Annotated in this window: 96 protein-coding genes (1 of these 96 only partly in view); 61 read left to right on the top strand and 35 right to left on the bottom strand. The window is 31.5% G+C overall.

The genetic code is table 11. The features are described from left to right. A protein-coding gene (locus H526_RS0127700; RefSeq protein ID WP_027395913.1) for a CBM35 domain-containing protein crosses the window boundary here: on the bottom strand, nucleotides 1–1150 show its 5' portion. It extends 2555 nt beyond the left edge of the window; 1150 of the gene's 3705 nt are visible here — the first part of the coding sequence; the start codon lies at nucleotides 1148–1150; the stop codon falls past the left edge of the window. Nucleotides 1151–2052: 902 nt separating this feature from the next. Then, a complete protein-coding gene (locus H526_RS30390) occupies nucleotides 2053–2682 on the bottom strand; it encodes an NUDIX hydrolase (RefSeq protein ID WP_245591249.1) in 630 nt (209 codons plus the stop codon). A gap of 175 nt (nucleotides 2683–2857) precedes the next feature. On the opposite strand from H526_RS30390, the gene galK reads away from it, so the two are divergent. The 35 genes from galK to H526_RS0127525 all read left to right on the top strand — a co-directional run bounded on the left by galK (nucleotide 2858) and on the right by H526_RS0127525 (nucleotide 51507). Further along, nucleotides 2858–4009, top strand: coding sequence for a galactokinase (gene galK / locus H526_RS0127690; protein ID WP_027395912.1), 1152 nt, complete (start codon nucleotides 2858–2860; stop codon nucleotides 4007–4009). Nucleotides 4010–4011: 2 nt separating this feature from the next. Then, nucleotides 4012–5052 carry a UDP-glucose--hexose-1-phosphate uridylyltransferase gene (locus H526_RS0127685; protein WP_027395911.1) on the top strand — a complete coding sequence of 347 codons (1041 nt, stop codon included), beginning with the start codon at nucleotides 4012–4014 and terminating at the stop codon, nucleotides 5050–5052. Between the two features lie 4 nt (nucleotides 5053–5056). After that, nucleotides 5057–5833, top strand: a complete 777-nt coding sequence (locus H526_RS0127680) for an HAD-IIA family hydrolase (RefSeq protein WP_027395910.1) — start codon at nucleotides 5057–5059, stop codon at nucleotides 5831–5833. A gap of 3 nt (nucleotides 5834–5836) precedes the next feature. Further along, complete coding sequence (locus H526_RS0127675) at nucleotides 5837–6076, top strand: LacI family DNA-binding transcriptional regulator (protein ID WP_027395909.1); 240 nt, start codon at nucleotides 5837–5839, stop codon at nucleotides 6074–6076. Nucleotides 6077–6114: 38 nt separating this feature from the next. Next, nucleotides 6115–6246 (top strand): hypothetical protein, encoded by a 132-nt coding sequence (locus tag H526_RS32540; RefSeq protein WP_281171976.1) that lies wholly within the window; start codon nucleotides 6115–6117, stop codon nucleotides 6244–6246. 239 nt (nucleotides 6247–6485) lie between these two features. Beyond that, nucleotides 6486–6758, top strand: coding sequence for a substrate-binding domain-containing protein (locus tag H526_RS32695; protein ID WP_081415724.1), 273 nt, complete (start codon nucleotides 6486–6488; stop codon nucleotides 6756–6758). 221 nt (nucleotides 6759–6979) lie between these two features. Next, nucleotides 6980–11026 carry a hybrid sensor histidine kinase/response regulator transcription factor gene (locus tag H526_RS0127665; protein ID WP_027395908.1) on the top strand — a complete coding sequence of 1349 codons (4047 nt, stop codon included), beginning with the start codon at nucleotides 6980–6982 and terminating at the stop codon, nucleotides 11024–11026. A 271-nt stretch (nucleotides 11027–11297) separates the two neighbouring features. Then, nucleotides 11298–12212 carry a T9SS type A sorting domain-containing protein gene (locus H526_RS0127660; RefSeq protein WP_027395907.1) on the top strand — a complete coding sequence of 305 codons (915 nt, stop codon included), beginning with the start codon at nucleotides 11298–11300 and terminating at the stop codon, nucleotides 12210–12212. Between the two features lie 48 nt (nucleotides 12213–12260). Further along, nucleotides 12261–15164, top strand: coding sequence for a SusC/RagA family TonB-linked outer membrane protein (locus H526_RS0127655; protein WP_162144518.1), 2904 nt, complete (start codon nucleotides 12261–12263; stop codon nucleotides 15162–15164). An 11-nt stretch (nucleotides 15165–15175) separates the two neighbouring features. Continuing rightward, nucleotides 15176–16768, top strand: a complete 1593-nt coding sequence (locus H526_RS0127650; protein WP_035086864.1) for a RagB/SusD family nutrient uptake outer membrane protein — start codon at nucleotides 15176–15178, stop codon at nucleotides 16766–16768. A gap of 16 nt (nucleotides 16769–16784) precedes the next feature. Next, on the top strand, nucleotides 16785–17912 hold the full coding sequence (locus H526_RS31360; RefSeq protein ID WP_051336397.1) for a SusE domain-containing protein: 1128 nt from the start codon (nucleotides 16785–16787) through the stop codon (nucleotides 17910–17912). Nucleotides 17913–17960: 48 nt separating this feature from the next. Further along, nucleotides 17961–19127, top strand: coding sequence for a glycoside hydrolase family 53 protein (locus H526_RS0127640; RefSeq protein WP_027395904.1), 1167 nt, complete (start codon nucleotides 17961–17963; stop codon nucleotides 19125–19127). Further along, nucleotides 19127–21472: a glycoside hydrolase family 2 protein gene (locus tag H526_RS0127635; RefSeq protein WP_027395903.1), complete on the top strand. Its 2346-nt coding sequence runs from the start codon at nucleotides 19127–19129 to the stop codon at nucleotides 21470–21472. Before H526_RS0127640 ends, H526_RS0127635 begins: the two co-directional genes overlap by 1 nt. 50 nt (nucleotides 21473–21522) lie before the next feature. Next, a complete protein-coding gene (gene galE / locus H526_RS0127630; RefSeq protein ID WP_035086930.1) occupies nucleotides 21523–22533 on the top strand; it encodes a UDP-glucose 4-epimerase GalE in 1011 nt (336 codons plus the stop codon). A gap of 2 nt (nucleotides 22534–22535) precedes the next feature. Beyond that, nucleotides 22536–24116 (top strand): solute:sodium symporter family transporter, encoded by a 1581-nt coding sequence (locus tag H526_RS0127625; RefSeq protein WP_027395901.1) that lies wholly within the window; start codon nucleotides 22536–22538, stop codon nucleotides 24114–24116. A 19-nt stretch (nucleotides 24117–24135) separates the two neighbouring features. Next, nucleotides 24136–25182: an aldose epimerase family protein gene (locus H526_RS0127620; RefSeq protein WP_027395900.1), complete on the top strand. Its 1047-nt coding sequence runs from the start codon at nucleotides 24136–24138 to the stop codon at nucleotides 25180–25182. 41 nt (nucleotides 25183–25223) lie between these two features. Further along, a complete protein-coding gene (locus H526_RS0127615; protein ID WP_027395899.1) occupies nucleotides 25224–26381 on the top strand; it encodes a glycoside hydrolase family 53 protein in 1158 nt (385 codons plus the stop codon). 151 nt (nucleotides 26382–26532) lie between these two features. After that, entirely contained in the window at nucleotides 26533–28029 is a 1497-nt protein-coding gene (locus tag H526_RS0127610; RefSeq protein ID WP_162144517.1) for a glycosyl hydrolase 53 family protein, read from the top strand. Between the two features lie 354 nt (nucleotides 28030–28383). Continuing rightward, nucleotides 28384–30123, top strand: a complete 1740-nt coding sequence (locus H526_RS0127605) for a DUF4397 domain-containing protein (protein WP_027395897.1) — start codon at nucleotides 28384–28386, stop codon at nucleotides 30121–30123. A gap of 406 nt (nucleotides 30124–30529) precedes the next feature. Beyond that, complete coding sequence (locus H526_RS31355; RefSeq protein ID WP_027395896.1) at nucleotides 30530–31093, top strand: hypothetical protein; 564 nt, start codon at nucleotides 30530–30532, stop codon at nucleotides 31091–31093. 7 nt (nucleotides 31094–31100) lie between these two features. Then, nucleotides 31101–31682 (top strand): acyltransferase, encoded by a 582-nt coding sequence (locus H526_RS0127595; protein WP_027395895.1) that lies wholly within the window; start codon nucleotides 31101–31103, stop codon nucleotides 31680–31682. After that, complete coding sequence (locus H526_RS0127590) at nucleotides 31679–32653, top strand: Gfo/Idh/MocA family protein (RefSeq protein ID WP_027395894.1); 975 nt, start codon at nucleotides 31679–31681, stop codon at nucleotides 32651–32653. Before H526_RS0127595 ends, H526_RS0127590 begins: the two co-directional genes overlap by 4 nt. Nucleotides 32654–32687: 34 nt before the next feature. Further along, on the top strand, nucleotides 32688–34133 hold the full coding sequence (locus H526_RS0127585; protein ID WP_027395893.1) for a lipopolysaccharide biosynthesis protein: 1446 nt from the start codon (nucleotides 32688–32690) through the stop codon (nucleotides 34131–34133). Then, nucleotides 34130–35206, top strand: coding sequence for a glycosyltransferase family 4 protein (locus H526_RS0127580; protein WP_027395892.1), 1077 nt, complete (start codon nucleotides 34130–34132; stop codon nucleotides 35204–35206). The genes H526_RS0127585 and H526_RS0127580 overlap by 4 nt, the downstream gene beginning before the upstream one ends. Next, entirely contained in the window at nucleotides 35203–36612 is a 1410-nt protein-coding gene (locus H526_RS0127575; RefSeq protein WP_035086862.1) for a glycosyltransferase family 39 protein, read from the top strand. Before H526_RS0127580 ends, H526_RS0127575 begins: the two co-directional genes overlap by 4 nt. Further along, complete coding sequence (locus H526_RS0127570) at nucleotides 36613–38355, top strand: hypothetical protein (protein ID WP_027395890.1); 1743 nt, start codon at nucleotides 36613–36615, stop codon at nucleotides 38353–38355. After that, on the top strand, nucleotides 38348–39370 hold the full coding sequence (locus H526_RS30375; protein WP_051336396.1) for an ATP-grasp domain-containing protein: 1023 nt from the start codon (nucleotides 38348–38350) through the stop codon (nucleotides 39368–39370). The genes H526_RS0127570 and H526_RS30375 overlap by 8 nt, the downstream gene beginning before the upstream one ends. Nucleotides 39371–39378: 8 nt before the next feature. Then, nucleotides 39379–40299 (top strand): glycosyltransferase family 4 protein, encoded by a 921-nt coding sequence (locus tag H526_RS0127560; protein ID WP_027395889.1) that lies wholly within the window; start codon nucleotides 39379–39381, stop codon nucleotides 40297–40299. Nucleotides 40300–40309: 10 nt separating this feature from the next. Beyond that, on the top strand, nucleotides 40310–41296 hold the full coding sequence (locus H526_RS0127555) for a lipid II:glycine glycyltransferase FemX (protein WP_027395888.1): 987 nt from the start codon (nucleotides 40310–40312) through the stop codon (nucleotides 41294–41296). Next, nucleotides 41297–42364 (top strand): DUF354 domain-containing protein, encoded by a 1068-nt coding sequence (locus H526_RS0127550; protein ID WP_027395887.1) that lies wholly within the window; start codon nucleotides 41297–41299, stop codon nucleotides 42362–42364. Then, a complete protein-coding gene (locus H526_RS0127545; RefSeq protein ID WP_027395886.1) occupies nucleotides 42364–43113 on the top strand; it encodes a polysaccharide deacetylase family protein in 750 nt (249 codons plus the stop codon). The genes H526_RS0127550 and H526_RS0127545 overlap by 1 nt, the downstream gene beginning before the upstream one ends. 435 nt (nucleotides 43114–43548) lie before the next feature. Further along, nucleotides 43549–44691, top strand: coding sequence for a sugar transferase (locus H526_RS30370; RefSeq protein ID WP_051336395.1), 1143 nt, complete (start codon nucleotides 43549–43551; stop codon nucleotides 44689–44691). 34 nt (nucleotides 44692–44725) lie between these two features. After that, a complete protein-coding gene (locus H526_RS0127535) occupies nucleotides 44726–45505 on the top strand; it encodes a polysaccharide biosynthesis/export family protein (RefSeq protein WP_035086922.1) in 780 nt (259 codons plus the stop codon). 28 nt (nucleotides 45506–45533) lie between these two features. Next, nucleotides 45534–47882 carry a GumC family protein gene (locus tag H526_RS0127530; protein ID WP_027395884.1) on the top strand — a complete coding sequence of 783 codons (2349 nt, stop codon included), beginning with the start codon at nucleotides 45534–45536 and terminating at the stop codon, nucleotides 47880–47882. A 271-nt stretch (nucleotides 47883–48153) separates the two neighbouring features. Next, a complete protein-coding gene (locus H526_RS0127525; RefSeq protein ID WP_027395883.1) occupies nucleotides 48154–51507 on the top strand; it encodes a T9SS type A sorting domain-containing protein in 3354 nt (1117 codons plus the stop codon). 130 nt (nucleotides 51508–51637) lie between these two features. Here the strand turns inward: H526_RS0127525 and H526_RS0127520 are convergent, their stop codons facing one another. The 4 genes from H526_RS0127520 to H526_RS0127505 all read right to left on the bottom strand — a co-directional run bounded on the left by H526_RS0127520 (nucleotide 51638) and on the right by H526_RS0127505 (nucleotide 57155). Next, entirely contained in the window at nucleotides 51638–51928 is a 291-nt protein-coding gene (locus H526_RS0127520; protein ID WP_027395882.1) for a hypothetical protein, read from the bottom strand. Nucleotides 51929–52282: 354 nt separating this feature from the next. Further along, nucleotides 52283–53683, bottom strand: a complete 1401-nt coding sequence (locus H526_RS0127515; RefSeq protein ID WP_027395881.1) for a sulfatase-like hydrolase/transferase — start codon at nucleotides 53681–53683, stop codon at nucleotides 52283–52285. A 248-nt stretch (nucleotides 53684–53931) separates the two neighbouring features. Then, the gene (locus H526_RS31350; RefSeq protein ID WP_027395880.1) at nucleotides 53932–55941 is read right to left on the bottom strand and encodes an Ig-like domain-containing protein; all 2010 of its coding nucleotides are present in this window, start codon (nucleotides 55939–55941) and stop codon (nucleotides 53932–53934) included. A 167-nt stretch (nucleotides 55942–56108) separates the two neighbouring features. Further along, complete coding sequence (locus H526_RS0127505) at nucleotides 56109–57155, bottom strand: aldose epimerase family protein (RefSeq protein ID WP_027395879.1); 1047 nt, start codon at nucleotides 57153–57155, stop codon at nucleotides 56109–56111. 272 nt (nucleotides 57156–57427) lie between these two features. Between H526_RS0127505 and H526_RS0127500 the strand changes: the two genes are divergently transcribed. From H526_RS0127500 to H526_RS0127490, 3 genes are all read left to right on the top strand, one after another. Next, nucleotides 57428–59095 carry a sulfatase gene (locus H526_RS0127500; protein WP_027395878.1) on the top strand — a complete coding sequence of 556 codons (1668 nt, stop codon included), beginning with the start codon at nucleotides 57428–57430 and terminating at the stop codon, nucleotides 59093–59095. Between the two features lie 113 nt (nucleotides 59096–59208). Continuing rightward, complete coding sequence (locus tag H526_RS0127495; protein WP_035086861.1) at nucleotides 59209–60351, top strand: formylglycine-generating enzyme family protein; 1143 nt, start codon at nucleotides 59209–59211, stop codon at nucleotides 60349–60351. A 438-nt stretch (nucleotides 60352–60789) separates the two neighbouring features. Next, nucleotides 60790–62304: a hypothetical protein gene (locus tag H526_RS0127490; protein ID WP_027395876.1), complete on the top strand. Its 1515-nt coding sequence runs from the start codon at nucleotides 60790–60792 to the stop codon at nucleotides 62302–62304. 127 nt (nucleotides 62305–62431) lie between these two features. On the opposite strand, the gene H526_RS0127485 is transcribed toward H526_RS0127490, so the two are convergent. From H526_RS0127485 to H526_RS30360, 5 genes are all read right to left on the bottom strand, one after another. Then, entirely contained in the window at nucleotides 62432–64009 is a 1578-nt protein-coding gene (locus H526_RS0127485; RefSeq protein WP_027395875.1) for an MFS transporter, read from the bottom strand. A gap of 25 nt (nucleotides 64010–64034) precedes the next feature. Then, nucleotides 64035–65003: a family 16 glycosylhydrolase gene (locus H526_RS0127480; protein ID WP_051336393.1), complete on the bottom strand. Its 969-nt coding sequence runs from the start codon at nucleotides 65001–65003 to the stop codon at nucleotides 64035–64037. A gap of 5 nt (nucleotides 65004–65008) precedes the next feature. Further along, nucleotides 65009–67423 carry a beta-galactosidase gene (locus H526_RS0127475; protein WP_155839796.1) on the bottom strand — a complete coding sequence of 805 codons (2415 nt, stop codon included), beginning with the start codon at nucleotides 67421–67423 and terminating at the stop codon, nucleotides 65009–65011. Nucleotides 67424–67593: 170 nt separating this feature from the next. Next, nucleotides 67594–69198 (bottom strand): RagB/SusD family nutrient uptake outer membrane protein, encoded by a 1605-nt coding sequence (locus H526_RS0127470; RefSeq protein WP_027395872.1) that lies wholly within the window; start codon nucleotides 69196–69198, stop codon nucleotides 67594–67596. Nucleotides 69199–69215: 17 nt separating this feature from the next. After that, nucleotides 69216–72257 (bottom strand): SusC/RagA family TonB-linked outer membrane protein, encoded by a 3042-nt coding sequence (locus H526_RS30360; RefSeq protein WP_051336392.1) that lies wholly within the window; start codon nucleotides 72255–72257, stop codon nucleotides 69216–69218. Between the two features lie 404 nt (nucleotides 72258–72661). On the opposite strand from H526_RS30360, the gene H526_RS0127460 reads away from it, so the two are divergent. The 8 genes from H526_RS0127460 (at nucleotide 72662) to H526_RS0127425 (ending at nucleotide 83575) form a co-directional block, all read left to right on the top strand. Continuing rightward, nucleotides 72662–73534 carry an AraC family transcriptional regulator gene (locus H526_RS0127460; RefSeq protein WP_027395871.1) on the top strand — a complete coding sequence of 291 codons (873 nt, stop codon included), beginning with the start codon at nucleotides 72662–72664 and terminating at the stop codon, nucleotides 73532–73534. A gap of 283 nt (nucleotides 73535–73817) precedes the next feature. Then, on the top strand, nucleotides 73818–74972 hold the full coding sequence (locus H526_RS0127455) for a mandelate racemase/muconate lactonizing enzyme family protein (protein WP_027395870.1): 1155 nt from the start codon (nucleotides 73818–73820) through the stop codon (nucleotides 74970–74972). Beyond that, entirely contained in the window at nucleotides 74956–76395 is a 1440-nt protein-coding gene (locus H526_RS0127450; RefSeq protein WP_027395869.1) for an aldehyde dehydrogenase family protein, read from the top strand. The genes H526_RS0127455 and H526_RS0127450 overlap by 17 nt, the downstream gene beginning before the upstream one ends. Before the next feature lie 2 nt (nucleotides 76396–76397). Further along, nucleotides 76398–77348 (top strand): 2-dehydro-3-deoxygalactonokinase, encoded by a 951-nt coding sequence (locus tag H526_RS0127445; RefSeq protein WP_027395868.1) that lies wholly within the window; start codon nucleotides 76398–76400, stop codon nucleotides 77346–77348. Next, nucleotides 77341–77976 carry a bifunctional 4-hydroxy-2-oxoglutarate aldolase/2-dehydro-3-deoxy-phosphogluconate aldolase gene (locus tag H526_RS0127440; RefSeq protein WP_027395867.1) on the top strand — a complete coding sequence of 212 codons (636 nt, stop codon included), beginning with the start codon at nucleotides 77341–77343 and terminating at the stop codon, nucleotides 77974–77976. Before H526_RS0127445 ends, H526_RS0127440 begins: the two co-directional genes overlap by 8 nt. A 4-nt stretch (nucleotides 77977–77980) precedes the next feature. Continuing rightward, on the top strand, nucleotides 77981–79465 hold the full coding sequence (locus tag H526_RS30355) for a sulfatase family protein (RefSeq protein ID WP_081415720.1): 1485 nt from the start codon (nucleotides 77981–77983) through the stop codon (nucleotides 79463–79465). 53 nt (nucleotides 79466–79518) lie between these two features. Further along, entirely contained in the window at nucleotides 79519–81507 is a 1989-nt protein-coding gene (locus H526_RS0127430) for a glycoside hydrolase family 127 protein (protein WP_027395866.1), read from the top strand. Nucleotides 81508–81745: 238 nt separating this feature from the next. Next, on the top strand, nucleotides 81746–83575 hold the full coding sequence (locus H526_RS0127425; RefSeq protein WP_027395865.1) for a Xaa-Pro dipeptidyl-peptidase: 1830 nt from the start codon (nucleotides 81746–81748) through the stop codon (nucleotides 83573–83575). Between the two features lie 86 nt (nucleotides 83576–83661). Here the strand turns inward: H526_RS0127425 and H526_RS0127420 are convergent, their stop codons facing one another. From H526_RS0127420 to corA, 4 genes are all read right to left on the bottom strand, one after another. Continuing rightward, nucleotides 83662–84198: a glutathione peroxidase gene (locus H526_RS0127420; protein ID WP_051336391.1), complete on the bottom strand. Its 537-nt coding sequence runs from the start codon at nucleotides 84196–84198 to the stop codon at nucleotides 83662–83664. A 40-nt stretch (nucleotides 84199–84238) separates the two neighbouring features. Beyond that, nucleotides 84239–84676 (bottom strand): 6-pyruvoyl trahydropterin synthase family protein, encoded by a 438-nt coding sequence (locus H526_RS0127415; RefSeq protein WP_027395863.1) that lies wholly within the window; start codon nucleotides 84674–84676, stop codon nucleotides 84239–84241. An 814-nt stretch (nucleotides 84677–85490) separates the two neighbouring features. Continuing rightward, entirely contained in the window at nucleotides 85491–85988 is a 498-nt protein-coding gene (locus H526_RS0127405; RefSeq protein ID WP_027395861.1) for a mechanosensitive ion channel domain-containing protein, read from the bottom strand. 23 nt (nucleotides 85989–86011) lie between these two features. Continuing rightward, on the bottom strand, nucleotides 86012–87079 hold the full coding sequence (corA, locus tag H526_RS0127400; RefSeq protein ID WP_027395860.1) for a magnesium/cobalt transporter CorA: 1068 nt from the start codon (nucleotides 87077–87079) through the stop codon (nucleotides 86012–86014). 306 nt (nucleotides 87080–87385) lie between these two features. On the opposite strand from corA, the gene H526_RS0127395 reads away from it, so the two are divergent. Continuing rightward, entirely contained in the window at nucleotides 87386–88666 is a 1281-nt protein-coding gene (locus H526_RS0127395; RefSeq protein ID WP_027395859.1) for an NAD(P)/FAD-dependent oxidoreductase, read from the top strand. A gap of 1 nt (nucleotide 88667) precedes the next feature. On the opposite strand, the gene H526_RS0127390 is transcribed toward H526_RS0127395, so the two are convergent. From H526_RS0127390 to H526_RS0127380, 3 genes are read right to left on the bottom strand one after another with little or no spacing between them, the layout of a single operon-like run. Next, nucleotides 88668–89045, bottom strand: coding sequence for a DUF2237 family protein (locus H526_RS0127390; protein ID WP_027395858.1), 378 nt, complete (start codon nucleotides 89043–89045; stop codon nucleotides 88668–88670). Continuing rightward, on the bottom strand, nucleotides 89045–89488 hold the full coding sequence (locus tag H526_RS0127385) for an arginyl-tRNA synthetase (protein ID WP_027395857.1): 444 nt from the start codon (nucleotides 89486–89488) through the stop codon (nucleotides 89045–89047). The genes H526_RS0127390 and H526_RS0127385 overlap by 1 nt, the downstream gene beginning before the upstream one ends. Nucleotides 89489–89519: 31 nt before the next feature. After that, entirely contained in the window at nucleotides 89520–89777 is a 258-nt protein-coding gene (locus tag H526_RS0127380; RefSeq protein ID WP_233557623.1) for a hypothetical protein, read from the bottom strand. 111 nt (nucleotides 89778–89888) lie between these two features. On the opposite strand from H526_RS0127380, the gene H526_RS0127375 reads away from it, so the two are divergent. From H526_RS0127375 to H526_RS0127340, 8 genes are all read left to right on the top strand, one after another. Continuing rightward, on the top strand, nucleotides 89889–90725 hold the full coding sequence (locus H526_RS0127375) for a universal stress protein (RefSeq protein WP_027395855.1): 837 nt from the start codon (nucleotides 89889–89891) through the stop codon (nucleotides 90723–90725). A 21-nt stretch (nucleotides 90726–90746) separates the two neighbouring features. After that, a complete protein-coding gene (cls, locus tag H526_RS0127370) occupies nucleotides 90747–92168 on the top strand; it encodes a cardiolipin synthase (RefSeq protein ID WP_027395854.1) in 1422 nt (473 codons plus the stop codon). A gap of 11 nt (nucleotides 92169–92179) precedes the next feature. Then, complete coding sequence (locus H526_RS0127365; RefSeq protein ID WP_027395853.1) at nucleotides 92180–92956, top strand: patatin-like phospholipase family protein; 777 nt, start codon at nucleotides 92180–92182, stop codon at nucleotides 92954–92956. Nucleotides 92957–92967: 11 nt separating this feature from the next. Beyond that, entirely contained in the window at nucleotides 92968–93600 is a 633-nt protein-coding gene (locus tag H526_RS0127360; RefSeq protein WP_027395852.1) for a Crp/Fnr family transcriptional regulator, read from the top strand. A 63-nt stretch (nucleotides 93601–93663) separates the two neighbouring features. Next, nucleotides 93664–94461: a sulfite exporter TauE/SafE family protein gene (locus H526_RS0127355; protein WP_027395851.1), complete on the top strand. Its 798-nt coding sequence runs from the start codon at nucleotides 93664–93666 to the stop codon at nucleotides 94459–94461. 86 nt (nucleotides 94462–94547) lie between these two features. Continuing rightward, nucleotides 94548–95960, top strand: a complete 1413-nt coding sequence (locus H526_RS0127350) for an MBL fold metallo-hydrolase (protein ID WP_027395850.1) — start codon at nucleotides 94548–94550, stop codon at nucleotides 95958–95960. Nucleotides 95961–95963: 3 nt separating this feature from the next. Further along, nucleotides 95964–96404 (top strand): rhodanese-like domain-containing protein, encoded by a 441-nt coding sequence (locus tag H526_RS30350; RefSeq protein WP_081415719.1) that lies wholly within the window; start codon nucleotides 95964–95966, stop codon nucleotides 96402–96404. A gap of 93 nt (nucleotides 96405–96497) precedes the next feature. Beyond that, nucleotides 96498–97097 carry a Crp/Fnr family transcriptional regulator gene (locus tag H526_RS0127340; protein ID WP_245591247.1) on the top strand — a complete coding sequence of 200 codons (600 nt, stop codon included), beginning with the start codon at nucleotides 96498–96500 and terminating at the stop codon, nucleotides 97095–97097. Here the strand turns inward: H526_RS0127340 and H526_RS0127335 are convergent. Continuing rightward, nucleotides 97094–97696, bottom strand: a complete 603-nt coding sequence (locus tag H526_RS0127335) for a class I SAM-dependent methyltransferase (protein WP_245591246.1) — start codon at nucleotides 97694–97696, stop codon at nucleotides 97094–97096. The genes H526_RS0127340 and H526_RS0127335 overlap by 4 nt on opposite strands. A 200-nt stretch (nucleotides 97697–97896) precedes the next feature. Here H526_RS0127335 and H526_RS0127330 point away from each other — a divergent pair, with 200 nt between their 5' ends. The 4 genes from H526_RS0127330 to H526_RS0127315 all read left to right on the top strand — a co-directional run bounded on the left by H526_RS0127330 (nucleotide 97897) and on the right by H526_RS0127315 (nucleotide 99708). Beyond that, nucleotides 97897–98103 (top strand): YgaP family membrane protein, encoded by a 207-nt coding sequence (locus tag H526_RS0127330; RefSeq protein ID WP_027395847.1) that lies wholly within the window; start codon nucleotides 97897–97899, stop codon nucleotides 98101–98103. 81 nt (nucleotides 98104–98184) lie between these two features. Next, nucleotides 98185–98640: a methyltransferase family protein gene (locus H526_RS0127325; RefSeq protein WP_035086859.1), complete on the top strand. Its 456-nt coding sequence runs from the start codon at nucleotides 98185–98187 to the stop codon at nucleotides 98638–98640. 92 nt (nucleotides 98641–98732) lie between these two features. Then, a complete protein-coding gene (locus H526_RS0127320; RefSeq protein WP_027395845.1) occupies nucleotides 98733–99290 on the top strand; it encodes a YeeE/YedE family protein in 558 nt (185 codons plus the stop codon). A 4-nt stretch (nucleotides 99291–99294) separates the two neighbouring features. Next, a complete protein-coding gene (locus tag H526_RS0127315; RefSeq protein ID WP_027395844.1) occupies nucleotides 99295–99708 on the top strand; it encodes a DUF6691 family protein in 414 nt (137 codons plus the stop codon). Here the strand turns inward: H526_RS0127315 and H526_RS0127310 are convergent. The 15 genes from H526_RS0127310 to H526_RS0127240 form a co-directional block, all read right to left on the bottom strand. Next, on the bottom strand, nucleotides 99697–100719 hold the full coding sequence (locus H526_RS0127310; RefSeq protein ID WP_342667704.1) for a 2-hydroxyacid dehydrogenase: 1023 nt from the start codon (nucleotides 100717–100719) through the stop codon (nucleotides 99697–99699). The two genes, H526_RS0127315 and H526_RS0127310, sit on opposite strands and share 12 nt — an antisense overlap. Next, nucleotides 100682–101353, bottom strand: coding sequence for a hypothetical protein (locus H526_RS0127305; RefSeq protein WP_027395842.1), 672 nt, complete (start codon nucleotides 101351–101353; stop codon nucleotides 100682–100684). Before H526_RS0127305 ends, H526_RS0127310 begins: the two co-directional genes overlap by 38 nt. Then, nucleotides 101350–101847, bottom strand: coding sequence for a hypothetical protein (locus H526_RS0127300; RefSeq protein WP_035086857.1), 498 nt, complete (start codon nucleotides 101845–101847; stop codon nucleotides 101350–101352). The genes H526_RS0127305 and H526_RS0127300 overlap by 4 nt, the downstream gene beginning before the upstream one ends. Before the next feature lie 24 nt (nucleotides 101848–101871). Further along, a complete protein-coding gene (locus H526_RS0127295; RefSeq protein WP_027395840.1) occupies nucleotides 101872–102315 on the bottom strand; it encodes a hypothetical protein in 444 nt (147 codons plus the stop codon). A gap of 74 nt (nucleotides 102316–102389) precedes the next feature. Next, entirely contained in the window at nucleotides 102390–102833 is a 444-nt protein-coding gene (locus tag H526_RS0127290) for an Hsp20/alpha crystallin family protein (protein WP_027395839.1), read from the bottom strand. A 90-nt stretch (nucleotides 102834–102923) separates the two neighbouring features. Then, nucleotides 102924–103340: a hypothetical protein gene (locus H526_RS0127285; protein ID WP_027395838.1), complete on the bottom strand. Its 417-nt coding sequence runs from the start codon at nucleotides 103338–103340 to the stop codon at nucleotides 102924–102926. A gap of 112 nt (nucleotides 103341–103452) precedes the next feature. After that, on the bottom strand, nucleotides 103453–104823 hold the full coding sequence (locus tag H526_RS0127280; protein ID WP_027395837.1) for an MBL fold metallo-hydrolase RNA specificity domain-containing protein: 1371 nt from the start codon (nucleotides 104821–104823) through the stop codon (nucleotides 103453–103455). A gap of 11 nt (nucleotides 104824–104834) precedes the next feature. Beyond that, entirely contained in the window at nucleotides 104835–105677 is an 843-nt protein-coding gene (locus H526_RS0127275) for an ATP cone domain-containing protein (protein WP_027395836.1), read from the bottom strand. A gap of 58 nt (nucleotides 105678–105735) precedes the next feature. Then, nucleotides 105736–106161, bottom strand: a complete 426-nt coding sequence (locus tag H526_RS0127270) for a hypothetical protein (protein WP_027395835.1) — start codon at nucleotides 106159–106161, stop codon at nucleotides 105736–105738. Nucleotides 106162–106173: 12 nt separating this feature from the next. Further along, nucleotides 106174–107025 carry a universal stress protein gene (locus tag H526_RS0127265; RefSeq protein ID WP_027395834.1) on the bottom strand — a complete coding sequence of 284 codons (852 nt, stop codon included), beginning with the start codon at nucleotides 107023–107025 and terminating at the stop codon, nucleotides 106174–106176. Between the two features lie 67 nt (nucleotides 107026–107092). Beyond that, a complete protein-coding gene (locus tag H526_RS0127260; RefSeq protein ID WP_027395833.1) occupies nucleotides 107093–107941 on the bottom strand; it encodes a universal stress protein in 849 nt (282 codons plus the stop codon). Nucleotides 107942–108070: 129 nt separating this feature from the next. After that, nucleotides 108071–108922, bottom strand: a complete 852-nt coding sequence (locus H526_RS0127255; protein WP_027395832.1) for a universal stress protein — start codon at nucleotides 108920–108922, stop codon at nucleotides 108071–108073. A gap of 45 nt (nucleotides 108923–108967) precedes the next feature. Continuing rightward, entirely contained in the window at nucleotides 108968–109885 is a 918-nt protein-coding gene (locus tag H526_RS30345; protein WP_081415718.1) for a universal stress protein, read from the bottom strand. 12 nt (nucleotides 109886–109897) lie between these two features. Continuing rightward, entirely contained in the window at nucleotides 109898–110746 is an 849-nt protein-coding gene (locus H526_RS0127245) for a universal stress protein (protein ID WP_027395831.1), read from the bottom strand. Nucleotides 110747–110980: 234 nt separating this feature from the next. After that, nucleotides 110981–111892 carry a universal stress protein gene (locus tag H526_RS0127240; RefSeq protein ID WP_027395830.1) on the bottom strand — a complete coding sequence of 304 codons (912 nt, stop codon included), beginning with the start codon at nucleotides 111890–111892 and terminating at the stop codon, nucleotides 110981–110983. A gap of 118 nt (nucleotides 111893–112010) precedes the next feature. On the opposite strand from H526_RS0127240, the gene H526_RS0127235 reads away from it, so the two are divergent. After that, nucleotides 112011–114413, top strand: a complete 2403-nt coding sequence (locus tag H526_RS0127235) for a heavy metal translocating P-type ATPase (protein WP_027395829.1) — start codon at nucleotides 112011–112013, stop codon at nucleotides 114411–114413. Further along, a complete protein-coding gene (gene pdxH, locus H526_RS30340; protein WP_051336390.1) occupies nucleotides 114410–115042 on the top strand; it encodes a pyridoxamine 5'-phosphate oxidase in 633 nt (210 codons plus the stop codon). The genes H526_RS0127235 and pdxH overlap by 4 nt, the downstream gene beginning before the upstream one ends. Nucleotides 115043–115083: 41 nt before the next feature. Here the strand turns inward: pdxH and H526_RS32050 are convergent, their stop codons facing one another. Next, on the bottom strand, nucleotides 115084–115233 hold the full coding sequence (locus tag H526_RS32050; RefSeq protein ID WP_155839795.1) for a hypothetical protein: 150 nt from the start codon (nucleotides 115231–115233) through the stop codon (nucleotides 115084–115086). Between the last annotated feature and the right edge of the window lie 110 nt (nucleotides 115234–115343).

Below are 115343 nucleotides of genomic sequence, written 5' to 3'. Positions count from 1 at the left end.
GTATTAGTTTCATCCCAAAATCCTTTGCTTCAATAACTGGTATATCACCTGATGATATACCAGGATCGTTAGCTAAATCATCACTATTAAACAAAAGATCGTCTGGAAAATATTCCCCTATCACCGTTTCCTTATCTATCTTATTTGTATCAAAAGCGTTATGAAATGGAGAGCCCTTATATCCTTGCCACTTGTAATAATGAACATTGTAGAAGTCTAAATATCCATCCTCATCACCACCGGCATCAATTAAATTGGCATCAGAGTACGCATTCCAGAAACCTTTCTCAGCATCTTCCATATTAGTTGATAAACCCAGCGCTCCGTTGGTGATTTTAACATTTGGTTGCGCTCTTCTAATCGCTCCAGCCGTTTTGTTTATAAATTTTTGGATAAACGGCATTTCTACTCTTTGTAAAAATCCAGGCCAACGACTAGCATATTCGTTAGTCATTCCTTCTGGCTCGTTAAATATTTCCCAAGCATATAATGCCGGATGATTTCCAATATCATTTACTAATGGTATCAGGGCATTACTAATGTAAGCATTGGTATATGTCTCATCAGTAAGAAGTTTTTTGTTTGCTACTGCATCTACGCCCCATTCGTCCTTTAGCATATTAAAAGACCACAAACATATCTGTACTTTTAATCCTTTTGATTTTGCTAAGTCAAGGACGCTCTTCACATCTTCACTAAAAAATTGTGGACTTGTAGTAACCATTTGATTAGAGTCATAAACTGGATTTGTAGATCCATTTGTATGATACCACCATCGCACTACGTTTCCTCCGTTTGCAACAACAAAGTCCATAACTTCTCCAAACTTCTCAAGATTTGGCCTCCATTCACTTCCATTATCTGGATCTATTCCAATATCTCGACCATATTGTACCCAAGCGATATTGATTCCGTTTGGAGTTTCAAATGGAGCAGTGTTTCGGTTTGCTTTGGCAATTGGATTATTTTTGACATTTTGGTTGGTAGGTAAAAAATGGTTCCTAATCTTTTTTAGATCCAAGGGAGTAGATGCATCTATTTTGTGCTGTTTTGTGTGATATTCTCCGTTGTTCCATGGTGTTTTTGATCTTTGTGCGGATAGTTGTGCAAAAAGAAAGAATACTAATTTAAATAGAATTAATTTTTTCATAATAATAAGCAATTAAGTTTATAGGGTTGTTTAATATGGATTTACGCCCATCGGTAAGATGGAGTTTTTAACACTACAAAACTATAAAGTTACTATTAAGTAGTATGATGATATTTTATCAAAAGGTACAAGGAAAATTACTTTTTTAAAACGTAATAATTTGATTTTAAGCAACATAGGTATTCGCTTAAAATTGTATTTATTTTAAGCGATCACTTGAAAGGAAACTTATAATTCTTGAGTAATTTATAACTTAAATCAAATTTTCAACTTGAAGCTTTAGTATTCGGTTCATTTTACTTATTATTTGTTTGATTAAAAGTAATATTCGTTAATAAAGCCGAAGAGGAGTTGCTTTTAGCAATCGAAATAATAAATAAGATAGGATTGTGAACTCTAGAGGCGTAATTTTAAAAACCCTGAAGAGGAGATTCTATAATAACAAAACTAGGCGATTGTGAATATAGTTGTGTCCGACAATGCTATGATTAAAAATAATATCTTTTTAACGTTGCTGTAGATTAAAATTGCTCCTGAGTGCGTTTTTTCCTTAATAAGATTAACAACTTACGGCTTGTATTTACCGGAAAAATTTTAATTTGGGTAATTGGCTTTATAACTCTTATTTGAAAAATAAAGAATGCTCTTTTTTAATTATATCATTTGATTTGCTTCAATAATATATCGTCGATTTTCGATAAATAAAAAAAGGTAGGGTTTTAAAAACGATTTGACATGGTATTCAAAACAGGGTTAGATTTATTTTACGTTGTAATTTTTGCGTCAATTTAGTTTGTTATCAAAATAATGTAAAAAAATTATAGCTGAATATGTTAATAATTGAGGAAAAGGAAATATTATATAAAAATTGTCAATTATATTTACTTTAGTTTAAGGAGTTGTTATAAAATATTATTTTTTAGTATTGGTGCATCAAAGCCATTTGATTTAAATTGTTCATATTTTTCGGGATCGAACTGATATAGAAATGTCCCTTTTTTAAAAGAAGATTTATCTTTTTTCTTTATGTTTCTTAATAAATCTAATGATAATATCTTTTTTCTGAAGTTACGTGCATCAAGTTTTTTCTGAAAAATTTCTTCGTATAATAATTGTATTTGGGGCAAAGTAAAGTTATTAGGTAGTAGTTCGAATCCTAATGGAAAAAATTTAGCTTTATTCCTTAATCTTTCTAATGCATCAGCAACCATTGTAGTATGATCCAATATAAGATTAGGTAATTCATTTAATGGGAACCATAATGCTCCGTGTTTCTCAACAAGATCTTTATTGTTTTGATCTATTCGGATCAGAGCATATTGTGCAATACAAATACATCTAGCTCCAGGATCTCGATGCACGTCGGAGTATGTTTTCAGTTCTTCGGTAAAAATTTGTTCTAGGCCTGTAATGTCTTTTAGAATTCTATTGGTTGCTTCATTCGAGTTTTCATGAGATCTAACAAAACTACCAATTAACGACCAAGATCCTTTTAAAGGTTCAATTTCTCTCTTAAAAATTAAAAGTTTCAAAACTCCATTGTCTAAACCAAAAATAATGCAATCAATAGCAACAAATATCTTCTCTTTGTTCTCGTACCAATGATTCTGTTGATTTTTACCAAAATCTATAAAATTTAAGTAACAAATATAATAAATGTATTTTTTACATTTATTATATTTGTTACTTAAATTTTATATCGCTACTATGAACAAAGAAAACAATTTTAATCCTGAGATCATAGTTGATTCTCCTGGACGTATAAACTTCATTGGCGGGCATACTGATTATAATAATGGATTTGTACTTCCTGCAGCAATTGACAAAAAAATAAAATTTGAATTTAAAAAGAACGGAACAACCAATATATGTAATGTTCTGAGTAAAAATTATAATAAATTTCTTGTTGTGGATCTTGCTAAAATCAAGCCTAGTAAAGAAAGTTGGGAGAATTATATTCTAGGAGTATTACAACAGTTATTAGATCGATCAGATTGTGTTAAGGGATTTGATTGTGTTATAAGTAGTGAATTACCTATAGGATCTGGATTAAGTTCTTCTGCGGCCTTAGAATGTGGATTTGCTTATGGAATTAATGAATTATTTGATCTTGGATTATCTAAATTAGAAATAGCACAGTTAAGCAGAGATGCAGAACATGAATATGTAGGAACTAAATGTGGAATTTTGGATCAATATGCCTCTGTTTTTGGCGAAGAGAATATGGTTTTGTTTTTAGATTGTCTCTCTTTAGAATATCAGTTGATTCCTATGCAATTAACAGATTATAGTGTTTTAATTATCAATACTAATGTAGAACATAACCTTTCTACCAGTCACTATAATAAGCGAAGGGAAGAGTGTGAAGAAGGAGTTGAGGTGATTAGAGAAAAATACAGCTCGGTTTCTTCTTTAAGAGGAGTGACGCTAAGTATGTTGGAAGAAGTAAAGGAACAAATGTCACCTGTCGTATACCAAAGATGTATATATGTCATCCAGGAAAACGAGCGCGTACAAAAGGCAGCAGAGTATTTAAGAAGTAACAATTTTAAAAATTTCGGAGAGTTGTTATATCAATGTCACGAAGGATTAAGATATCAATATGAGATTAGCTGTAATGAGTTGGATTTTTTGGTTGATTTCTCTAAAGGAAAGAACTTTGTTTTGGGTTCTAGGATGATGGGTGGTGGTTTTGGTGGATGTACTGTTAATATAATTCATAAGGATTTTGTAGATACTTATATAGAGGAAATAGGTCGGGCTTATGAAGATAAGTTCAATATAAAATTAGATGCTTTTAAGGTAGCACCTAGTAACGGAACGAGTCACCAGTTACTTACTGTTAAAGAAAATCAATAAAGATGGAAGAAGTCATAAATAATAATCCACATAGAAGATATAATATATTGACAGGAGATTGGGTGTTGGTATCTCCACATAGGACTAAAAGACCTTGGCAAGGAAAACAAGAAACTATAATTGTAAAAAAAACGGATTCTTACGATGAGACTTGCTATTTATGCCCAACAAATATGAGAATGAGTGGTGATAAGAATCCAGATTACAAAGATCCTTTTTCTTTCGTAAATGATTTTTCTGCATTATTATCAGATACTCCAGAACAAAATTATGATAACGGTCTTTTGCAAGGTAGTTCTGAGCGAGGTATTTGTAAAGTGGTTTGTTTTTCACCTGATCATTCATTGACATTACCTTTAATGAAAGAAGAAAACATACAAAAGGTAATTAAGCTATGGAAAAAGGAATATAAAGAACTAGGAGAACTACCATATATTAATCACATACAGATATTCGAAAATAAAGGAGATGTTATGGGATGTAGTAATCCGCATCCACATGGTCAAATATGGGCTCAAGAATCCATCCCACTGGAATCTTCTAAAAAAACAAAACAACAGGATGAGTATTGGGATAAACATCAAAAGAGTTTGTTACTATCTTATCTAGAGCAAGAACTAGAGATGAAAGAAAGAATAATCTCCGAAAATGAGAACTTTGTTTCTTTAGTTCCTTATTGGGCAGTGTGGCCCTATGAAACTTTAGTGTTGCCAAAAAGACATATACAGAACCTAAGTCAATTAACAGAAGAAGAGATTGTCTCTTTTGCAAGTATTATTAAAGACTTAACGATTAGATACGATAATTTATTTAATGTGAGCTTTCCATATTCTGCGGGTATTCATCAATCTCCTACTGATCAGGATAGTCATCCAGAATGGCATTTTCATATGTCATTTTACCCACCATTATTGCGGTCAGCAACTGTAAAGAAATTTATGGTAGGATATGAGATGTTTGCAGATCCGCAACGTGATATTACAGCAGAACAAGCAGCGGAAACGCTAAGGTTTTTATTTAATAAACATTATAGTTTAAAATAATAGTATGAAAAAAGGATTTTTAATAGATATGGATGGTGTTATATACAGCGGTGATGATCTTATACCAGGTTCAGATATCTTTATAAAAGAATTGCAAAAAAGGAAAATTCCTTTTTTATTTATGACTAATAATAGTCAAAGGTCTCCAATTGATACGGTTAATAAAGTTAAAAAAATGGGTATATCAATAAAGGAAAGTAATGTATATACTAGTGCAATGGCTACCTCTTATTTTTTATCTTTTATGAAGCCTAAGGGTACAGCGTATGTTTTAGGGGAAGGAGGATTGATATCAAGTCTACATGCTGTAGGTTATGAATTGATAAATGATAAACCTGATTACGTTGTGCTTGGCGAAGGTAGAAATTTTACCTTAGAGATGGTCAATAATGCTGTTGAAATGATCTTATCAGGATCTAAATTTATAGCAACTAATCTAGACCCTTCTCCTAGGAAGAGAGGTTGGAATAATCTAGGAATTAAGTCCATTGTCTCGATGATTGAGGAAGCTACGGGTGTCAAAGCTTTTTCTGTTGGAAAACCAAGCCCTGTTATGATGAGAGCAGCCAGAAAAAAATTAGGATTAACCGCTCAAGAAACAATTGTGATTCGCGATACGCTTAGTACAGATATTTTAGGAGGCATTCAATTAGGTTATAATACAGTTTTAACTCTTTCTGGAGTGTCTAAAGTCGAGGATTTAGAAATATCAGCTTTTGTTCCAAGTATGATTGTTGATTCTTGTAGTAAGATAAACCTAGATGAAGTTTTAAAAAGATAACAAATGGTTACGTTAAAAGAATTGGCAAAAATGCTTAATGTTTCTATATATACCGTATCCAAAACGCTTTCTTATAGTTCTGAAATTAATGATAAAACCAAATTTCGAATTAAGAGCATTACAGAGGAATACGAATACTCTCCAAACATTCAAGCTAAATACTTCAATAGTAGAAAAACAAATACTGTAGGAGTAATAAAACCTAATTTAGAATCTATTTTTTTTTTGCTTAATCTATTTTAGGAATTGAACAAGAAGCTAGGAAATATGAATATCATATTATGATATTTATCTTTAATGATTGGTATCAGAAAGAAGTAGAGTTTTTAGGGTTAGCTAATAAAGGATTAGTTGATGGTTTTATCATATCTATGGTAAAAGAAACAAGCTCGTTTAAAAATTATGAGTATTAATCTAATATGGGTAAATCAGGGTATGCCCCAATTATTATGTTTAACAGAATAATACTTGAAATAGAATAATATAAAATAATTATTGAAGATTTTGAATTATCATACTCTGCTACAAACTACTTACTATGAAAAAATTCTTCCAAAATAGCTTTTTTAATGACTATCAATATTACAAGTGTTATCGAAGACCGAGAAAATGGATGCCTCTACGCTATTAAATGTAATTAAAAAGGTAGTAAATATCAACGAGTGATAAAGGTTTCAGAAAACATAATTTTGAAAAAATAATAAAAAGAGCTTTAGATGAAGATAATATAGATGCAATAATAGCTGCAGATGAGATATCAGGAATTAAAATTTTACAAACAATAAATACTACTAAATATAGGATTCCCGATGATATAGCAGTTATCAATTTTAATAATGGTTTGTTTTTGTCTTATATGACATCCTCTCTATCAACTGTAGATCAACAGACTCTAGAAATGGTGGGTAAAGCTTTGAAGATATAACTTAAAAGGATTGAACAAAAGAATAAAACAAAATTTAAAACAGAAATTCTCAAATCTTTACTAATAGAAAGAGATTCTAACTAAAAACCAAAAAAAAAATACTAATTTGTAGGAAATGTTAAAAAAAAGCCTATTCCACCACAATACTTTAAATTAATTAGGGAGTGATGTTTGTATAAGATTTTCTATAGACATCGATTAATTAACAGTTCCATTACGATATGATTTCTAGATTTCTAATCAGTATTTTCTTTTTTGTTTTTTCGATAAACTATACTTATTGTCAGTCCCAATCTATTTTTAAAAAAATTAGCCAAGCTAATGGGTTATCTAATAATAGTATTACAAGTATAGCAAAAGGAAATAATAACTTTTTATGGATTGGCACTAAAAATGGACTTAATAGATATGATGGTTATCAAGTAAAAGTTTATAATAAACAGAATAGTGATCTTAGTGCTAATGATATATCAGATATTTTATTAGATAGTAAAGGAAGATTATGGATTGCAACAATTGGAGGAGGTCTAAATCTTTATAATTCATCAACGGATAGTTTTACCATTTATACAAACAGCATTATTGATGAGGATTCGTTACCTTCTAATCAAGTAAATATCATTTTTGAAGATACTAAAAATAATATATGGATAGGTACTGAAAATGGATTGTCTCATTTTCTTCCCGAATCTGATAAATTTATTACTTACAAACATGATGAGGCGTCTCAATATTCAATAAGTTATAATAGTGTAACTAGTATTTTTCAAGATTCTATAGGAATCCTGTGGATAGGTACTTTTGGTGGTGGTTTAAATAAGTTCGATACTACTTCTGAAAAGTTTCATAAGATACTTTCAAAAGGACAAAATGTATTCTCCGATTTTATTAATGATATCTCTTATTTAAATAATGAGGAACTTTTATTAGGTACAAGTGGAAATGGTATTTTAGTTTATAATACAGTTGAATCTGAGTTTTCTGACTTTTTTAAAGATGAATTAGAGTTAAAGCAAAAAATTAAGATTGTAAGAACGATATATCACGATAGTAAAGATATTTTATGGATCGGAACTGACGGAGATGGAGTGTTCCAATATCAAAATTACAATTCCCCAAAACCAAAACTCAAAATTTTTTCGCATAACTCTCAATTAGAAAGCTCTATATCTGGTAATGCTATTTATGATATTCAAGAAGATGAGGATGGTAATATTTGGATAGGAACAGCTTGGGATGGCTTAAATTGTCTAAAAGAGAATGATTATGTTAATTTTTTATTTAGTGATATAACTAGAAAAAATACATATCCTGTTCTTTCTATATTTAAGGATCAAGACCTTCTATTTATGGGATTAGATGGGAATGGACTTTCTATATTTGGTTCATCAGAATATTCGGGTTCTTATTTTAATAGCGATACTAGAAAATCGATTTCTGGAGAATATGTGCAATTTATTACTAAAGATCAAGATAGTTCTTATTGGATTGGAACTTTTGCCGGAGGGTTGATTAATTTTGATTTAGAAACTGGAAGTTTCACTAGATATTTACATAATCCCTTGAACAATTCCTCATTAAGTTATAACGATGTTCGTGATATCGTAAAAGATAAAAAGGAAGGTCTTTGGGTAGCTACCTGGGGAGGAGGATTAAATTATTTTAATTCTAAAATAAAAAAATTCACTTCTTATAGAGCAAAGGATTCGGTAGAGAATACTATTAATAGTAATAACATAGTTGGCCTTGAAAAAGATGGGGATAGTCTATGGATGGCTACTTTTGGAGGAGGATTAAACTTATTCAATACCAAAACTCTTCGATTTAAGCATTTTACGCATAACAAAATAGACGAAAAATCACTAAGCAGTAATAATTTATTATCAATTTTTAAAGACTCAAAGAATAATTTATGGGTAGGTACTTCAGGAGAAGGTATAAATCGTCTGGATATTAAAACTGGTAGATTTGATAGATTTGATGAAGAACAGAATATTAAAGACCTTACAATAACGGGAATCTTAGAAGATAATGATGAGAAAATATGGTTTAGTACCAAACAAGGTATTTTCAACTATGAATATAAAACGAATAGTTTCAATTCATTTTATGATCTTAAAGGAGAGTTTCATATAAATTCTGTTTATAAAGATACCTTGGGACTTCTTTATTTCGGACATACTAAGGGTGTCATACGTTTTGATCCTAAAAAAATAATCAATAATCGTCCGTATCCCGAAGTAAAACTTACAAGTTTTAAATTATTTAATAAAGAAGTAGAGATTTCTAATAAAAGCATTTTAGATAAAAATATTGTTTCTGAGGATTACATAGAATTAAAACACAATTTGGATGTTATAACATTCGAATTTACAGCTTTAATGTTCCCTTTTTCAGAGAATTTAGAGTACTCTATAAAAATGGAAAATTTTGATAGAAATTGGAGAGATATAGGAACAGATCATACTGTTACCTATACCAGTCTGCCGTCGGGTAGTTATATTTTCAAAGTAAAAAGTAAGATAAAGGGTAGCGGTGAATGGGGTAATAATTATGCGAGTTTGCGCCTTAAAATATTGAAGCCATTTTGGTTAGAATGGTGGTCATTTGTTTGTTATGGAATAATGATTTTATTCATGTTTTACGCTTTTAGAAAATATATAGTTGCTTGGGAGCGCATGAAAACAAACTTAAAACTGGAAAAATTAAGCAGAGAAAAAGATGCAGAATTATATATTGCTAAACAACAGTTTTTTACAAATATCTCTCACGAAATAAGAACACCAGTTACTCTAATCTTAGGAGCAATAAATCAACTTTATGAGAAATATGACGGCAAGGAAAGTAAGCAAAATAATTTCGTAAAAATTATAAAGAAAAATGGAAATAATCTTTTTAATCTAGTAAACGAATTGTTAGATTTTAGAAAACTTGACACTAATAATATTGAATTAAAAATCACTAAAAACGAATTTGTAGAATATTGTAAAGAAATTTATTTATCCTTTACAGAATTAGCTACTCAAAAAAATATAGAGTTCCATTTTAACTCTAATATTTCAGAAACCATAGTCTGGTATGATAAAATTCAGATTGAGAAAGTAATATACAACTTGGTTTCTAATGCACTTAAATTTACTTCGGATGGCGGGATAGTATCCATTAATTTAGAAGCGACATCAGAACATGTTCTATTAATAATAAAAGATAGTGGTATAGGAATGTACAAAAAACAGCTATCAAAAATTTTTAATCGTTTTTATCAAGTAGATGATTCATTAAAAAACTCTGGAGAGTTTGGTTTTGGTTTAGGTTTATCAATTTCAAAAGAAATAATTGATAAACACAAAGGAATCATAAAAGTAGAAAGCAAAAAAGGAATTGGTACTGCATTTACGGTGGCTCTATTAAAAGGAAGTGATTATTTTGATCAAAATCTAATGATATTAGATAATAACAAAACCAATCTAGAATTAAAAGATGTTTCCGAGATGATAAAAGTTTCTGAGTTAAGCGGTTATAAGCTTCTTGTTGTTGAAGATAATAGTGAAATACGAGAATATTTAAAAATATTATTACAAGAAGAGTGTGATATCTTAATAGCTTCAAATGGAAAAGAGGGTTATGAGTTGGCTAAAAAAGAAATTCCAGATCTGATAATAAGTGATATTGTCATGCCAATAATGGATGGAGTTACTTTGACTAAAAAGGTAAAAACCAATATAGATACAAGTCATATCCCAATTATATTATTAACAGCAAGAGCTTCATTGAATCACGAAATCAAGGGGTATGATATTGGCGCGGATGATTATATCACTAAACCATTCGATGAACTTTTATTGAAAAGTAGAATAAATAATTTATTAAATACACGTAAATTATTACGTCAAAAATTTGAATCTAGTTCCATGCTTATACCGAAAAATATAGCAGCTAATCGAACAGACGAAATTTTTTTAGAAAGATTAACACGGATCATAAATGAAAATATAGATTCTGAATCATTAAATGCAAGTTTTCTTTCTTCAGAATTAGGAATGAGTCATTCTGTTATTTATAAAAAGCTAAAATCAATAACTGGGATGACATTTATAGAATTTGTTCGTGATTTTAAACTAAAAATTGCCAAGCAATTGATTGTAGAACATAAACTTACTATAGCCGAAGCGAGTTATCAAATAGGGTATTCGGATAAAAAATATTTTAGCAAGCTTTTCAAACAAAAATTTGGTAAAAATCCTTCTGAGTTCTATAATAAGTCTTAGTTGTTCTCAGTTTTTCTAAATTAAAGACGGTAATAAGTTGTGTTTTATTGAGTATAAAGCTGAAAATTATACGATAAATCAATGTTTTTGATTAAAAAATTGATTTTTAATCAAAAATACAGTAATAAACGAATTCTTCACCCTTTAAAAATGAATTCTTCACCCTTCATTTTATGAGTAAAGTGGTTAATTGCTAATCACATTAAGTTTATTTCGATTTTTATGATATAAACTGATTATTGCCACATGTTTAACCCCTAAAAACAATAATATGAAAAAACAATTATTCTTTTTAACGTTTTTATTTTTTACACTAACCACTGTTATAGCGCAGTCAATAGGTGTGTATGGTAGTTTTAATTCTTGGCCAGCTAATGGTCAACCTGATTTAGATCTAAATACTACAGATAACGTAATATATACGTTGGTACATACCTTTACAGAGCCGGGCGATTTGTTATTCCGTCAAGATGATAACTCAGAAATAGCATATTGGGGGACATTTACTTTCCCTGAAGGGACAGCTATATTTAATGGAGGAGATAATTTTCAGCATGCAGCAGGCACTTACACCATTACCTTTAATATTAATACGTTAGAGTTTTCTTTCGATGGGCCAAACACAGTTGGATTAATAGGAGACTTTAATGGGTTCACCGCTCCAGATATAGATTTAAGTACTACCGATGGAATTAATTACTCAATCAATGGATTTAATATACCATCTGATGGAAATATCAAGTTTAGGCAAAATGATGGATGGGCTGTCCAATTCGGAGGGAACGGAGTAGATAGTTCATTTCCAAGTGGAATCGCTCAATCCACAGGTAATTCTACCCCAAATATATTTGCCACAGCTGGAACGTACGATGTATCTTTTAATATACAAACATTAGAATATAGTTTTACTGATCTAATATTGAGTGTTGACTCTTTTGATTCAGATGACATATTAGGGATCAAAATCTATCCTAATCCAACAGATGATATATGGTACTTAACTCGTAAAGAAAATATTATCTCGTACAATATTTATGACGTTTCGGGAAAAAGCGTCAAAAGTTTAACCACAATGAGTTTTCTGGATCAAGTGGTATTAAATGCAGAGCAATTGGATACAGGGTTTTATTTCTTACAAATAGAAACCGCTAGAGGAATTAGAAGTATTTCTGCCATAAAGAGGTAAATAAATTTCTAAAGATTTTAAATACATTAAAAGTAAGATATTATGAATATGACTAAACTATTAATATTTCTATTGTTAGTTTCTTCCTTTGAGATTTTTGCTCAAAATATAACAGTAAAAGGTAATGTTTCCGATGTAAAAAATGTTCCAATTTTTGGGGTTAATATTACTGTGAAAGAAACCTCTACAGGAGCGGTCACAGATTTTGATGGGGATTTTATTATTGAAACAGAAATAGGGGAGACTCTTGTGTTTTCTTATGTAGGTTTTATAAGTGAAGAAGTTATTGTTTCTACAACAATGGTGAATATAATATTAGAAGAAGAAACAGAAAGCCTTGAACAAGTGGTTGTTGTGGGATATGGTTCATCGTCGAAAAAAGATTTAACCACCTCTATAGAAACATTAAACTCAGAAAATTTTAATGAGGGACCAATAGCATCTTTTGAGCAGTTATTGGCCGGTAGAACGGCAGGGGTCCAAATAACACCCGCAAATGGGCAGCCAGGAACTGGAGGGGTTATTAAAATACGAGGAGGCACATCTTCTTTATCAGCTAATACTAGCCCACTGATAGTTGTTGATGGAGTTCCTTTGGATCAAACCAACAGAGGCGCTTTAAATTATATCAACCCAAACGATATAGAAAGTTTAACAATACTTAAAGATGCTTCGGCAGCGGCAATTTATGGATCTAGAGCGACAGCTGGTGTTATTATTGTAAAAACTAAATCAGGGAAAAATAACACTCCACTTCAATTAAATTATAATTCATTTACTTCTATTGGTGATGTTTCTAATACCGTAAATGTTTTGGATAGTAGACAATTTAATTATGTTGTTAGAGATAATGCAACCGCTAATGAGGTATTTTTGTTGGGTAACGATAGTAATAATTGGCAGGATGAGATATATAGAGCATCTGTTAGTTACAATCATAATATATCAGCTAGTAAAGGGTTTGATAATTCATCCATAAGACTATCATTAGGTTACTTTAATGAAGAAGGTATTTTGAAAAGAACTGCTTTTGAAAGAGTATCAGGAGGCCTTAAATATGTACAAAGATTGTTTAATGGTAATCTAAAGATTGAGACAAATGTTAGAGGTTCTTATGTGGATGAAGAGTTTGGGAATCAAGGTGCATTAAATGCTGCAGTACTCTTTGATCCGACACAATCGTTGTTCTCAGGAAATCTAAATTTTGGGGGGTATACCGAGTGGATAGATCAATTAGGTAACCCCAATAATTTTGCGCCAAGAAACCCAATCGGTTTAATTCAATTAACAAAAAACCAAGGTGTTACCAAACGGTCAACAGGTAATATAAAATTGGATTATAAGAACCTTTTTCTAGAAGGGTTAAAAGCTACTATTAATTTAGGATATGACTATAGTGAGTTTGATGGTAATTCCATTGTAGATCAACGATCTGCTTCTACAACTAGAGGCGGTACGATAAGCGAATCAGAAAGTTTGAATAGAAATCAGCTTTTTGATGGGTATCTTAACTATGTGAAAAATATTTCTGCTATAAATAGTACAATAAATATGACGGCAGGGTACTCTTTTCAAAAGTTTTTTAGGTCCTCTGAGAATTCAACAGTTGATGGATTAGGTGAAACATTCAATCCCCAACCTTTTGCTACTCAAAATTCATTGCTATCTTATTTTGGAAGATTAAATTATTCTTATAATAATAAGTATTTATTAACTATTAACTATAGAAATGATGCTTCATCAAGATTAAATCCTAGAGATAGAAGAAGAAATTTTGGAGGTTTTTCTTTAGGATGGAATATTTCAAACGAAAATTTTCTTAGTAAAAGAAATGTTGTTTCTAATCTAAAAATAAGAGGAGGATATGCAGAAACAGGACAACAGGAGATAAATCAAGATTTTGGTTTTTTACCTCGATTTACTGTAGGAGACGATAGAGTTAGATACCAATTCGGAAATGAATTTGTAACAACGATACGACCACAAGGTTTCGATCCTAATATAAGGTGGGAAGTTTCAAAAACGATAAACCTAGGGATTGACTATGGTTTTTTTAACGATAGGATAACTGGATCTATAGATTGGTATCAAAGAGAGGTTGAAGATGTTCTTAATTTTACTAGTGTACCAGCAGGAAGTAACCTTACAGATGCTTTAGTTACTAATATTGGTAATTTAGAGAATAGCGGATTAGAATTTGTGTTTAATTTAATTCCGATAAGAACAAAAGCTTTTTCGTGGAATTTAGGCTTTAATATATCCTTCTTTGAAAATGAAATAACAAAATTGTCATTAAATGATACTTCGGATTCTATAGGGAGTCTTACAGGAAGTATTGCTGGGGGCCGTGGAAATACGATTCAGATAAATTCTGTTGGTTATGAACAAAACTCTTTTTATGTATTACAGCAAGTTTATGATGATTCAGGAAAACCAATAGAAGGATTATATGTAGACACTGACGGAGATGGAATTATTACGGATGATGATAGATACAGATACAAAAGTCCAAATCCTGATTATGTCATGGGTTTAAATTCATTGTTTAAATATAAGGATATAGACTTAAGTTTTACTTGGAGAGCTAGCGTTGGAAATTACGTATATAATAATATAGCCTCAAATAGGGGGAATTTACAGGCACTTTCTGATGCTAACGTTCTTTCTAATTTAAGCACATCTTATTTAGAAACAGGTTTTGAAGAGCCTCAACTTTTTTCGGATTATTATGTGCAAGATGCCTCGTTTCTTAAACTAGATAATGTAACTCTTGGTTATAACATAAAAGAGCTTTTTAAAAGAAATGTAACACTTCGTACCTATACGACGATACAGAATGTATTTGTGTTTACAGATTATGATGGTATTGACCCCGAACTTAATAATGGAATTGATGGAACTTTCTTTCCAAGATCAAGAACATTTCTTTTAGGCTTAGATTTTAATTTTTAATAATGGTGAAGATGAAAAAAATAAAAGTAATAATATATTGTATTGGATTAAGTTTGCTGTTCTCTTCTTGTGAAAGCGAACTAAACCTTGATCCTCTTGCATCAGAAACTCCAGACACTATTTTTGATGACCCCAAGGCATATCGACAATTCATAGCAAAAATATATGCAGGTCTCGCGGTAACTGGACAAGAAGGACCATTTGGTAACCCTGATATTGTAGGTTTTAGTGACGAAGGATTTACAGATTATGTAAGACAATATTGGCAGCTTCAAGAGTTGGCAACTGAAGAAGCTATTATAGGATGGAATGATCCTGGTTTACAAGATTTAAACACTCACTTGTGGACACCGTCCAATGCATTTATAAGTATATTGTATAATAGACTATTCTTTCAGATAGCATTAGCGAATGAATTCATAAGACAATCTTCAGATGAAAATCTAGAAATAAGAGGTATTTCTGGTAGTATTAGAGAAGAAATTCTGGTATATAGAGCTGAAGCAAGATTTCTAAGAGCATTTAGTTACTGGCACGCGATTGACTTATATGGAAATGTACCTTTTGTTAAGGAAGATCAAGAATTAGGTGCTTTTCTTCCGGATCAAGGAGAGCGTAAAGAAATTTTTGATTTTCTAGTTTTAGAATTAAATGATATAGAATCAATACTAAAACCTGTAGGGTTTAATGAGTATGGAAGAGCTGATAAAGGTGCTGCTTGGGCATTACTGGCTAAGTTACATCTTAATTCTATGGTATATGTCAATGAAGATAACAATACGGAAGCATTAATAGCTATTAATAAAATATTGGACAGTGGTTATTCAATACACGATAATTACGATGAATTATTTTTTGCAGATAATAATACGAATGGAGCAGAAAATGAGATCATTTTTCCGATTGCCTATGATGGGGTAAACACTCAAGGTTTCGGTGGCATGACATATTTAGTACACGCACCTGTTGGAGGTAATCAAGTACCAAGTGATTATGGAATAGATGCGGGTTGGAGTGGATTGAGAACTACCAAGACTTTTGTTGATTATTTTGTAGACTCTTCAGGAAACACAGATACAAGAGCCAATTTTTATACAGATGGGCAGTCTTTAGAAATTATTAATGTTTCTAATTTTGGAGATGGATATTTAATAGAAAAATTTCGAAATGTAAATGCAGATGGTCAATTAGGTTCTGATCCACAATTAGTTCACCCTGATGTAGATTTTCCGGTATTTCGGTTAGCAGATGTATACCTAATGTATGCGGAAGCACTATTGCGAGGTGGTACCGGAGGTGATATAACTACCGCTGTTGGTTTAGTAAATCGTCTTCAAGAAAGAGCCTACGGAAGTGCAATAAATAATATATCAGCTTCAGATTTAACATTAGATTTTATACTTAAAGAAAGAGCTAGAGAACTTTATTGGGAAGGACATAGAAGAACTGATTTAATACGATTTGGCGAGTATGACAATTTATTATGGTCGTTTAAAGGCAATGTTGCACAAGGATCTTCCTCTCTTGAGTTTAGAGCACTATTCCCAATACCTTTCTCAGATTTAATAGCCAACCCCAATTTGCAACAAAATCCGGGATATTAATTAAAAAAAAATGATTATGAAATATTTATATAAGACATTCATTATAATTACTGCACTGCTATTTAGTTTTTCTTGTACAGATGATGATAGAGAACTTAAAATTGCTACAACGCAAGAATCTTCAGAAGTTTTATTAACTACTAATTCAGCAAATAGCGATTATATTATTACTGCCACTAATACAGATGAAATAGCAGATCTTTTTTCATGGGATGAAGCTAATTTTGGATTTAATGCTCAAGTAAACTATAAATTATTAGTTGATTCTGAAGGTGGAGATTTTTCTCAGGCTCAAAGCCTGGGTTCTACTACAGCAACCGAAATAGAAATAACTTATGGTAATTTAAATCAGGTTGCAATAGCTCTTGGTTTGCAGGCAGGAATTTCCAATACATTACTATTTAAAGTAGAAGCGTCTATCTCTCAGAATGTTCAAAAAATCGACAGTCAAGTACTTAGTAAAGAGATCACCACATATGAGGTGCCAGTAGAGTTGTTGGATTATTTTTTAGTTGGAGATGCTACCGCTGCAGGATGGGATAATGATAACAATAATACACCTCTATTCAGAGATCCTGAGAATCCTGCTATCTTCTATTTTAATGGGTATTTCAGTGTAGGCAAGTTTAAAGTCTTAACTAAAAAAGGACAATGGCATCCCCAAATTGGATCGGATGATGGAGCAACACTAGTTGCGAGTAATCCGGATGGTAGTGGTGAGCCACAAAATTTAGGAGATATTGTAGTAGAAGGATACTATAGTCTTATGTTCAATACAGCCAATTACACATATACTTTTGAACCTTTAGATGCTTCGTCAGTAACGTCTTATGGTACAATAGGTATTATAGGATCTGCAAGAACTGGAGATGCTGCTGGTTGGGATGAACCTGATACAGATATGACACAAGTTTCTTCTTTAGATAATCATATGTGGTACGTTTCTGGGCAAGGTTTATTGGAAGGAAACCTTAAATTTAGAGCAGATGATGCTTGGGATATAGATTGGGGATCTAATACGCCATTAAGTGGCGTAGCTACTATGAATGTAGGAGATGATATTAGCATACCTGTATCTTCAGGGAACTATGATATTTGGTTTAATGATATTGATGGACGCTATATTTTTATTCCAAATGAATAAAAACTAACAAGCAAATTTTAAGTAAAATCTAAAAAGTACGAAAGAAAAATGAATAATTATAGTATAATTTATTTAGCCATTATTGTGATGTTAATTTCATGTTCATCAGATGATTATATTGTTGTTCCAGAAGTAGAAGAGATAGGTGCTCCTGAAATATTCTTTAAGGGAGCTGATCTCTCTTACGTAAATGAAATGGAGGACTGTGGAGCAACCTATTTTGATGAGAACGGAGTAAGTTTTGATCCATTTACCACAATTAGTAATAAAGGGGGAAATATTGTAAGAGTAAGAATTTGGAATAATCCTTCTGATTTCACTTCGTATTCTACTATTGAAGATGTAGAGAAAACAATTCAAAGGGCAAAAACTCAAAACTTGAAAGTTTTATTAGATTTTCACTACTCCGATCGATGGGCAGATCCTGGAACTCAGGTGACTCCGGCAGCTTGGTCTGGTGTTCAGAATAACTTAGGGTTCTTAGGTGATTCATTATTTAATTACACATATAATATTTTGAAAAGATTAAACGATGGCAATTTACTGCCTGATATGGTCCAAGTTGGAAACGAAACTAATACAGAAATTTTACAATCTGAGGATGAACAAGGCCTTACAATAAATTGGCAACGAAATTCGAAACTGATAAATAGAGGGATTGAAGCTGTTAGAACAGCTTCTAAAGATTTAGGTCAAGATATTGGTGTAATGCTGCATATCGCTCAACCCGAGAATGCATTATTTTGGTTTAAACAAGCTAAAGATAATGGAGTTACGGATTTTGATTGGATAGGACTTTCTTATTATCCATCTCCCACTAATTTTGGATTGAATAATTCAGGAGATTATGAAAATCTAGGTACTGCAATAGAATTATTAAGAGAAATACATAATAAACAAGTAATGATTGTAGAAACTGCTTACCCTTTTACTTTAGAAAATGCAGATACTGCCAATAATGTATTAGGCTCTGGTAATTTAATTGAAGGTTATGATGCTACACAACAAGGACAGTTGGATTATTTGACAAAATTAATAGATGTTACAAAAAAGGCGGGAGGGGCAGGAGTTATTTATTGGGAACCCGCCTGGGTATCCACTGATTGTACCACGCTTTTTGGTATAGGTTCTAATTGGGATAACGCAACCCTTTATGACGATACGGGAGTTCCAACTTTAGGAATGAATTTTTTAAGCATTAATACAAATTTCTAATGATTTTTAGATTCTTATATAGTTGCATAGTTGGATTACTTATGTTCTCTTGCCAGCAGAGAGTGGATATGGATGAAGATTATATCCCAAGCAGAGAACAAATGAACTTCTCTGAAGACTGGAGTTTTCAAAAAGGAGAGACTATTAATAATGTTAATTGGAAACCTATTAACATCCCTCACACGACTAATATAGAACCATTGATTGTTAATGATCAGTGGCAAGGGATTTCTTGGTACAAAAAAAACGTCACAATTAATGTAGGTGATTTAGGAAAAAAACATTTCATCTATTTTGAAGGTGTAATGCAGAAGGCGATGGTGTGGTGTAATGGTAAATTGATAACTGAACATAAAGGAGGGTACTTACCTTTTACAGCAGATATATCTGATCAACTCATAAAAGGAGAGAATACTATTATAGTAAAAGTAGATAATAACGATAATACTTCGATCCCTCCGGGTAAAAAGTTAGAGGATTTGGATTTTAATACATACGGAGGGATATATAGAAACGTATTCCATATAAAGACCAACTCTCTTTTTATAACTAATTCAGTAAATGCAAATAAAAGTAATGGAGGAGGAGTTTTAATACATTTTGATAAAATACAGAATAGTCTAGCTTCTGGTTTTGTTAAGGTACATATCAAAAATAGTAGTAACCAAGATAGAAGCTGTAATCTTAAAGTTACTATAAAAAAAAATGATAGGGAAGTAGCCAATTTTGGATCAAAAGAATATTTGATTAAAGCTGATAGCGAGGAGGAGGTTTTACAATCGATTAAAGTAGAAGAGCCTGAGTTGTGGTCACCAGAATTTCCGAATTTATATGAAATAGAAATACAAATATTAGAAGATGGTGCTATAACTGATTTCCAAAAGTTAAAAATGGGTATAAGATCAATTACACTTAATAAAGAAGGTTTCTTTCTTAATGGAAAAAAACGTTTCATAAATGGAACAAATCGTCATCAAGAATATCCATATATTGGATATGCTATTTCTGATGAAGCTAATTATAGAGATGCTTTTAAAATTAAAAAAGCTGGTTTTGATTTTGTTCGTTTATCACATTATCCACATTCTGAGTCTTTTATGAATGCTTGTGATGAATTAGGATTAATGGTCATGAACTGTATACCTGGTTGGCAATATTATGAAGAAGAAGAATTTGTTAAAAATTCTTTTCAAGATATTAAGGATATGGTCCGTAGAGACAGAAATCATCCAAGTGTTATTTTTTGGGAAAATTCGCTGAACGAGTCAGCAATGACAGATGCGTTTATGATTGAAGCTAATAATATTGTGAAAGAAGAGCTGCCTTATGATGATACTTATACAGCGGGTTGGATAGATCATCCTTCATATAATTTATATATTCCAGCCCGGCAACACGGAAAATTCCCAGATTATTGGAATACATATAATAAAAGAGGAAGAAAAGTTCTTATTGCAGAATATGGAGATTGGGAATATTATGCTCAGAATGCTGGCTTTAATCAGAAAGCTTTTGATGACCTAAAAGAGGATGAGAGATCGAGTCGTCAGTTGAGAGGTTCTGGAGAAAAAAGATTATTACAACAAGCTTTAAATTTTCAAGAAGCTTTTAATTCTAACAAACTAGGTAAAAATACTATAGGTCACGCTAATTGGTTGATGTTTGATTACAATAGGGGATATGCGAAAGATATTGAGAGTTCAGGAATATCAGACATTTTTAGATTACCTAAGTACAGCTATTATTTTTATAAAAGTCAATCTGATCCGAAAGATAATGGATATACAATTTTCATCGCTAATGATTGGTTAGAATCATCTAATACAACCGTTAAAGTTTTTAGTAATGTTGAAAAGGTAGCATTATATGTTAATGATAAGCTGATAGAGAAAAAGAAAGCACAGAGAATTCCTGGATACTCAGATGCACTTCAATTTCCCCCTTTTATTTTTGAAGTAGACACTTATGATTCAGGTAAATTAGTAGCTATAGGATATGATAAAAATGATAAAGAGGTTATAAAAGATGTCATACATACTTCGGAGATACCAAAAAAAATAATACTTGAATTAGATACTTCTGGAAAAGAAATATCAAAGAACGGTGAAGATATTCTTTTTGTTTATGCAAAAATAGTTGATGAAAATAATAACGTAAATACGACAGCTAATAACCCTATTTCTTTTAGAATTATTTCAGGAAATGCGGAACTAATAGGTGAGAATCCTTTGCAATCAGAAGCCGGAATTGCAACAATTTTACTAAAAACAAATAAACCTCAGGATTCCATAATCCTCGAAGCAAGTTCAAAAAGATTAAAATCAGATAGGATTAATATAAAGTAAATTAATATTAAAAAGTGAATAGTAAAGAAACAGAGCCAAAACCAAGAGTAATGGTAACAGGTGGATTAGGATATATAGGATCACACACAGTTGTAGAGCTTATTAATATAGGTTTTGATGTTGTTATTGTAGATAATTTGTCTAACTCGAGAATTGATGTTTTGGAGGGTATCAAAAATATTACCGGTGTAAAACCTTTTTTTGAATATGTGCATCTAAATAATAAAGAAGACGTACAAAATTTGTTTTTTCAATACAACGATATAAAAAATATAATCCATTTCGCCGCCTCTAAAGCGGTTGGCGAAAGTATCGAAAAGCCTCTTCAATATTATGAAAATAATATAAACCCTATTTTATATTTGTTAATTCAATTATCAAAGAAAAAAGACGTAAACTTTATTTTTAGTTCTTCTTGTACGATTTATGGGGAACCCAATGTACTTCCAATAAGAGAAGATGAACCAATAAAACCAGCATTGTCTGTTTATGGGAATACGAAACAGATTGGAGAAGAAATATTAAAAGATTTTTGCAAAATTAATGAGAGTATCAGTGCTACAGTACTAAGATATTTTAACCCTATCGGAGCGCACGATTCATCTGAAATAGGGGAATTACCACTGGGAGTTCCACAAAATTTGGTGCCTTTTATTACTCAAACCGCCATAGGAAAAAGAGAAGAGCTTTTAGTTTTTGGAGATGATTATAATACGAATGACGGAACTTGTGTAAGAGATTACATTCATGTAGTTGATTTAGCGATAGCACATGTAATGGCTATCAAAAGACTTATGGGTAGAACAAATGAATCTAATTATGAAATCTTTAACCTAGGTGCGGGCACTGGTAATAGTGTTATGGAGATAATTAAGTCTTTTGAAAAAGTTAGTTTCCAAAAGCTAAATTATAAAATAGCTCCAAGAAGAAAAGGCGATGTAACAGCTACATATGCAGATAATAAAAAAGCCTATGAAGTACTGGGATGGAAACCCCAGCGTAGCTTAGAACAAGCACTTAAGTCCGCTTGGGATTGGGAACTTAAAATACATCAAGGTTAATTATGATTATATTTTCTTTTTTAGCATTCACGGCATTGGTCGCATTTATTTCATATCGAGCTACCAGAACTACAGATGAGTATACTTCAGAAGGGTATTTTTTAGGTGGTAGAAGTTTAACTGCTACAGTAATTGCAGGTTCTTTATTACTTACAAATCTATCTACAGAACAGATAATTGGACTTAATGGTCAAGCATTCGAAGAAGGAATATTAGTTATGGCTTGGGAAACCCTTGCAGCTATTGCAATGGTAATTACTGCTGTGTTCTTACTACCTAATTACCTAAAAGGAGGTATCATAACAATTCCCCAGTTTTTAGAAGAAAGATATGATACACCCACGAAAGCTATAACATCGGGGCTTTTTTTAACAGGGTATGTTGTGGTATTATTACCGATTGTTCTATATTCAGGATCATTAGCGATTAGTACTATGTTCAATGTTCCAGAGTTATTCGGAGTTTCAGAGGAAACTGCTATTTGGATATGTGTATTCAGTATTGGTACCACTGGTTCAATATATGCTATTTTTGGGGGATTAAAAGCGGTAGCAGTATCTGATACTATAAATGCTATTGGATTATTAATTGGAGGTTTAATTATTCCAATATTTGGATTAATAGAAATTGGAGATGGTAGCGTTTTAATAGGTTTAGAAAAACTTTTTGTATCTCATCCAGAAAAATTTAATGTCATTGGTGCTGGTGATTCATCAATACCTTTTGGAACTATTTTTACAGGCATGATGCTCGTACAACTGTTTTACTGGGGAACAAATCAAGCTATTATTCAAAGAGCTTTAGGAGCAAAGAATTTAAAAGAAGGCCAGAAAGGATTGCTTATGGGAGCATTTATAAAAATTTTAGGGCCACTCATAGTAGTATTACCAGGAATAATAGCTTTTTATTTGTTTGGAGATACTATTTCGAACCCTGACAAAGCATATCCCGAACTAGTTAATAAGGTATTACCAACAGCATTGATTGGTTTTTTTGCGGCAGTGTTATTTGGTGCTATCTTAAGTTCTTTTAATAGTACTCTTAATAGTTCTATCACACTCTTCGGTATAGATATTTATAAAGAATATATTAATAAAGAAGCAAGTGAACATCAAGTTGTTCATGCGGGTAAAATTTTTGGACTGTTTTTAGCATTATCAGCAATGTTCATAGCACCTTTTATCGCAAAGGCTCCAGATGGTTTGTTTGGATATTTACAAAAAGTCAATGGGTGTTATAGTATCCCCATTTTAACTATAATATTAGTTGGATATTTAACAAAAAGAGTACCAGCTATTGCAGCAAAAGTTGCCATACTTTTAGGAGCTATATTATATCTGATATATATTGTTTTGGATACAACTATTTTAGAAGGTAAGTTTCCTCATTTTTTACATATGATGGGGATTATATTTCTTTTTAATGTAATACTGATGCTTTTTATTGGCAAAATTTATCCCAGAGAAAACTCTTTTGTGTTAGAGTATACTAAAAATGTAGCTATAATTCCGTGGAAATATGTGAAATTGATCTCGGTTTTGATATGCGTAATAGTAATCTACATATATTTTATATTCTCGTAATTTAAAATGTTTTTGTTTTATGAAAGAAAAGATCTTAGAAAGGAATATTTTATTAACTGAATATGTTCTCAAAAATACTACAGGAATTGAGGTGAGGATTATTAATTATGGATTAAAAATCACCTCTGTAAATGTACCTGATAGGAATAATGAGTTTGAAGATATTGTCTTAGGTTTTTTAGATATCGATCAGTATCTGTACACAAAAGAAATATATTTTGGATCTACAATAGGTAGATTTTGTAGCAGAATATGTAATGGAGAGTTTTATATCGGAGAACACAAATATATTCTTAGCAAAAATGATCAAAACAATCATTTACACGGTGGATTATCGGGATTCCATTCAAATATCTGGGACGTAAAAGTTATTAGAGATAAATCTTTAGAATGTACAATTTTTTCTAATGATCTATCAGAAGGTTTTCCAGGTAATTTAAAAGTAATAGTTAATATGAAATTAACAGAGGAAAACGAATTAATCATATCGTATAATGCAACTACAGATAAAAAAACAATAATTAATTTCACCAATCATTCATATTTTAATTTATCAGGTGAAGGAGTAGGAAATATTGAAGATCATATTTTACAAATTAATGCTGATTATTATACCCCGGTTAATCAAAATTTAATTCCCACCGGAGAAATAAAAAATGTTTCAGGAACTCCTTTTGATTTTACAAAACCAAAAAGAATTGGGCAAGATATTGAAGACCAAAGCGAGCAATTAGAATATGGGAAAGGTTACGACCATAATTTTATTATAAAAACTAATTCTAAAGTTAAAAGACAGCCTGTTTTTGCTGCTCGAATATTAAGTCCTAGAAGTGGAAGAGTTTTAGAAATTTCTACGACTGAACCAGGAATACAATTGTACACTGGTAATTTTTTAGATGGTAAAGTAAAAGCAAAAAAGAAAGGAACTTATCTGCATAGAGGTGGTTTTTGTCTAGAAACTCAACATTTTCCGGACTCCCCAAATCATGATAATTTCCCTAGTACACTTTTAATTCCTAATGAGAAATACGAATCAACAACTATATACAGGTTTTTAACCGAATAGGTTAATTGATTATTAATGAAGAATATTAAATAAAAGTTCATATGAAGATTTTAAATTTCATTATCACATTATCATTTTTGGTTTCTTGTTCAGATATCAGGAAGAATGGAGATAGTAATAACAAAATCTCTAATGATGTTTCAGTTTTTTTTTACGGTGCAGATCTGTCATATGTGAATGAAATGGAAGATTGTGGAGCTATTTATAAAAATAAGCAAGGAGTTCCTGAAGATGTATATAATATTTTTAAAAAAGAAGGAGCTAATTTAATTAGACTAAGATTATGGCATAATCCCAAATGGACAAACTATTCTAATTTTGAAGATGTAAAAAAATCGATTTATAGAGCTAAAAAATTAGGGATGCAAGTGCTTTTAGATTTTCATTATTCAGATCATTGGACAGACCCTTCAAGTCAACAAATTCCTGTAGCGTGGTTGGATAAAGTAGATGACACTTTTGCACTCGGAAAAATTCTATACCAATACACATATAAAACTCTTAATGATTTAGCAAACAGTGATCTATTGCCGGATATTGTGCAAGTAGGTAATGAAATTAACGCCATGATTCTTCAAGATGGTGAATTGAAGTTTCCTATTGATTGGAAGAGAAATTCTTATTTAATAAACAAAGGAATAGAAGCTGTTAGAGATATTGCGAAAAAAAGGGATAAGAATATGGAGGTAATGTTACACATAGCACAACCAGAAAATGCATTATTATGGTTTGAAAAAGCTTCTATAAATAAGATTATTGATTACGATTGGATAGGTTTGTCTTATTACCCTATATGGTCTGAGTATACTTTAGAGAATCTTTTTGTGCCATTAAAAGCTCTAATAGATACTTATGATAAAAAATTAATGATTGTTGAGACTGCATATCCTTTTACTCTTACTAATGTAGATACAGCAAATAATATTTTGGGAAGTAAAGCGTTGATTGATAATTTCCCAGCATCACAACAAGGACAATTAGATTATTTAGTTAGACTTAAAGAAGTAATAAAAAAAGCAGGTGGAAAAGGGTTAATTTATTGGGAGCCTGCTTGGGTATCTACAAAATGTTATACAAAATGGGGTCAAGGTTCTCATTGGGATAATGCCACACTTTTTGATAATAATTATAAAACCACCAAGGCTATCGAGTTCTATAATAAAAATTTAAATAACCTAAAACAGGATTTTTTTAATTAATAACTATAAGGATGTAGTAGATTTTATACTATACAAAAGTCATTCGTATGCAAGTTTTATAAAAGTAAGAAGGGGTCTCTTACACGAATTTTATATAATATCAAAGGGGGTTATGAGTAATTTAATATTAACACAAATAAATATAGAAATTATGAAAAAATTCATTTTAATAGTAGTTATCATGACATGTTGGAGCCGCTCAATTTACTCTCAACGTATGCAATTAGGAGCCGATTTATCTACAATAGAACAATTGATAAATGATAATTGTGCTGAATTTGGGTATAAAAACGGAGAAAACTTTTGGCCGGTAAATCCTTATAAAATATTTAAATGGGAAGGTGCAGATATCGTAAGACTTAGAGTTTGGGTAAATCCAATAGGGGGTTTAAGTAGTGTAGATGAGGTTGTAGAAGCTTGTAAAAAGATCAAAGAAAATGGAAACATGAAAGTGATGATAAACTTTCACTATTCAGACACTTGGGCAGATCCCAAAGGGCAATGGATACCAGAAGCTTGGAGAAAAGATCAAAATTATTCAGATTGGAAGTGGTTAGGAAATAAAATTTATAATCATACCCTTAATACTTTAAATAAAATTATGGATACAGGTGTCACTATTGCCTATGTACAAATTGGAAATGAAACCGACACAGCTATGTGCGATACTAGGCTCGCAGAGAATGTTAGTTGGGATTCTATAAAAAGGTTGTCAGCTTTGCTCAAATTTGGAGTAAAAGGAGTAAATGATTCTGAAGCTAGTAGTGCTAAGATTATTGTCCATTATTCAAGGGCGGACCTAATGGAAACTTGGTTTGATAAGTTAACTGAATTTTCTGATAGTTGGACATTAAAAAAAGAGGAGGTTGATGTGATAGGGGTTTCATATTACCCCACTTTTCATCAAATTGAAAAGAATATAAGCTTTGCTCAACTCGAAACTTATATTAGAGATACCAGAAGAAATTCTGGTAGAGAAGTTATGATTGTTGAAACAGCTTATCCGTTCACTTCAGAGTATAAAGATAATTTGAGGAATAATATTAATGCAACTTTAATTGAAGATAATGGTTTGCCAGTAACAGAAAAAGGTCAATACGAATGGTACGATAGTTTGTCTGAAACAGCTGCTAATGCAGGCGCCTTGGGAGTTATTAGCTGGGAACCAGGTTGGGTTGCTGCTAAAAATGGTTCTAAAAGTTGTACAAAAGTTCCTAGAGGAACAGAAGATGGTAGAGAAAAACGATTTTTGGATTCAGGTTCATCAATGGAACATTGTACATTTTTTGATTTTGACGGTAATGTTATGAGAAATGGTGGGTTTAGATGGCTTAATGCTAATAAAAATTCTGGTTATAAAAGAAACTTGTGGTTGGGCAAAAGTGAAGTTGCCAATGATTTAGAGCAATATCCTTCACTCTCATCTTTAATTATATCAACAAATCAAAAGATTTTATCTATCCAATATGAAAAACCGATTTCATCAGTTGATGTATATGGTATTAATGGAAAACGATACTTCCATAAATATATATATGATCAAAAAGGAGAAATACTATCTATACCTTTGTCCAACCTATCAAATGGACTGTATATAATTAAGGTCGGTATTGGGAATAGTAGTTATACAAAGAAAATAATGTTATAACATTTACAAGTGTCTATTAATAAAAAGATATTTTATATTTATTAATTCAAGACATTATCCTTCATGAAAACATTTATTTCTTTCAGCTCCAGTTCTAAAAAGTTTGAACTTTGAATCATCGGGGTCACTGAAAAAGGCAAGCGTTTAGCTTGCCTTTTTTTTTAAGAAATCTTAGCTTTTTGTCTTTCTAGTTGATAAATACTTTGCTAACGATCCTCGAAGTGGGGTATTGGAAATTTGGTTTTTTATAACATTTTATTGGTAAAATTTTATTAAATGTTCGAATGCTTAAGGTTTTTAAATACCTTAAATTGAGTGTGTTAAGCAAATTATTACACACTAATCGTCATAACCATGAAAAAATCAACTTACTTATTTACGTTAGTTTTCCTGTTAATAGGGAATTATACAATCGCTCAAACAGCGAGAGTTCAGTTAATACATAATTCACCAGATTTGGCTGCCGCCACGGTGGATGTTTATATAAATGGAAGTATCCCAGATGCTTCTTTGGATAACATAATGTTTCGAACAGCTTCTCCATTTTTAACCGTTCCAACAGATACGGCATTAACAATTGATATTACTGCTCCTGATGCAGTGGATAATAGTAGTCCTATTTTTACCAAACAACTAAACCTAGCAGATGGATTTACATATATTTTGGTTGCTGATGGTATAGTAAGTGACACAGGATATGAACCTAATATTCCTTTTGATGTTTTTAGTTATGCTTTTGGACAAGAATCTGGATTAAATGGAGCTTCTAATACGGATATTGTTTTGCATCACGGAGGAGTGGATGCTCCAACAGAGATTGATATTATTGATGGAGCGGCAGCACCGGGAGCACCAGCAATCTTTAATAGTGCTGATTATGGAACTTTTGTTGGAAGAGATAATTCTGAAACTACTAATGGAAGATATAAATCATTGCCTTCTATTGATTATGTTATAAAGGTTACTGATGAAGCTACTGTAGAAACTATAGAAGCTTATGATGCCACGTTAACCGATTTAGAAGGGGTTAATTTAGCTGGTGATGCAGTTGTACTTGTTGCTAGTGGATTTTTAGATCCTACGGTAAATAGTGATGGAGCTGATTTTGGATTATTCGTGTTTAGTGCACTTGGAGGAGGTGGCGTTGGATTAGAAATTCCTGCAGTTCCTAAGGCTTCAGTTCAGTTGATTCATAATAGTCCGGATGCTGGCCCAGTAGATGTTTATGTAGAAAATGTATTAACATTTGAGGATGTGAATTTTAGAGTAGCGAGCCCTTTTTTCGAAACGTTTGCAAAAATTAACCTCAAAATTGATGTTAGACCTGCTAATGCTACTGCTACTTCTATTCCAGTTTTATCGGAAATAGTAACTCTAGATGAAAATAACGATTATATTATTGTGGTAGATGGTTTAGTTAATGGTTCTGGCGCTAGTGCATTGAATTATGAAATATATGATTTAGCAAGACAAGCAGCTAATGATAATACTAAAGTAGATGTTTTAGTACATCACGGATCACCAGATACTCCATCAGTAGATATTTTCGAAACAGCAATTACAAATGGAGCGGAATTAGTTGATAATATTTCATATACCGATTTTGACGGATACCAAACATTAGATCCTGCAGCTTATGTTTTGGAGGTAAGAGAAGAAGGAACAACAAATGTGCTTAATGAAGGTAATGCGGATATATCAGGATTTATTGGGCAATCTATAACAATTATAGCAAGTGGTTTGCTTACACCTTCATCAGGAAATGAAGATCAAGCGTTAGAGTTGTATGTGTTTACTTCTAGTGGAGGTGCAGGTATTGGATTAGGAAATACACTTTCTGTAGATGAATTTAATGAAAGTAATACACGAATTTGGCCGAACCCTGTATTATCCGAAGTAAATATTCAAATCCCTTTTTTATATAATAAAGGAACTGTTCAAATTTTTGATATTATAGGAAAACAAATGATTTCAGAGAATTTAGAGAAGAATACAGTAAATACTGTTGATGTTTCTCAACTTGGAACAGGGATATATATTCTTCAATTAAATATTGATGACAAAAACCTTACTACTAAAATTGAAATTAGATAGAATTTTTTAACATATTAATTTTAAAAGCATTTATATAGAAAACAGGTCGCCTTTTGGTAACCTGTTTTTTTATAAAATGAAGTTTGTAATTCTAGTTTTGTTTTACAGTTAACGAAAATTTTGCGTTTTGATCGATAATAAGCACTTTTTAAAATACGCAATAGAAGTATTAAGATTGAAAATTGTAAAATTCGTGATATATAAGAAAAATTGTGATTAAAAATAACCTGATTATGATTGTCTATTTAGGTTGTACTAATTGCTATAAACTTATCAGAGTAATGAAAAATATGTGTATTCCAAAGCTGTAAAATGTTATGGAGGTATACGAATAAATGTTCTCTTTACGTTATGATTAATAAAATGTATGATGAAAGTTGTTAGCATATGCTTATGTCTTTTTTTTATGTTTACGACGATAGATGTTAACTCACAAGCATATCTTGATGATGATAATCCTTGGATTCTTGGATTTGGATTAAATGTGATTTATGATTCTGGAGAAGGAATTAATGGAGTTTTTGATGTTAAAGACAACTATAATTATAGTAATCCATTTAGAATTGTCATAGAGAAAAGATTTAAGAATGATTATGGTTTTGAAGTTGCTGGATCTTTTAATAGATTTTTGGAAGGTAAAAATGTAAATGGAAGTATAGCAAGAGAGGATACCAATTTTTTTGGAATAGAAGGAATGTTTAAATATTACCTAACAAATCTATATCTTAATAAGTATAGAGCAATGTATGAAGGGTATATGAGTTCTGGCGTTGGCGTTGGATTTTATAATGGCGAAATGGCAACAACGGCTAATGTTGGTATAGGTGTTAATTACTATATTACTGAGAGTTTACGTCTTAATGGACAGGTTACTGGAAATTTTTCAGTGGATAATAGTAAAGTAGGAAGTAATTATATTCAATATAACCTTGGTTTTATTATAAGACTTAAGGATGATGATTTTAACTAAATAATAAATGGACCAAGAATATTTTGTGCACAAATCATCTTATGTGGATGATAACTGTAGCATTGGTAAAGGAACCAAAATATGGCATTTTTCTCATATAATGTCTTCAAGTCAAATTGGAGAAAATTGTAATATAGGACAAAATGTAGTGATATCTCCAGAAGTGATTATTGGTAATAATGTGAAAATTCAGAATAATGTATCAGTATATACAGGAGTGATCTGTGATGATGATGTTTTTCTGGGGCCTTCTTGCGTATTTACCAATGTGATTAATCCAAGAAGTGCAGTTAATAGGAGAGGGCAATATACTAAAACTCATATCGGCAAAGGTGCTTCCATTGGAGCGAATGCTACCATTGTATGCGGGCATGATATAGGTGCATATGCTTTTATAGGCGCTGGAGCTGTAGTAACAAAAACTATTAAATCATATGCTCTAGTAGTTGGTAATCCAGCAAAACAAATAGGTTGGATGAGTGAATATGGACATCGATTAAATTTTGATACCAATGGATGGTCTGTTTGCCCAGAAAGTAACGAAACATATAGATTAGAAAATAAAACTGTCTCAAAACAAAAAAAATGAACAAAAACTTTGCTATTGTAGGGGTAGGAGGATATATCGCACCCCGTCATTTGAAAGCTATTAAGGATACCAATAATAATTTAATCGCAGCCTTAGATAAATTCGACAGTGTTGGAATTATGGATAGTTATTTTCCGGAAGCTCATTTTTTTGTGGAGTTCGAAAGGTTTGATAGGCATATAGAGAAAATAAAAAGGAGGAAAAACATAGCATTAGATTATGTTAGTATCTGTACTCCTAATTACCTTCATGATTCTCATATAAGGATGGCATTACGAAGAGGAGCACATGCTATTTGTGAAAAACCAATAGTTATAAATCCTTGGAATGTGGATCAGCTGATAGAGATTGAAAATGAATCAGAACATAATGTATATTCGATTTTGCAGCTTAGAATTCATGAAAGTATTATTGCTTTAAAAAAGAAAGTTGATCAAGGACCAAAAGATAAAATATATGATATTGACTTAACATATCTAACTTCTAGAGGAAATTGGTATTATACTTCTTGGAAAGGGGATGTTTCTAAATCTGGAGGAATAGCAACAAATATAGGAGTGCATTTTTATGACATGTTATCGTGGATATTTGGTAAAGTAACTAAAAATGTGGTTCATAAACTTACCGATGATACGGCTGCAGGATATTTAGAATTTGAGAAAGCAAGAGTACGATGGTTTTTATCTATTGATTACAATAATATTCCTGAAAAGGTTAAAAAAGAAGGAAAAAGAACTTACCGATCAATTACCGTAAATGGAGAAGAAATTGAATTTAGTGGAGGATTTACTGAATTGCATACAAATAGTTACAAATCAATCCTAAATGGCAATGGTTATGGACTAAAAGATGCAAGACAATCTATAGAAATTGTTCACGATATCCGAAATGCTTCTATTTCCGAATTAAAGAATGATTATCATCCTTTTCTAAAGTCTACTAAGGATGGACTTTTAAAAAGTAATGTTTAATCTCATAGATTAAACATTTAAATTATTTGGATAAGTGACCAGCCTCAAGAAAAAAGCTGTTGGCGGAGTAATCTGGAGTGGCGTAGATAAATCATCAACGATGTTGATACAATTTGTTTTTGGAATTGTATTAGCCCGTTTATTATTGCCTGAAGATTATGGACTTATAGGAATGATCACTATTTTTATAACCGTATCTCAGGCTATTGTAGAAAGTGGTTTCAGTAGAGCTCTGATCCAAAAAAAAGAAGCAAATCAGATAGATTATTCTACAACCTTCTTTTTTAACTTTTTGATAAGTATCTGTATTTATGGAATACTTTATATAGTAGCTCCTTTTATTGCGGACTTTTATGAAGAGCCTTTGTTGATAGACCTTATTAAAGTAGTTGGCCTTAATGTAATTGTTTCATCTTTTGCGATCATTCAGAGAACTATTTTGATTAAAAAAATCAATTTTAAGGCACAAGCTATTGTGAATATTACTTCTGGCTTAATCGGTGCTTTTGTTGGGATTGGTTGTGCACTCTCAGGTTTAGGAGTATGGTCATTGGTGTTACAATATTTATCTAGAAATTTTGCTACTTCAGTCTTGTTTTGGATTTTTAATGATTGGAGACCTTCCTTTATATTTAGTATAAACGCATTAAAAAAACTATTTAATTTTGGGTCAAAAATTTTAGCATCTACATTATTATATGCTGCTTTTCAAAATATATATTTAGTAGTAATTGGTAAAATATACAAATCTGAAGAATTAGGGTATTATACCCGAGCTACTCTTTTTAAGCAAATTCCCGCAACATTAGTAACAACGATCATGCAAAATGTTACATTTCCTATATTGGTAGATGTTATAGAAGATGATGAACGTGTTAGGAAAATTATGAAAAGAAGTGTTCGGTTAACTTCCTTTCTTCTTTTTCCTATGATAACTATTTTAATAGCTTTTGCAAATCCACTAGTACTAGTGTTATTAACAGAAAAATGGTTACCAACAGTTGTTTTACTTCAAATTTTGGCAATTGGAGTTATATTTTTTCCTATCAATGCGATCAACTCTAATTTTATTAATGCAAAAGGACGTTCTGATTTATTCTTAAAATTAGAAATTATTAATAATATTCTCATTGTAATAACATTGGGTATCACCTATAGTTTTGGGATAGAAATAATCGCTGTGGGATATGTCATAGTATCATTTATAGGCTTTTTTACATATGCTTATTATAGTGGAAAATATATCGGTTATTCTGGTTTCAAACAAATAATTGACATGTTACAATATGCCTTTGTTAGTATATTTTTAACTGCAGGGAGCTATTTTTTGTGGAGTTTTATAGAGGATCAATTATTATATCTTGTATTAGGAATATGTACTGTAGGAATTGGATATATAGTCTGCGCGCATCTTTTGAAATTTGACGAATATGAAGAAATAAAATCTATTATCAGAAAGAAAATAGGAAAAGCATCTTGAGAGTTATACATATCATATCAACTTTAAATTTAGGTGGTGCTGAGAATTTTGTGGTTCAATTCGCTAACCAACAATCTGAGACTGATGAAATAATAGTCGTTGTACTGAGGCAATCAGATGCATATCATAATTATATTTCTAAAATTAACGCTAGAATAAAGTTGATTCAGCTTGATTGGAAAAAGAAGTATAGTGGTATTCAATTTATTGAATTAGATCGGATTTTAAAAATAGAACGACCCGATATCATTCATGTGCATTTACACAATCCACTATATTATGTATACGGATTATCATTCATAAGAAAGAAGTATAAGTATGTGCATACCATGCATAATAGTTTTACTATTTGGAAACCAGTTATGAGGTTGTGCAATAGGTTACGATTTTTAAATAACAGTGTATTGCACATTTGTGTGTCAAGATCAATTTATGAAGAATTAAAACTGAATTTTCCTAAATTAAAAACTACATATGTAGAAAACGGAATACAAAGGTATCAACCACTAAGAAGTCAGCAGCAGGTTAAAGATTATTGGAATCAAAGTTTGAAATGTAAGGAAACGGATTTTAAATTTTTAATGATAGCTAATAATTCTCCATTTAAAAATGTTTCATTACTGATTGATGCCTGTAAGATTTTACAAATGAAGTATCCTCAAATAAAGTGTTTAGTGGTAGGCAACGTAAGCGAAGAGAAAAGAATATCTGAAAACATTTTTTTCTCTGGAGTACAGAATGATGCTGCTGATTTTATAACACAAGCAGATGCTTTATGTGTGGTTTCTACAGAAGAGGGAATGCCAATTGTTGCTTTAGAAGCCTTATCCTTGGGAGTTCCTGTAATTTCTACTCCTGCAGGAGGAATGAAGGACGTAGTTAATCATGGATATAATGGATTTATTACAAAGGATTTTACAATAGAATCATTTTGTAACAATGTTTTAACCTTTTTACGGTTATCAGAAGAAGAAAGAAAGTTGTTGAAATTAAATGCGAAAGATTCTTTTTCAAAGAAATATTCGATTAATCAAGTTCATCAATCTTACTTAAAAGCTTATAAAGCGCTATGATCTGGAATAAAACATACTCAAGTATTGCAATACTATTTTCAATAGTAGTATTGTTATTCCACATATTGTTGTTTTCGGAGTATACGATGCCATTGTTAATTCTATTAGGAGGATTAGGAACTATATTTCTGTTTTTTGTAGCCTTATATCAATATGCAAAGTATTGGGAATTTACAAAACAATTCAAAAAGAAACTATTTTTACATAGTGTCGTATATAGAACATTGGCGGTAATTGCGATGTATGTGCTTACGATGTCTTTTGATGCGGATAGTCTACCTTTTGAAATTGGTGCGATTGATTCTGTAAATTACCATATTTCGGGAGAATTGGTAGAGCAAGCACTTGAAAAGGGAATTAGCATTCAGAATGAACTATCAGGATTTTGGAAAGGAGCTTCGGATTATGGTTTTTCAGTTATTATTGGTTTTCTATATTATATTTTTGGGGCGTATCCTTTGGTCGTTAAAATCTTTAATATTCTTGTAGGGAGTTTGATAGCAATAAGGATTTATCAAATTACGCAGTATGTTTTTGATGAAAAACGAGCCAGATTATCTGGAATCTTAGTGATGCTAATGCCGCCTCTCTTGTGGTTTAGTAGTATGGTGCTAAAAGAAACCTTTTTGATGTTTATTATTGTCAATGTTGGATATTTGATAATAAAACTAGTACACAATGCTAGGTTTAAGTGGCTTATTTTAGCACTTATTGTCTTTCAGGTAGCAATTACGTTATATTTTAGAACGGTAATAGCTCCTTTATTGTTGATATGTATTTTACTACAGATTATATTTCTAAAAACTAGAAAAAAGAATTATCGTATATTATCTATATGTGTTTCTGTTTTAATGGTCTATGGCAGCTATATTGTTGTGGAACAATTAGGGATGAAGGAGAGTGTTGATACTATTATTGCCGCTAGCCAAAATCAATTTGATAACGAACTGTCATATGCGGCACAATCGAGAGGTATTAGTTATACCAAAGCGATTGTAGCACCTTTATTAATTGCCGGAGCAATTGTTACCCCATTTCCATCCTTATTAAATTTTGAAGAAGCTCAATTAGGAATCTATGCGCATTTTTTTAATGAGATCATACGAAACAGTTTGTACTTTTTTGTTTTTGTTGGACTTTTTAGGATTGTAAAACATAGAAATAAAGGGTCTGTTTTTATATCCAGCTTTTCTATAGGATATATTTTAATTCTAGCAATTTCTGGAATTTCATTTCAAGATAGATTTCAGGTATTAGCATTACCATTTTTAATCATTTTCATGGCAGATGGAATTTTTACAAATTATCTAAAAAAAATAATGCATTGGAAAATATACTTATGCTTCATTTTCCTAGCTATTTTAATGTGGAACTTATTTAAACTTTCTAACAGAGGACTCTTATAAATGATGGATCATTTTATCATATCAAAATCAAAAGATAAATTGCCTAAGGAGCATCAACTAAAATTAACTGATGCTTGGTATCTAAATATTGATGGAGAAAAGTATGAAGAATATCTTGAAGGAGATGTTAGAATACTAGTTTTTGGAGATTATATAGGGACTAAAGAGCAATTGTTTACAATAGATGTTGATCAAATTCCTAAATTGAAAGGTAATTTTTATGCTATTGTAATAGAAGAAAATCACCTGAAAATATATAGTAGTTTTCTAAATGTTCTACCTCTTTATCATACCTCTGATTTTGAATATATATCCTCTTCAATAGAATATATCCGTAAAAAATCAGATAAGAAATTCGAAATGGACAGAAAGTTCATTTTAGAGAGCTTGTTGTTTAATTATGGATTCTTTAATCGAACACTTTATAAAGGAATAGAGCTAGCACCTTGTCATTATTTTTTAGAATTAACTAAAGAAAAAAGTACGATTAAAAAACATTTCGATACGGTATCTCTTTTTACTCAAGAACCTTCTAAAGGATCAAAAACTGCGGATAAAATAAGTGCATTATTCATAGAAACTACTAAAGAGTATTTTCCGAAAGATACTTTTGATATTGCTTTCACTAGTGGTTTTGATGGTCGAACATTAGTAAGTTGCGCTACACATTTTGATAAAAAATTCAATACTTTTTCTTTTGGGAAATTAGAGAATGAGGATGTAGCAATACCAAAAGAGAATGCTAAGGCTATTGATATACCCTATCAATATTTTGATCTGGGGAGCAATGAGTACATAGAAGAACATTACATAAAAAATGCAAATGAATATAATAGTTTATACCCTAGTGGTAATGGATTGATTTATTCGCACTTTTTATACAGTACTAAAGAAATAACTAAAAAATCTAAATATCTTATTTCGGGAGTGGTAGGAAGTGAGTTATTTAGAGCATTGCATTTAACTGGAGCTGTTACTTCACAAGCTTTGGTTGATATTTTTACTAGCACTACTGCAGATGAAATTAAAGATCGAATATTAAATGCAAAACCTTTATTGGTTATTAATAAAGAAGACTTTGCTGGAGAACTAGAAGAGTTAATAGAAGAATTGATTGATTATAAAGAATCAATTCCAAAAGACCTTACCCAAAACCAACAATTCTACACGTTTGTGTTTGAAGAGATTTTTAGGAAATTTTTTGGACAATGGATTTATATCCAAATGATCTATATAAAAGTAAGAACTCCTTTTCTAGATTATACCTTTATAAAGGAGCTTCTAAAAACACAATACGCAGGTGCTAACAACGATTTTTTTACAGAAAACCCTTTGAAAAGAATGAAGGGACAGTACATCTATGCGGACATTATTAAGAAAACAAATACTCAAATATATCATCAAAAAACAGGGAAAGGATATCGACCAAAAGACATAAGAGAACCTTTTGGTTTATTTAATATTTTATTCCCATTTATTAAAAAACGATTAAAAAGAAAAGTTAAACAAACGAATCTGGATAACCTTGGAATTATTTCAGGGACCTTAGCGCAACAGAGCAATTTTAAAAATCTAATCGAAGAAACAGACTGGATAGATCAAAAATATGTACTCAATATTTTAGATAAACTCTCTCCTTATACTAATGAAAAAGAAAGAGATACTTTATTGATGAGTATTTCTCTTATAAGTGCGCTAAAACAAAACCCTAATCAATCAAATAAATACTTGCTTAATGAATAAAATTATAGCACTTACCGATTATAAAGAAAAATTTGGATCCAAGCATTTCGATACTCCTTACCGCAGTGGTATGGATAAAAATAAATTATCAAGTTATTTTAAAGATTCAGACTATGAGATAATTTTTAAATGCTTTAACGAGATATCTGTTCAGGATGAAGATATCAAAAATATTCCTGTAATCTATACCTCTTCAGAAGATATAGGATATCGCTATAAATCATATATAGAAGATGTCGTGTTTGCACTGGAACTTGTAGGGACCAAAGTTCTTCCAGAATATAAGCACCTTAGAGCTAACAATAACAAAGTGTTTATGGAATTAATGCGCGAAGTTTATGATATGCAGCCTCCATTAAAATCAAGAGTTTTTGGTTCCATGTCTGATCTTGAAAAATCGATAGAAGAACTTTCTTTTCCTTGTGTCTTTAAAGAATCAGAGGGGGCGTCTGGTAGGGGAGTAGCCCTCGTAAAAAGTAAGCAAGAATTAATTGCTAAGGTAAAAGCAAGTAGTCAAAAAAGGAACTACCTAGAAGATGCTAAGGATTATGGTAGGGCTTTAAAACATAAAGGGTATATCAAAGAATCTATTTATCGTGATAAGTTTATTGTGCAAGATTTTATTCCTAACCTTAAAAACGATTGGAAAGTATATGTTTTTGGAGATAGACTATATACTTTTAAACGACCGATATTAAAGGGAAGAGGTATTAAAGCAAGTGGTGGTGGATATGATAATTATTTATATGATTTAGATGCTGAGGCGCCAGAAGGAATGTTTGATATGGCGCTCGATGTTTTTCGAAAATTAAATGTACCACATCTTTCTATAGATATAGCATATGATGGAAAACAATTTTATATCATAGAGTTTCAATCTCTGTACTTTGGAACGGCAGGTATACCTTACTCAAAAGGGTATTTTTCTAACAAAAAAGGGCGATGGGAATTTGTAAAGGAAAAATTAGAAATCGAAAAAGTATATGTCGATAGTATCATATCCTTTTTGAAGTAGTAAACAAAATGAATATACTTTTTGTAAGTAGCGGAAATTCTAAAAACGGTATTTCTTCATTGACTAAAAATCAAGGAGAATCTATTATGGAATTAGGTCATCAGGTAACTTTTTTTACCATTAAAGGAAAAGGAGCTATAGGGTATTTTAAAAACATTTTTACGTTAAATAAATTTCTAAAAAACACACATTTTGATGTGGTACACGCGCATTACTCATTAAGCGCTATTGTTGCATCCTTAGCTGGTGCAAAACCCTTGATTGTTTCATTGATGGGGAGTGACGTTAAGGCGTCGGCAATATTAAAATATGTAATCAAACTTTTTAGCTGGTTGTTTTGGAAACAAGTTATTGTAAAATCTCAGGACATGAAGGATGATTCAGGATTAAAGAAAGCCAATGTTATACCTAATGGAGTAAACTTTAAAAAGTTTAAGCAGATTCCTAGATCAGAGGCAATTATAGAAACAGGCTGGGATTATAATAAGAAACATATTTTATTTGCTGCGAACCCTGATAGACCTGAGAAAAATTTTGCATTGGCGAAGAAAGCTTTTTCCTTAATAGATAATGATGAGGTAATATTGCAAAAACTAGAGGATATTCCTAATAAGAAAATGCCATTTTATTTTAACGCATCTGATGTTATCTTATTAACCAGTCTTTGGGAGGGATCACCAAATGTGATTAAAGAAGCAATGGCTTGCAATTGTAAAATTGTAGCTGTTAATGTGGGGGATATAAAACAAGTTATTTCATCCACTAAAGGCTGTTTTGTAACAAAATTTGATCCAAAAGAAATTTCAGAAAAAATAAAAGAAGCCCTCAATTTAGAGGATAAAACCAAAGGAAGAGCAAATATTAATTATTTAGATTCGGAACTAATTGCACATCAATTGGTGAATGTTTATAAAAACTCTCAGCCTTAAGAAACTAAACATGATACAATCCAATATAGATAATATATCAGAAAAACAGTGGACAGAATTGTCTAAATGTAATACGGCCAATTTTTTTCAATCTAAAGTAGCACTTCATTTTTTTGAATCTGTAGGAACTGAAGTTTTTACTTTTGCTTTAGAAAAAGACAAGGAAATTGTAGTTTTTCTTTCAGGAATTATTCAGAAAGAAAAAGGTGTGAAAGCTGGTCTTACTAGTCGCGCGATTATTTATGGTGGTCCAATAATATCAGACAATGCAGAAGAGAAGAATATTTTGGAAGTATTAACATATGCTGTAAGTTATCTTAAAAAGAAAGCAATATATATAGAGATGAGAAATTTAAATGATTATGGAGATTATAAAGAAGTATTCAAAAAAGCAGGTTTTGAGTATGTACCACATCTTAATTTTCATTTAAACTGTGTGGATGAGGCTGTTATGCGTAAACGAATGAGCAGTAGTAAACTAAGACAAGTTAAAAAGAGTTTAAAAGAAGGAGCGGAGATAAAGGAAGCGCAAGATCAAAACGAAATAGAAGCATACTATGCGATTCTTGAGAATTTATATAAGACCAAAGTTAAAACTCCATTGCCTAATTTGGATTATTTTATTAGAATGTGGAAAGATAAGGTTGCTAAGTTTTTTTTGATAATATATAAAGAAGAAGTACTTGGTGGAATTGTATGCCCCGTTTTGGATAACAAAGTTATTTATGAATGGTTCGTTTGCGGTAAAGATGGAGTTTATAAAAATATATACCCTAGTATATTAGCTACTTGGGCAGCAATGGATTACGCTGTTAAAAATAAAATTCCTCGATTTGATTTTATGGGAGCAGGAAAACCTGATGAAGATTATGGTGTACGAGAATTTAAATCTAAATTTGGTGGAGAGCAGGTTGAACACGGTAGATTTCTCAATGTCACACAACCATTATTATATAAAGTAGGAAAAACAGCTGTCAAAATTTTAAAAAGTATTTAAATGCGTATACTTATCGATATAGGTCACCCAGGTCATGTGCATTTGTTTAAGAATTTGGCTAAAGAAATGCAGAAAAAAGGGCATACTTTCTTATTTACATGTAGACAAAAAGAGTTTGAAATAGAACTGATGAAAGCAGAAGGTTTTGAATTTGTCTCATTTGGTAAAAAATATAATTCTACAGTTGGAAAAATGTTTGGATTATTAAAGTTCGATTTCATGACAGTTGTACAAGGACTTAAATTTAAACCAGATTTGTTTATGAGTCACGGGTCACCTTATGCAGCTCATGCCGCAGCAATATTAAGAAAACCTCATGTATCTCTAGAAGATACAGGGAACATGGAACAGGTAAAATTGTATTTGCCGTTTACAAAAAGTGTTTTAACTTCTACATCTTTTCATAAAGATCTGGGGGATAAGCAAATCGAATATGCAGGATATCACGAGTTGGCATATTTACATCCAAATTATTTCACTTCAGATGTTAAAGTTTATGACATTTTGGGTATACCAGAACAAGCTCCTTACGTTGTTTTACGATTTGTGTCTTGGAATGCAAGCCATGATGTTAATCAATCGGGGTTGACTATGACAGAGAAAAGAGAGTTACTTCAACATTTAGATAAAAAATACAAAGTTTTTATTTCTTCAGAAGGTCAGTTACCCGATGAGTTTAAAGAATATCAAATAAAAATACCTCCAGAAAAAATGCATGATGTATTGGCTTTTGCGGAAATGTTCATTGGAGAAGGCGCTACGATGGCGTCAGAAAGCGCAATTTTAGGTACTCCCGCAATATATATAAATAGTATTATGGCAGGTACAATTGATGAGCAGGTAGATTATGGATTACTTTTTAATTTTCAGAAAGGAGAAGGAGTTATGGAGAAAATTAAGGAATTAGAAAATACTTCTAATCTGCAAGAGGCTTTTGGAAAAAAGAGAGAACAACTTTTAAAAGATAAAATAGATGTTACTGCATTTTTAATATGGTTTGTGGAAAATTTTCCTCAGAGCCATCGGACTATGAAAAACGACCCAAAATATTACCATAATTTTAGCTAATGGATTTTACCGTAAAAAAGTATAAGGACTTATTACAGTCATTAATTAATCAAGACTATTCATTTCAGACATTCGAAGAATTCATAAACAGGCCTAATAAAAGAGCCATTGTATTGAGGCATGATGTTGATTTATTACCTCAAAATTCTTTAGAATTTGCAAAAATACAAGCCAATAAAGGAGTGAAAGGAACATATTATTTTAGAGCGGTTCCTCAAAGTTGGGATGAAGATATCATCAAGCAGATAGCGTCTTTAGGACATGAAATAGGATATCACTATGAATGCTTAACAACCTGTAATGGAGATTTGAAAAAAGGGATAGAAGATTTTAGTAAAAACTTAAAAGCGCTTCGTGAGTTGGCTCCGGTAACAACAATCTGTATGCATGGTAGTCCAATGTCTAAGTATGATTCTAAGGATCTTTGGAAAACTTACAATTATAAAGATTTTGAGATTATTGCAGAGCCTTATTTTGATGTAGATTTTGAACAAGTTTATTACATTACAGATACTGGTCGTCGTTGGGATGGTCATGCAGTTAGTGTTAGAGATAAGGTACAAACATCATTTAATAAAACTTTTCATACAACAACGGAAATTATTGAATCATCCGATTCTTTGGCTGATCAATTAATGTTTACATTCCATCCGCAACGATGGAGTGATAACAGAGTATTATGGACTAAAGAACTTATATTACAAAACATGAAAAACCTTGTGAAAAAGTATTTTTTTGTGAGTAAATAAAGAATAGAGCTACAAGGGTTTTGTAATTATTTAAGTCTTTTAAGAATCATAAATACGTTGTAGTAAAAATTGCATTTAAGCAGTTTTTATTTCATTTTATCGAAAAACCATTCAAATTTTTTGGATAAATTATTAAGTAAGTTAGAAACATTTTTAATTTGATTTTAGAAATTTAAATTGATAGTTCATTTAGTCATAGATAACTTGATTTTTGGTTTTATGTGTAAAAGTAACATGTTTAATGTATCTAAAAGTTTTGTCATTAGACTTATATAAGTTGCTTGAAATTAATATAATATTATTTAAATAAAACCGTTGATACGTAGTATAGGGTTTGATAATTAATTATTTACATAGTTCCTAAAATACTATTGTTTTGAATAATTGTTATTCTTTATATGGGTCATTCACACTTAACTAAAGGCTCACACAAAAATGATTACCAAATTTGCCCCATTTGTCGATTCACAAATCGAAAAGTTATTGAGTTCTGAAGATTTAGAGAATGTTTATGCCATCTCTGATCAAGATTGGGACGTCAGTATTAAAGAGTTAGTTGTTAAAGAAGCTGGAGAAGAAATCTTTGATTTTATTTCAGAGTATGCTACTTATAAACCCAATGACGTTCATATTATCTCTACACGAACAAGATTTAATATAGAGAAAATAACGAAAGATAGATATCGAACAATTGTTAATCTTAAGAGGGTTAATGATTTTAGAAGAATAAATAAATACTTTCAGTCTGTTAATTCTAAACTACCTAAGGGAGGAGTTTTTATAAATAAAGTAGAAACTCACGCTGTTCGGAAAAATAGGATTTTCAAAAAACTCCCAAAACCATTAAATTATTTGTATTATTTAGGTGACGTTATTCTTACACGAGTGATTCCTAAATTAAAATGGACCAAGGGATTGTATTTTCATATTACTAAAGGAAAGGGAAGAGTGCTAACAAAAGCAGAAACCTTTGGACGTTTATATTCTTGTGGATTCGAAATTTTAGAAGAAAGAACAATTAATAATGAACTTTATTTTGTAGCTAGAAAAATAAAGGAACCTATTTTTGATCACGATCCAACATATGGTCCTTTGATAAAATTAAATAGATTAGGCGAAAATGGGAAGACGATAAAGGTTTATAAATTTAGAACTATGTATCCGTTTTCTGAATATTTACAACAATATGTTTTTGAAAAAAACAATCTAAAGGAAGGTGGTAAAATCAAAAATGATTTTAGAATATCACATGAAGGAAAAATAATGAGGAAGTATTGGATTGATGAACTTCCGATGATTATTAATTTAATTAAAAATGAAATGAAACTAATCGGAGTAAGACCTTTAAGTAGTCATTACTTTAGCTTATATCCTAAAGAACTTCAGGAAAAAAGAACAAAAGTGAAACCAGGTTTACTTCCACCGTTTTATGCGGATATGCCAAAAACTTTAGACGAGATTGTTGCTTCAGAAACAAAGTATCTGGAAGCATATGAAAAAGCTCCGATAAAAACTGATATCGATTATCTAATTAAAATCATGAAAAATATACTTCTTCGTGGTAAAAGAAGTTGTTAACTTAATTAACCCTTATTCTGTTAAACATTTATACATGATTATTAAAAATTTGAAAAACTTTCCTTTTTTCGTATTGATTATATCTTTGTTAGTTTCTTGTGCTTCTCGTAAAGATGTAGTTTATTTTAAGGATATAAGAAATGCTCAAGAGAAGGAAATTAAAATAGAATACAATACTACGTTTCAAGCAGATGATTTACTGGCTATCACAGTTTCTTCTTCTGATATGCAAGGACTAGAGCCTTTTAACTTACCCGCGGTTTCTTTCAATGCGATTCCAGGTAGTGCAGTTGGACAACAAAAACAGCTTACTTATTTATTAAGAAAAGATGGGACAATTGATTTCCCAGTTTTAGGGAAGGTACCATTGGCTGGATTATCATTAATAGAGGCAACAGAATTACTGAAAACAAAATTATCATCTTATATAAAGACTCCTATAGTCCATATAGAATTGGTTAATTTTAAAGTAACGGTTTTAGGAGAAGTAAATAACCCAGGCACCTATACAATTCCTAACGAACGTATTAGTATTATTGAGGCGTTAGGCTTGGCGGGGGATCTTACTATTACAGGAGTAAGAAATGATATTTTAGTAATTAGAGAACAAGAAGGAGTATATAAATACTATAGAGTAGATATTACTTCTGATCAAATTTTTAATTCCCCAGTTTTTTATTTAAAACAAAACGATGCAATATATGTGACACCTAATAACGCACAGATAAAGTCATCTTCTTACAATAAGAACACTCCAATTTGGATATCTGTAGCATCTGTACTAGTGTCTTTAGGAATATTATTAACACGTTAATTCTGTGGAGATTAAGCAAAATACAAACATGGATTACGAATATCAACAAGAATCAAGTAATCTTACCTTAAAAGATCATATAAGTAAATATCTAAGATTTTGGAAACTGTTTCTTGTATCAGGTATTTTGTTCATCATATTAGCGTTTCTGTATCTAAAATATACATCGGTTCAATATAAGGTAACAGCAACTATTTTGATCAAAGGAGAAAAAACAGGAATGTTATCTGAACTCTCCGCTTTTGAAGATTTAAATATTGTAGAGACAAATAATAAAGAGGTAGAAAATGAAATAGAGATTCTAAAATCTCGACCATTGTTTGAGAATGTAATAAGGAAACTTAATGCGCATCATCAATATTTTACAAAGACAAAGTTTTCGAAAAGATTAGTAGAATTATATGAGAATAAACCTTTTGAAGCCAAGTTTATAAAGGATTCATTGCTACAGGATATATCGGCCGATTTTACAATTACAATTCATTCGAAAAATTCATTTACAATTAAAGAAGAAGAAAAAGATTTTATTAAAGAAGGAGTTTTTGGCGAAGTAATATCAACAAGAATAGGTAATGTTATTCTCGTTCCAGATAATAATTTTATAGAACTTTTTCTAGACAATGAAATTTATCTTTCTGTACAACCAATAATGGATGTGGTAGAAGAGTATAAATCAAAAGTGAGTATCGGTTTGGTTAATAAAGATGCAAATGTGATCTCTTTGAGCATAAATACTACTACTAGAGCGAAGGCTAAAGATCTATTAAATGGATTGATAGAAGAATATAATCTTGATGCCATCAGGGACAAAAACTTGATTTATGAAAATACAGCAAGTTTTATTAAAGAACGACTTACTATTATCAATTCAGAATTATCGGATATAGAACAAGGAGTAGAAGTTTTTAAAACTTCTAATAGTCTAACGAATGTAACCTCTGAAGCGGAATTGTTTTTAGAAAATTCATCCGAAAATAAAAAAGAAGTTCTAGAAACCAGTACTCAAATTGGACTCGTTAACTTTATGAACGATTACTTAAAAAAGAATAGTGAAGGATTATTGCCAGCAAATCTTGGTTTTTCTGATGGTTCTATCTCAGGTACAATTACTCTATATAATGAAATTGCTCTTAGAAGGGATGAGGTACTTAATGGGACTACCCTAAAAAATCCTATTGTTGTTAGCCTAAATGAGAAACTTGAAAACCTCAAATTAAGTTTAAAACAGAGTCTAAATAATCAGAAGACTTCTTTAAAAATTAAATTAAGAAATTTAGAGCGACAAGATGCGGTGATGAATTCTAAAATCAATTCTTTACCTAGACAAGAAAGAGAGTTAAGAGATATCGTTAGACAACAAGAAATTAAGGAAACACTATATCTTTATTTATTACAGAAAAGAGAAGAAACTGCAATTTCACTTGCTGCTACCGTTGCTAATGCAAAAATAATAGAAAGAGCTTATAGCTCTAAATTCCCGGTTAAACCTAAAAAACGTATTGTTTTTCTAGTAACTATACTATTATCCTTTTTGCTGCCCTCAATAGTGATTTTTTTCTATGATCTTTTGGATGTAAAAGTTAAAGGGAAAAAAGAAGTTCAGAAACTTATTGATATACCGATAGTTGCTGAAATACCAGGTACAGATACTAAGGAACAATTTCTTATCTCTAGAGATAATCGCTCTATAGTGGCTGAGTCATTTAGAATTTTTGAGAGTAATCTAAAATTTTTACTTTCTGAAAATGCAGATAAAGGTAAAACTATTTTGGTAACATCTTCTGCTACAGGAGAAGGTAAAACGTTTATTTCTACAAACCTTGCCATTGCTTTAGCTGACCCAGATAAGAAAGTGGCTTTGTTAGGATTAGATCTTAGATCACCTAAAATCTTAGAGTATCTTAATTTAGAAGATTCTGTGGGAGTGACTAACTATATAAGAGATGAAAAACTTGTTTTAGAGGATATTATTATTGGCTTAGACAATGTTCCAAATATGGATGTAATAAATTCTGGAATTATTCCTCCTAATCCAATTGAGTTGTTAAAAAGTAAACGTTTCCAAAAATTAATTATAGCATTAAAAACTCAGTATGATTATGTTGTTATTGATACACCGCCAGTGAGTTTAGTTGCCGATGCATTATTGTTCACGGATTATGTAGATCTATGCATTTATGTAGTAAGATCAGGTTTTACAGATAAGAGACTTTTATCTGTAGCAGATAGCCTTTATCAAAATAAACGTTTTTCTAGTATGACTGTTTTAATTAACGATGTCGAGACACATAGTAAAAATTATTATGGATATACATATGGTGGTGGTGTAATAGAGAAAAAACCGTGGTGGAAGAAGAGAATTATGAATAATAAATAAAGTAAAGAGTTTTTATAACTTTTAATCATGTAACCTTGATTGAAGTTGTGCTTTAAGTTTATCCGTTGATTATCAGTTAAATGAATTGAATGATTTTTGAGTAAAATACAATTTCATCCTACATTTTTAATAGTGCTTTGCTTTTTATAGATATAATATTGTGTTTTAACGTTTTTCGTTATTATTTCTTTAGCTAGATCGTAAATTAAAATTTAAATATTATTAATTTATGGTTGCATAAATCACTTAATTAATTCTAAAATATAAAATTATGGCTCCGAAGATTACTCAACCTTTTTTTCTAGAGAATAGAAAGAAGAAACAATATCACTTGGATATTTTTAGAGAAAAAGCATTCATGTTAAGATCTGTTATGATGCTAATAGCTCTCTTTTTGATATCTTCAATTAGTGCACAGAACATTGAAAATAGAACTTCTTGTACAATTTCTGTAGATGCAGGAACTGATCAGGTTGTTTGTGACGGACAGATGGTAACCTTAACAGCTACTTCTGCTAATCAGAAAGAGTGTACTTCGTGTGTTGGATATAAGATAAAGAATACGAAATTTTGTGATAGACAAGAAAACAAATATGTGGTTTGGCTATCTGATGATAATGGTGATGTTAAATACCTCTCTAATGTAGATTTAGAATGGAAAGAACTAGGAAATGAAGAGGCTACGCTTAAGGGTATGGTAACAGATGGTCGCGATAATTATATTGTTGATGTTATTTTTACAAATGGAACTAAAACAGCCCCAGAAGGTAGCCCAAAAGAGCATTGGTGTAATCAAGAAAACTCTTCAGATTGGGAATATTATAAAGAATTTTCTGGAACTATTGTTAAAGAAGATAATAGTTGGTCAATAAATCTTTCAAGAAGAGGACCAGCATTTCAATTAGGAGAAGGTGCTAATATTACAGAAAAGAAGAAAGGAAGATTAGGAGGTTCTGGATGGTTTGATACTAATGATAGCGTATATAAAATAGGAGATTTCAATATAAATATTGGACCGTGTAATTCATCAGAGACAACGGACGAAGTAAATTATCTTTGGTCTAATGGAGAAACTACACCATCAATTACTGTTTCAGAAAGTGGTACATATACTGTTTCTGTTGAAGATTGTAAAGGATGTAATGCGATGGATTCCGTTGAAGTTGTAATCGAGGAATTTGTAATAGATGCGGGAGAAGATCAAACAATTGTAGAAGGTAATTCTATGACTTTAGATCCAATATCTGATCCTGAAATCGATCGTCGAGAATGGTCTGTAGATGGAGTTATATTTTACACTACAGTTTCTCCAAGCAGATCCCCAACAGTATCTCCTGAACAAACAACTACATATACAGTTCGTGCCTTTAAAGGAGAGTGCGTTTATGAAGATACAGTAACAATTACAGTAGAACCTTGTAATTTCTCGATAGATTTAGGAGATGATAGAACAATCTGTAATAACGAGCCTATTACTATTACACCGATTATTTCCGGAAACGATGCAGGAGCTTGTACTACTTTTGATGTAGAGAATACTAATTTCTGTAGTGGTATCAATACATATCTTGTAAGTCTGGGTAATAAGCAGAATAGAGTGTATTTGGTTAACGAAAATGTACAGTGGGAAGAAGTTGATGATACTACAGCTAGAATGGAAGGAATTGCGGTAAATAGTCAAGATGCAAATGATACTTATCAAATTTCTGTGGTATTTACACAGAAAACAACAATTCCACCAGCAGAAAGTCCTAGACTACATGGTTGTTCTTCTGATGTAAATGCAGATGGTTGGGAATATTATCCAGAATTCAATGGAACGATTACATCATTAACAACCAATGATGTTATTAATGTGTCAAGAAGAGGACCTTCTTTTCAAGTTGGAAAAGGCGCTAATGATACAGAGTTAGTATCCGGAAGAGCAGGAGGTTCAGGTTGGTTCATCACAGATGAAGATTTATATGAGATAGGAGACTTTAATTTTAACTTAGGGAACTGTGTTGTAAATGGATCCATGATTTATGAATGGTCTACAGGAGAAAATACTGCTAGTATTCAAATTAGTGAAGCTGGAGAATATACAGTGACAGTTACAAATGAAGATGGTTGTATGGCAACAGATTCAATTAATGTTATTAGTAATGAAGTGGCTATTGAAGCTGGAGAAGATCAAACTATTTTAGAAGGAGATTCAGTTACATTGATACCTGTTTCAGGAGCTGATCTTGTTCAATGGTCTATTGATGGAAATGTGTTTTTCTCTACAGGTTCTCCATCTGCATCACCTACCGTTTCTCCTACTGAGACTACTACTTATACAGTTCGAGCTAGGTTTGGAGAATGTATTGCTGAAGATATGGTAGTGATTACTGTTCTTTCTTGTGATGATATTATGATTGATGCAGGAAATGATAGAACGATTCAGGAAGGTGAATCGGTTCGTTTAAATGCAATTTCTGATGTAGAATATAGAGAATGGTCTGTAGATGGAAACGTTTTCTTTACAACAGTTTCTCCATCACAAGCTCCAATAGTATCACCGATAGAAACCACAACATATGTTGTTACCGCGACGATAGGTGATTGTATTATAATAGATACGATTACAATATTTGTGGAAGCATGTGACTTATCCGTAGATCTGGGAGATGATATTACAATATGTTCTGGAGAAGATGTAGATCTTACTCCGATAGTAACAAGTACTATTTCTGAAGGAGATATATTAAATACAACTATTTGTACTGGTGATCCTCAGAATTACGTTTTATGGTTATACAATGGACAAGTTAATAGATATTTTTCAAATATTGATTTAGAGTGGACAGAATTGGACAATGGTACAGCAACCTTAGAAGGAACAATTCTGGATTATACAGTAACAAACGAAGTGTTTAATTTTGAAGCTACTTTTTCAGGTAGAACTATAGTAGCTGCAGAAGGTAGTCCTAAACCAAGCATCTGTAATGAAATTAATAGTGATGGTTGGGAGTATTATACAAATATTTCAGGAATTATATCGTCTACGGATGGATCGTGGTCTACAACATTTACAAGGCGAGGACCTGCATTTCAGATAGGAACAGGAGCAAATAGTACAGAAATTGAATCTAGTGCTAATGGAGCTTCTGGGTGGATACAAACAACAGATAGTGAGTATACTATAGGAGATATTGATATAGTGTTTTCTAATGGAGAAGTGACATATGAATGGTCGACAGAAGAAACAACTTCCACTATTAGTGTATCTCCCACAGAAACTACTACATATTCTGTAACTATCACAGATGAAAATGGATGTCAGGCTACTGATGAAGTTCTGGTTACGGTAGAGGCCTGCGATAATATTGTAGAAAATAGTATTAAAGTATATCCGACTATAGTAGATGAAAATAATAATCAGTTAACTATTGAATTATACTCAGAATTAGATCAGAATGTGAATATAGAGCTTTTTAATATAAATGGTGTGAGGCAAAATATGAGTAATCAAAGTCTTGATAAAGGCGATAATATGATATACTATAGTATTAATCAAAACAATTCTATACCAACCGGTATTTACTTACTGAGAATAATTGGAAAAGGTGTTAACGAAACCTGTAGAATAGTGAAAAGATAAATTGAATAGTTTTATATTCTAGAAACAAATAACCCGGAATCTTTATTAAAAATTAAGGTTCTGGGTTAAATATTTAATTATTATATGATATAGAAAATATTGTATTTTTCTTTTTTAGTAAAAGACAATTTTATAAATCAATTTTTTTTACTTCTGGAACTGTTTTTTCTGATTTAGAAGAACCTATTATTTCATTATTCATACGAACTTCATGGTTATGTAAGACTTTTTCAAAACATGGGTTTTCAATAGGTTTTCTTCGAAGTATTTTTTCACGTATAAAATCCCATAATAAAATATAAACAATAGATAATACGCCTATTACAAATGTAAAGAACCCCAAAAACAAACGAAATATGAAACCTGCAACCTGGTTCAGCATTTTTTGTGGATAAGAAATTTCTAATTTAGACACTACCATAATAACCTCATAAACTTTAAAATTCTAATAGGGGTTGTTAATGAATTTTAACCTTAAGCTTATTATAATATTTAAAAAAGTTGGTTGTGTTAGATCAAAGGTACATTTTTTTGGTTTAAACACCTAAAAAAAACAAAAGAGTTATTTTTGTAGGATGAATTTGATTAGTAGAGTTAAATCAGAATTTTCTTTTCATTGTTTTTTGGCACTAGATTTATTAAAAGACCGTTTTTATTTTAGGAAATTATTTGACTTTGGATCATTTTCAATTTTACAACAAACGTTTCATTTTACTAAAAGTATTAATTTTTAATTATTAGAAATCTAAGTGTTTTTGAAATTGTTTCTTGACTTTTACGGTTTATCAATCGAACTTCCATTTCGATATTTATCCATGCGATCGATATCATATTTTTCAAACTTTCTTTTTAGTAACCACAACGGACGTTCTAGTGTTAGTTCCCATTGAAATATTTTTTTGAACATTGTTTTTACTTTTTCAGGGTAAACATTCACGAGATTCTTTTGTTCTGATATATCATTGGATAGGTCGTAGAGTTCTGCCAATCTATCAGGATATCGAATCAGTTTAAAGTCACCTTCCCTTAATACAGCTCTCACATCTTTTTTCCAGTATAATTCTTTATGAGGTCTAGCTGTTTTCTTTTCATTCATAATAAAAGGAAGTAAATCAATGCCATCAATATCAGTAAGATCTTGAATATTTCCTCCACCTGCTTTATAAAAAGTAGGTAGTAAATCTAAAGTACTAACAGGATAATGATAGTGCTGCCCTTTTTTAATTTTATCTGGCCAGCTTAAAACGAAAGGTACTCGTAAACCTCCTTCTAAGTGATTGGATTTCGTTCCACTTAGTGGCTTGTTATCAGAAGCATTTTTGTCGGTAGGTCCACCATTATCATTAGAAAATACTACAATCGTATTTTGTTCTAAACCAAGTTCCTTTAGTTTATCCAGAACTCTACCACAGGCTCTGTCCATAGCTAGTGTCATTGCAGCGAGTTCCTTTCTTTTTCCGGTAAGATTAGGAAATTTCGCTAAGTCCTCTTTTGTTGCTTCCATTGGTGTGTGTACAGCATTAAAAGATAACATCACGAAAAAAGGTCTGTCTTTGTTGGCCTCAATAAAGTTCACAGTTTCATCTGCCAAAGCGTTTGTTACGTAGGTTTCAGGTTCTTCATAACTTCTAAAACCACGTTCTATTTTTTTGTCATGATGAATACCAGCTAAATTATCATACTTAAAGTAGCTTCGGTCTCCACCTCTAAAACCATAAAACACATCAAATCCTCTTTTTAATGGATGATATCGATCTGCATCTCCAAGATGCCATTTTCCAAATAATGCATTGGTATATCCAAGTTTTTTTAAATAATCAGCCATAGTCACCTGATCTAAAGGTAATCCCATGTCATCACCTAATAAAGCAGAGTTTTTACTCATGTATCCTGGGACATTAATTTCTTCATACCCAAATTTTTGTTGATATTTTCCGGTGATAAGGCCTGCTCTGGAAGGTCCGCAAGTAGCATCGGTGACATATCCTTGAGAAAAAACAACTCCTTTTTTCGCTAGTTTATCTAAGTTTGGTGTTTTCATGACCTTACTCCCTTGAAAACCAAAATCAGCATATCCAGCGTCATCTGCAAAAAACAATACGATGTTTGGTTTTTTTTGTGCATCGATCAATTGTATCGATAAAATAGCAATTAAAAAAAAGAATTTGTACCTCATGTAATGATTATTAAATTTTGAAATTTACAATGTTTTTTGGTTTTGGTGATATGTAAAATGTTAACTTTAAAAAGTTCGACATAGCTTGTGTATACCCTAAAGGCTGTTGAGTTTAGTATTTTTTACAATTATTGGGAGCAAAATAAAATAACGATGATTTGTAATGAAAATACCTGCCTCAGTTATGATTTCCTCTTCCAGAGAGAAAAATAAACTTAGTTGAGTTACTATGCCGAACTTTTACAGAATTATTTAATCAATAGCCTTTTCGAAATAGTACGGGTACCGTTTTGTATTTTCAAAAAGTAAATACCTTCTTTCAATCTGCTCACATCTAGTACAACTTCATTTTCTGTAATAGATTGAGGTGTTAAAACAACACTACCAATCATATTAACAAGGGTAACTTTTGTATTTCTTTCATCAAAATCATCTAATTCTATTGTTACAATATCTTCTGCAGGGTTTGGATATATCTCGATATTTGATTCATCAATTCGTGATCTTGTAGATTTTATTGATTCTAGTTTCCATTGTGTTTCATTACTAACCTCTGTATTAGGTCTTATTTCTATTACACTATTATTTTTATTTGTTTTTGGTCTGATATACTTACCAGAAGCTCTATTGTTTAAGAAGACATATCCAGCATTTGCGGGAATTTCTTTCCATTGCGTCCATGCTCCAGTAAATGTATTGGGTTGCTGCTCTAAAACACTTCCGTCCGTTCCGTTCGCTCCTTTCGGCCTAAAATATTTTTTTGTTTTGACATTTTCGAAATAGAACCAACCATTATCACTATTCACTTTTTTCCATTTTACCCAGTTACTAGTATTACGTGCAGGAGATAATTTTATTTCTGAACCGTTTTGATTATTAACGGCTCTAAGCTTTTTGCCCGTTGCTCTATGTATAATGAAAAACTCTCCTGTAGGATTAGGAATATTATCGGTAGCATTAACTGTTATACTTACAGATGTTTCAGTATTTTCACCTTCATCATCAAAAGCAATAACTCGTATGTTTCTACTTCCTTCAGGAGCGTTCGTATATGTTAATCGATATGGAGTACTTGTTTTTGTACCTAACAGTTGATTACCATCATAGAATTCTACCTTAGCAATACTTCCATCAGCATCTGAAGCTTCTGCTCTAATGATAATTTCATCTCCTAAATCAAATTGTTGATTAGTGTTAGGACTTGTAATTGTAAGTTCTGGAGGAGTGTTGGTATCCGAGTTGGTTTTGTTCCAAACTCTAATATAGTCAACGTACATAGATTCAGGTAACTCTCCTAATTGCTGCCTTGCTCTCTCTGCTAAGGTCTGTAATCTTTGATTGTTTGGATAATTGCCTTGTGGATCAAATGAGGTAAATGCATTACCACCAAAGTCTACAAATGGTACTCGCATACCTAAAGACATAATTACTCGTAACGGTAATTTACCCCAATGCGTATTTTTCAAAGTTTTTCCAACCTTTTTACCATCCACAAAGAAATGAATTTCATCACGTGTAATTTCACAGCCATAAGTATGCCAACCTTTGCGAGGATCAAAACCAAGAGGGTATTTATTTAATTGCTCATCTGGGTTTTGTTTCGGTCTTACCCATCTTCTTCCGTTACCATTTTTGAAAGCAATGTGTAAGTTAGATTCTGTGTCTTCCACACTATCTTGGATCCCATTATAAAAATCGTGTTGTTGTAATTCTTGGATGTCAATTTCTGTATAAATTACACCATCTTCTGCAGGGTTATTATCAAAGAATTTACTGTATAACCAAAAAGCAGGACATAAACCTCTTGCTTTATCAATACCATCATTAAAAGGATGTGGATCTGGATTGTCTATATCAGCTCCTCTGATAACAGCTTCAATGTACCCTTCAAAATTTGGAGGCAATGATTGTTTAGATTGAAGACATCCAGCATTGTAGAATTTACCATTTACAGCAATGGATGTTCCATTAGGATTAACTCCATTATACCGTGCAGTAATTTTAGCAGAACCTCTATCGAAATAGTCTCCTTGTGATACGTTGGAGCTGTTGGTTAAGTTCCATGCAGCAATGTTTGGTAGGTTATTATTTTGTTCCCATTTTCCGGACCAATTTATACCTCTAGTTTCAAATTCATCAGACATACCATCCACTAGGGTAAATACATCATTGGCATTAGTAGTTATTGTCGGTTGTTGCCCATATAATTGTAATATAAGCAGGCATAAAAGCATCGTCGTAATAGCATTTTTTTTCATGTTGTTGGTTGAGTTTACGTTAAATATTAGCGCACAAATCTAAATCAACTATAACGTTATAGAGAGTTGCCAATTAACCAGTTATTACATTATTTTAACCCCTTTTGTGTTTTTGATTATTTTAATTGGCGTGAAGGAGTTGTTAAGTCTCCTATTGATTTAAAAAATTAATAGGTGTAGAATTTAAAAATAGTCTGACTTCTGTATGGATCTTCTGGATATGTCACACTTTTAGGGGCCTTATCCAGATTTGGAGTATTCGGATATCTATGAGTTTCACAACAGAATCCGGTAAATTTTCCATACCGATCTCCGTTTTCGCGTTTTAATTTGTCAGAAATATAATATCCTGTATAAAATTGCATTCCTGGTTCTGTTGTAGAAATATCCAATGCTCTTTTGTTTGATGGATGGAAAAAAGTAGCCACTTTATGAAGTAAAAAATTATTGTCAAATAGATAGTAATGGTCATATCCTTTTTCTAATAACTTCATAGCATCTCCTAATAGTTTTTCTTTTCTAAAATCTTCAGGTTCTTGGTTTAATAGGATTTTATTTCCATTCGCTATTCCCAGACTATTTAGTTCTAAAAGATGGTTAGATTGAATCTGTACTTTATGATTTAATATGTTTTCTTTAAAACCAGATAAATTAAAATAGGTATGATTTGTTAAAGATATTGGAGTAGTTTTATCGGTTTCAGCGTAGTAAGAAATGCTTAATTCGTTTACATTATTCAGCTCAAATTTTACTTCAATATCTAAGTTACCTGGATATCCTTGCTCTAAATGATAACTTTTTAATTTCATTGTTACGCAGGAGCTATTTTTATTAGCTTCATAGGTTGCGTGCCATATTTTTTTATCAAATCCTTTAAGTCCGCCATGTAAATGATTTCCTCTGTCATTTTCTGGTAAGTTGTATATGTTTACCTCTAATTTGAAAGTACCTTTTTCAATTCTAGAAGCGCATCTTCCTATAGTAGCTCCGAAATAAGGGTTGTTGTTTAAATACTCTTCCGAAAAATAGGTTTTTACAGAGTCAAAACCACATGTTATTTCTTCCAGATTACCTTTATGATCAGGAGTGATGATCGAGGTTATGGTAGCACCATAATTTGTTATTTTGATAGAAACATCGTTGTCATTTGACATTTCAAATAAATAGATTTCTTTTCCTTCTCTGAAACCAATTATGTTTTTTTCGATACGCATTTTGATAAGTTTAATTGTGCTTTAAAAAATTGAAGGTTAATCAATATCATTAAGATGTATATCGGTGATAATTTTAATCTATAATGGTAGGTTAACATTTGCTTTTTCAATTATACTAGGAATACTAAGCAGATCGAATTAAAGAGTTAACTTAATGCAGTTAAAAGTTAATTTATGAGTTTTGAAGTCTATCACCAATAATTACCTTCGTTAGATACATTATTTTGAATACAAATTTTTCAAAAAGAAAAGAACACACAAAATGTTTATTCATGAGATTACTTCATCTTATCATTGTATTAGTACTACTTGTTAATTGTAAACGAAAAGAAACTATAGAAAAAGATATTCAGCAAAATACAAGGCCGAATATTTTATTTATAGCGATAGATGATCTTCGCCCAGAACTAGGATGTTATGGATCAGATATCGCTATTACACCGCATATAGACGCTTTAGCTGCTAACGGATTACGGTTTAATAAAGCGTATACTCAACAAGCTATTTGCAGTCCTTCTAGAGCAAGTCTAATGACAGGTGCTAGACCAGAGACAATTGGTGTCATAGAAAATTATGCCTATTTCAGAGATTTAAATCCTGATATCATTACGTTACCACAGCATTTTAAAAATAACGGGTATGAAACTATTCAAATTGGTAAGATTTATCATAAACCATCATTTAGTGACCCTAAACTTTCCTGGAGCAAAGAACCTGCAACGGAAAGAATGAAGTTCAAAAGAGAAATAACACCTGGAGGTTTTGCACTTTTTGAAAATCAAAAAATGTATCAGAAAAACAAAGCTGATATGATTGCAAAATATGGTAAAGATGCTGCCAGTAAAGGTTTAGGAAAAGGACCTGCATATGAAAAAGCAGATGTTCCGGATTATTTTTATGAAGACGGATATAATGCCTTATTAGCGACAGAAACTCTTGAAGAGTTGAAGGAAAAAAGTTCTAATAAACCTTTCTTTTTGGGAGTTGGTTTTAAAAAGCCTCACCTAGATTGGTTAGCTCCCAAGAAATATTGGGATATGTATGATCCGGAAAAAATTAAACTTTCTACACAGACTAAAGGACCTGAAAATGGAGCAGAGATGGGATTACACCCATCCTTCGAATTACGAGTGAGAAGTGGTATCCCTAAGAAAGGGAAAATTAACGATTCGTTAGCTCGAGTATTAAAGCATGCATATTTAAGTTCTGTTACCTATATCGATGCTCAAATAGGTAAAGTAATTCATACCTTAGAAGAACTAGGGTTAAGAGAAAATACTATTGTTTTACTATGGAGTGATCATGGATGGCATTTGGGCGAGATGGGAATTTGGGGTAAAGCTACCAATTATGAAATATCCACACGAGTTCCTATGATAATAAGTTCACCTAATATGTTAGATAATAGTAAAGGGAAATCCACAGAAGCATTGGTAGAGTTAGTAGATATGTATCCCACTCTTTTAGAGTTAGCAGGTTTAGAAGCTCCTGAACATCTAGAAGGACAAAGTTTTGCTCCACTAATTGCTAATCCGAATAAAGCATGGAAAAAAGCAGCCTTTAGTCAGTTTCCTTCTCCGGCATTAAGGGAATGGGCTGCCAATCCACTTTCACAAGGTATGAGAGAAACATATTTTGGTCCTTTGATTATTGATGTAGAGGAACGAATCAAAGAGCAGCAAAAAGAAAAATGGGATAGAACACTTTTTGAGCAGAACCTTATGGGATATTCGATGAGAACTCAGAAGTACCGATTGATCGCCTGGAAAGATTATAAATACAAGAACAAAGCTCCGATATTTTTAGAATTATACGATCATATAAATGATCCTCATGAAACGAAGAATATCGCTAAAGAAAATCCAGAAATTCTTTCAGTGCTCTTAAAGCAACTGAATGAAGGATGGGAAGGAAACCAAGCTAAAGATGATGAGGGATAAAAACATTGAACAAACATCTCTGATAACTTGAAATAGATCCATACATTTGAGAGTTAAATTGAAGTTTTAAGAAAGAAATATTGAACTACAATTGTTTGATATTCAAAAAAAATATGAAATTGAAATTATTTTTTGGTCTAACATGTATGTTTCTTTTGTTTGCATGTCTTCAAACAAGCTGTAAAAGAAAAACAAAAAAATCTGTTATAAACTGTTCTTCAGAGGTACAACGTGCAATAGATCATCAACATCCTGATTTAATTACTGATTTGCCTGAAAATGTAACTGTTCCTATAGGGATGAAGTGGATTCCTGGAGGAATTTTTTATCAAGGTGCAGTAGATAGCGATGTAATGGCAATGAATCATGAAAAACCTAGACATAAAGTTGCTATACACGGTTTTTTTATGGATTCTGTAGAGGTTACTAATACTCAATTTAAAAAGTTTGTCGAAGAAACTGGATATATAACACTTGCTGAACGACCAGTGAATTGGGAGGAATTGAAATTACAATTGCCTCCTAATACTCCAAAACCTCATGATTCTGTTTTACATCCTGGTTCTCTGGTATTTAAAAAGACAAAATCGTCGGTTGCAAACCTTAGGAATTATTCTCAATGGTGGCATTGGAAAACCGGAGCAAACTGGAGACACCCTTCTGGTCCAGGAAGTTCTATTGAAGAGAAAGATAAAAATCCTGTAGTACATATCGCATTGGAAGATGCACAAGCATATTGCAAATGGGTAAATAGACGTTTACCAACGGAAGCTGAATGGGAGTATGCTGCGCGAGGAGGAAAGGAGAATATGATTTTTTTCTGGGGTAATGATCCATCGAGGTTAACAGAGTATGCAAATACTTGGACAGGAGAATTTCCTGTGTACAATGATCGTGCTGATGGGGCAGAACATTTAAGAGAAGTAGGAATGTATCCTTCCAATGAATATGGTTTATATGATATGGCGGGGAATGTCTGGGAATGGACAGAAGACTGGTACAATACTGAATATTACAAGAGTTTTACCGATCAAGATCTTTCGATAAACCCAAAAGGAGCTGTTAAACCCTTAAACCCTTCTAATCCATATGCTTCTGAAAAAGTTATAAAAGGAGGATCTTTTTTATGTAGCGATTCCTATTGTGCTAGTTACAGATTATCAGCAAGAATGAATGCTGCTCCTGATTCTTCTACAGATCATATTGGTTTTAGAACTGTGGTTAATATAGATCAACTTTTGTCTGAAACGAATTAGTAAGGATCTATGTTGGTATATTATGAAATACCTAACTAGGGACATTAATAGTTATAGGTTTATTGACATTTTTATAACATTTTTAATGTTTTTTTAACTCTTTAAATATCAACTTCTCAAAGAAAGATAAGATAGTGCTTGCTTGGGGTAAGTGAATTTCGTAGGCTATTACATTTTTGAAATAATTTTACACAATTATTAATTGCAACGTCGACTTGCTCAAAATTTTATTTAACACAAACTTATATTAACTAAAGTCGTAAATACAAAAAAAAACTTTTTCATAGCATGGTTTTGGGAAATTACAATTCTCAAAACTGATTACTTCCCTTGTTTATAAATATTTTCAATTTAAATATTTGATTTTCAAATTATTAAAAATTTGAAGTGGGAGGTTTATGTTTTGTTCGAAGATTTGCGACCCAAAATTTTGAAATGATGAATATCAAATCAATTATACAAAAAACTTGCTTCTTGATTATCTTTTTAGGACTCACTGGCTGTTCATTTGATAACGTAGAAGAATACGAATCTCAAGAAACTATAAGCGAAGATTTAGACGGTGATAAAAGTCCACCAATTTTTAATTCAGGAAATTTTTACACGCCTCCACCACCAAATATAAAAAGAGTGCTATTTGATGGAAGCACAAGTGCAGAATTAAATCTTTTTATTAATCGAAATAAAAAAGATGGAGCAATCATAGAAATTCCTCAAGACACTTATACTTGGGGTAAAGTGGTGCTGAAATCGAATATACATTTAGAAATTGCCGCTGGGACTATTATTAAACCAGACATTAATAGGGGAGCTGTTTTTAATATTGGCGCAAGTAAAAATGGCGATCGTCTAGAAAATGTTAGTATTGTTGGTAAAGGAGGTCGATTTACCATCGATATGTGTGATGCTAGATTTACGAACCAATTTATTGCTGCAGCACGAGTAGGGCGAGTAGACAATTTTAAATTATCTCGTTTTAATATTAAAGACCGTAGAAGTATTTTGAATTCAATTCTTATGATTCATGTTTCTGGCGCATCAGAAAGAAAACCTGGTGCTAAAAATGGAATCATTGAAAATATAAGCCAAACTGGTTCTCATACAGGTTATGGATTAGTTCAGACCTATAACTGTAGTAATGTGTTATTTAAAAACCTTCGATGTGAAGGAGGAATTACATTACGATTAGAAACGGATGATAGATCCATGAAAAATGATGTGAAGAATGGAACAAAAGATGGTGGTGTGGAAGATATTTTTGCTGATGGTATTCATAATAGCAGAGGCCTATCTTCTCTAATGTTGTCACCTCATTTTGCTCAGAATGGAAAAGTGAAGGCCAGACGAATTACCAGTATGAGTTCTGGTTTTACTATTAGATATGATGAAGGAACACTAGCTATTTTTGATTCACAAAGAGCATTTCCTCTTACAGATGCTGGGAGAACACAATTTCAAGATTTTATAAAAGCTCAGTTTGCAGGATTTACAGGGAATGCATTTAGAGAAAATGCTTTTAAACGTAATAATGGAACGCAATGGGCGGTAAATTTATCACCGGAAATTTTAGATCATCCTAATAGATCAGGATATATCACCAGTCAAATTGGAGATTTAAAAGCTGGGAAGTTTGATAATCCTACAGCGAGTAAAGTGGTAGCAAATTATGGAACAAAAGCTAAGCTAAAACAAAAGCATTTAAAATTTATTCCTTGTAATCAATGGAATAGCATGACAGACCCTGGTACAAGCTTTGGATTGTTTAAGGGATTTGAATACATAGGTCCTTCTGCTGGAATAAGTATTGGAGACGGAGTGAGAATAACTGGACAGAAGTGGAATAATTTTCCGAATGGATTTATTCAGAATGTAAATGATAATACGCAACCTAAATGCGCTGATAGCCCAAGTAGCATCCAAGAAGCTACTGGAAACTATCCAGATTGTAATTAATTTAGGGGATCACTTAGAATAACAAAAAGGCTATCTAAAAATATGTTAGATAGCCTTTTTTATAAGGCGAATTATCATTAAGCTACTTCATGCTATTTCTTAATCAGTATTAATGGTAAGAATAGGCTTAGGATTTGGATGATTTTTTCTGAAGTTTGTTATGAATTTCTTCCAAAGTCATATTTTTAGTTTCCGGTAAGAATTTATAGAGAATAATTAAACCTATACATACAATGAAGGCATAAAATATGAAAATGGTGCTAGCTCCCATATTGCTTAGTTGCCACGGAAAAAAGAATTGCACTAATGCACTTACTGTACTAGATACTAAAGCAAATAATGGTATTGCAATTCCGCGTAAATGTATTGGGAAAATTTCTGAAAACAATACCCACATAATAGGACCAATCGAAAAATTGAAGGCAGCTACAAAACTTAAAATACCTAATAATATTAAAAGTACGTTTAAGCGTGCAGATTCTTTTAATAAACTACCAGAATTATCACGGGCAGCAGCTACACCTATAACTTCTTTGATAGCTTCTTTGAATTCGATATCACTAGTATATTCTTTTCCAATTAATACTTGTAACTTTTCTGCTTCTGGGATGTTACCCATTTTAGCTACAGACTCTTCTGTAATTGTATATGTTGCCTGATTAAAACCGTAAGCACACATTCCTAAACTTATGATAATCCAGCATAGACCACCAATAACTAAAGGACGTCTTCCAATTCTATCAATTAACATCAATGAAAAAATGGTGGCTAATAACCCCATAACACCTAGCCATATAGCACTTGCAAATGCTCCGTCAGTTCCTAATCCTAACTGCTCGAACATCGTAGATGCATAAGTCATGATTGCGTTGATACCAGTGGATTGTTGCACTATTGCTAAAGTAAGACCAATGATCAAAATAACTCTCATGGGTTTACCGAAAATCTCTGATAATTGAGATCCTACAGATCTATTTGTATTAGAAATAGCAACACTTTCTTTCATTTCAAGAACATGACTTTCGATTTCTTCTGGTTGGTATACTTTTAATAAAGACTTTTTTGCTTCTTCGATTCTATTTTTATAAATTAACCAAGCAGGACTTTTAGGAATTTTAAATAAAAATAAAAACCACAATATGGCTGGAATAATCTCAATTCCTAACATCCAACGCCATCCGGTTTGGTTCAACTGTATTACCTGTACCCATTCCGCATCTGAAGACATTTGTTGTAAAATCCAATAATTGATAAAATAGGCAGCAGAGAATCCTATTCCAATATTGATTTGTAACATAGAAACCAATTTACCTCTCTGATCTGCTGGTGCAATTTCTCCCATATACATGGATGCTAGTGTTATAGAGCTAAAGGCTAAACCTCCTAAAAACCGAGCTGCAAGAAGGGTAGTAAAAGAAGTTGCTAAAGCAGATCCAATAGCAGAAATGATATAAAGCAAGGCTATTATTTGTAAGGTGGTTTTTCTTCCATACCTATTACTAGACCATGCTGATAAGGGTAATGCAATTAGGACTCCTAATCCAGGTCCAAAACCTATGGCGCCTACTTCCCATTCATTTAAATTAAATTCTGAAGTAATAAACTTAAATCCTCCTGAGATAAGTGCTGCATCCAAACCAAACACAAATCCTCCTAATGCCACAATAGTCGCATAGATATAAGCATTTCTTTTTTGCTTATTCATAATTATCTTTTGTAAAAAGGTTTATTTATCCTCGTTTTTGCCAAACGCGAACGTAATCTATCTCGTAATCCACAATTCCGTCCTCTTTCTGATTTGCAGGACTGTTTGCTTCTAATTCTTCTTTATTTTTAGGATATCCATGCCAATGAAAAATCTCCATATCTAACCACAAATGTATAGGAACGGTAGCTACATATCCTTTATAATTTTTATCAACTTCTCTATTGGCTATAGCCCAATCAGTTATTTGTTCTGCACTGACTTTAGAAATTAACTTTCCGTCAACATAATAGGTAATTCCTTTTTCATTCCATTCAAAACCATAGACATGAAAATCTGCTGCCATTCTAAAACCAAGATCTTTACGTTCTGTATAGGTAGGTTTTCCCTTTAGATGTTTCCAATCACGAATAGACCACCATAATTCGCTATCCAGATGTTGTTTTTCTGGTCCAATTCCATCACCAAAGGATTCGAAAAAATCCATTTCTATTTTATTACCTGTAGACCAAAATGCGCTGGTAACCTGAGTATCTGCTGATTTACTCCGAATTTCAATATATCCGTATTTAAATTTTCGTCTACCGATAAAACAAGCGGTGGTAATATTTTCATAAGGCATTGGATCACCAAAAAAAGGAACTCGTATTTCATCACTAAATGGAAAGTTAGGTTCCCATCGTATTTCAAGGTTTAAAATGCCATCTTCTAAACGATAATTTCGACCAGAAAACTGCGAAGGGGCTCTCCCTTTCCAAACCTTTTTTTGGGGTTTGTCGGGGTGTTTGTAAAATGGTTTCCCATCTTTGAATTTACCTACGATATACCACTTTTCTTCATCAATTTCTGTGTCATTAAATTCATCACTTACCTCAGTATTTAATGACCAATTTCCCTTATTTTCCGGGTCAGATAATGGAAACGCAGCTTGATTTTGAGCATAAACACCGGAAGTTAAACCTACCCAAAAAACAATAAATACTATTTGTTTCATAGATCTTATTTGCTTTCTGAGATATGTAAAAGTAACACTCCCTTAGAAGAGAGTTTAAAACTCTCTTCTAATTCCTTATCATTAAGCATGTTTTTTATGCTGAAAGAAGTATTGTTGTCATCACTAATTTTTAAATCTGAGGTGGTTTTTCCTAGATTGATAATCGTCATGATATATCCTTCTCCATTTGGATTTTCTACAACTCTCCATGTACAACTTTTGTCGATAGAGCCATTATTTTCAGAAAGTTTGATTTTAGATGTGCTATCAGTAACCGAAATCATAGCTAATTTTTTAAAACTACCAAGATTGTTTTCTTCTGCGTAGATCAGTTTTCCAGAACTTGATAATAATTGCTTGTTACGTAACTGCCCATATTCGTTTTTTGATAAACTGTTTGAACTGTCTAGAATAATGTTTCCTCCTTGGTCTAAATAACTTTGTAGCGCATCAAATTCATTGTCGGTTACAAATTCAGTTTTGTAGACTGCGATAACATCCCAATTAGAGTGATCTTGTTTTGTAATGATCTTTTCTGTGGCAAAACCAATTGCTAATCCTTCAAAGTATAAAGATTCATATAATTCAGAATGTTCTGTCATATGATGCTTTTTATTGATAGCCGATGTTTCTGAATGAAATAATCGCAATGGTCTTCTTTGATCTCGTAATGCTAGTATTTCTTCGGAAAAACTATTTAGATCATACATCACCTGAGAAACTTCATTTACCACATGTGGCTGCATATTTGCAGAACCTGCATACGAACCTGCTAATGCTGGATCAAAAAAGTTTAGTTCACCTTCTAATCGATCTTCTGGAGAACCATCTGCATCTCGTGCCCAAAACCAAGACGTACTAGCATCCATTCCATGTAATGTGGCCAACCAAAAACTACTACGCACATAATCAATTGGAGTATCTAATTCTCTCCATCCTGAGGTGGATAAAAAATGTCCTTCAGAATTGATATGAATTTTGTTTGGAGAAACAGATTCTTGGAAATCATATGAATGTGCCAATTCACTCCAGTAGTAGGCATATTTTTCTTCCCACTTTTCTGGTTTCTTAGATCGGTAATTTCTTCCTCCAGTAATTTTAGCATCGTCACCAATCATAGAAGTTAATTCTGTTAATGCCTCGTAATCGATTCCATGAGAACGATAATCATCTACAAACAGTTTTGCCATTATTTTTATATGCGTATCAGCCTCAGGATTTACAGATCGTAATTCATTTTGTAAAAAAGTAAACCATTCAATTCCTCTATCCATATTATATCGACACCAATCATACCATAATGGAGTGCCACGTTTTGCTTTATCCATAGGTATTTCAACTGTTATTTCTTCAAAACTGTTGAAATTACTTTCCCAATTCTTATTTAATGTTTTGATGTCATCCTTATATTTTTCTGAAAGCCAACTTCTAAATTTATTTAGCGTAGAGCTAGAAATTGAATTCATTTCTAGGAATTTGTATGTCCAATGTCCTTTTTCGGAAAACCAATGAGGTTCGTTAGATAAAATATATCCGAGACCGGTTACTTTTTTGCCTTTAGTAACTTCTCCAGTTTTTTTTATGACCTTGCTCCAAACTTCCCTTAAAAGAGGATTGTCGACATCAAATCCTGTAAATAATGATCTGCCTTTTTCAATTTCTGGTTCCTTTTTCTTCATCCAATCAGGAACTCCCATGTTCCAGAGCAAGATAAAACCAACGTTTGTATCTGGAACTTCTGTAATATAACCCAATAACTTTTCATCAAAAGTACCATCTTCATTAAGCATATATGGATTACTAGGTCTATCTTTATTTACTTCGTATAGATGACTTCCTGTATGATAAATTGCTCCTAAATGATCATTATAAATTTTGGTGTCTGTCAAAGGTGCTCCAACAGTTTTAGAGAAGTAATCATGCAGGAAAATGGGTCTGCCTTTGTTTATCAATTTATTATCTTCTACTTTAATGTTTTGCCAATCGATTTTTTGGGCTGCCCTTCGAGTTGTAGTACCATCTAAAACGTCATTTAAATTTTTAATTCCAATATCTAATATTTCAATAACCTTTTTTCTTTCAAAATCAGGTAATTCATCGGCTAGCTTTACTTTATCAGTTTCATACTTTTCATAATACCCAAAAAGTTTTTCTACCGCATCATTATTAGTTTCATCCCAATTGGCAAACTTTAGAAATTCTTTAGCAAACCACAAAGTTGTTTCTTCTCGAGTAACATCTATTGCTTGGTTTTTGGCTTTATCCATTAACTTCTCGAGAGTTTCTATTTTACTCAGAGCCTTTTTTTCATAGGTGATTTCTTCTTGCTTACAATTGGAAAAAGAAATTAGTAAAATAACGAGTGCGTATTTTTTTAGCGCTTTAGGGATTGTTGGTATAAATATTCTGAAATATGGCACTTTATATTTGTTTGGCTGTTATGCGAAATAATTTTTTACAGGAAATATAATTTCTAACAAGTTTAATTTATTTTCTATTGTTAAAAATAATGACAGAAACATAAAACGTAACAACCATTGTGTCTCTGCTATTATTACAACTCTAGATTACTAACAAAAACAATAAACTTTTAATTTAAAAGATTCGGGTTTTCGTCTACAATTACCTGTGGTAAAGGAGAAAAGTAATTATCTGTACCTAAGCTTCCGCTAATGGTATTCACTTCTTGAAGCAGCGTTCCATCACTTGTCATAGAAGTCGATGGAGTCCTGTTGGATAAAGCCTGTTCCACACGTTGCATCCTTACCAAATCATTCCATCTTAGATACTCTCCGGTGAATTCCCATTTTCTTTCGGTAAAGGCTAATTCGGCTAAATCTCCTGTTAAAATGTCTACATAAGTTAACCCTGGTAATTCATTTCCTTCTAGATCTAATTGTGGAACAGGACTTGTAACCGGTGTGTTAAATGGTAATCCAGCTGCACGTCTTCTTACCATATTTAGAGCTTCCCAAGAATCTGTGGTTATATTCCCTGATCTTCCTGAGGCTTCTGCATAGGTTAAAAGGATCTCTGCGTATCGCATATAAAAATCGTTTCGTTCTGTAAAGTGCCAAGCTCCAGTCATTGGTAAATCTCCGGCAGGACCTGTTATTTTGGCTAGAATAGGACTTCTCTGAAGAGTAAGATTCTTCCAATCTATATCCATTCTATAGGTAGCATCTTTTCTAGCTCCCTCAGGAAAATCTTCGAAAAATTTGATTTCTCCATAAGTTTCATCCCATCCTCTAAAAGGGGCTTCTCCGGGATAACCAACTCGATTAAATTTTAGGTTTCTAATTCTAGCACTGTTATTGTAGGCAATGGTAAATAGTGATTCTGTATTAAATCTATTTTCTAATTTCCACAGATCCTGAAAATTTTCTACCAAACCAAATCCATGAGCACTACTATCGTCAATAACTTTTTTAGCCATTTCTGCCGCTAGCACATATTTTGACGAATCATTTAATGGAAAACCTGCCCAATCCAAATAGAATCTTGCTAATAATGCTCTTGCAGAACCTTTGTTTACTCTTGTTGCTCCGCTGATACCTGCGGATGCAAGTGATGCATTGATCATCGGTAATCTAGATTCAGCTTCTAGTAAATCTTCTTCGATTTGGATGAAAACCTCTAAGCGCGAAGAGGTGCTTACATTTGCTTCTGGAAGTCGTGATAAGGCTAAAGGAAGTTTTTCATGTGTTCTGGCAAGGTGATAATACGCCATTCCTCTTAGAAAATAAACTTCACCTAATAATCGTGAAAGTTCATCTTGATCTACAGTGTCAAAACCTTGTAAAGCGTCTACTCTGGATAGGATAATATTAGTATTATTAACGATATTGTACATTCCTCTCCAATTATTTAATAATCGAGCATTGGTAGCACTTACATTACGTTGATCAAACTCTCTAAAATCTCCTTTATTTAGTCCAGAATGTGTCGTAATATCATCACCTGCCCAACTTGGAGAGTAAAAGGTTGTAAAAACGGCAGCCGTTCTCACTAAACCATATAGACCAAAAACACTGGTTTCTAATTCACTTAAGTTTGCAAAAGATTCTGGCGGGACATTAAACTCAGTAAGATCTGGATCTAAATCTGCACAAGAATTTGTCATTCCTATAGATATCATTAATAATGTTGCTATGATGAATCTTGTATAGTGATTTGTTCTTTTATCTTTTTTCATTTTTCATTTTTTTAAAATTAAAAATCAAATTTTACTCCTAGTGTGTATGATCTGGGAGTAGGTATTGCTCCAATGTTAATACCAGATCCAACATCGGTATTTGCTGAAGACGGATTACCAGGTCTCGATGTAACTTCTGGATCATAACCACTATAATCTGTTATAATCGCTAGATTTTGACCACCAACATAAAATTTGGTTCTTACTCCAAATAAATCTGGTATTGTATATCCTATGGTAAGATTACTTAATCTAATATAATCCCCATCTTCTACAAATTGACTGGAATTTAACAGTGGATTACTTCCTAACTTTGGAATATCCGTTTCATTATCAGGTGTCCATGCATTAAGAGCATTAAAGGATAAGTTGTCTCTAAAGGCTCCGCGCTGACCATTAATAGCACCTTCTACCAGATTGAATACTTTAAAACCATGCGCCCCTTGAATAAAGATATTTACATCCCAATTTTTATAAGTAAATGTATTATTGAGACCCCAAGTTGTTTTAGGAATACCACTTCCTAATGGTTTTAAAGCAGGTCTGTTGTTTTCATCTAAAACATATCTGGCATCGCCAGGACGGAATAGAGGAGTACCGTTGGGTCTGGTGGGAATATCATCGGTGCTTTTCCAGGTGCCTAAAAATACAAATCCGTAGAACTGTCCTAAAGGCAATCCTTCTCTAATGACATTAATAGGGTTTGTGGTACCATCTATAGATTGAATGTTTCCTACAATCTGCTCTTGCCCATCATTCAGGGCAATAACTTTGTTTTCTACATGAGAAAGTGCTAGACTAGAGTTCCAGATAAAGTCTTTTTGTGAGATAATATCTCCTGATAATGTAATATCAAATCCTTCATTTCTTACTTCACCAACATTACTAGAAAAATTAATATTAGAATTAGGAAGTTGGCTTACTAGAAGAAGATCTCTTGTGTTTTTTATAAAATAATCAAAGGATAATGAAAATCTGTTGGATAAACCTACATCAAGACCTGCATTCCATTGTTCTGTAGTTTCCCAAGTTATATTTGGATTTGCAGCCCTAGAAAATCTATTCCCGATTACCGCAGTAACACCATCGAAGGTTACTGCAGGAAATACATTAACAACACCTGCCTGATTGGCGAGTGGTGAAATAAATTGACTTCCTACTTCACCCCAACTTACTCGAAGTTTTAGATTATTAAATTTACTATCCTCTATCAGTTTGTTAAAACCGTATGCTAAAGATACTGATGGGAAATATCCAGTTCGGTTATCTCTAAGAAATCTAGAGGATTGATCCACTCTTAAAGAAGCAGTTAAGTATAAATCATCATTATAACTATAAGTTGCTCTACCTAAAAAAGATTGGATAGCTGTTTGTCCACCTCCATTACTAAATCGCTGATCATCCGGATTCCCTTCATCGCCACCTACAAAGAAACCAGGTATGGTTACATCAACTGTGCTGTAAGAGTTGCTTTCAGAACGAGACCCTTGGAATTCATATACAGCAGTAGCATCTATAGCATGATTTCCAAAATCGTTTTTGTAATTAAGGATGTTGCTAACTTGGTGATTAGTGATTCTTGTGTTATTAAAATTTACTGTAGTATGTCCAACGGCGTCCGTTGTCGAATTATCTCCATCTACGATAAAGGATTGTAAGGTATTGGTAATAGTTGCTAATCCCACTACCATGTTGTAGGTAAAGTGACCAGAGATTTTATATTTGAAATCAATATTAGCGTTCAGTCGATCAGAAATAAATTCTCGATTACTTCTATTGAGGGCAGCAATTGGATTTGTTCTATTGTTTGCAAAAGAATTCAGAGATTCTATATTATATCCACCATTTATACTTTCGTTACCGCTCAGAATAGGAGTCGTAGGATCATACGTGATTGCTCTGGTTAATAAACTACCAGTAACTCTGTCAAAAGAATTCGGATTGTTTATATCCGTTTCTCTGCTACCAAAAAGATTTACTCCTAATGATACCCTATCAGAAATATTGGTTTTTATGTTAGATCTTAATGAATATCTTTCATAATCATTAGTGATAACAACTCCATCCTGATTTACATAATTACCTGATAAAAAATAGTTGAATTTATCAGATCCACCTCTAACAGATAGTTGTGTATTTGTGCCAAATGCTTCTCTCAGAATTGCATCTTCATAATCAATTGGATTAGTGGCAAAATTAGCTACTTCTGCATCTGTAAAAATAGGGTCATTTCCGTTAAGTACACGTTGCTCATTTTTGAAACGCGCGAATTGTTCTGAGTTTAATCTGTTTATAGATCTCGAAACTTCAGATAATGTTGTAAATGTTTCTAAACTTATTTTAGTTTTACCCTTTCCTTTTTTGGTCGTTACTAAAATAACTCCGTTAGATCCTCTAGAACCATAAATTGCTAAGGCAGAAGCATCTTTTAAAACATTAATGGAAGCAATATCTGCAGGATTAATACTTTGTAGATTTCCTCCAAAAACACCGTCAATCACTACTAGAGGCGCATTGTTTCCTGTTACAGAATTTACTCCTCGTACTCTAACTTTTATTTGTGAACCTGGAATTCCACTGGATTTTTGAATAGATACTCCTGAAACTCTACCTTGTAATGCTTCTTCCGGGCGAGAAAGTGGTTGGTTTTCAAAAGACTCTGATTTTAAAGTAGAAAAAGATCCTGATAAGTCCTTCCTTCTGGCAGAGCCATAACCTACTACAACCACATCATCTAATACTTCAGAATCTGATTTTAATTGTATCGAAATGATTTTTTGATCTCTAATAAGAATTCTCTGAGTTTCATATCCTAAATAAGAAATAATTAGGACATCACTGGTGGATGCCGAAATACTAAATTTACCATCAAAATCGGATACAACTCCTTTATCTGTGCCTTCAATTAAAATATTCACTCCTGGCACTGGAATATCTCCTTCATCTACTATCGACCCAACAATTAATTCTTGAGAATACGTAGTTAACATCCCCAAAAAAAGTATAAAAAATAAACTAGCAAAAGCATTTTTAGCTGATGCGTTAGATGTAATGTTCATAATATATGTATTACTTTATCAAAATGAGTTATTGTGTTTTTGTATTATTTTCCCTAAAAAAGTAAAGAATGCTGATAAAGATATATTTGGCCCGATATGATCTTTATTTTACCAAAATTTTACTTTTTCTAAACATAAGACAAGATTAAATCATTAATGGAACATATGATTAGCATTTTTTAACCCACATATGCATTATTTTAACCTTGTTCTTATTTTTGCAATTTTAGAAGGTAATTTGTGATTTATTTGTATGATTTTTAACAAAAAAATATTGAAATAACTAAACTTTTAATTTTAATCACTCCGTAAATTTGTAGCTTTCGAATTTTACCAAAAGTTATCCTTCCTGGCTTTTGGATGTAAACCCCAAATAATTAACGTATTCATAATTTTATACCGTCATGAAACTTACTTATAAAGAAAATGATCTAATGCCGGATAAATCTTTTCTCGTTAGAAGGGATACTATACCTTGTTTAGAACAAGATTGGCATTTTCATAAAGAGTTAGAACTTATTTATTTTCTGAAGAGTTCTGGAACAAGGTATGTTGGTAACTCAATACATCATTTTAATCCAGGAGATTTGTACTTAATAGGAAGTAATCTTCCTCATTTGTTTAAGAATGGAAACGAATATTATTCCGAAGAATTAGAAACCGACAGTGTAGATGTAATTGTTGTGAAATTCGAAGCTGACTTTTTGGGAAATGATTTTATGGAATTAATTGAAATGAAAAAGATTAAATCTCTTTTATATCAGTCCAATAGAGGACTTAAATTTTCGGTAGAGGAGAACAGTAAAGTTCAAAATCTTTTTTTGGATTTGGTGGCGAGTGATGGCGTATTTCGAATCACCAAGATTCTGGAAATATTAAATGTTTTGTCAGAAAAAGAAAATCATCAGTTTTTATGTGGAGAAACACAGGCTGCCTTTTTCCGAAGAGAAGAAAAACAAAAAATTGCTAAAATTATTTCATACCTGACTACTAACTATCATAAAAAGATAGAATTAAAGGAAATAGCTTCTATTGCGCACATGGCTCCAAATTCATTTTGTAGATATTTTAAAAAACAAACACATAAGTCATTTTCCCAATATTTAAATGAAATAAGAATTATCAATGCTTGTAAATTATTAATTGAGGGGAAACTACAAATTACTACTATTTGCTATCAATCAGGGTTCAATACAATTACAAACTTTAATAGGCAATTTAAAAGTATCATGGGAGTAACTCCTTCTGAATATCAAAAGCAGTATCATACTTTTTAATGTTCTAATGATAATATTGTTATTGCGGTTAGTGGTTTTATAATCAATTGATTATATTTTTTTGTTGTAAATAGGATTTTTGAAAATGAGTTTTGCCCAAAACAGAAATGTTTAACAGGGTAAAATAATGTATGTGAAGGATAATATCAACCTGTTCGAATTGTTTGATATCTACTTAATTTGTTAAAATTTAAAATAATACTCAAAAGATCATATTGAGATTTTGGGTATCCTAATTTTTAAGCACTAAAATCAAATTAAACAATCTACAACAATTAGTATAGTGAAGATTAAATCAATAGAAAGTTTTGTTCTCCTTGATACGCTAAAAGAAAGCTTTTCTTTTTCGCAATGGGAGTATTCGGAAAGGCGTATATGTATAGTAAAAATTACTTCTGATTCCGGTCATGTGGGTTGGGGAGAAGGTTATGGACCAGCAAATGTTCTGAAAGCTGGCATTGATCATTTAGCTCCTTATCTAATTGGAAAAAATCCTCTGGAAACAGAAACTTTGTGGGATCTAATGTATCGAAGAACCTTAGATTATGCCAGAAAAGGAATTTTTGTTGCGGCAATTAGTGCTATTGACGTTGCTTTGTGGGATCTTAAAGGTAAAATTTTAGAATTACCTGTATATACATTGTTAGGAGGTAAGAAGAGAAATTTTATTACACCATACGCAACAGGTTTGTATTTTACAGATAATGATAATCTTACAGAATCACTTGCTACAGAAGCAAAACAATACGTAGATCTTGGGTATAAAGCGATTAAAATGAAAGTTGGCTTTACCATTGAGAAAGATATAGAACATATAAAGGCAGTCAGAGAAACAATTGGTCCAGATATAGCCTTAATGATAGATGCTAATCATGCTTATAATTTAAAGGAAGCAGTACAGTTGGCACTGGCAGTTGAGAAATATGACATTAGTTGGTTTGAGGAACCGCTTTCTCCAGAATATTATGGGCAGTTTGAGGAATTAAGAAAAAAAACCTCAATACCGATAGCGGCTGGAGAATGTGAATATTTACGCTATGGTTTTCAAACGCTTTTAGATGCTAAAGCAGTTGATGTTTTACAACCAGATATTTGTGCAGCGGGAGGACTTACTGAAGCGAAGAGAATTGCCACATTAGCATCTGTGTATGGAATTGAAATCGTTCCACATACATGGGGAAGTGGAATTGCTTTTGCAGCAGCTTTGCATTTTATTATGAATCTAGATATTATACCCGGTCGTTTGCGCGAACCAAGATTTTATATAGAACATGATCGAACGGAAAATTTATTAAGAGAAGAATTAACAAATAATTCTATGATTTTCGATGATGGAATAATTAAACAAGATGAGAATATTGTTGGTTTAGGCTTTACAATTAATGAAGAAGTAATTGAAAAATATACAATAAAAAAGGCACATGGACTTTGGACATAAAAAATTATATATCAACGGAGAACTTATCAATGCTGAAGGGAATAAATGTTTTGATGTAGTTTCTCCTTTAGATGAAACTACTGTAGCTACCTTAAGTTGGGCAACAAAAGAGGATACTTTAAAAACTATAGAGGCTGCTCAAAAAGGATTTGTGTATTGGTCTAAATTGTTAGTTGAAGATCGCGAAGAATGGATTTTAAAATTACGTGATAAGATCTTAGAAAAGTCAGAGATTCTTAGAGAGATGATGATGTACGAAATGGGCAAAAGTTGGAAGGGTTCTGAGGAAGATATTACTAGTATTACGAACTCTCTAGCGTTCTACTCAGAAGAGATTAAGAATAAAATTGATATTCCAATTGCTGATAAAGAAGGTACTCATGCACATAAAGTAATTCACCAACCCGTAGGAGTTGTAGTTGCTTTTTTAGCGTATAATTTTCCATTATTGAATTTAGGGTTTAAACTGGGGCCAGCATTAGCTGCTGGATGCAGTATTATTTTAAAACCTTCTGAGTTTTCACCACTCTCAGCATACATGATTGGAGAAATTTGCGAAGAAATTGATTTCCCAAAAGGGGTTATTAATGTCATATGCGGTGATGTAGAGGATGTTGGGATTCCATTGTGTGAGAGTACTACCCCCAAATTAATTACGATGATTGGTTCTACGGAAACAGCTCAGAAATTAATGGAACAAAGTAGCAAAACATCTATAAAGCGCTTCAGTATGGAGTGTGGTGGTAATGCTCCTTTTGTAGTGTTTGGAGATGCTGATATTGATAAAGCGGTATCCGATGGAGTAGCCTTAAAATTTGGCAATAGTGGGCAGGTATGTGTAGCTCCCAATAGATTTTATATCGAAGATGCTGTTTTTGAAAAATTTGTCAAGAAGTTTGTTCAGCAAGTTAAAGAAATAGGAATTGGTTATGGTAAAGATGAAGGGGTTGCAATTTTAATGGGACCTTTAGCGAATAAGCAGTCTCTAAAAAAGGTTGGCGATATAGTAAAAGTGGCTCGAGAAGAGGGTGGTGAATTATTATATGGAGGCGATAGAGTAGAAAGAGATGGTTACTATTATGAACCTACAGTTATAGCTTTTGAAAATAATGAAGCAAAAATATTACAACAAGAGATTTTTGGGCCAGTAGCATTTATTACTTCTTTTTCTTCAATAAAAGAGAGTATTGCATTGGCCAATAGTGTGGATGTAGGTCTTGCTTCATATGTATACTCATCTAATGAGGATACACTGCGTCAATTCACCGAAGAACTGGAATTTGGAGAAGTGCATCTAAATGGATTCAAGTATGATATTTACCTTCCTCATGGAGGAATAAAAAATAGTGGAATCGGAGTCGATTGTTCTGTATTTGCACTAGATGATTATTTGATTAGAAAAAGAGTCACCAAACAGTTATAAAAATGAATTTACCAGAACAATTTGTAAGCTGTGATTGGGGTACCTCTAATTTTAGAATAAGATTGGTGGATTCAAAAGATTTAACAATAATCCAAGAGCACAAGACAAATTTAGGAGTTAGCAAATTGTATCAGCAATATCTCGGGCAAAAAGAATTATCTAAAGAAGATTTTTTTAAAAATTATCTATTACATCAGTTAAATATCTTGACTGACTTACCTAAGGATAATATATTGATTATAGCTTCTGGAATGATAACTTCCTCTATAGGAATGAAAGAGTTACCATATGCATCAGTTCCGCAATCATTTAATGGAACGAATATCAATTGTTCTTTGTTTTCATTAGATGATAAGATCCAAACATTATTAATATCTGGAATTCGAACAGAATCGGATATCATGAGAGGAGAAGAAACTCAGGCAATTGGAATTATAGATCATATATCAGATGCGTCTGAAGGGGTTATTATATTACCAGGAACGCATTCGAAACATATTAGATTTTCTGGAGATGATATTATCAATTTTTCCACTTTCATGAGCGGAGAGCTTTTTGAAATTTTAAGTACAACAGGTTTATTATCATTATCCGTAAAAAACGGAGAATGGGATCCAAAGTTTTCTGGGATTTTTCTAGAAGGAGTACAAAAAGGAATAAACGATGAATTTATGACATCGCTTTTTTCAATTAGGGGCAATGATATATTGAAGAGTACTTCAAAAGAAATGAATTTTTATTTTCTCTCCGGACTGGTTATTGGCAGTGAGCTTTCTTATCTAAAGAAAAATGATCAAAAAATCTTTTTGGGAGCTTCAGGAATATTACTAGAACTCTATTTACTGGCGTTAGTGTCTAGTTTACCATCTGAGAGATTTACTTGTTTTAAACCAGAAATTATAGATAATGCGCTATTAATAGGGCAAAAAAAAATAGCACAATCTTATGCTTGATCAAAAATTTTCTTGGGAAAGATTTGAAAGTACACCTATCGTTGGGATTCTTCGCGGTTACTCTTTAGATACCGTCATGAATATTATGCCTGTATATAAAGAAAGCGGATTTTCTACTGTAGAAATCACCATGAATTCACCGAATGCAGTTAACACAATTAAGGAGTTGCTTAGTAGTTTTCCGGAATTGAATATTGGAGCAGGTACAGTTTGTACCATGAAAGAATTAGAAGAAGCTTTACAAGTAGGAGCGCAGTTTATTGTTACTCCTATTATGAATGAAGAAGTAATCACCACTTGTGTGGCTGAAAAAACACCTGTTTTTCCGGGAGCCTTTACACCAACAGAAATATATAAAGCATGGAGCTTAGGAGCAGATATGGTTAAAGTATTTCCTGCTACTCAACTTGGAACTCAGTTTATAAAAGATGTAAAAGGGCCTTTGAATGAGATCAAATTATTGCCTACAGGAGGTGTTTCAAAGAATAATATAACAGATTTCTTTGCAATAGGATGTCAAGGAGTAGGGATGGGAAGTTCTCTTTTTGATAAGAATGCTATTGCTCATAATGATTTGGAGTTTTTAATACGACATTTTAAGAAAATTAAAGAGATGATAAAAGAATAATAGTATGAATTCTAATATATATAAGATCTTAATTTGTTTAGGGATCATAACATGGAATACTTCATGTAAAAGAAGCGTGCCGGTTGAGGTTAAGAATCAAAATATTACAGAATCATCCAAAAGTGATCGACCTAATATTGTATTAATTCTATGTGATGATCTTGGGTATGCTGATGTAGGATTCAATGGTTCTGAAGATATTAAAACACCTGAATTAGATGCTTTGGCAGGTAATGGAATCATTTTTTCATCAGCATATGTAGCACATCCTTTTTGCGGTCCTAGTAGAGCAGCATTAATGACAGGAAGATATCCACATCAAATAGGTTCTCAGTATAATTTACCAAGAGCACATAATAATGCGGGAAAAGGGATTTCTTTGCAGGAAACTTTTATTAGTAAAATACTTCAGCAAGCGGGATATTATACAGGGGCTATTGGTAAATGGCATCTTGGAACTATAAGTAAATATCATCCTAATAATAGGGGGTTTGATGATTTTTATGGTTTTTTAGGAGGTGGGCATAATTATTTTCCAGAGCAATTTAAAGCAGCATATCAGGAACAGAAGGACGCTGGTAATACAGAAATTTGGGATTATATTACTCCCTTAGAATATAATGGAGCCGAAGTTGATGAAAATGAGTATATCACGGATGCACTGTCACACGAAGCATCAAAATTTATTGATAAAGCTTCAGAGAAAGAATCTCCTTTCTTTCTGTATCTTTCTTATAATGCTCCACATACTCCTTTAGAAGCTAAAGAAGAAGATTTGAAAATGTATGCTCATATTGGAGATGAAAAAAGAAAAACCTATGCTGCCATGGTACATGCAGTGGATAGAGGAGTAGGACAACTAGTAAATACTTTGGAAAAAACAGGACAGTTAGAAAATACACTTATTGTTTTCTTAAGTGATAATGGAGGTAGAACAGATCAAGGTGGAAACAATTTTCCGTTAAGAGGAAGAAAAGGAAATACCTCCGAAGGAGGAATCCGGGTTCCTATGTTTTTTCATTGGCCAAAAAAAATACCAAAAGGTGAGACTTTTGACTATCCAGTATCTGCGTTAGACTTTTATCCTACGTTCGCAGGATTAGCCGAAGTAGAATTGCCTGATCATAAAATAGTGGATGGAAAAGATATCTGGAGTGATCTTACTGTAGGGAGAAACCCTAGAAAAGGAGCACCTATTTTAACACTTAGACATCGGAAAACAAGTAATGAGGTAGGAGTTCGTTTAGATCATTGGAAAGCATACAAACCTGAACGTGTTCCTTGGAAATTATATGATATAGAAAAGGATATTGGGGAAGAGAATGATATAAGTAATAAGCATCCTGAAATTCTAGAAAAAATGATTCAAGAATCAAATGAATGGGCAAAAACGCATATAGTTCCCGAATGGTTTCATAATGAAGAAACAGAAGAAAATTGGTATAAAATGAAAATGCCAAAGTTTGAAGAAACTTTTAAACTGAATTAACATCTAATTACTAGTAGATTAAACCAACTTAATAAAGTATAAACCTTACAATGATGAATATTGATTTGGAAATAGAGAAAAGAAATGAATTAAAATCTGTGGAAAGCCCATTTTACAAAATGAGAGCCTTAGAAGTAACAGATTGTGAATGGACGGACGGTTTCTGGGGTAGTAAGTTTGATAAATTGTATGAGACAATGCTGCCATATATGGGAGAGGTATTATGTGGAGATATTGGTCATGCATTGAATAATTTTAAAATAGCGGGAGGAGAAAAAACAGGAAAACACCAAGGAATGTTCTGGCATGATGGAGATTTCTACAAATTTTTAGAGGCGGAAGCTTACGTGTATGCTAAAACAAAAGATCCTAAGCTATTAGAAAAATTGGATAAATATATTAGGATCATTGGCAATGCACAAGAAGAGGACGGATATATCCATACGTATGTACAAACTACCGATGGAGTCGATCGATTCGAAAACAGAAAGTATCATGAGATGTATAATATAGGTCATCTTTTGATAAGTGCTTGTGTTCATTTTAAAGCAACTAAACAAAGAAGTTTATTAGATATAGCTATTAAACAAGCAGATCTGTTGTACACTATTTTTATGCCAGAAACAAAGCATTATGGGCGTTTTGGGTTTAACCAAACACAGATAATGGGATTGGTAGAACTGTATAGGATTACTAAAGATAAAAAATACTTGAGCTTAGCGGAACGCTTTATTGATAATAGAGGAAAATACGAAGTAGAACATCATGCTACTACCGAAGGGTATCCTATTGGAGATATGGTGCAAGAAAGAACACCCTTAAGAGAGGCTACAGAAGCTGTGGGTCATGCTGTTCTTGCATTGTATTATTATGTTGGAGCTGCAGATGTATATGCCGAAACTGGAGAAAAAGCTTTAATAGATGCGTTGGATAGGTTATGGGAAAATGTGACTGGAAAAAAAATGTATGTTACTGGAGCTGTTGGTCAAGCGCATTATGGAGCTTCTACCAATTTAGATATGATTGAAGAAGGTTTTATCGATGAATATATGATGCCTAATATGACTGCATATAATGAAACCTGTGCCAATCTCTGTAACGCCATGTTCAGTTATCGAATGCTACAAATTCATGGAGCATCGAAATATGCTGATATTATCGAGTTAGTTTTATATAATAGCGCGTTATCAGGGATAGGCATAGAAGGTAAAGATTATTTTTATGCGAATCCACTACGTATGATTGATAATACTAGAGATTATCAAGCACATGAGAATATCACAGAAACTCCATATAGAAAACCATACTTAGATTGTTTTTGTTGTCCTCCGAATTTAGTAAGGACACTAGCAAAACTTTCTGGATGGGCCTACAGTCTTACAGATAATGGAGTATCGGTAAACTTATTCGGAGGAAATCATTTGGATACTGTAATGATTGATGGCTCCAAGATTAAACTGAGACAAGATACAGAGTACCCATGGAAAGGTATTGTGAAAATTACAGTCGAAGAATGTAAGAAAGCTGATTTTGAAATAAAAATAAGAATTCCTATTTGGGCAACTGGAAGTACTTTGAAAGTTAACGAGGAAGCAGTAGTTATAGATATTAATCCTGGAAAATATGCAGTTGTAAATCGTTCATGGAAAACAGGTGATGTGATCGTTTTGGATATGCCAATGGAGATCACTTTTGTAGAAGGCCATCCACGTATTGAAGAAGTTCGTAATCAAATAGCGATAAAAAGAGGTCCGATAGTTTATTGTATAGAATCTCCTGATCTGCCTAAGAATACTAGTATTTTGGATGTTTATATAAAAGGCAGTGAAGATTTTAAAGTAAATCATAGAGAAGACCTCTTGGGAGGAGTAACAACTATAGAAGGTGAAATTTTGATTCGCTCAGATAAATCAACAGATATTTATAATGTAGTAAAAAGACCAAATTGGAATACATATAAAACACAACTTGTTCCCTATTTTGCCTGGAGTAACAGAGGACAGGCAGAAATGACTGTGTTTATGCCAGTAGTTTGGGGCTAGATCATAGATTATTGCAGAATATATTCTACATTTTAACGTGAACTATAGGGGTTTAGTTCATGAGAATTGAAAAGTCGACAATGCAATTGTAGGCTTTTTTAAAATAGAACAATTGATTCTCCTCAAAAAATCATATTTCTATTCTATATTTGTTATACACAAAAGGCAGATTACCAATTTAGTTTGGTAAAGCTTGACATCTAACTAAAGATGATTGTAGTAACAAATCTCAATTATAATGGCTTATAAAAATAATACTCGTTTTCTTATATTGGTTCTATTCTTAGTAACACTCATAAACGCACAAGAAAAAGCAGTTCCTTTGTTTAAGGATGGCGAAGCGCAAATAGTAGAAGCTTTTAATACACCTGCTAAATGGATTCGTCACGATCTATGGGTGCCTACAGAATTTGATACAGATGGTGATGGAATATTGGATAGAATGCACGTATCTGTGACACGTCCGTATCAAACAGAAACAGAAGGATTGAAGCTACCTGTTATTTATGTTTCTAGTCCATATTTTGCGGGTGTTGCTGCCGACATAGATGGATTGTTTTGGGATGTACATCATGAATTAGGGGAACAACCAAAACCAAGAACACATACAGAAGTAGTGCGTAGAGGTAAAAGACCAATTATTTCTAATTCGCATATAAAAAAATGGATTCCAAGAGGATATATTGTAGTTCATTCATCTTCTCCGGGTACTGGATTATCGCAAGGAGCTCCAACCGTGGGTGGTGATAACGAATCGTTAGCTCCGAAAGCAGTGATTGATTGGTTATGTGGTCGCATTGATGGATACACTGAAAAAAAAGGTACGGAGAAAGTTAAAGCATATTGGTCTACAGGAAAAGTTGGGATGACTGGAACTTCTTACAACGGAACTATTCCGTTAGCAGCTGCAACTACTGGAGTCAAAGGTTTAGAAGCTATTATTCCAATTGCACCAAATACCTCGTATTATCATTATTATAGATCTAATGGTTTGGTACGTTCTCCAGGTGGATATTTAGGAGAGGATATAGATGTACTATATGATTTTATTCATAGTGGAGATGAGTCCAAACGTCCATACAATAATAAAACAGTACGAGATACTGAGATGAAAAATGGAATGGATAGAATTACAGGCGATTATAACGATTTCTGGGCAGGTAGAGATTATCTAAATGATATGAAGCCTATGAAAGCCGCATTATTGATGTCTCATGGATTTAATGATTGGAATGTAATGCCAGAACATAGTTATAGGATATATAGGAAAGCTAAAGAAATGGGTATTCCATCTCAGATTTATTATCATCAAAATGGTCATGGAGGTCCTCCTCCAATTAGAATAATGAATAGATGGTTTACAAGATACTTGCACGGAATAGAAAATGGAGTAGAAAAAGATGCTCGTGCTTGGATTGTTAGAGAAAACGATTCTCGAGAGCATCCGGTTGCCTATAAAGAATATCCTAATCCGGATGCATCAGATGTGGCTCTTTTTCCCAATATTGGAGGATTAGAAGTTGGGTTGTTAAGTATTAAAAAACCAACTAAACTAGGTGTAGAAAAATTGATCGATGACTATACTTTTTCAGGTGATTCGTTAGCGATATTAAAAGAATCTAACCATCGTTTGCTATATTCAACTCCGGTACTAACAGAAGATATTCACATATCAGGAATTGCTAAAGTAACTGTAAAACTTGCTAGTAGCAAACCTGCGGCTAATCTTTCGGTTTGGTTAGTCTCTTTACCTTGGGAAAAGAATGCGAAAAAAATCACGGATAATATAATTACTCGTGGTTGGGCTGATCCACAAAATCATAAATCGTTAACAGAAAGCAAACCGCTAAAACCAGGTTCATTCTATGAACTGTCTTTTGATTTACAACCAGATGATCAGGTAATTAAAAAAGGACAACAAATTGGATTAATGATTTTTTCTAGTGATAGTAAGTTTACACTATTACCAAAACCTGGGACTGAACTTACTATTGATCTAGATGAAACATCTATTACGGTTCCTATAGTAGGTGGTATAGATGCATTTAAAAAAGCAATAAAAGAATAGGGCCTATTTTTAAAGAATTATTCCTTATCGCTAAGAAGGTACAAGAAAATGTAAATCAAAAATTTGAATTTAATAAATATTAATAATTATCTTAAATGCTTTGTGATTTTAGAACTTATTGGACTTGTTATAGAATAATAGTAATCAATTAGTTCACCTTTTTCATCAATTAAGTATTTTTGAAAATTCCATTTCACGCTTGAGCTTTTCTTGTTGTTTTTTTGTTTACTAGTTAACCATTCGTATAATGGATGTTGATTAATTCCTTTTACATCAATTTTTTGCGTCATTATGAATGTTACTCCATAATTACGTTCACAAAATGATTGAATTTCAGAAGCGTTTCCTGGTTCTTGTTGACTAAATTGATTACAAGGAGACCCAATTATCATAAGTTTATCCGGGTACAGATTGTATAGTTTTTGTAAATCCTTGTACTGCTTTGTAAAACCGCATTTAGAAGCTACATTAACAAATAATATCTTTTTACCTTTATAATTAGCTAGATCTATAACTTTATTATCTAAACTGTTTATTTTAATATCGTAAATAGATTGGAAGGATTTTATTGTTTCAAATCCCCTTTTTTTTGGTTTTGTCTTTATTTTATTAATTATTTTCATAGGTTAAATTTTACGTGAGGTGAAAAGCATACTATTATAATTAAAATGGATATTCTACATAATTCCTTGGTGTTTCATATAACTTTATTTTGAGTTCTAATTTTTGATCTAAATGACTTCTTAAAATGTTAAATGTAACTATCGCTATGTTTTCTGCGGTAGGATTTAGATTTTTGAATTCGGTAACATCTAGGTTCAGGTTTTTATGATCAAAACGATTCGTTATTTGATTTTTAATAAGGTCCGAAAGTATTTTGGTGTCTATTACATATCCAGTTTCTGATTGAATGTAACCAATTACCTTTACTTCTAATTCGTAATTATGACCATGATAATTTGGATTGTTACATTTGCCAAAAATCTCTTTATTCTTTTCTTTGGTCCAGTTAGGGTTATGCAATCTATGAGCGGCATTAAAATGTTCTCTTCTAATTATAGCGATTTTTCTTTCAGAAGTATTTTCTACTTGATCAGTCATTAATGGTAATTCTTTTTGAAATTTAATTTTTGTAAAGTTAGAGTATATTGTATATTTGTTTAATGTTTTTAACAATAGTTTAAACAAAAAATAGTGTTTGTTTTTGGACAGGTTATATGGTTGAAGATTAAAACAAGGTATAATTTAGTATATTGAAAATGATTAAAAACTTCATAAAAAAAGTTGGAATAATGAATATAATTATGTTGTTAACAGTTATAGGAGTTATTTGTTTATCGCACTATTCATTTAGTAGCGGTAAACATCTTCAAGCTATTTTTATTGGTCTTTGGGCTCCAACAATTTTGGGGTTTCTTAATTATTTTAAAAGAAAATGATAATGGATCCAGTTATTTTATATTCAATAGTAGTTACGACTATTTTTTTAGTCTGGATTATTTTTGTGGTTAGATCTTATAATAAGAATTATAATCAAAAAAATGATTAGTTTCTAAATACTTGAAATATTATTCGATTGATAACAATGAAAGCAAGATGGTATAATAAATCATTAAGAATTTATAAGTAGTTTTTTAAAATTTATTTACACGAGTAATTAGAATTCTAAGAAAAAAAACCTCAAAGGCACAGTTTGTTAATTCCGGACTAAACAGCCTGACTTGCCATAATTAATACACCTTCGTATATTGATCACAGTCATTCTCTGAGGATTTATGATAAAATAAATAATAAAGCTTTTAAAGCTTGTACTCAAAAGGGTTTTAATAGTGCTCAATAAAATTTAGACAGATTTTTTTAAGAAATAAATAAAACTTTAAATTAATTATAAAAACTGGATTATTAAATAATTGAATTATTTTTTCTCAAGTATTTCAATCCCTTTTTGCATTACTAATGAATTAGGGATTGTTATATTTCTTCCATCATCTGTTTTCATAAATAAATAGAAACCAGTAATATCAATAATCTCACCTTTCCATTCAAAATCTTTATCAAGAATATGAATGCGATCTCCTATTCTTACCGGATGATTAAAAAATAAAATTACACTCGCGGTCAAGCTCGATAAAAGCGACCACTGCGCAAAGAATCCTACTCCTAAAACAGCCAATACAGATGAAATAAATACTGCGAATTGTTTATGATCAACTCCCCAAATGATAGCAAGTATAGATATAGTTACTACATAAATTAAGAGGTGACTTAATTTAAAGATGATTTTTCTACGATTCGCTTCGATGGATCGAATAAAACCAAATCGTTGTATAGCTTTTTTACTTAATAGTAATAATATGATCGTTATGACCACCAGAGTGATAGTAAGAAAAATTTCTGTTTGATACTTTAACATAAATGTTGATTTTGGATATTATTTTAAAGCCATTTTTTTCTTTTGAAAAAATATATCAGAGCTACAAAAATAAATATCATGATTCCCCAAAGAACGAAATAACCGTATTTAAACTTAAGTTCAGGAATATGTTCGAAATTCATACCATATATTCCTGCAATAAAAGTAAGCGGAATAAAAATAGTAGCAATAATAGTCAGTACCTTCATTACCTCGTTCATTTTATTACTAATAGTTGTCATATACATATCCATTAGGCCCCAAATCATATCTCTATAAATTTCAATATTTTCTGATACTTGGATGATGTGGTCATATAAATCCCGTAGGTATAATCGTATTTTTTTGGTTATGAGTTTATGCTCGCTTTTCTCTATCCTATTTACCACTTCTCTAAGTGGAAATACTGCTCGTCTAATTTTAAGAATTTCTTTTTTAAGTCCTTGTATTTGGTAGGTGATATTATCGTTTTGTTTATTTTCAAAAAGGTCATCTTCTAATTCTTCAATTTTTTCACCCATCACTTCGATTAGGTTAAAATAATTATCCACTATAGCATCCATTAATGCATAAAGAAGATAATCAGAGCCCATAGAGCGAATTCTTCCTTTATTATTTCGAATACGATTCCTAATAGAATCAAAGACATCTCCATCTGATTCTTGAAAAGAAATGACAAATCCATTTCCTAAAACAAAACTAATGTGCTCGATAGAAAGTTCTCCATTTTCGTTAAAATACAACATCTTTAAAACCACAAAAAAATAATCATCATACTCGTCTATCTTAGGCCTTTGCTGAGTATTAGCTATATCTTCAAGGATTAAAGGATGTAGATCACAATGTTCCCCTAGTTTTTCAATTGTTTCTATATGATTAAGACCATTAATGTTTATCCAAGTGATCGGTTTAGAATCAATAAAAGAATAAGCTTCTTCTATGTTTTTTAATTCTTTTTCTTCGTGAGATTCTTTATGATAATTGAATACTTCGATAAACAAATCACTTGTATTTTTTTTACCTACATATACCACAGATCCAGGAACAAGCCCTAAAGTATTTCCGTAAAATGTTTGTTTAGCTTCTTGCATATTTTAACTACTAAGTTGAATAATTTAAGATATCACAATTTTTCACTTCTTCCAAGTAATGGAAATCACGAATATAAATTGATTTTTTATGATATGATGGAATAGTATCTGTAATTGTTAGTAGTGAAGAATTTTATGGAATAAGATTTAAAGTTTATTATGATTAATCTTTTTTTTTGTTTATTGTTTTGTTTAATTTTTTAAACAAAAATTAACAAAACACTATATTTTTATGGTTTAACCAGTTGTATCTTTGGGTATCAAAAGATTTTTTAGAATAGTTATTTTTGAGATTAGAAGAAATAAATGGATAAAGAGAAATATAAAATTCATATTATAGGGGCAGGAGTAAGCGGTTTAATTGCAGCTCGGGTATTAGAAAACTTTGGATATACACCTATAATTATAGAGGCGACAGATAGAGCTGGAGGTCGGGTTAAAACGGATGTTGTTAATGGGTATCAATTAGATCACGGTTTTCAGGTATTATTAACGGCCTATCCTGCTGTTCAAAAATATTTAGATTTAGAAAAACTATCGTTACAAAAATTTTTACCAGGTGCATCTATTTTTATAAACGATAAGCTTAGAACTATTGGAGATCCGCTTCGTAATGTATCACTTTTAATACCTACGTTGTTTTCGAATGTAGGTAATTTTTCTGATAAGGTAAAAGTATTGAAACTTAATAAAGTTTTGAAAAAGAAATCCATAACCGCCATTTTTAAAGAAGATGAGATTAGCACTTTAAAATACCTAGAGAATTATGGTTTTTCTGAAGAAATGATACATTCATTTTTTAAACCTTTCTTTAGTGGTATTTTTCTGGAACCTAATTTGCAAACATCTAGCCGAATGTTTCAGTTTATTTATAAAATGTTTGGAGCAGGTTTTGCAGCATTACCCAAAGGAGGTATTCAATCAATTGTAGATCAAATGATTTCGAAATTAAATAAGACAGAGTTTCGATATAATGTTCCTGTAAAGCAGGTTATTGATGGATGTGTTTTGTTAGAAAATGGAGAGAAACTGGATAGTGATTTTACGATAATTACTTCAAATGCTCATCAGATGATTACGAACCTTAGTAATCAGGAAACGGAGTGGAAATCTTGTAACACATTGTATTTTGAAGTTGATCAAAGAGTAATCCAAAAACCGTTAATCGGTTTAATCGCGCAAAAGGATAGTTTGATAAATAATATTTTTTATCATACAAGTTTACAAACTTCAAAAGCTGCAAATAAAGAACTTTTGTCGGTTACAGTTGTTAAAGATCATTCATTTAAAGAAAAAGAACTTGTAGAAAAGGTAACGGAAGAATTAGGTCTTCTTTGTGGGATTATTGGATGTAAATTCATTAAACAATATCATATTAAGAATGCCTTGCCAAGACTAGAAAACTTGCAATATGAGTTATCCGAAACAGAAACAAAATTGACAAATACTATATTTTTGGCAGGAGATCAGTTACTCAATGGGTCTCTAAATGCGGCTATGATATCTGGTGAACGGGCTGCTTTGGGAATTATTAAAACTTTAGAGGATGGTTTGGTTGTAGATGAGTTGACATCAGAGTTCAGTTAAATTATGATTTTTCTTCCTTAAATTGATAATTGAGTAAAACCTCAAGGTCTATATATTCCAATGTTTTTTTATGGCAACTTTCTAAGATAATAGGAGGAGCTTTATCAGCATCTTTTGCTTGTAACCATCTAGAAATACATAAACACCATTTATCACCGGGGTTCAATCCTGGGAAATTCCAATATGGAATAGGAGTTGATAAATCATTACCTTTAGATTTAGTGTACTCCAAAAATTCTGAGGTCATCACTGCACAGATGATATGAGTACCTGAATCTTCTGCTGTAGTATTACAAAATCCGTCTCTAAAATATCCAGTCATTGGTTTATAACAACAAGATAATAATGGAGTTTTCAGTACATTTAATTCCTTATTCATTAATTTAAGTTTTGGATAGAATCAACATGTGGAAACCGTTGATCATATTCAACTTTTAATCGCATTAATTTTTTGAAGAAAGAAGCATTTTCTTGATGTGTACGATTATTTCTAAAATGAACGAATTTTCCTTGTGCATGAATACTTATTCCATTCGTATTATAAAGGTAAAACTGATAATAAGGTATTGCCCAAGTGAAATTTTGCAATCCTTTATTGATAGCTATTAGAATACCATTTGGTCGTAGTTCTATACTACCATAATTAACATCAGATATACTATTAATAACCTTTTTTAGATTAGGACTAACATCTTCAATAATCATGCGTTTCGATCCAATGCCCTTAAGTTTAATTGCATTTAATATAGAAAATGGTTTTCCTACCAAATCATTAATGAGAGCTTTGTTTTTTTTATTTCTATATGTGGTTTCTAAAAGCATACTTAATTAATTTTCTGTGCATTAAAAACAATCATATTGTAGGCACGCCTTTAAGACGTTTTTCTATTTTTCTTTTCTTCGCAGTAACTAGTTTCATAATATACATAAGATTAGACTCTTGTGTCTTTTTATAGATTTCATTAATAGCCAGAACTAGAGATTTAGCCTCTCTGGATGCTGCTACCCGATTACTAGTAGTCATATTACTTATCTTTCTGCTCTCAAACTCTAAAGCTTTTTTAATAAGTTCCAAATCTTCTTTTTTGTAAAGATAAAAAATGTTTAACATTTATTAAAAATGTTTAAACAAAATTAACAGATTGATTATTTTTTATGCTGATAAATATCATAGTTCTTAATAGGTATCTAGGCTATTTTTATCATATAAAATCTTTTTAAAATGAAAAATATCCTGCTTCCTACCGACTTTTCAGAAAATTCAAGAAATGCTATTAATTATGCAATGCGTTTTTTTGAAAATGAGCTTTGTACTTTTTATATCTTAAACGTTCAAAAAGCTTCTCTTTATATGACTGATGATCTTATGGCTGCACCTATGAATACCTCTGTTCATCAATCTGTGATTAATACATCTAAAGAAAAACTTAATGAGTTAACAAAATACCTCCAAAAGGAAACTACAAATCAGAAATATTCTTTTAAAGCAATTACTGATTATGATGTTTTTACTGATGCGATTAAACAGGCAGTAAAATCTAAAAAAATTGATTTGATTATTATGGGATCAAATGGAGCCACTGGGGCCAGAGAAGTGGTTTTTGGAAGTAATACACTGAATGTAATTCGTAAGGTAGATTGCCCTGTTCTTGTGATTCCCCAAGGATATGTTTTTGAAAATTTAAAAACTGTGTTATATACACTTGATGATAACGATCATTTTAATACGGAAGGTATGGATCCTCTAGTAGATACGGTGGTAAAGTATAAGTCCTCTCTAAGAATTCTAAAAATAAAAGAAGATGATACTGTAACTATTGCAGAATTTGAAGATAAGAAACAATTAAAAGATTTTTTTAAGAATATTAATCATACCTTTCATTCGATTACCAATGTTCCTAGTGCATTAGCAATTGATAGTTTTGTTCAAATAATGAATATCGATATGAATGCTATGTTTATTCAAAAGGAAACATTTATTGAACGATTTTTCTATGGCTCTGAGGCTTCGAAAATCAGTTATAGAACTAGAGTTCCTTTACTTATTATGAAGAATTGATGTTTTAATAAAAAAATATAAATGGTATATTTTTCTTTTCTTATCATATATTTTTTAGCGGGCTTAGTTATTGTTATTAGACTGATACTTTATGGTATGCGTCCTACCAAAACGTTAGCTTGGATACTTGTGGTTTTTACAATCCCTGTGGGTGGGATGTTGTTTTATTTGTTACTTGGTAGAAATCGAAGGAAAAACAAGTTATTTCAATTAAAAAGAACGGGTGAGATTAATACATATTTAGAAAAAGCTGAAAGTTATTATCAACCGGTACAGCAAAATGAATATCAGGAACATCAAAAATTAATAGAACTTATTACGAAGAATTGTGGTTTCTCACCAAGTGCTGGAAATGAATTGAAACTTCTTAAAAACGGTAATGCCACTTTTCGAGCAATATTCGAAAGCTTAAAAAAAGCAGAGCATTTTATCCATTTGCAATATTATATTTTCGAGAATGGAATATTGGCTGACGGGCTTTTTGAGCTTTTTGAAAAGAAAGTAAAAGAAGGTGTTCAGGTACGCATTTTATATGATGGTATCGGAAGTTTATCATTAAGTAAAAAATATATCAAAAAGCTTGAAGATATAGGTGTAGAAATATATGGGTTTTTGCCAATCAAATTCGGTAAATTTCTTTCATCATTAAATTACCGTAATCATCGAAAAATTATTGTAATTGATAATAAAATAGCGTTTACAGGTGGTATTAATGTTTCGGATAAATATGTTACGGGAGATTCTGATTTAGGAATGTGGAACGATATGCATTTGCAATTAGAAGGGCCAATAATACATAGTTTACAGGCTATTTTTGTGATGGATTGGTACCTAGTAAGTAATAATGAAAATATTTTAAATACATCTTGTTTTACAAGTTATAAAGAAATAGGAACTATGACAGCTCAGACGGTACATAGTGGTCCAGATGAGGATTTTTCGTCTACTCAGCAAATGTATTTTTCTTTAATAAACGAAGCCAAAAGCTATGTATATATAGCCAATCCATATATCATTCCTGGAGAGGCTATTTTGGAAGCCCTAAAAGTAGCTGCGCTGAGTGGAGTAGAAGTTAGGTTACTGCTTTCGGAAGTTTCTGATAACATAATTGTTAGATGGTGTGTGCGATCTTATTTTGAAGGGTTGATGGAAGCTGGTGTTAAAATATACTTATTTTCTAATGGTTTTTTACATAGTAAAACAATTGTTGCTGATGATACCGTTTCTTCGGTAGGTACTACTAATCTAGATATTAGAAGTTTTGAACAAAATTACGAGGTAAATGTGGTGATATATGATGATAGTTTTGCTATGGAATTGAAAAATGATTTTTTAAGTGATTGTAAACAAAGTGTTCAGCTGAACTATAGTACTTTTGTAGATAGACCTTGGGTAGAAAAACTAAAAGAAGGAGCAGCTAAAATTTTTAGCCCAGTTCTTTAAAATATAAAAAGATGGAAACTTTAAAAAATGTTGGTCTTGTCCTTTCTGGCGGAGGGTTTAAAGGTGTAGCACATATAGGAGCAATAAAAGCAATAGAAGAAGCTGGTTTGTTTCCGAATTATGTCTCTGGGACCAGTGCAGGAGCAATTGTAGGTTCGTTATATGCTGCTGGACATTCTATAGAAAAGATTAAGAGTTTTTTTAGTAAAACACCGCTGTTTAAATTAAATAGGTTTACCAGAAAAAAGGCAGGTTTTTTAGATTCAGAAAAATTTTACGATGATTTAATTAATTATTTTAATGAAAACTCTTTCGAAAGTCTGGAGAAAAAACTTTTTGTTACTGCTACGAACCTTTTGACAGGAACAGTAACGGTTTTTAATAAGGGAGAATTAATTAAACCTATATTGGCCTCAGCTGCTTTTCCGGGTGTGTTTTCTCCGATACAGATTGAAGATCAATTATATTCTGATGGAGGAATTTTGGATAATTTTCCGATCATGCCGATAAAAAAACAATGTGATATGATCATAGGAATTGATGTTACTCCTATCCGAAAACCTAAACTCACAGATTTTAAGCATGCATATAATGTTATGCAACGAGCATATTATTTAAGAGCTATGCCCAATTCTGAAACAAAATTTGATGAATGTGATTTGGTGATTCAACCAAAGAAACTTACCAATCATGGGCTCTTTAGTAGTGGAAATTTAGATCAAATTTTTGAGTTGGGTTATCAGGAAGCCAAACAACAATTAGAACAATATTTTGAAAACCAAAAATAGAATAAATCAGAATGATTGAAGAACTGAATAATAATTATGGTCATTTTTTTGAGAAAGAGCTTTTAGAAGAAATTAGTAAGGTTTCTATAACTAAAGAAGTACTCGAGGGTGATATACTTATTAAGCCGGGTAGTTACATTAAGTCAATGCCTTTGATTATTAATGGAGCAATCAAAATATTAAGAGAAGATCAGGAAGGCGATGAGTTGTTACTTTATTTTTTAGAAAAAGGGGATACTTGCGCAATGACCCTTTCATGTTGTATGGGACATCATAAAAGCGAAATAAAAGCAATCGCGGAGATGGACTCTACACTTATCATGATTCCAATAAAAAAAATGGAAGAGTGGACCACAAAATATAGTTCATGGAGAAGTTTTGTCTTCGAAAGTTATCATAAAAGATTGATGGAAGCAATTGAGGCTATAGATAACATTGCTTTTCTTAATATGGACGAACGATTACTAAAATATCTTAAAGATAAAATAAAAGTAAATAGCGATACTATTGTACATAATACGCACCAGGAAATTGCCTATGATTTGCATACCTCTAGAGTGGTAATTTCTAGACTGTTAAAAAAACTAGAGGTGGATGGTAGAATAGAATTAAATAGAAATAGTATAAAAGTCATAAGTCTATAATAGTGTGTAACTAATGTTACTGTGACTAACATAAGCTAAAATTATTTTTGTCAAAAAAAATTGATGGAAATAGTAGAAGTTCTTGGATATTTTGGCGCATTGATAATTGGAGTAGTGCTAGGTTTAATAGGAGGAGGAGGTTCCATACTTACAGTACCGATTTTTGTTTATTTAATGCATATTAATCCTGTGACTGCTACTGCTTATTCATTATTTGTTGTAGGGTCTTCGGCATTAATTGGAGCTATTAAGAACCTGAGAAAAGGCATTGTTAGTTTACGTACTGCAGTGGTATTTTCAATTCCGGCTTTTATAGCAGTGTATGGTACAAGAAAGTTTTTGGTTCCTGCGATACCGGACAATCTTTTTTCTGTAGCAGAGTTGGTGATTACTAAAAATATAGGAATCATGGTGTTTTTTGCAATGATTATGTTATTGGCTTCGGTTTCTATGATAAAAAACGGAAAAGATACATTGCAGAAAAAGGAAGAAGTTTTATATAATTATCCTTTAATTATAATAGAAGGTTTCATAGTGGGTGTATTAACCGGAATTGTTGGAGCAGGAGGAGGGTTTTTAATAATACCAGCATTGGTCTTATTCGCAAAATTACCAATGAAAAAAGCAGTGGCTACATCACTATTAATTATTGCAATCAAATCGTTGATTGGGTTTGTGGGCGATGTAGAAAATCTAGATATAGATTGGATTTTCCTAATTTTCTTTACTGGAATTTCTATCCTAGGTATTTTTCTTGGGATATATTTATCCAATTTTATTGAAGGAAAAAAATTAGAAAAAGGCTTTGGATGGTTCGTTTTAATAATGGGAATTTATATACTGATAAAAGAATTGACTTAACAAAAATTTAGATTGTTTTATCTGTAACAATTGTTACTGTAAAATGACAATCTGAGTAGTATTTTTAAAAATAAAAAATAGAACAAATGAAGATAGAACAAATATATACTGGGTGTCTAGCACAAGGAGCATATTATATTGAAAGTGAAGGTGAAGTTGCAATTATAGATCCGTTAAGAGAAGTAAAACCTTATATAGAAAGAGCTAGAAATGACAAAGCAAAAATTAAATATGTTTTTGAGACACATTTTCATGCGGATTTTGTGAGCGGACATGTAACACTCGCTAAAGAAACAGGTGCGAAGATTATTTATGGACCAAATGCCAATCCTTCTTTTGAAGCTATTATTGCTAGTGATGAACAAGAGTTTAAATTAGGAAATATAACTATTGTAGCCTTACATACTCCAGGCCACACTATGGAAAGTACTACATATTTATTGCGTGATAAAAATGGTAAGGATCATGCCATTTTTAGTGGAGATACTTTATTCCTTGGGGATGTTGGACGTCCAGATTTAGCTCAGAAAGCTGCTCACCTTACGCAGGAAGAATTGGCAGAAACGTTATTTGATAGTTTGCGAAATAAGATTATGCTATTAAATGATGATATAATTGTATATCCAGCACATGGAGCAGGTTCTGCTTGTGGTAAAAATATGATGAAAGAAACGGTTGATACTTTGGGTAATCAGAAGAAAGTGAATTACGCATTGAGAGCAGATATGACTAAAGAAGAATTTGTAAACGAAGTCACTGATGGATTGTTACCTCCACCAAAGTATTTCCCTTTAAATGTTAAACTTAACAAAGAAGGATACGAAGATATAGATGAGGTATTAGAAAGAGGAATAAGACCATTGTCTCCAGAAGATTTCGAGATGTTGGCTAATGAAACCGGTGCGATTGTATTAGATGTTAGACATCAAAACGAATATGTAAAAGCTCATATTCCAAGATCTATATTTATTGGAATAGATGGTAGTTTTGCTCCTTGGGTAGGTACTTTGATAGCAGATGTGCAACAACCAATTTTATTAGTAACACCAATAGGTAGAGAAGAAGAAACGATTACTCGATTATCTCGAGTAGGTTTTGATGGTACTTTAGGATATTTAGAAGGAGGAATTGAAGCTTGGAAAGAAGCTAAAAAAGAAGTTGATACAATATCATCAATATCAGCGATGCAGCTTAAAAACATTATTGAAAGAGAAGAAGTACATGTTTTTGATGTAAGAAAAGAGAGTGAATTTGCTGCCGAACACTTAGAGAATGCAAAAAATTCGCCATTAGATTTTATCAATGATTATATGCATTATTTTGTAGAGGATAAAATGGCTTATATACATTGTGCAGGAGGATATCGATCTGTTATTGCTGCTTCGATCTTGAAGAGTAGAGGTATTCATAATCTTATAGATGTTGCTGGTGGTTTTGCTGCTATTAAGGAAACTGGTTTAGAAACGACAGATTACGTATGTCCAACTACCTTAAAATAATTCATGAAAGATGTAGTAAGATTTGAAATAATATCGTTGAAATATTATGTAACTTTTTTATTAATTTTAGGAAACATCTTTTTTGGTTTTTCTCAGGATTATTTTAGAAATTCTTCTACTAAAGAAATCAATTCAATAAAGATTGTTGATGTCAATTCAATTAAAGAAAAAGTAATTGGTAAGAATGTGCAATTTATTGACATACGTACTGTAGAGGAGTACACTAATGGTTATATAGATGACGCAATAAATATAAGTATTGCGAATAGAGAAAAATTTGTTTCAGAATTTCAAAAACTAAATAAAAAAAAACCAGTATATATTTATTGCTATTCTGGTTGGAGAAGTCATCGCGCTGCTAAATTATTAGTTAAACTAGGTTTTAATGAAGTATATGATTTTAAAGGTGGTTATAAAGCTTGGAGTTCGTATTCAGAAAAATGATATAATATAGAATCAATTATTGATTAAATTAGTAAAAAATAAACACCGTTGATTTCTGAAGCTTTAGATACTTACTTTCCAAAATTGACTACAATGCCAGATTTAAAGAAAGAGCTTGTAGCAATTAGTAGTATTCATAAATTTGAGGCTGGCACGGTTATTCTTAGACAAGGCTCATATATTAAAGTCATCCCACTATTAATATCGGGTTTAGCAAAAGTATTTAAAGAAGAGCCGATTAATGGAAACGAGGTTTTATTGTATTATATACAGCCAGGAGAAAGTTGTGTAATGTCAGTTACTACTTTAATTCGTAATCAAGAAAGTCAGGTAAAAGCGGTGATTGAAGAAGATTCTGAAGTGGTGGTCATACCAGCAGATAAAGCATTAGTAATTGCAAAGAAATATCCGAAATGGAATGAGTTTATTTATGACCTCTTTAACCTTAAGTTCGAAGAATTATTAGATGTTATAGAAATATTGACATTTTCTAATAAGGATAAGCGATTATTAGAGTATTTAAAAAAAGAAGCCAAGTTAAAAGGGCGAAATGTTCTTAATACGACGCATCAACATATTGCGCATGATCTAGGGTCTTCTAGAGAAGTAATATCTAGATTACTTAAAAAATTAGAGCAAGAAGGTCATATATTTTTAAAACAAGGTGAGATAGAACTGATTGATGTAACTTAAATCTTCTGAAGTACTACCGTAGACATAGATCTTAGATCGTGTACGTTAGTGGATTTTAAGGGTTCTAAAAATGATAGCCCATGATTATGCATAATAGAAGAGAGTAACTCTTGTGTTAGCAAGAATCGATCTGATTCATCTCCTAATCTATATACACCCTTATGTATATGGGATATCTTATCTTTTACTCCAATATCAGAAGTCATTCTTATAAATAAAGTTCCCGATGGTTTTAATACACGTATAAGTTCTGAAAACATGGAATTGAAGTGGTCTGTACTAGAAGCAAAGTGTAGTACTGCACTGCAAATAATATGATCAAAAAAATCATTCTGATATTTCAGTGTATCTAAAGAGGATACATCAAATTTAGTACTCCAATCAGGATATATACTTTTCACATATTCGATCTGTTCTACATCCCGATCTAATCCATAGATGTTAAACTTATTTTCATAAAACCAATGTATATTTCTACCATTTCCGCATCCTGCATCTAAGATCTTATCATTTTGGGAATATCTATCTTTTAGTATTTGATCTAATAAGTAGATGTCAATATTACCTAGTCCTGATCTTAAATTTTGAATGGTCATCATAAAATTTGTGTAGTTGTAACATTTGTCACAGTTTTTATTCTTCCTCTAAGATAAATTTGTTCCTCAATAACCCAAAATATTGAAGATGAAAATGCGTAAGGAGATTAAATTTTTAATAGTCTGTTTATTATGTATAAGCATTACTACCATAATAATTCTTCTTATTCAATTTTTTAAAACCTAATTTTATATTATATACTATGAAAAAGAACATGGGAAATACAGATCGTATTTTGAGATTGATTGTTGCTATTACAATTGCGCTACTTTATTATTTTAACATTATTCAAGGTGCCGTTGCATATGTTTTATTGGGATTAGCAGGAATATTTGCTGTAACTGGTTTTGTTAGTTTTTGCCCTCTATACTCACTGGTAGGTTTAAATACCTGTAAAGTAAAGAACTAAACTTAATTAATGATGTTGCTTATTAACCTGTCATTTAAATGATGACAGGTTTTTTTAGATATGAATCTATTTTTTTAAATTATGAAATTAGAAAACAATGATTTTCTTTTCGTTTTAGTACAATTCGTACTGTTTTTTGTGTACGTAATTGATGTAAAAATAGGAAGTATTGGTTGGTTACCATTTATAAATCGAATAGGTTTATTTACGTTTGTTTTGGGTGTTTTGATTGTGTTAGTTGCTTTATTACAGTTAAATAAAAACCTATCACCTTTTCCAACGCCAAAATTAAATTCAAAATTAGTTAAAACAGGTCTTTATAAATTTATAAGACATCCTCTATATGCAGGAATATTATATGTTGTATTTGGATATGGGCTTTATATAGGTTCTGTTTTTAAATTAATTATAGCAACTACTATTTATATACTCTTTTATTTCAAGACTAAATACGAAGAAGAAAAATTACTTGAATTTTTCGATGAGTATAAAGCATACAAAGTGGCTACAGGTCGTTTCTTTCCAAAAATATTTTGATTAATTGTTTCAAAAATATTCTTGTGTAACTTAGGTTACTGATTCTAGCTAAAAAATGTAAGTTATTGCACTAAAATATAATTTGTAAAAGAATGAATTGGTTATATGAACCGTGGCCTTGGTATGTGTCAGGACCATTGATAACATTGGTAATGTTTTTGTTGCTTATGATGGGTAAAAAGTTTGGTGTGTCCTCCAATCTAAGAACAATGTGTACTATTTGCGGTGCTGGTAAAACTGCTGATTTTTTTAGATTTGATTGGAAATCCCAGCGATGGAATCTTGTAGTAGTTTTTGGGATAATTATAGGTGGTTTTATTGCAGAAAATTACTTGTCTTTTGATACTAAAGTAAATCTGAATGCTAATGTGGTAAAAGATCTTCAAGCAAAAGGTTTTGCGGATGCTGGAGAAAGTTACATACCAAGTAGGTTATTTTCTGATCAAATTATGATGACTCCAAAAACAATAATTATTCTTGTGATTGGTGGAATATTAGTTGGTTTTGGTGTTCGCTATGCAGGAGGTTGTACATCTGGTCATGCGATTTCGGGTTTAAGTAATTTACAAATACCATCACTTATTGCTGTTGTTGGTTTCTTTATTGGTGGTTTGGTGATGATCCATTTAATTTTTCCTTTATTATTTTAAGCATATGCGTACAGTTGTATATTTAGTAATTGGTGTTTTTTTTGGAATTGTTTTGTTTAAATCAGAAGCTGCTTCGTGGTTTAGAATTTATGAAATGTTTCAATTTGGATCGTTTCATATGTATGGTATCATAGGATCCGCTGTAGGACTTGGTATTGTTATCGTTCAATTTATTAAAAGATATAAAGTGAGATCTTTTTTTGGAGATAAAATAGTTATTCTATCAAAAGAAAAAAGTTTTTATCGTTATATGATAGGAGGGATTATTTTTGGTCTAGGTTGGGCGTTAGCTGGAGCTTGTCCAGGACCAATGTTCGTTTTGTTAGGTGCAGGGTATTTACCAATTGTAATAGTGATCATAGCTTCCATCTTAGGAACATTTCTATACGGTTTGATTAAAGATAGGTTACCCCACTAATTCTGGAATGATTTCATTATCAGAAGCTTTATTTTGTTCCCAACAATTAATATTATAAAAGGTGGTTTCTGCTATGTTAGTTAATGCTTCGGTTGTTGCGAATGCTTGATGTGGAGTTATTAAAACATTGGGTAAATCTATTAATTGTTTCAATAACGAGTCATCAGGTTTATTTTTAGAGTGATCGTAAAAAAATAAATCGTGTTCATATTCATACACATCAGATCCATAAGCGGCGATTCTATTCCATTTTAAGGCTTCTATGAGTTCTAAAGTATTTACAACGGCTCCTCTAGAAATATTTATGATATATGCCTCTCTTTTCATTAGATGTATTAGGTCTGCATTAATCATATAATGAGTTTCTGAATTAAGAGGCATACTTAGCATAATAACATCAGATTGTTTACATAAATGCTCTAAAGAAACATATTTGATATTATTTGTTTGAGAAAAGTTGATGTCCTCATAAATATCAGTTGCAATTACATGGCAACCAAATCCTCGTAATATTTTTCCAATTACTTTTCCAATTCTACCAGTTCCAATAACACCAACTGTTTTATTGTAAAGATCAAATCCAATTAAATTACTTAGGGAAAAATTGTAATCATTGAACTGTTGATTTGATAAAATTAGTTTTCGGTTTAATGCTAATAACAATGCTATAGCATGTTCTGCAATTGCGTATGGAGAATAATCTGGGGTATGGGCTACCTTAATACCTATTTTTTTTGCAGTTCCTAAGTGTATGTTATCATAACCAGCAGATCGCAAGGTGATATATTTTACTCCGAATTCTTTTAATAATCGAAGTGTTTTTGAAGAAGCATCATCCGCGGAAAAAATCGAAACTACATCAAAACCTATAGCCATCATAGCCGTTTTGGAAGTAAGCCTTTCTGGGGCGTATTTTATCTGATGGATATCTTTGTTTGCTTTTTCAAGAAAAGGTATTTCAAAATCCTTGGCACTATAGATCAATATTTTCATTGGTAATTTCTTCTTCAATAATTAATAATTTCTGTCCTTTTAATGCCCAAATCAATACTTTTACGTAATCACTAACAGCCTTTTTTACGTTTTCGGGCTCTGTAATGTCGATAGATCCTTTCCAAATTAATTCTCTTTCTTTATCAGGGCATATGCAATACAAAGATGTTTCTGCGTGATAGATTTCATACTCTTCATAATAATCTTCTTCGTAGTAAATATCTTGGTTTTTGTAGTAATCATCTTTGAAATTTCTGAAATCTTTATCCATATTTCGATAAGCTTGTACTACGGTTAATCGATCTTCTACAGCTAATACTTTGGATAATAAAATAGCATCAAAGCCCGCTTCTAAAAGCTTACCTTCCATAGTTATTAGGTCTTCTTCTGTTTTTGGAGAATCGGTAAATGACTTTTGGAAGAAGTCAAGGCTTTTCTCTGATTTGACTCCATTTTTTTTTAGTGCTGCAGTGAGCTTTTTTTCGAATACTTTTCTCCCATCAAGATCAGAGGTCATGCCTATTACCAATACTTTGTTAGCCTCAAAACTTTCAATATCAGGATTTTTCCAAACTTCTATAAGTTCACTGGATGAGCAGCTTGTCAAGAATCCCAAGATTAACAAAATGATATATGTTTCTATTTTATTCATTGTTTCTTTTTTATTATTTGATTAAGTCGGTTCGTTACAACTTCTACATATGTAGATGTTTTTTCAATAATAGATTCTCCAGAAATCACATCTACATCTTTTAAAACAATATTACTGCTTCCAACTGTTGATAAAACGATAAGTTTATTTAGTTCGTTCGGATGATTCTTAATAAACTTTTTTACATTTTTTGGGGGACTACCATATTCCCATGAATTGATAAGTATTAAGGCATCCCATTTTTCAATATTTACTGTAAATAGTGTATATACATCGATTACTTTAAAATAAATAGTATCTTTTTCGTATTTTCTTAAAATTCCTTGAACTACTGAATCTTTAAATTTACTGCCCTGAGATGCTATTAAAATTTTTGTTTTAGCATTTTTGTTATTTACCTCAAAAGGAATAACAGTATCCATAGAATATGTATATTCATACCATGCCCAGACTCCGATTAAAAGAGCTATAACGGTGAACACTATTTTTTTCATTTTTTTCATCGAAAGCTTATCAAACTAATTAAGTAATTTCTTTTGTTTCTTTTTCTTAATAAGATCCTTAACAAGATCAAAAGTTTCTCTTTTGTTTTTTTTATAATTATCAAAATAATTACTGATTTTTATTGATATTTCTTGATGCTCTTTTTTGTATTTTTTTTCTTCCTTTAGCTGATCAACACCGTCGATTAGTATAATGAGCTTATTACAGTGTTCAATCAGTTTTTTTAATATTGGATTAAGTTCTTTTTTCTTCTGATCTAGTTCTTTAATTAATTTGTTACTTTTTGCAAAAATCTTTTTTGAGATTATTGGTGAAGCAACATTTATAATAAGATCCGTTAAAAATGTAAGTTCATCTTTGATGAATTTTAGTTCAGAAATCCAATTCATGGAAATTTGATGCAATTCTTCTGCACTTTTCCATTCTATATATTTAGTATTTATAGGTTGTGGTTTCATTATTAATTTTATAATAAAACATTAAAAGGCAAAAAATAACTACATATAATTATCCTTCGCCTTTATGAATGAGATTAATCTATGGCGATTACTTTTTTAGGTAATTCTTTTGCCTCTTCTTTTTTTAATAGATTAAGAGTAAGAACTCCGTTATTGTATGTAGCTTTAATCTTTTCGTCTTGATCTATGCTAGCAGGCATTTGTAACCTTCGGTCAAAGGAACTATAGTTAAATTCTCTACGGGCGTAATCGTTATCTTCTTCTACTTCTTCATTGCGTTTTTCTGCACAAATATGTAGCACATCATCTTCCAAGGTTATTTCAATATCTTTTTTTGAAAACCCAGGAACTGCAAGCTCAATTTCAAAATCGTCCGTACGTTCTTTTACATTCATTGCCGGTAGATTTCTATCTTTAACGAAAAAATCATCGGAAAAAAAGTTGTCAGTATCCATCCAATTGGAAACTTTGTCGTTAAACCACGGGAATCTGTTTTTGTTAAATTTAATTATTGACATAATGTTTAGGTTTTAATTATTAGTGTTTTAATTAATTGAAATAAAAGTAATTAGTTGTTAGGTTGAATAAAATGACAATTATCAGCTTATTTAATTATTTTTGTTTTTTTTGAGAATTCCTCCTGCATATTGAAACACCTCCGATTTTAGTGCACGAAAGTTTTTGTAAAAATTGTAGAAATGATTTCGAAGTTCTTTATGCTCATCGAAATAATAATGATCACAGGAGATAGTGTCACATTCCAACATACCACCTAGTTCACTTTCATGTTTTCTTATTTTTTGGTGCAGTTTGCTGATTTCTTTCTCAATATTTTCGATTCCTTGTCTAAACTGCTGTAATCGTTCAAAAAGATTAGGAGTAGTTGGTTCGAAAACATAGGATTGTAATAGCTGATTGATAAACAATAGTTCTCCTTCTATAAACTGAAGGCTGGACTTCCATTCTAGAGTATCAAAATGGATATCCTTTAAGTCACTGCTCATTGTGTTTGTTTCAGTTGTCATAGTTTAATTTTTAATGGTTACTAAAAGAATGATTATTATATCATATTTATAGTAGTAAATTAGCTAATGATTAAAACCTGAAAAATGATAATGGTCACGTTTCTAATATATTTCAAACAGTAATATTTAGGACCTCATGGAGCTTAGGGATATGTGTTTTCCAATTTAAAGTATGTTTTAATTTGGTGTCAAATGCTTCCGATGCAGATGGCTCTCCGTGGATTAGAAAAACCTTTTCAGGGATGTTTTTGATCTTACTTACCCAATCTAATAATTCATATTGATCAGCATGAGCTGATAGACTTTCTATATGATGTATTTCTGCTTTTACAGTATAATATTTACCATATAATTTGATTTCATGAACTCCATCTTGTAATTGTCTGCCTCTTGTACCTTCAGCTTGATATCCTGCTAAAAGAATAGAAGTATTTGTATTATCTACAAGCTGTTTTAGGTATGTTAATACTCTGCCCCCAGTTACCATTCCACTTCCGGCAATTACAATTTTGGGTCTGGGATTATCAATTACTTCCCAAGTTTCTTTGTATGATGTAACAATATTGATATGATCACATAAAGAATTATAATCTTGTTTGGATAATTTATGCCAATCCGAAAATTTTTCAAATACGGATAATACGTTACTTCCCATCGGGCTATCTACATAGATTGGGATATTGGGGATTCGATTTTTTTGATATAACTTCCACAAAAGGTACATTAAAGTTTGTAAACGTTCTACAGCAAAAGAAGGTATAATTAACGTTCCTTGTTTATATAATGTTTCTTTGATTAATCCAATTAGTTTCTCTTCAATATCTTGATCTTGATGAAGTTTATTACCATAGGTACTTTCTATAAAAAGAAAATCTGCCCATTCCGGTTTTTCAGGAGGCTTAAGTAGTAGATCTTTTGGTCTCCCTATATCACCTGAGAAAACGAAATCTTTTCCGAAAAGATGTAATTCTATAAAACACGCACCGATAATATGTCCGTTATATCTAAATCTAAATTCAATATCTTTTGATAAAGAAAACCAGATGTCTTTTTCTCTAGCTTTAAAATGATGTACTGTTTTTTCGACTTCTTTTATGGTGTAAAAAGGTAATGTTGGATTATGTTTAGAGTATCCTTCTCTATTAGCCCTATCTGCTTCTTCTTCATTAATTTTTGCGCTGTCCTTCAGAATGATTTCTGTAATTGCAAGGGTTGGTGCTGTTCCAATGATTTCACCATTGAACCCTTGTTGAATTAATCTAGGAAGATACCCTGTATGATCTAGATGTCCGTGAGTTAATAGAACTATATCAATTTCTGAAGCTTTAATTGGTAATTGTGTCCAGTTTAGCTTTCTTAATTCCTTAATGCCTTGAAACATACCACAGTCAATTAATATGTTTTTTTGTGGAGTTTCTATATAGATTTTTGATCCAGTCACAGTTCCTGCTGCTCCAAGAAATTGAATTTTAATAGATGGCATATATTAATGTTTTATAAATCACATAACATTTTTATCTCATTTAGTATTTTTTGTTTTCTGTTTTCAGAAATTCCTAAATGGTCAAGGTAAAATACATCTCCTTTTAGTTGTTGATAAAGAACAACATCTCTACTTAGCAAAAACTGTTTTTCGCGATTGGTAAGAATTGTGGATACTGTAATGGGATATAATCCTAAGCGATCGACTCGATCTTTAAGGCCATTCCCGTTAGGATAATCCCAACTAAGTAAATGTAAACCGATACAACTACCGTATTGAATAGCGTCTTTTGTGAATCTAGTATTAGTAACAACCCAACCTTGATTAGGAATTAATGGATCTTTTTCTTTGTCTCCAAAGTGCGCAATGATATCTTGATATCTAGAATAAATATATAATGGAATTTTAACATTGCAGTTACGCCCTTCTTCACTATGAAACTTACATTCAATTATAATGAAATCCGAGTTTTTCTTTGCGATAATATCAACTTCATGAGTAACGCATTTGCCAGAAACAATTTGTCCTACTTGAACCTGATATCCAGAAAATTTTAATACAGCGGCTACAAACCGTTCAAAAGGAAATCCAGTAGGGCCTAATTCATAGATGGCTTTTTTAAGTTTATATTTTGAAGCAAATACAGTTTTTTCCTTCTTTAATAATGAAAAAGCCCTATTGTAAATCTCTTTTGTAGAAATCCCTTGATATAATTCATCTTTTACAGTGTCAACAATATGTTTTATTGTTTTGTTATCTGCTCCGCTTCTACTAAGTGAACTCTTTAATTTACTCAATGAAAACTTCACTTTTTTACCAGAAGATTTTCTGATATTGAAATCTTCATTTTTCATAGATTTAAAAGCTTAAAAGTTTAATACATTAGAATTCTTAGATAAGTATGAAGGATACTTATCTAAGAATATGTGACTTATTATTTTTGTAATAATCTCTTATCAAAGCTTTCGTTTGGTTTTCGGTCAAACTATCTGATTTAAGAACAGCTTTTACTTTTTTACTAAGACTATAATAATTTTCATCTAATTCTTTTTTGAATTTTTCTCCAGCTTCTGCTGGGCCATAAATTACAATAGCATCAGAGTCTTTAATAAGAGGGATAATCTTTTTAAAATAAGATTTGAATTGATGTTTTTCACGTTCTAAGAATTTGCTGTCCTGAACAACATCTTGAGGTCCACCTTTTATTTTAGTTCCAGAACCTCCATGTATTCTGTAATCTTCTATTTCCGAAAAAATTGTAATCATTTCTTCGTTGTTTTCTTTTACGTTGATGATATAAGCTTTTTCCTTATCCATCCATATTCCTATGTTTTTCATAATCAATTTGATTTAATTTTTAATATCGTGTAATGCTAATACTGGTACTTTAGAATAGTATCCTAAATTTTTAACCAAGGGTCTGGAAAATATACTTCCGAAGAAAGAATGTTTTCTGTTTATAAAAGTAATCAGATCACTATTTCTACTTTCTACAAAAGCACTGAGTCCTCCTTTTACATCTACATTATGTAGCGTATGAAATGTGTGAGGTATATGTTCAAAATATTCTTTTAACAAGTTTTGATTATTTATTTGCTCTTCATCTAAAGTATCTTCTTCAGAAACGTGTAAAAAACGTATAGCTGCATTGCTAATTTTTGCAATTTCAATTAGATATTGTAATTCTCGACGTTTTACTTGTGTCTTGTAATCAGTAGGAAACACGATTTCTTTTGGTTCTTTGTAGATTGTATTTTCAGGAATTGTCATCACTGGACAGTTTCTTATTTTCTCCATGACCTGAATAGCATTACTACCGTATATAATATCACTTGCGTTTGTGGATCCTTTAGTTCCCATGATTACCATTTCGATATCTTGTTTATTTACTATATCTTTTATACTTTCTAGTAAACTATTGAATTGAGAAATCATAATAAACTTATGATTTGTAGATTCATCTCTAAAAGAAAGGCGTTGTAATATTTTTCCTAATCCTTTTTCTGATTTTTCCTTAGCTTCGTCATACATCTTTTCTCCTGGTTCAGGAATCATCATACTTTCTAAAGCATATCCAGTAGCATTAAATGCATTAAGAATATAAAAATCACATTCTTCATTTTTATATAATTCGATTGCGTAACTTATTGCGTTCCATGCATTTTTAGAAAAATCCGTTGGTAATAAAATTTTCTTTTTCATCAGATCGGTTTTTAAAGATTAATGAGATAAATATATAATTGATCATAGTTAAAAAATATGATAATTATCAGGTAGCATCAGGAATTACCAAAAAAGGTATGGATGGATGGAATCCTATTTTTTTAATTACAGGTTCATGTGTTATGGTTTCTATTAAACTATGTTTGTAATTAATCATAATAGCCAAGTTGATATCAAATTCATCAATGAATTCATTGATTAGTGAAGTCTTTTGTCCAGTTTTAGAAATCCAATGTATACTATGGGTGAATTTTGAAAGATGTCGTTTCAATAGATTATAATTATATTCTTGTATATCGTCTAAATTTTCATCTTCGTTGATATGAAAAATACGTATGTTGGAATCAAATAAAGAGGCGATATCCAATAATGGCTTTATTTCTGCTTCTAGATAAAAACGTTTAAAATCAGTAGGAAATGCAATTTCTATTGGTTTATCAAAATCAAACTCATTAGGAACAATTAAAACAGGACAATGTTTTATTTTTTGTACCACTTTTACGGTATTACTTCCCATAAAAAGAGAGGCAGCACCAGTAACTCCTTTTGTACCCATAACGACCAAATCAATATCCTTATTTTTGATAGTTTTGTTAATTGTTTCTGTTAAATCTTTTGATATAGAGATAGTTTCGAAGGTATGTTTAAGATCTTCCGAATCTCTAACGATTGAATGAAATGTTGTTGCTAAAGCGTCAATAGATGTCGCACTTAGTTTTTGATATGTTGCATCTCCTTTGCTTGTATCAATTCTACCAGTAAGTACTGGTGTATTGACTTCGAAAGTATTAAGAATATAAAATTGACACGGTTGATTCTGGAATAATCTTGTAGCATAAAAAAGAGCACTATAAGCGTTGTCTGAAAAATCGGTGGGAACAAGTATTCTTTTCATTGTTTTTTAGTTTTGTTTATTTACTATAAAAGTATTTTTTAAACACTATGAATACTATGATAATTCTCATATTTGAAATAAAATAACAGTACCTTTTTGGAGGTGATTACTAATTAATTATCTCTATAGTTAGATATGATCTGCGGGAATTACTAGGAAAGGAATTTTGGTGTGGAATGTTATTTTTTTGATAACAGCTTCTCTGGTTAGTCGTTCAATAAAATTATGCTTATATGTAATCATTGCTAATAGGTCTATTTCTTGTTCTTCTATGAAAGATTGAATTCCAATTTCTATATTAGAAGAATCTGGTATCATGTGAAAATCAAATTTCACATTTCTGAAAAAGCCCTCTAGAGTGGTGGTGTTATAATGTTGTACTGTATTTAGTTTTGATCCATCGTAAACACGGACCATTTTTACAGTGGCATTATTGTGTTTGGCTAAATCAATAATTGGATTAATTTCTGATTTATAATAAATCCTTTCGAAATTTGTAGCAAATGCTATATTATTAATTGGCTTAAAAATTACATCTTCAGGAATTATAAGGATAGGGGTGTTAAATTCACTTTCTAAAACTCTTTTTACAGTACTTCCTAAAAATAATTGTTTCGAATTTGAAACTTTTTTGGAACCCATTAGAATCAAGTCAAACTTGTACTGTGCAGTCATTTGTCTTAAAACTTTGGTTAATGAACCAGGTTTAGAAACTGTCTGAAATGTATGATTTTTAGAGAGTTTGGTGTTTTGAATATCTTCTAGAGTTTTTTTTAATCGATCTTCTGACATTATCTTGATAGATGTATAGAAATGACCAACTCTTTGTGAGCTTACCGTAGTAACTAATTGGGCAGAATTTAGATCATACGTATTAAGAATATGAAGTTCGCAAGGAATGTTCTTATATAATTCAAGGATATATACAAGAGCATTCCAAGCTTTGTTAGAAAAATCTGTTGTTACTAATATTTTTTTCATCTTTCTATAACGTATTCTTATTCACCTAACTATTCTGACTTTTTGTTATATGATTATATCTTGGTTCTCTTTTTCTTTTCCTTTTATGTCGATGTGATCACTTTTTTTATTTGATCCTATTCTTTTTTCTGAAGGGATTACTAAAAATGGAATGTTAGTGTGATGTGCTATTTGATTAATTACAGGTTTAAACAAAAGGTTTTCAAAAAAAGAATGTTTATTATGTACCATAACAAGCATATTTATGATATTCATTTTTTGGAAATCTTCAATCGCTTCTATAACATCCATGCCATCTGCAATATGAAAAATATGAGCATTGTTTTTAAAATAGTTATCCACGAAATCTTTTATCTTTTCCTGATCTTTATCTAATGGGATACCATAATATGCATTAAGAATATGTAGTCTTGATGTGTGATTATCACAGATGTTTTTTATAAAAGAAAGATATTTATTAGTTGAACTAAGGTAATAATCTGTAGGGAAGAGGATTTCTTTTGGTTCTTCAAACTCGAAACCCGAAGGCACTGCTAATACAGGACATGTTACATTTTTGATTGTATACATGGTATGGGTTCCAATAAATATTTCTTTGGCACCTGTTGTTCCTTTGGTCCCCATTACGATCAAATCTATATCATAACGCTCTACTGTATCTTTAATCTCATTAATTAACATATTAAAGGCAGAAATTCTTTCAAAACTATGTTTTGAGTTGTTGAATTCTTCTTTTATTTTAGTCTCTATAAGTTCGATCTCTTTTTCTGAATTCATCCTTGCGATATCTTCCAAACCATATGGCATTGGATTTTCTATAAGATATCCTATGTTATATGACACTGGTGTAAAGGTGTTAAGGAGGTAAAATGTGCATTTTTCGTTTCTGAAAAATTGCATCGCATATCGTATTGCGTTATATGCATTATCAGAAAAATCAGTTGGTAATAGAATCCGTTTCATAATTCTTGTAATTTAATTTCGTTGTAAATTTTGCATAGTTAGAAATGGTATTTTTATATGTAACCCAATCTGATCTATGGTGGATTGGTGTAATACACATTCAAGATATGAATGTCTAGAGTTTACCATAACTAACATGTTGATTTCGTTTTTTTCAATAAATTGATTTGTAGCCGTAGTTACATCTTTATCATCAATAGTATGAAAGAATATTTCTGCATCTGGTAAACATTCTCGAATAAAGACTTTATTATCTTCTTGTCGAATAGAAAGTTTTTTATATTTCGACACATATAAAAAATTAATAGAAGATCTAAAACTTTTAGACAATGTACTGAGTAATTTTAATTCTCGTCTTTTATAAGGCAACATATAATCTGTAGGAAAAAGAATGTTTTTTGGTTGTTGATACTTATAATTTTCTGGTATTACTAATACAGGAGATTTTACATATTTAAGTACTTGTAATGTATTGCTCCCAAATGTAATGTCACGATCATCTGTTTTACCTTTGGTGCCCATAATAAGGATGTCTATATTTTCTCGATCAACGAGATCATTAGCTTCATCTACGAGTGTTCCAAAAATTGATAAGATTTTATATTCATGCCTAGGGTTTGGAGAAATCGTAAGCAGTGTAGATAGTATTTTTTCTAACTGGTTATCAGAGTTTTTGTGTGTCTGTTCTTTTAGTTTTTCTAAAGTTTCTCTAGAAACTAGCTCATTACTATCATATACTTCATCTGCATAGGCATGAAAGATAAAAAACTCACTCTTTTCATATTTAAATAGCTCTGTTGCATATTTAATTGCATTCATTGCATTTTCTGAAAAATCCGTGGGAATTAATATTTTTCTCATTATTCTAACTATTATTAGTTGTTTTCTCAAAACTAGAGAAGAATAGAATTTTAAACTATGACTTTTATCAGCTACTTACTTTTAAAAGATCAGTTATCCTGATTGATAATTAATATGCTTTGGTTGTTTTCTAATAAAAAATATGAAGATCTAAACAACAACTTTGATTGTTATAATTGGTCATTATTAGTAATAATAATGACCAATTATTCTTATTTAAGAAAGTTTGAAATACTATTTAATTTCTTCTAGTTTAGAATTACTTTTTATAGTCTTAGAAAGGGCAGAACTAATACCCAATTCAGGAATTACCAATAAGGGTATTTGCGTATGGAATGCCATATTTTTAATTACAGGTTCTCTAGTAAGTCTGTCCATAAAGCTATGTTTATAATTTAGCATGGCAAGTAGATAAATGTCAAGCTCTTCAGAGAAAACCTGTATTGATTTTGAAATTGAGTCGCTTTTAGAAAGGGTGTGTTGATAATAGGTAATGTCTTTAAAGTATTTTTGAAGCATTCTTAAATTAAATTTTTGTTCTTCTGTTAGAACACCCTTTTGTTGTTGTATATAAACTATTCTAATGGTTGCGTCAAATGATTTTGCTAATTCTACTATAGGTTGAAGCTCTTCTTTGCTATAGAAATGAGTGAAATCTGTAGCAAATGTAATCTCCGATGGTTTTGATATAAAGGTAAAGTTTTCGGGAACGGCTATAACAGGACAATTTTTGATAGTATTAATAATACGAACAGTATTACTACCCATAAATACCTCTTTTGTTCCGGATGCACCTTTTGTTCCCATAATGACAAGATCTATTTTTTTAGATTTCACAAACTCTTGTATTACTTCAGTTAGCGTTCCAAACGATGCAATGATATTAAATTTATGTCTTTCATTGATGGTAGTGTGTTTAATAGTTTTCTTTATATGTTCTAGGTTGGTTATAGCATTCGTTTTTATAGTATTTTCAATACTTCGCTTGTGAGGTACATCGGAAATATGCACTGATTCATAAATAATCTTACTATAAGCATTTAATAGAAAGAAGATACAGTCTTCATCTTTAAAGAGTTCTGTAGCGTAGTCAATAGCATTCCAAGAATTGTCAGAAAAATCAGTTGGTAATAGAATCCGTTTCATCATCAGTAGTTTTAAAGTGATATTCCAAAACTAAATCTTCGTTAGAGCTAAAACTATGATTTTTATCATATTATATACTTGTTGTCTTTTTCATTTTTGTATTTCAAATTAGATACTTATGATAGAATCTACATGTTATCATTGTGGAAGTGATTGTGATGCTGCATTAGGAATTACGTACGATCAGAAAACATTCTGCTGTAATGGATGTAAAACAGTATATGATATTTTTTCTAGTAATAATTTAGATTGTTATTATGATCTACAATCTGCACCTGGTAACATTCCTAAAGAGATTGAAAAAAAATATGATTATCTTGATACTATTTCTATCGCAGAAAAATTAATTGAGTTTAGTGATGATACTACAGCAATTTGTACACTTTATATTCCTGATATACATTGTAGCTCATGTATTTGGGTTTTAGAGAATCTACATAAGTTAGAACCTTCTATTATTAATTCACAGGTCAATTTTCCAAAGAAGACAGTTCGAATCACCTTTAATAAAGAAAAATCATCGCTAAAAAAAGTTATTATACTTCTTAATTCGATTGGTTATGAGCCATATATAAGCTTAGATGATTATTCAGAAGGTAAAAAGAATAATATCAGAAGTTTGATATATAAGTTAGGAATTGCTGGATTTGCATTTGGTAATGTTATGTTTTTATCTTTTCCTGAGTATTTTGAGGTATCAGAATATTGGTTAGAACAGTATAAACATGTATTCCGTTGGTTAATGTTTGCCTTCTCGTTACCTGTTGTTTTCTATGCAGCTCAGGATTATTTTATTTCTGCATATAAGGGACTAAAATCTAAAATATTGAATATAGATGTGCCTATAGCATTGGGTATTGCAGTACTTTTTATTCGAAGCACCTCTGAAATTATATTTGATTTGGGAACAGGCTTTTTTGATAGTTTGACTGGGTTGGTGTTTTTCTTATTGTTAGGTAAATTTTTTCAACAAAAAACCTATTCTTTTTTATCTTTTGAAAGAGATTATAAATCCTATTTTCCAATTGCAGTTACAAGATTAGTTCGTACTAAAAACAATAAGAAATATATTGAAGAAGGTATTCAGCTGTATGACATCAAAGAAGGTGACCGATTGCTTATACGTAATGAAGAGCTAATACCTGTAGATGCTGTATTGATTAAAGGAAGAGCAAGAATCGATTATAGTTTTGTAACCGGAGAAAGTGAATGGGTTGACAAAGTATCAGGTGATAAACTCTTTGCAGGAGGAAAGCAATTGTATGGAGCTATAGAAATTGAAGCCACTAAAACTATAGAACAAAGTTATCTTACGAGTTTATGGAGTAATGATGTATTTAAAAAAGATAAGTCTATCGGTTTTACTAATCTAACAGATGCGGTTAGTAAATATTTCACACTTATTATTTTGAGCATTGCCGTAATCACAACCCTTTTTTGGTTCTTTATTGATATCAATAAAGCTATTAATGTTTTTACTGCTGTTTTGATTATTGCTTGTCCTTGTGCATTGGCATTAGCTAGACCTTTTACTTTGGGAAATATGTTGCGGATTTTTGGAAAAAATAAATTTTATTTAAGGAATGCGGATGTAATAGAGCGATTAGCTCAAATGGATAGTATAATATTTGATAAAACTGGAACTATTACTACTAATACTGAAAGTAATATCGAGTATCAGGGAGTCGAGTTAACTTCTGAAGAAGAATCATTACTTAAAAATAGCCTAAGAGCTTCTAATCATCCGCTAAGTAGAGCATTATATAAAATACTAGAAGATCACGATATTTATACGCTTGATGAATATCAGGAACACATAGGAAAAGGAATTGAGGCCAAGATATCTGAAAGTACTATTAAAATAGGTTCTTCGAACTTTGTTGGAAATAATCAATTTTCAGAAACACAAAACACCAATGTGCACATAAGTACGAATGATAAATATAAAGGGAGATATGTTTTTCATAACCAATACAGAAAGAATATTAAGAATGTTTTTGATATTCTTAATAGCGGATATAAACTATCTATTCTTTCTGGAGATAACGAAGGAGAAAGAGAACATTTGAAAAATATACTTCCAGAAAAAACGACATTAAAGTTTAATCATAAGCCAGATGATAAATTAGATTATATCAAATCATTACAAGAATCTGGACAAAAAGTAATTATGATAGGCGATGGTCTTAATGATGCAGGTGCTTTGGCGCAAAGTAATGTAGGGATTGCTATTTCCGAGAATGTGAATGTTTTTTCTCCAGCCTGCGATGCTATTTTAGATGCTTCGCAATTTGACAAAATTCCACAATATTTAATAATTTCTAGAAAGACAATGAAGGTCATTAAATCAAGTTTTGTTTTATCTTTCTTATATAATGTTATAGGGTTGTATTTTGCTGTTACTGGGCAACTATCTCCTATTGTGGCGGCTATACTAATGCCGTTAAGCTCTATTTCTGTAATTATTTATGTAACCATTTTAACCAATTATATCGGAAGAAAGATAAAACTCAAACAATGATGCATAGATCTGATGATCACAATCCAATAGAACATTTTCAGAAATGGTTTTTTGAAGTAGATAAATCATATCCCGAAGATGAAACGAACGCCATGATATTGTCGACAAAAGGTTTGGATGGTTTTCCTAAAAGTAGGGTAGTATTGCTTAAAAAATTTACTTGGGAAGGGTTTCTGTTTTTTACAAACTACAATAGCGAAAAAGGAAAAGCTATCGCAAATGACAGTAAAGTTTCTTTACTGTTTAATTGGGTGAACTCAAAACGCCAAATATTAATTTTAGGTAGGGCAGAGAAGCTTTCAGAAAATATTTCAGAAGGATATTTTGAATCTCGTCCAGAAGGAAGTAAATTAAGTGCTTGGGTATCTAATCAAAGCGAAGTAATCGTTTCTCGAAACGTATTAGAGGAACGTTTGAAAAAATATAGAATTCAATTTAGGAATAAAGAAATTACTAAACCTGATTATTGGGGTGGATATATTGTTAAGCCACATTATTTAAAATTTATGAAACAAGATTTGATAGCTGATGTTACCAGTATCGTTAATTATAAAATAACATTGGATCATAGTTGGGAGAAAGAAGAATGGTTTAGAAAAGATGTAGAGTTTAGTGGATATAAAAAATAAAACTGAATTATGGAATTTATACCATAATTCAGTTTATTGTTTTATCGTTCAACTTGGTAAGTGTACCGTTTGTTTCCAGTAATAATATTTCCTTCATAATCGTAGAATTGCGTGATATAATTTACGAATCTGCTATATTGCGGAGTACCACTATTTCGTGATATGTTTCGTATGTTTTGTAAAGTTCTCATGATGATTAGTTTTTGATTGATGAATAATTAGATTTCCGAATTACCTATAACGTCTTTTAGCATTCCAGATATTTCCGTTTGTGTTTTTTAATTTTTTACTGATTTGATTA

The sequence above is a fragment of the Aquimarina latercula DSM 2041 genome, assembly GCF_000430645.1.
In the GTDB taxonomy this organism is placed as follows: domain Bacteria; phylum Bacteroidota; class Bacteroidia; order Flavobacteriales; family Flavobacteriaceae; genus Aquimarina; species Aquimarina latercula.
The sequence above is the reverse complement of the archived record's forward strand: the minus strand, read 5'-3'. Positions and strand labels throughout refer to the sequence as shown.

What these genes read in the sequence shown, in the direction of transcription:
- H526_RS0127570 (WP_027395890.1), top strand. Translation starts at nt 36,613, where the DNA reads ATGATGGATCATTTTATCATATCAAAATCAAAAGATAAATTGCCTAAG.
- H526_RS0127605 (WP_027395897.1), top strand. Translation starts at nt 28,384, where the DNA reads ATGAAAAAATCAACTTACTTATTTACGTTAGTTTTCCTGTTAATAGGG.
- H526_RS0127560 (WP_027395889.1), top strand. Translation starts at nt 39,379, where the DNA reads ATGAATATACTTTTTGTAAGTAGCGGAAATTCTAAAAACGGTATTTCT.
- H526_RS0127520 (WP_027395882.1), bottom strand. Translation starts at nt 51,928, where the DNA reads ATGGTAGTGTCTAAATTAGAAATTTCTTATCCACAAAAAATGCTGAAC.
- H526_RS0127365 (WP_027395853.1), top strand. Translation starts at nt 92,180, where the DNA reads ATGGAAACTTTAAAAAATGTTGGTCTTGTCCTTTCTGGCGGAGGGTTT.
- H526_RS0127300 (WP_035086857.1), bottom strand. Translation starts at nt 101,847, where the DNA reads ATGAAAAAAATAGTGTTCACCGTTATAGCTCTTTTAATCGGAGTCTGG.
- H526_RS0127360 (WP_027395852.1), top strand. Translation starts at nt 92,968, where the DNA reads ATGATTGAAGAACTGAATAATAATTATGGTCATTTTTTTGAGAAAGAG.
- H526_RS0127490 (WP_027395876.1), top strand. Translation starts at nt 60,790, where the DNA reads ATGAATATCAAATCAATTATACAAAAAACTTGCTTCTTGATTATCTTT.
- H526_RS0127280 (WP_027395837.1), bottom strand. Translation starts at nt 104,823, where the DNA reads ATGCCATCTATTAAAATTCAATTTCTTGGAGCAGCAGGAACTGTGACT.
- H526_RS0127440 (WP_027395867.1), top strand. Translation starts at nt 77,341, where the DNA reads ATGCTTGATCAAAAATTTTCTTGGGAAAGATTTGAAAGTACACCTATC.
- H526_RS0127415 (WP_027395863.1), bottom strand. Translation starts at nt 84,676, where the DNA reads ATGACTGATCAAGTAGAAAATACTTCTGAAAGAAAAATCGCTATAATT.
- H526_RS0127515 (WP_027395881.1), bottom strand. Translation starts at nt 53,683, where the DNA reads ATGAGGTACAAATTCTTTTTTTTAATTGCTATTTTATCGATACAATTG.
- galE (WP_035086930.1), top strand. Translation starts at nt 21,523, where the DNA reads ATGGTAACAGGTGGATTAGGATATATAGGATCACACACAGTTGTAGAG.
- H526_RS0127535 (WP_035086922.1), top strand. Translation starts at nt 44,726, where the DNA reads ATGATTATTAAAAATTTGAAAAACTTTCCTTTTTTCGTATTGATTATA.
- H526_RS32540 (WP_281171976.1), top strand. Translation starts at nt 6,115, where the DNA reads ATGATATTTATCTTTAATGATTGGTATCAGAAAGAAGTAGAGTTTTTA.
- H526_RS0127685 (WP_027395911.1), top strand. Translation starts at nt 4,012, where the DNA reads ATGGAAGAAGTCATAAATAATAATCCACATAGAAGATATAATATATTG.
- H526_RS0127320 (WP_027395845.1), top strand. Translation starts at nt 98,733, where the DNA reads ATGAATTGGTTATATGAACCGTGGCCTTGGTATGTGTCAGGACCATTG.
- H526_RS0127665 (WP_027395908.1), top strand. Translation starts at nt 6,980, where the DNA reads ATGATTTCTAGATTTCTAATCAGTATTTTCTTTTTTGTTTTTTCGATA.
- H526_RS0127260 (WP_027395833.1), bottom strand. Translation starts at nt 107,941, where the DNA reads ATGAAAAGAATACTTGTTCCCACCGATTTTTCAGACAACGCTTATAGT.
- H526_RS0127485 (WP_027395875.1), bottom strand. Translation starts at nt 64,009, where the DNA reads ATGAATAAGCAAAAAAGAAATGCTTATATCTATGCGACTATTGTGGCA.
- H526_RS0127470 (WP_027395872.1), bottom strand. Translation starts at nt 69,198, where the DNA reads ATGAAAAAAGATAAAAGAACAAATCACTATACAAGATTCATCATAGCA.
- H526_RS30370 (WP_051336395.1), top strand. Translation starts at nt 43,549, where the DNA reads ATGATTACCAAATTTGCCCCATTTGTCGATTCACAAATCGAAAAGTTA.
- H526_RS0127425 (WP_027395865.1), top strand. Translation starts at nt 81,746, where the DNA reads ATGGCTTATAAAAATAATACTCGTTTTCTTATATTGGTTCTATTCTTA.
- H526_RS0127635 (WP_027395903.1), top strand. Translation starts at nt 19,127, where the DNA reads ATGATTTTTAGATTCTTATATAGTTGCATAGTTGGATTACTTATGTTC.
- H526_RS0127555 (WP_027395888.1), top strand. Translation starts at nt 40,310, where the DNA reads ATGATACAATCCAATATAGATAATATATCAGAAAAACAGTGGACAGAA.
- H526_RS0127625 (WP_027395901.1), top strand. Translation starts at nt 22,536, where the DNA reads ATGATTATATTTTCTTTTTTAGCATTCACGGCATTGGTCGCATTTATT.
- H526_RS0127335 (WP_245591246.1), bottom strand. Translation starts at nt 97,696, where the DNA reads ATGATGACCATTCAAAATTTAAGATCAGGACTAGGTAATATTGACATC.
- H526_RS32050 (WP_155839795.1), bottom strand. Translation starts at nt 115,233, where the DNA reads ATGAGAACTTTACAAAACATACGAAACATATCACGAAATAGTGGTACT.
- H526_RS0127290 (WP_027395839.1), bottom strand. Translation starts at nt 102,833, where the DNA reads ATGTCAATAATTAAATTTAACAAAAACAGATTCCCGTGGTTTAACGAC.
- H526_RS0127550 (WP_027395887.1), top strand. Translation starts at nt 41,297, where the DNA reads ATGCGTATACTTATCGATATAGGTCACCCAGGTCATGTGCATTTGTTT.
- H526_RS0127430 (WP_027395866.1), top strand. Translation starts at nt 79,519, where the DNA reads ATGAATATTGATTTGGAAATAGAGAAAAGAAATGAATTAAAATCTGTG.
- H526_RS0127350 (WP_027395850.1), top strand. Translation starts at nt 94,548, where the DNA reads ATGAAGATAGAACAAATATATACTGGGTGTCTAGCACAAGGAGCATAT.
- H526_RS0127235 (WP_027395829.1), top strand. Translation starts at nt 112,011, where the DNA reads ATGATAGAATCTACATGTTATCATTGTGGAAGTGATTGTGATGCTGCA.
- H526_RS0127460 (WP_027395871.1), top strand. Translation starts at nt 72,662, where the DNA reads ATGAAACTTACTTATAAAGAAAATGATCTAATGCCGGATAAATCTTTT.
- H526_RS0127595 (WP_027395895.1), top strand. Translation starts at nt 31,101, where the DNA reads ATGGACCAAGAATATTTTGTGCACAAATCATCTTATGTGGATGATAAC.
- H526_RS0127315 (WP_027395844.1), top strand. Translation starts at nt 99,295, where the DNA reads ATGCGTACAGTTGTATATTTAGTAATTGGTGTTTTTTTTGGAATTGTT.
- H526_RS0127395 (WP_027395859.1), top strand. Translation starts at nt 87,386, where the DNA reads ATGGATAAAGAGAAATATAAAATTCATATTATAGGGGCAGGAGTAAGC.
- H526_RS0127295 (WP_027395840.1), bottom strand. Translation starts at nt 102,315, where the DNA reads ATGAAACCACAACCTATAAATACTAAATATATAGAATGGAAAAGTGCA.
- H526_RS0127285 (WP_027395838.1), bottom strand. Translation starts at nt 103,340, where the DNA reads ATGACAACTGAAACAAACACAATGAGCAGTGACTTAAAGGATATCCAT.
- H526_RS0127445 (WP_027395868.1), top strand. Translation starts at nt 76,398, where the DNA reads ATGAATTTACCAGAACAATTTGTAAGCTGTGATTGGGGTACCTCTAAT.
- H526_RS0127405 (WP_027395861.1), bottom strand. Translation starts at nt 85,988, where the DNA reads ATGTTAAAGTATCAAACAGAAATTTTTCTTACTATCACTCTGGTGGTC.
- H526_RS30345 (WP_081415718.1), bottom strand. Translation starts at nt 109,885, where the DNA reads ATGAAACGGATTCTATTACCAACTGATTTTTCTGATAATGCATATAAC.
- H526_RS0127340 (WP_245591247.1), top strand. Translation starts at nt 96,498, where the DNA reads ATGCCAGATTTAAAGAAAGAGCTTGTAGCAATTAGTAGTATTCATAAA.
- H526_RS0127640 (WP_027395904.1), top strand. Translation starts at nt 17,961, where the DNA reads ATGAATAATTATAGTATAATTTATTTAGCCATTATTGTGATGTTAATT.
- H526_RS0127675 (WP_027395909.1), top strand. Translation starts at nt 5,837, where the DNA reads ATGGTTACGTTAAAAGAATTGGCAAAAATGCTTAATGTTTCTATATAT.
- H526_RS0127610 (WP_162144517.1), top strand. Translation starts at nt 26,533, where the DNA reads ATGAAAAAATTCATTTTAATAGTAGTTATCATGACATGTTGGAGCCGC.
- H526_RS0127275 (WP_027395836.1), bottom strand. Translation starts at nt 105,677, where the DNA reads ATGAAAAATGAAGATTTCAATATCAGAAAATCTTCTGGTAAAAAAGTG.
- H526_RS0127575 (WP_035086862.1), top strand. Translation starts at nt 35,203, where the DNA reads ATGATCTGGAATAAAACATACTCAAGTATTGCAATACTATTTTCAATA.
- cls (WP_027395854.1), top strand. Translation starts at nt 90,747, where the DNA reads ATGGTATATTTTTCTTTTCTTATCATATATTTTTTAGCGGGCTTAGTT.
- H526_RS30355 (WP_081415720.1), top strand. Translation starts at nt 77,981, where the DNA reads ATGAATTCTAATATATATAAGATCTTAATTTGTTTAGGGATCATAACA.
- H526_RS0127420 (WP_051336391.1), bottom strand. Translation starts at nt 84,198, where the DNA reads ATGAAAATAATTAATAAAATAAAGACAAAACCAAAAAAAAGGGGATTT.
- H526_RS0127305 (WP_027395842.1), bottom strand. Translation starts at nt 101,353, where the DNA reads ATGAATAAAATAGAAACATATATCATTTTGTTAATCTTGGGATTCTTG.
- H526_RS0127385 (WP_027395857.1), bottom strand. Translation starts at nt 89,488, where the DNA reads ATGCTTTTAGAAACCACATATAGAAATAAAAAAAACAAAGCTCTCATT.
- H526_RS0127655 (WP_162144518.1), top strand. Translation starts at nt 12,261, where the DNA reads ATGACTAAACTATTAATATTTCTATTGTTAGTTTCTTCCTTTGAGATT.
- H526_RS30360 (WP_051336392.1), bottom strand. Translation starts at nt 72,257, where the DNA reads ATGAACATTACATCTAACGCATCAGCTAAAAATGCTTTTGCTAGTTTA.
- H526_RS31360 (WP_051336397.1), top strand. Translation starts at nt 16,785, where the DNA reads ATGAAATATTTATATAAGACATTCATTATAATTACTGCACTGCTATTT.
- H526_RS30375 (WP_051336396.1), top strand. Translation starts at nt 38,348, where the DNA reads ATGAATAAAATTATAGCACTTACCGATTATAAAGAAAAATTTGGATCC.
- H526_RS0127450 (WP_027395869.1), top strand. Translation starts at nt 74,956, where the DNA reads ATGGACTTTGGACATAAAAAATTATATATCAACGGAGAACTTATCAAT.
- H526_RS30350 (WP_081415719.1), top strand. Translation starts at nt 95,964, where the DNA reads ATGAAAGATGTAGTAAGATTTGAAATAATATCGTTGAAATATTATGTA.
- H526_RS0127525 (WP_027395883.1), top strand. Translation starts at nt 48,154, where the DNA reads ATGGCTCCGAAGATTACTCAACCTTTTTTTCTAGAGAATAGAAAGAAG.
- H526_RS0127390 (WP_027395858.1), bottom strand. Translation starts at nt 89,045, where the DNA reads ATGAATAAGGAATTAAATGTACTGAAAACTCCATTATTATCTTGTTGT.
- galK (WP_027395912.1), top strand. Translation starts at nt 2,858, where the DNA reads ATGAACAAAGAAAACAATTTTAATCCTGAGATCATAGTTGATTCTCCT.
- H526_RS0127240 (WP_027395830.1), bottom strand. Translation starts at nt 111,892, where the DNA reads ATGAAACGGATTCTATTACCAACTGATTTTTCTGACAATTCTTGGAAT.
- H526_RS0127480 (WP_051336393.1), bottom strand. Translation starts at nt 65,003, where the DNA reads ATGAAACAAATAGTATTTATTGTTTTTTGGGTAGGTTTAACTTCCGGT.
- H526_RS0127375 (WP_027395855.1), top strand. Translation starts at nt 89,889, where the DNA reads ATGAAAAATATCCTGCTTCCTACCGACTTTTCAGAAAATTCAAGAAAT.
- pdxH (WP_051336390.1), top strand. Translation starts at nt 114,410, where the DNA reads ATGATGCATAGATCTGATGATCACAATCCAATAGAACATTTTCAGAAA.
- H526_RS0127660 (WP_027395907.1), top strand. Translation starts at nt 11,298, where the DNA reads ATGAAAAAACAATTATTCTTTTTAACGTTTTTATTTTTTACACTAACC.
- H526_RS0127545 (WP_027395886.1), top strand. Translation starts at nt 42,364, where the DNA reads ATGGATTTTACCGTAAAAAAGTATAAGGACTTATTACAGTCATTAATT.
- H526_RS0127500 (WP_027395878.1), top strand. Translation starts at nt 57,428, where the DNA reads ATGAGATTACTTCATCTTATCATTGTATTAGTACTACTTGTTAATTGT.
- H526_RS0127265 (WP_027395834.1), bottom strand. Translation starts at nt 107,025, where the DNA reads ATGAAAAAGAAAATTTTATTACCAACGGATTTTTCTAAAAATGCATGG.
- H526_RS0127505 (WP_027395879.1), bottom strand. Translation starts at nt 57,155, where the DNA reads ATGCGTATCGAAAAAAACATAATTGGTTTCAGAGAAGGAAAAGAAATC.
- H526_RS0127380 (WP_233557623.1), bottom strand. Translation starts at nt 89,777, where the DNA reads ATGTTAAACATTTTTTATCTTTACAAAAAAGAAGATTTGGAACTTATT.
- H526_RS0127325 (WP_035086859.1), top strand. Translation starts at nt 98,185, where the DNA reads ATGAAATTAGAAAACAATGATTTTCTTTTCGTTTTAGTACAATTCGTA.
- H526_RS31355 (WP_027395896.1), top strand. Translation starts at nt 30,530, where the DNA reads ATGTTTACGACGATAGATGTTAACTCACAAGCATATCTTGATGATGAT.
- H526_RS0127355 (WP_027395851.1), top strand. Translation starts at nt 93,664, where the DNA reads ATGGAAATAGTAGAAGTTCTTGGATATTTTGGCGCATTGATAATTGGA.
- H526_RS0127620 (WP_027395900.1), top strand. Translation starts at nt 24,136, where the DNA reads ATGAAAGAAAAGATCTTAGAAAGGAATATTTTATTAACTGAATATGTT.
- corA (WP_027395860.1), bottom strand. Translation starts at nt 87,079, where the DNA reads ATGCAAGAAGCTAAACAAACATTTTACGGAAATACTTTAGGGCTTGTT.
- H526_RS0127650 (WP_035086864.1), top strand. Translation starts at nt 15,176, where the DNA reads ATGAAAAAAATAAAAGTAATAATATATTGTATTGGATTAAGTTTGCTG.
- H526_RS0127255 (WP_027395832.1), bottom strand. Translation starts at nt 108,922, where the DNA reads ATGAAAAAAATATTAGTAACAACAGATTTTTCTAACAAAGCTTGGAAT.
- H526_RS0127330 (WP_027395847.1), top strand. Translation starts at nt 97,897, where the DNA reads ATGAAAAAGAACATGGGAAATACAGATCGTATTTTGAGATTGATTGTT.
- H526_RS0127270 (WP_027395835.1), bottom strand. Translation starts at nt 106,161, where the DNA reads ATGAAAAACATAGGAATATGGATGGATAAGGAAAAAGCTTATATCATC.
- H526_RS0127245 (WP_027395831.1), bottom strand. Translation starts at nt 110,746, where the DNA reads ATGAGAAAAATATTAATTCCCACGGATTTTTCAGAAAATGCAATGAAT.
- H526_RS0127495 (WP_035086861.1), top strand. Translation starts at nt 59,209, where the DNA reads ATGAAATTGAAATTATTTTTTGGTCTAACATGTATGTTTCTTTTGTTT.
- H526_RS31350 (WP_027395880.1), bottom strand. Translation starts at nt 55,941, where the DNA reads ATGAAAAAAAATGCTATTACGACGATGCTTTTATGCCTGCTTATATTA.
- H526_RS0127615 (WP_027395899.1), top strand. Translation starts at nt 25,224, where the DNA reads ATGAAGATTTTAAATTTCATTATCACATTATCATTTTTGGTTTCTTGT.
- H526_RS0127530 (WP_027395884.1), top strand. Translation starts at nt 45,534, where the DNA reads ATGGATTACGAATATCAACAAGAATCAAGTAATCTTACCTTAAAAGAT.
- H526_RS0127590 (WP_027395894.1), top strand. Translation starts at nt 31,679, where the DNA reads ATGAACAAAAACTTTGCTATTGTAGGGGTAGGAGGATATATCGCACCC.
- H526_RS0127680 (WP_027395910.1), top strand. Translation starts at nt 5,057, where the DNA reads ATGAAAAAAGGATTTTTAATAGATATGGATGGTGTTATATACAGCGGT.